General features: G+C 46.9%; 109 protein-coding genes, 1 tRNA gene and 2 pseudogenes (1 of these 112 only partly in view). 89 read left to right on the top strand and 23 right to left on the bottom strand.

What is annotated here, in order from left to right:
- The 32 genes from ACX1DY_RS07545 to ACX1DY_RS07390 all read left to right on the top strand — a co-directional run.
- Positions 1-338, top strand: partial view of a DUF4145 domain-containing protein gene (locus ACX1DY_RS07545; RefSeq protein WP_458963580.1) — the end only. The gene continues 499 nt to the left of window position 1, outside the view; the window shows 338 of its 837 coding nt (coding positions 500-837); its start codon lies off the left edge, out of view; it ends in the stop codon at positions 336-338.
- 124 nt (positions 339-462) lie between these two features.
- Positions 463-669: a hypothetical protein gene (locus tag ACX1DY_RS07540; protein WP_458963579.1), complete on the top strand. Its 207-nt coding sequence runs from the start codon at positions 463-465 to the stop codon at positions 667-669.
- Between the two features lie 51 nt (positions 670-720).
- Positions 721-2067: a phage portal protein gene (locus tag ACX1DY_RS07535; RefSeq protein ID WP_458963578.1), complete on the top strand. Its 1347-nt coding sequence runs from the start codon at positions 721-723 to the stop codon at positions 2065-2067.
- 42 nt (positions 2068-2109) lie between these two features.
- Positions 2110-3162: a 3-oxoacyl-ACP reductase gene (locus tag ACX1DY_RS07530; RefSeq protein WP_458963577.1), complete on the top strand. Its 1053-nt coding sequence runs from the start codon at positions 2110-2112 to the stop codon at positions 3160-3162.
- A gap of 3 nt (positions 3163-3165) precedes the next feature.
- A complete protein-coding gene (locus ACX1DY_RS07525) occupies positions 3166-4167 on the top strand; it encodes a hypothetical protein (protein WP_458963576.1) in 1002 nt (333 codons plus the stop codon).
- A gap of 66 nt (positions 4168-4233) precedes the next feature.
- Positions 4234-4632: a hypothetical protein gene (locus ACX1DY_RS07520; RefSeq protein ID WP_458963575.1), complete on the top strand. Its 399-nt coding sequence runs from the start codon at positions 4234-4236 to the stop codon at positions 4630-4632.
- A complete protein-coding gene (locus ACX1DY_RS07515) occupies positions 4629-5192 on the top strand; it encodes a hypothetical protein (protein ID WP_458963574.1) in 564 nt (187 codons plus the stop codon). Before ACX1DY_RS07520 ends, ACX1DY_RS07515 begins: the two co-directional genes overlap by 4 nt.
- 8 nt (positions 5193-5200) lie before the next feature.
- Complete coding sequence (locus tag ACX1DY_RS07510) at positions 5201-5770, top strand: hypothetical protein (RefSeq protein WP_458963573.1); 570 nt, start codon at positions 5201-5203, stop codon at positions 5768-5770.
- A gap of 47 nt (positions 5771-5817) precedes the next feature.
- On the top strand, positions 5818-6345 hold the full coding sequence (locus ACX1DY_RS07505) for a hypothetical protein (protein ID WP_458963572.1): 528 nt from the start codon (positions 5818-5820) through the stop codon (positions 6343-6345).
- Positions 6342-6776 (top strand): hypothetical protein, encoded by a 435-nt coding sequence (locus ACX1DY_RS07500; RefSeq protein ID WP_458963571.1) that lies wholly within the window; start codon positions 6342-6344, stop codon positions 6774-6776. The genes ACX1DY_RS07505 and ACX1DY_RS07500 overlap by 4 nt, the downstream gene beginning before the upstream one ends.
- Positions 6777-6899: 123 nt before the next feature.
- A complete protein-coding gene (locus ACX1DY_RS07495) occupies positions 6900-7088 on the top strand; it encodes a hypothetical protein (protein ID WP_458963570.1) in 189 nt (62 codons plus the stop codon).
- A gap of 43 nt (positions 7089-7131) precedes the next feature.
- Positions 7132-7920 (top strand): hypothetical protein, encoded by a 789-nt coding sequence (locus tag ACX1DY_RS07490; protein WP_458963569.1) that lies wholly within the window; start codon positions 7132-7134, stop codon positions 7918-7920.
- Positions 7921-7987: 67 nt separating this feature from the next.
- Entirely contained in the window at positions 7988-8317 is a 330-nt protein-coding gene (locus ACX1DY_RS07485; RefSeq protein ID WP_458963568.1) for a hypothetical protein, read from the top strand.
- Positions 8318-8453: 136 nt separating this feature from the next.
- On the top strand, positions 8454-8600 hold the full coding sequence (locus ACX1DY_RS07480) for a hypothetical protein (protein WP_458963567.1): 147 nt from the start codon (positions 8454-8456) through the stop codon (positions 8598-8600).
- A gap of 117 nt (positions 8601-8717) precedes the next feature.
- The gene (locus ACX1DY_RS07475) at positions 8718-14183 is read left to right on the top strand and encodes a phage tail tape measure protein (RefSeq protein WP_458963914.1); all 5466 of its coding nucleotides are present in this window, start codon (positions 8718-8720) and stop codon (positions 14181-14183) included.
- The gene (locus ACX1DY_RS07470) at positions 14184-14735 is read left to right on the top strand and encodes a phage tail domain-containing protein (protein WP_458963566.1); all 552 of its coding nucleotides are present in this window, start codon (positions 14184-14186) and stop codon (positions 14733-14735) included.
- An 11-nt stretch (positions 14736-14746) separates the two neighbouring features.
- Positions 14747-15148: a phage tail fiber protein gene (locus tag ACX1DY_RS07465; RefSeq protein WP_458963565.1), complete on the top strand. Its 402-nt coding sequence runs from the start codon at positions 14747-14749 to the stop codon at positions 15146-15148.
- Between the two features lie 17 nt (positions 15149-15165).
- On the top strand, positions 15166-18630 hold the full coding sequence (locus tag ACX1DY_RS07460; RefSeq protein WP_458963564.1) for a hypothetical protein: 3465 nt from the start codon (positions 15166-15168) through the stop codon (positions 18628-18630).
- 15 nt (positions 18631-18645) lie between these two features.
- Positions 18646-18918, top strand: a complete 273-nt coding sequence (locus ACX1DY_RS07455; RefSeq protein ID WP_458963563.1) for a hypothetical protein — start codon at positions 18646-18648, stop codon at positions 18916-18918.
- Positions 18919-19022: 104 nt separating this feature from the next.
- A complete protein-coding gene (locus ACX1DY_RS07450) occupies positions 19023-19541 on the top strand; it encodes a phage distal tail protein (RefSeq protein WP_458963562.1) in 519 nt (172 codons plus the stop codon).
- A 13-nt stretch (positions 19542-19554) separates the two neighbouring features.
- Positions 19555-21765: a phage tail spike protein gene (locus tag ACX1DY_RS07445; RefSeq protein ID WP_458963561.1), complete on the top strand. Its 2211-nt coding sequence runs from the start codon at positions 19555-19557 to the stop codon at positions 21763-21765.
- Between the two features lie 70 nt (positions 21766-21835).
- On the top strand, positions 21836-22333 hold the full coding sequence (locus ACX1DY_RS07440) for a hypothetical protein (protein ID WP_458963560.1): 498 nt from the start codon (positions 21836-21838) through the stop codon (positions 22331-22333).
- A gap of 228 nt (positions 22334-22561) precedes the next feature.
- Positions 22562-23326: a BRO family protein gene (locus tag ACX1DY_RS07435; RefSeq protein WP_458963559.1), complete on the top strand. Its 765-nt coding sequence runs from the start codon at positions 22562-22564 to the stop codon at positions 23324-23326.
- A 51-nt stretch (positions 23327-23377) separates the two neighbouring features.
- Positions 23378-23590 (top strand): hypothetical protein, encoded by a 213-nt coding sequence (locus tag ACX1DY_RS07430; RefSeq protein ID WP_458963558.1) that lies wholly within the window; start codon positions 23378-23380, stop codon positions 23588-23590.
- A gap of 16 nt (positions 23591-23606) precedes the next feature.
- Positions 23607-23885, top strand: a complete 279-nt coding sequence (locus tag ACX1DY_RS07425; RefSeq protein WP_458963557.1) for a hypothetical protein — start codon at positions 23607-23609, stop codon at positions 23883-23885.
- A gap of 60 nt (positions 23886-23945) precedes the next feature.
- On the top strand, positions 23946-24170 hold the full coding sequence (locus tag ACX1DY_RS07420) for a phage holin family protein (protein WP_458963556.1): 225 nt from the start codon (positions 23946-23948) through the stop codon (positions 24168-24170).
- On the top strand, positions 24170-25018 hold the full coding sequence (locus tag ACX1DY_RS07415; RefSeq protein WP_458963555.1) for a M15 family metallopeptidase: 849 nt from the start codon (positions 24170-24172) through the stop codon (positions 25016-25018). The genes ACX1DY_RS07420 and ACX1DY_RS07415 overlap by 1 nt, the downstream gene beginning before the upstream one ends.
- A gap of 72 nt (positions 25019-25090) precedes the next feature.
- A complete protein-coding gene (locus tag ACX1DY_RS07410) occupies positions 25091-25393 on the top strand; it encodes a hypothetical protein (protein WP_458963554.1) in 303 nt (100 codons plus the stop codon).
- 446 nt (positions 25394-25839) lie between these two features.
- On the top strand, positions 25840-26118 hold the full coding sequence (locus ACX1DY_RS07405) for a hypothetical protein (protein WP_458963553.1): 279 nt from the start codon (positions 25840-25842) through the stop codon (positions 26116-26118).
- Positions 26108-26626 (top strand): type II toxin-antitoxin system PemK/MazF family toxin, encoded by a 519-nt coding sequence (locus ACX1DY_RS07400; RefSeq protein WP_458963552.1) that lies wholly within the window; start codon positions 26108-26110, stop codon positions 26624-26626. The genes ACX1DY_RS07405 and ACX1DY_RS07400 overlap by 11 nt, the downstream gene beginning before the upstream one ends.
- Positions 26619-27044, top strand: coding sequence for a hypothetical protein (locus ACX1DY_RS07395; RefSeq protein ID WP_458963551.1), 426 nt, complete (start codon positions 26619-26621; stop codon positions 27042-27044). The genes ACX1DY_RS07400 and ACX1DY_RS07395 overlap by 8 nt, the downstream gene beginning before the upstream one ends.
- 1 nt (position 27045) lies before the next feature.
- Complete coding sequence (locus tag ACX1DY_RS07390) at positions 27046-27264, top strand: hypothetical protein (RefSeq protein ID WP_458963550.1); 219 nt, start codon at positions 27046-27048, stop codon at positions 27262-27264.
- Between the two features lie 38 nt (positions 27265-27302).
- On the opposite strand, the gene ACX1DY_RS07385 is transcribed toward ACX1DY_RS07390, so the two are convergent.
- Positions 27303-28175: a discoidin domain-containing protein gene (locus ACX1DY_RS07385; protein ID WP_458963549.1), complete on the bottom strand. Its 873-nt coding sequence runs from the start codon at positions 28173-28175 to the stop codon at positions 27303-27305.
- A 403-nt stretch (positions 28176-28578) separates the two neighbouring features.
- Between ACX1DY_RS07385 and ACX1DY_RS07380 the strand changes: the two genes are divergently transcribed.
- Positions 28579-29058 carry a hypothetical protein gene (locus ACX1DY_RS07380; RefSeq protein WP_458963548.1) on the top strand — a complete coding sequence of 160 codons (480 nt, stop codon included), beginning with the start codon at positions 28579-28581 and terminating at the stop codon, positions 29056-29058.
- Positions 29059-29110: 52 nt separating this feature from the next.
- Here the strand turns inward: ACX1DY_RS07380 and ACX1DY_RS07375 are convergent, their stop codons facing one another.
- From ACX1DY_RS07375 to ACX1DY_RS07360, 4 genes are all read right to left on the bottom strand, one after another.
- Positions 29111-29317, bottom strand: a complete 207-nt coding sequence (locus ACX1DY_RS07375) for a hypothetical protein (protein WP_458963547.1) — start codon at positions 29315-29317, stop codon at positions 29111-29113.
- Between the two features lie 28 nt (positions 29318-29345).
- On the bottom strand, positions 29346-29768 hold the full coding sequence (locus ACX1DY_RS07370; protein ID WP_458963546.1) for a type II toxin-antitoxin system HicB family antitoxin: 423 nt from the start codon (positions 29766-29768) through the stop codon (positions 29346-29348).
- A 48-nt stretch (positions 29769-29816) separates the two neighbouring features.
- Positions 29817-30005 carry a type II toxin-antitoxin system HicA family toxin gene (locus ACX1DY_RS07365; RefSeq protein WP_458963913.1) on the bottom strand — a complete coding sequence of 63 codons (189 nt, stop codon included), beginning with the start codon at positions 30003-30005 and terminating at the stop codon, positions 29817-29819.
- Between the two features lie 141 nt (positions 30006-30146).
- Positions 30147-30374, bottom strand: coding sequence for a helix-turn-helix domain-containing protein (locus ACX1DY_RS07360; RefSeq protein WP_458963545.1), 228 nt, complete (start codon positions 30372-30374; stop codon positions 30147-30149).
- 157 nt (positions 30375-30531) lie between these two features.
- On the opposite strand from ACX1DY_RS07360, the gene ACX1DY_RS07355 reads away from it, so the two are divergent.
- The 7 genes from ACX1DY_RS07355 (at position 30532) to ACX1DY_RS07325 (ending at position 33207) form a co-directional block, all read left to right on the top strand.
- Positions 30532-30789: a hypothetical protein gene (locus ACX1DY_RS07355; RefSeq protein ID WP_458963544.1), complete on the top strand. Its 258-nt coding sequence runs from the start codon at positions 30532-30534 to the stop codon at positions 30787-30789.
- An 87-nt stretch (positions 30790-30876) separates the two neighbouring features.
- A complete protein-coding gene (locus ACX1DY_RS07350) occupies positions 30877-31044 on the top strand; it encodes a hypothetical protein (protein WP_458963543.1) in 168 nt (55 codons plus the stop codon).
- Positions 31045-31119: 75 nt separating this feature from the next.
- Positions 31120-31428 carry a DUF7667 family protein gene (locus tag ACX1DY_RS07345; protein ID WP_458963542.1) on the top strand — a complete coding sequence of 103 codons (309 nt, stop codon included), beginning with the start codon at positions 31120-31122 and terminating at the stop codon, positions 31426-31428.
- Positions 31429-31539: 111 nt separating this feature from the next.
- On the top strand, positions 31540-32202 hold the full coding sequence (locus tag ACX1DY_RS07340; RefSeq protein WP_458963541.1) for a hypothetical protein: 663 nt from the start codon (positions 31540-31542) through the stop codon (positions 32200-32202).
- Positions 32195-32677, top strand: coding sequence for an accessory gene regulator B family protein (locus ACX1DY_RS07335; protein ID WP_458963540.1), 483 nt, complete (start codon positions 32195-32197; stop codon positions 32675-32677). The genes ACX1DY_RS07340 and ACX1DY_RS07335 overlap by 8 nt, the downstream gene beginning before the upstream one ends.
- Positions 32674-32811 (top strand): hypothetical protein, encoded by a 138-nt coding sequence (locus ACX1DY_RS07330; protein ID WP_458963539.1) that lies wholly within the window; start codon positions 32674-32676, stop codon positions 32809-32811. The genes ACX1DY_RS07335 and ACX1DY_RS07330 overlap by 4 nt, the downstream gene beginning before the upstream one ends.
- A 12-nt stretch (positions 32812-32823) precedes the next feature.
- Entirely contained in the window at positions 32824-33207 is a 384-nt protein-coding gene (locus ACX1DY_RS07325; RefSeq protein WP_458963538.1) for a hypothetical protein, read from the top strand.
- A 219-nt stretch (positions 33208-33426) separates the two neighbouring features.
- Here ACX1DY_RS07325 and ACX1DY_RS07320 read toward each other — a convergent pair whose 3' ends face one another.
- Positions 33427-33681 carry a helix-turn-helix domain-containing protein gene (locus ACX1DY_RS07320; RefSeq protein WP_458963537.1) on the bottom strand — a complete coding sequence of 85 codons (255 nt, stop codon included), beginning with the start codon at positions 33679-33681 and terminating at the stop codon, positions 33427-33429.
- Between the two features lie 302 nt (positions 33682-33983).
- Here ACX1DY_RS07320 and ACX1DY_RS07315 point away from each other — a divergent pair, with 302 nt between their 5' ends.
- The gene (locus ACX1DY_RS07315) at positions 33984-34178 is read left to right on the top strand and encodes a hypothetical protein (protein WP_458963536.1); all 195 of its coding nucleotides are present in this window, start codon (positions 33984-33986) and stop codon (positions 34176-34178) included.
- Positions 34179-34531: 353 nt separating this feature from the next.
- On the opposite strand, the gene ACX1DY_RS07310 is transcribed toward ACX1DY_RS07315, so the two are convergent.
- Entirely contained in the window at positions 34532-34822 is a 291-nt protein-coding gene (locus ACX1DY_RS07310) for a hypothetical protein (RefSeq protein ID WP_458963535.1), read from the bottom strand.
- A 107-nt stretch (positions 34823-34929) separates the two neighbouring features.
- Here ACX1DY_RS07310 and ACX1DY_RS07305 point away from each other — a divergent pair, with 107 nt between their 5' ends.
- Entirely contained in the window at positions 34930-35142 is a 213-nt protein-coding gene (locus ACX1DY_RS07305) for a helix-turn-helix domain-containing protein (protein ID WP_458963534.1), read from the top strand.
- A gap of 386 nt (positions 35143-35528) precedes the next feature.
- On the opposite strand, the gene ACX1DY_RS07300 is transcribed toward ACX1DY_RS07305, so the two are convergent.
- The 3 genes from ACX1DY_RS07300 to ACX1DY_RS07290 form a co-directional block, all read right to left on the bottom strand.
- Positions 35529-35633, bottom strand: coding sequence for a hypothetical protein (locus ACX1DY_RS07300; protein ID WP_458963912.1), 105 nt, complete (start codon positions 35631-35633; stop codon positions 35529-35531).
- Between the two features lie 43 nt (positions 35634-35676).
- A complete protein-coding gene (locus ACX1DY_RS07295) occupies positions 35677-35760 on the bottom strand; it encodes a JAB domain-containing protein (protein WP_458963911.1) in 84 nt (27 codons plus the stop codon).
- Positions 35761-35822: 62 nt separating this feature from the next.
- Positions 35823-36152, bottom strand: a complete 330-nt coding sequence (locus ACX1DY_RS07290) for a Mov34/MPN/PAD-1 family protein (RefSeq protein ID WP_458963533.1) — start codon at positions 36150-36152, stop codon at positions 35823-35825.
- Positions 36153-36430: 278 nt separating this feature from the next.
- Between ACX1DY_RS07290 and ACX1DY_RS07285 the strand changes: the two genes are divergently transcribed.
- The 3 genes from ACX1DY_RS07285 to ACX1DY_RS07275 all read left to right on the top strand — a co-directional run bounded on the left by ACX1DY_RS07285 (position 36431) and on the right by ACX1DY_RS07275 (position 40653).
- Positions 36431-38374, top strand: coding sequence for an HsdM family class I SAM-dependent methyltransferase (locus ACX1DY_RS07285; protein WP_458963532.1), 1944 nt, complete (start codon positions 36431-36433; stop codon positions 38372-38374).
- Complete coding sequence (locus ACX1DY_RS07280) at positions 38355-39314, top strand: restriction endonuclease subunit S (RefSeq protein ID WP_458963531.1); 960 nt, start codon at positions 38355-38357, stop codon at positions 39312-39314. Before ACX1DY_RS07285 ends, ACX1DY_RS07280 begins: the two co-directional genes overlap by 20 nt.
- A 388-nt stretch (positions 39315-39702) precedes the next feature.
- Positions 39703-40653, top strand: coding sequence for a hypothetical protein (locus ACX1DY_RS07275; RefSeq protein ID WP_458963530.1), 951 nt, complete (start codon positions 39703-39705; stop codon positions 40651-40653).
- A 497-nt stretch (positions 40654-41150) separates the two neighbouring features.
- On the opposite strand, the gene ACX1DY_RS07270 is transcribed toward ACX1DY_RS07275, so the two are convergent.
- On the bottom strand, positions 41151-42890 hold the full coding sequence (locus tag ACX1DY_RS07270; RefSeq protein ID WP_458963529.1) for a sensor histidine kinase: 1740 nt from the start codon (positions 42888-42890) through the stop codon (positions 41151-41153).
- A complete protein-coding gene (locus ACX1DY_RS07265) occupies positions 42887-43621 on the bottom strand; it encodes a response regulator transcription factor (RefSeq protein WP_458963528.1) in 735 nt (244 codons plus the stop codon). The genes ACX1DY_RS07270 and ACX1DY_RS07265 overlap by 4 nt, the downstream gene beginning before the upstream one ends.
- Positions 43622-44157: 536 nt before the next feature.
- On the opposite strand from ACX1DY_RS07265, the gene ACX1DY_RS07260 reads away from it, so the two are divergent.
- Entirely contained in the window at positions 44158-44841 is a 684-nt protein-coding gene (locus ACX1DY_RS07260; RefSeq protein ID WP_458963527.1) for a CPBP family intramembrane glutamic endopeptidase, read from the top strand.
- A gap of 171 nt (positions 44842-45012) precedes the next feature.
- Here the strand turns inward: ACX1DY_RS07260 and ACX1DY_RS07255 are convergent, their stop codons facing one another.
- Positions 45013-45894, bottom strand: coding sequence for a LysR family transcriptional regulator (locus tag ACX1DY_RS07255; RefSeq protein WP_458963526.1), 882 nt, complete (start codon positions 45892-45894; stop codon positions 45013-45015).
- A gap of 186 nt (positions 45895-46080) precedes the next feature.
- Here ACX1DY_RS07255 and ACX1DY_RS07250 point away from each other — a divergent pair, with 186 nt between their 5' ends.
- The 7 genes from ACX1DY_RS07250 to ACX1DY_RS07220 all read left to right on the top strand — a co-directional run bounded on the left by ACX1DY_RS07250 (position 46081) and on the right by ACX1DY_RS07220 (position 53321).
- Positions 46081-46944 carry an ACP S-malonyltransferase gene (locus tag ACX1DY_RS07250; protein WP_458963525.1) on the top strand — a complete coding sequence of 288 codons (864 nt, stop codon included), beginning with the start codon at positions 46081-46083 and terminating at the stop codon, positions 46942-46944.
- A complete protein-coding gene (gene mdcA, locus ACX1DY_RS07245; protein ID WP_458963524.1) occupies positions 46941-48587 on the top strand; it encodes a malonate decarboxylase subunit alpha in 1647 nt (548 codons plus the stop codon). The genes ACX1DY_RS07250 and mdcA overlap by 4 nt, the downstream gene beginning before the upstream one ends.
- 39 nt (positions 48588-48626) lie before the next feature.
- Positions 48627-49415, top strand: coding sequence for a triphosphoribosyl-dephospho-CoA synthase (locus tag ACX1DY_RS07240; RefSeq protein ID WP_458963523.1), 789 nt, complete (start codon positions 48627-48629; stop codon positions 49413-49415).
- Between the two features lie 124 nt (positions 49416-49539).
- Positions 49540-49839, top strand: a complete 300-nt coding sequence (locus ACX1DY_RS07235) for a malonate decarboxylase subunit delta (RefSeq protein ID WP_458963522.1) — start codon at positions 49540-49542, stop codon at positions 49837-49839.
- A complete protein-coding gene (mdcD, locus tag ACX1DY_RS07230) occupies positions 49829-51502 on the top strand; it encodes a biotin-independent malonate decarboxylase subunit beta (RefSeq protein WP_458963521.1) in 1674 nt (557 codons plus the stop codon). Before ACX1DY_RS07235 ends, mdcD begins: the two co-directional genes overlap by 11 nt.
- On the top strand, positions 51496-52116 hold the full coding sequence (locus tag ACX1DY_RS07225) for a malonate decarboxylase holo-ACP synthase (protein WP_458963520.1): 621 nt from the start codon (positions 51496-51498) through the stop codon (positions 52114-52116). Before mdcD ends, ACX1DY_RS07225 begins: the two co-directional genes overlap by 7 nt.
- A 41-nt stretch (positions 52117-52157) precedes the next feature.
- Positions 52158-53321, top strand: coding sequence for an acyltransferase family protein (locus ACX1DY_RS07220; protein WP_458963519.1), 1164 nt, complete (start codon positions 52158-52160; stop codon positions 53319-53321).
- Positions 53322-53402: 81 nt separating this feature from the next.
- Here the strand turns inward: ACX1DY_RS07220 and ACX1DY_RS07215 are convergent, their stop codons facing one another.
- Positions 53403-53531 (bottom strand): helix-turn-helix domain-containing protein, encoded by a 129-nt coding sequence (locus ACX1DY_RS07215; protein WP_458963518.1) that lies wholly within the window; start codon positions 53529-53531, stop codon positions 53403-53405.
- A 345-nt stretch (positions 53532-53876) separates the two neighbouring features.
- On the opposite strand from ACX1DY_RS07215, the gene ACX1DY_RS07210 reads away from it, so the two are divergent.
- Entirely contained in the window at positions 53877-55487 is a 1611-nt protein-coding gene (locus ACX1DY_RS07210) for a response regulator (RefSeq protein ID WP_458963517.1), read from the top strand.
- Positions 55488-55526: 39 nt separating this feature from the next.
- On the top strand, positions 55527-57278 hold the full coding sequence (locus tag ACX1DY_RS07205) for a cache domain-containing sensor histidine kinase (RefSeq protein WP_458963516.1): 1752 nt from the start codon (positions 55527-55529) through the stop codon (positions 57276-57278).
- Positions 57279-57343: 65 nt separating this feature from the next.
- Here ACX1DY_RS07205 and ACX1DY_RS07200 read toward each other — a convergent pair whose 3' ends face one another.
- The 3 genes from ACX1DY_RS07200 to ACX1DY_RS07190 all read right to left on the bottom strand — a co-directional run bounded on the left by ACX1DY_RS07200 (position 57344) and on the right by ACX1DY_RS07190 (position 60884).
- Positions 57344-58234, bottom strand: a complete 891-nt coding sequence (locus ACX1DY_RS07200) for a carbohydrate ABC transporter permease (protein ID WP_458963515.1) — start codon at positions 58232-58234, stop codon at positions 57344-57346.
- A gap of 12 nt (positions 58235-58246) precedes the next feature.
- Entirely contained in the window at positions 58247-59137 is an 891-nt protein-coding gene (locus tag ACX1DY_RS07195) for an ABC transporter permease (protein ID WP_458963514.1), read from the bottom strand.
- A gap of 82 nt (positions 59138-59219) precedes the next feature.
- Complete coding sequence (locus ACX1DY_RS07190; protein WP_458963513.1) at positions 59220-60884, bottom strand: type 2 periplasmic-binding domain-containing protein; 1665 nt, start codon at positions 60882-60884, stop codon at positions 59220-59222.
- A gap of 198 nt (positions 60885-61082) precedes the next feature.
- On the opposite strand from ACX1DY_RS07190, the gene ACX1DY_RS07185 reads away from it, so the two are divergent.
- Entirely contained in the window at positions 61083-61637 is a 555-nt protein-coding gene (locus tag ACX1DY_RS07185; RefSeq protein WP_458963512.1) for a sugar phosphate isomerase/epimerase family protein, read from the top strand.
- Between the two features lie 427 nt (positions 61638-62064).
- A tRNA-OTHER gene (locus ACX1DY_RS07180) sits at positions 62065-62157 on the top strand.
- 622 nt (positions 62158-62779) lie between these two features.
- Here the strand turns inward: ACX1DY_RS07180 and ACX1DY_RS07175 are convergent.
- Entirely contained in the window at positions 62780-63961 is a 1182-nt protein-coding gene (locus ACX1DY_RS07175) for a hypothetical protein (protein ID WP_458963511.1), read from the bottom strand.
- A gap of 225 nt (positions 63962-64186) precedes the next feature.
- On the opposite strand from ACX1DY_RS07175, the gene ACX1DY_RS07170 reads away from it, so the two are divergent.
- The 3 genes and pseudogenes from ACX1DY_RS07170 to ACX1DY_RS07160 all read left to right on the top strand — a co-directional run bounded on the left by ACX1DY_RS07170 (position 64187) and on the right by ACX1DY_RS07160 (position 67083).
- Entirely contained in the window at positions 64187-66031 is a 1845-nt protein-coding gene (locus ACX1DY_RS07170) for an NACHT domain-containing protein (protein ID WP_458963510.1), read from the top strand.
- 35 nt (positions 66032-66066) lie between these two features.
- A pseudogene (locus ACX1DY_RS07165) lies at positions 66067-66270 on the top strand (DUF4062 domain-containing protein); the annotation flags it as partial.
- A 447-nt stretch (positions 66271-66717) separates the two neighbouring features.
- The gene (locus tag ACX1DY_RS07160) at positions 66718-67083 is read left to right on the top strand and encodes a type II toxin-antitoxin system PemK/MazF family toxin (protein ID WP_458963910.1); all 366 of its coding nucleotides are present in this window, start codon (positions 66718-66720) and stop codon (positions 67081-67083) included.
- Between the two features lie 738 nt (positions 67084-67821).
- Here the strand turns inward: ACX1DY_RS07160 and ACX1DY_RS07155 are convergent.
- A complete protein-coding gene (locus ACX1DY_RS07155) occupies positions 67822-68133 on the bottom strand; it encodes a DUF6809 family protein (protein WP_458963509.1) in 312 nt (103 codons plus the stop codon).
- Between the two features lie 185 nt (positions 68134-68318).
- Between ACX1DY_RS07155 and ACX1DY_RS07150 the strand changes: the two are divergent.
- The 14 genes and pseudogenes from ACX1DY_RS07150 to ACX1DY_RS07085 form a co-directional block, all read left to right on the top strand.
- Positions 68319-68633 (top strand): annotated as a pseudogene (locus tag ACX1DY_RS07150) (sulfurtransferase); the annotation flags it as partial.
- 225 nt (positions 68634-68858) lie between these two features.
- Complete coding sequence (locus ACX1DY_RS07145; RefSeq protein ID WP_458963508.1) at positions 68859-69422, top strand: PadR family transcriptional regulator; 564 nt, start codon at positions 68859-68861, stop codon at positions 69420-69422.
- Positions 69415-70401 carry a BtrH N-terminal domain-containing protein gene (locus tag ACX1DY_RS07140; protein WP_458963507.1) on the top strand — a complete coding sequence of 329 codons (987 nt, stop codon included), beginning with the start codon at positions 69415-69417 and terminating at the stop codon, positions 70399-70401. The genes ACX1DY_RS07145 and ACX1DY_RS07140 overlap by 8 nt, the downstream gene beginning before the upstream one ends.
- A 242-nt stretch (positions 70402-70643) precedes the next feature.
- The gene (locus ACX1DY_RS07135) at positions 70644-72146 is read left to right on the top strand and encodes an alpha/beta hydrolase family protein (protein WP_458963506.1); all 1503 of its coding nucleotides are present in this window, start codon (positions 70644-70646) and stop codon (positions 72144-72146) included.
- Between the two features lie 334 nt (positions 72147-72480).
- Positions 72481-73455 (top strand): ABC transporter permease, encoded by a 975-nt coding sequence (locus ACX1DY_RS07130; RefSeq protein ID WP_458963505.1) that lies wholly within the window; start codon positions 72481-72483, stop codon positions 73453-73455.
- 17 nt (positions 73456-73472) lie between these two features.
- Positions 73473-74354, top strand: a complete 882-nt coding sequence (locus ACX1DY_RS07125) for a carbohydrate ABC transporter permease (RefSeq protein WP_458963504.1) — start codon at positions 73473-73475, stop codon at positions 74352-74354.
- Positions 74355-74417: 63 nt separating this feature from the next.
- Positions 74418-76019 (top strand): extracellular solute-binding protein, encoded by a 1602-nt coding sequence (locus ACX1DY_RS07120; protein WP_458963503.1) that lies wholly within the window; start codon positions 74418-74420, stop codon positions 76017-76019.
- 104 nt (positions 76020-76123) lie between these two features.
- Positions 76124-77869, top strand: a complete 1746-nt coding sequence (locus ACX1DY_RS07115) for a sensor histidine kinase (RefSeq protein ID WP_458963502.1) — start codon at positions 76124-76126, stop codon at positions 77867-77869.
- Positions 77866-78639 (top strand): response regulator transcription factor, encoded by a 774-nt coding sequence (locus tag ACX1DY_RS07110; protein WP_458963501.1) that lies wholly within the window; start codon positions 77866-77868, stop codon positions 78637-78639. Before ACX1DY_RS07115 ends, ACX1DY_RS07110 begins: the two co-directional genes overlap by 4 nt.
- A gap of 128 nt (positions 78640-78767) precedes the next feature.
- A complete protein-coding gene (locus ACX1DY_RS07105; protein WP_458963500.1) occupies positions 78768-80495 on the top strand; it encodes an extracellular solute-binding protein in 1728 nt (575 codons plus the stop codon).
- A gap of 67 nt (positions 80496-80562) precedes the next feature.
- A complete protein-coding gene (locus ACX1DY_RS07100) occupies positions 80563-81462 on the top strand; it encodes an ABC transporter permease (protein WP_458963499.1) in 900 nt (299 codons plus the stop codon).
- Positions 81463-81517: 55 nt separating this feature from the next.
- The gene (locus ACX1DY_RS07095) at positions 81518-82396 is read left to right on the top strand and encodes a carbohydrate ABC transporter permease (RefSeq protein WP_458963909.1); all 879 of its coding nucleotides are present in this window, start codon (positions 81518-81520) and stop codon (positions 82394-82396) included.
- An 84-nt stretch (positions 82397-82480) separates the two neighbouring features.
- The gene (locus ACX1DY_RS07090) at positions 82481-84247 is read left to right on the top strand and encodes a sensor histidine kinase (protein ID WP_458963498.1); all 1767 of its coding nucleotides are present in this window, start codon (positions 82481-82483) and stop codon (positions 84245-84247) included.
- Positions 84219-85853: a response regulator transcription factor gene (locus ACX1DY_RS07085; RefSeq protein ID WP_458963497.1), complete on the top strand. Its 1635-nt coding sequence runs from the start codon at positions 84219-84221 to the stop codon at positions 85851-85853. The genes ACX1DY_RS07090 and ACX1DY_RS07085 overlap by 29 nt, the downstream gene beginning before the upstream one ends.
- A 72-nt stretch (positions 85854-85925) precedes the next feature.
- Here ACX1DY_RS07085 and ACX1DY_RS07080 read toward each other — a convergent pair whose 3' ends face one another.
- Positions 85926-87038, bottom strand: coding sequence for a glycosyl hydrolase family 8 (locus tag ACX1DY_RS07080; RefSeq protein ID WP_458963496.1), 1113 nt, complete (start codon positions 87036-87038; stop codon positions 85926-85928).
- A gap of 223 nt (positions 87039-87261) precedes the next feature.
- Here ACX1DY_RS07080 and ACX1DY_RS07075 point away from each other — a divergent pair, with 223 nt between their 5' ends.
- Both ACX1DY_RS07075 and ACX1DY_RS07070 read left to right on the top strand, forming a co-directional pair.
- Positions 87262-89082, top strand: a complete 1821-nt coding sequence (locus ACX1DY_RS07075; protein WP_458963495.1) for a family 43 glycosylhydrolase — start codon at positions 87262-87264, stop codon at positions 89080-89082.
- Positions 89083-89120: 38 nt separating this feature from the next.
- Positions 89121-90548: a family 43 glycosylhydrolase gene (locus ACX1DY_RS07070; protein ID WP_458963494.1), complete on the top strand. Its 1428-nt coding sequence runs from the start codon at positions 89121-89123 to the stop codon at positions 90546-90548.
- A 100-nt stretch (positions 90549-90648) separates the two neighbouring features.
- On the opposite strand, the gene ACX1DY_RS07065 is transcribed toward ACX1DY_RS07070, so the two are convergent.
- The gene (locus tag ACX1DY_RS07065; protein WP_458963493.1) at positions 90649-91542 is read right to left on the bottom strand and encodes an AraC family transcriptional regulator; all 894 of its coding nucleotides are present in this window, start codon (positions 91540-91542) and stop codon (positions 90649-90651) included.
- Between the two features lie 121 nt (positions 91543-91663).
- Between ACX1DY_RS07065 and ACX1DY_RS07060 the strand changes: the two genes are divergently transcribed.
- The 11 genes from ACX1DY_RS07060 to ACX1DY_RS07010 all read left to right on the top strand — a co-directional run bounded on the left by ACX1DY_RS07060 (position 91664) and on the right by ACX1DY_RS07010 (position 109464).
- Entirely contained in the window at positions 91664-94084 is a 2421-nt protein-coding gene (locus ACX1DY_RS07060; protein WP_458963492.1) for a glycoside hydrolase family 31 protein, read from the top strand.
- 23 nt (positions 94085-94107) lie between these two features.
- Positions 94108-96354 carry a glycoside hydrolase family 95 protein gene (locus tag ACX1DY_RS07055; protein WP_458963491.1) on the top strand — a complete coding sequence of 749 codons (2247 nt, stop codon included), beginning with the start codon at positions 94108-94110 and terminating at the stop codon, positions 96352-96354.
- 276 nt (positions 96355-96630) lie between these two features.
- The gene (locus tag ACX1DY_RS07050) at positions 96631-98316 is read left to right on the top strand and encodes a type 2 periplasmic-binding domain-containing protein (RefSeq protein WP_458963490.1); all 1686 of its coding nucleotides are present in this window, start codon (positions 96631-96633) and stop codon (positions 98314-98316) included.
- Positions 98317-98415: 99 nt separating this feature from the next.
- Positions 98416-99402, top strand: coding sequence for an ABC transporter permease (locus ACX1DY_RS07045; RefSeq protein ID WP_458963489.1), 987 nt, complete (start codon positions 98416-98418; stop codon positions 99400-99402).
- Between the two features lie 14 nt (positions 99403-99416).
- Entirely contained in the window at positions 99417-100328 is a 912-nt protein-coding gene (locus ACX1DY_RS07040; RefSeq protein WP_458963488.1) for a carbohydrate ABC transporter permease, read from the top strand.
- A gap of 127 nt (positions 100329-100455) precedes the next feature.
- Positions 100456-101982 carry a response regulator transcription factor gene (locus ACX1DY_RS07035; protein WP_458963487.1) on the top strand — a complete coding sequence of 509 codons (1527 nt, stop codon included), beginning with the start codon at positions 100456-100458 and terminating at the stop codon, positions 101980-101982.
- A 24-nt stretch (positions 101983-102006) separates the two neighbouring features.
- Positions 102007-103815 (top strand): sensor histidine kinase, encoded by a 1809-nt coding sequence (locus ACX1DY_RS07030; RefSeq protein WP_458963486.1) that lies wholly within the window; start codon positions 102007-102009, stop codon positions 103813-103815.
- Positions 103808-105325 (top strand): response regulator transcription factor, encoded by a 1518-nt coding sequence (locus ACX1DY_RS07025; RefSeq protein ID WP_458963485.1) that lies wholly within the window; start codon positions 103808-103810, stop codon positions 105323-105325. Before ACX1DY_RS07030 ends, ACX1DY_RS07025 begins: the two co-directional genes overlap by 8 nt.
- A 97-nt stretch (positions 105326-105422) precedes the next feature.
- A complete protein-coding gene (locus ACX1DY_RS07020) occupies positions 105423-106442 on the top strand; it encodes an endo-1,4-beta-xylanase (RefSeq protein ID WP_458963908.1) in 1020 nt (339 codons plus the stop codon).
- Between the two features lie 45 nt (positions 106443-106487).
- On the top strand, positions 106488-107924 hold the full coding sequence (locus ACX1DY_RS07015; protein WP_458963484.1) for a glycoside hydrolase family 43 protein: 1437 nt from the start codon (positions 106488-106490) through the stop codon (positions 107922-107924).
- A gap of 19 nt (positions 107925-107943) precedes the next feature.
- Positions 107944-109464 carry a glycoside hydrolase family 43 protein gene (locus ACX1DY_RS07010; RefSeq protein WP_458963483.1) on the top strand — a complete coding sequence of 507 codons (1521 nt, stop codon included), beginning with the start codon at positions 107944-107946 and terminating at the stop codon, positions 109462-109464.
- Between the two features lie 29 nt (positions 109465-109493).
- On the opposite strand, the gene ACX1DY_RS07005 is transcribed toward ACX1DY_RS07010, so the two are convergent.
- Positions 109494-110372 carry an AraC family transcriptional regulator gene (locus ACX1DY_RS07005; RefSeq protein WP_458963482.1) on the bottom strand — a complete coding sequence of 293 codons (879 nt, stop codon included), beginning with the start codon at positions 110370-110372 and terminating at the stop codon, positions 109494-109496.
- A 128-nt stretch (positions 110373-110500) separates the two neighbouring features.
- Here ACX1DY_RS07005 and ACX1DY_RS07000 point away from each other — a divergent pair, with 128 nt between their 5' ends.
- Positions 110501-112477, top strand: coding sequence for a glycoside hydrolase family 31 protein (locus tag ACX1DY_RS07000; RefSeq protein WP_458963481.1), 1977 nt, complete (start codon positions 110501-110503; stop codon positions 112475-112477).
- Positions 112478-112501: 24 nt separating this feature from the next.
- On the opposite strand, the gene ACX1DY_RS06995 is transcribed toward ACX1DY_RS07000, so the two are convergent.
- Positions 112502-113290 (bottom strand): helix-turn-helix transcriptional regulator, encoded by a 789-nt coding sequence (locus ACX1DY_RS06995; RefSeq protein ID WP_458963480.1) that lies wholly within the window; start codon positions 113288-113290, stop codon positions 112502-112504.
- Between the two features lie 183 nt (positions 113291-113473).
- Here ACX1DY_RS06995 and ACX1DY_RS06990 point away from each other — a divergent pair, with 183 nt between their 5' ends.
- On the top strand, positions 113474-115288 hold the full coding sequence (locus tag ACX1DY_RS06990; protein ID WP_458963479.1) for a family 43 glycosylhydrolase: 1815 nt from the start codon (positions 113474-113476) through the stop codon (positions 115286-115288).
- The last annotated feature ends 55 nt before the right edge of the window (positions 115289-115343 follow it).

Raw genomic sequence — 115343 nt, 5'->3', positions numbered from 1 at the left:
ATAGAACAGCAATTGAACAAATTTTGGTTGGAGAAGGATATACCGTAAGGATGTTAGGTCCAAAAATACAAAATTTGATAAAAGATATCGAAAACTCTACAGGACCGAAATGGGCCTCAGATATAGATGTCGACTTTTTGCAATACATCAAGAAGTTAGGGGATTCCGCAATCCATGCAAACGATGGAGATATAGATCGTCAAAAGAACTTAGATAATGAACTTATCATAAGCGTTAAAGAAGCAATCTCATTCCTTTTGTATGCAATTTACGAATCTGCTCACAAAAAGAAAACACTCCTCGAAGGCTTAAAATCAACATTGGAGAGTATGAGGTAATTACTCAAAGCCGTAGTAAAACCAAACCGATGACATGATATCTTTAATCCATAGAAATATGAACGAATACAGAAGGTCAGGTAAATTTTCCTGCCTTCTATTTTTATGTCTGGAGGTGAAAATTGTGAATGAAACTGCTGAGTTTGTTCAATTCGCTATCAGTCAATGGAGAGAGAAAAGAGATGCGGCGTTTCGCAAACACAATCTCGTTCTTGAAGAAGTGTACGCGAAGGGAGAATTTGAAAACCTTCCACCTGAATGTCTTATGGCGGTGTGTTACGTAGACGCGTTTGCATGCGTACAAGCGAAAATCCGTAGCAAAACTGAATAAATCAGATGTTACTCTTAATCCATAGAAGTCTGCAAGAAAGGAGGTAACTCAGTGGGCTTAAGACAGAGAATCATCAACTGGCTTGCGGCGGGGCGAACAAAGAATGAGCCAGAACGTCAAACAGAAGCTTATTCTCAGTCGTGGGGATGGTTTGGACAGAGAGGAAATAAACAGCCAGTAAGAAAACGAACGCCAGCGAATCTCAGGGCTTTGAGTGAGTCACCCATACCGCGCCGAGCAATCAACGTGATTAAAGACGGGATCACTAAGCTTAATTGGTCGGTGGCGGCTATAGATGAGAACGAAACTGAAAAGTATCGTGAAATCTGCAAGATCATCGAAAGGTCGCTGTTAAAACCAAACCCAGCGGACACCTTCCGTTCATGGCTTGAGCAGATTGTTGAGGATATGCTGGTATGCAGCGCTGGGAGTTCAGAGGTTCTTAAGGCGGGAGATCCACTAAGGCCGTTTCGAATGTATCCGGTAGATACATTTTCAATTGAATTATATCCGTATTGGGATGGAAAACCGGATTCATATCGTTTTGCACAGCGAGATAACGGAAATTATATTCATTTAACTTCCGCTGACCTCATGTACATTCGCATGAATCCCAGAACAAATACCCCGTTTGGTCTGGCTCCACTCGAAACGGTTTGGGAATCAGCGAACAACTTTATTGACTCTCACAAGTCAGCAGGGAATCAAACTAAGGGAACGTTTCTTCGAAAAATACTCAACCTTGGCAAAACCGCCGATTCAAAAGCCGTTTCTTCATTCCGCACGTTTTGGGATGATGAAGTTAGAGGCCAGGGAAAAATGCCAATTATTGGTGGAGAAAACCCGAGCGTATTAGACTTAGGGGCGACTGACGACAAAGCGTTATTTCTTGAATGGCAGCGATTCTTGATTGAAATTATCGCTATTTCGTTCGGTGTATCTCCTAAGAAGCTGGGGCAGACCAAAGATGTTAACCGAAATACGGCTGAAAGTGAAGATGAAGACACTGAAGCTACAGTACAATCCATAGCCGAGAACATTGTTGAGCATATCAACAATCATATCATTGACGGTATTTTTAAAATGGGTGGCATGATTGAATTCAAATTCTTATATGCCACGTCCTTGAAAGACCTTAAGACTCAAGCGGACATTGATGCAATATATCTGGATCGAAGAGTGACTACTCCAGATGAGGTCAGGGACAAGCAAGGCAAGAAAGCATTGCCTAACCAGCACGGAGAAGTGCTATTACAACCAAGTAAGATTTCGGTTGTTGATATAAATAAAACTCAAGAAGAGCTTGCAGAAGCTGAGAAGGTCAAGAACACTCCCCCAATACCGCTATCGCAAGAGGATGATCTGAATAAGGAAGACCCTAACACCGAGCAAACGTAACGGTGTTTTTATTTTACCCTGAGGGGAGGTGAGGAACCAATAATGCTTAAGACACTAAAAATGAGTAATCCGAAAATGCGTGTCCAGGACTTCAAACTCTCAGATTCTGGGGGCCATCCAAACAAAGTACCGTTCAAATGCGCGTTGTTCGCAGTAGATCAACCGAGTGACGGTTCGCCGCATGGAGCTGGGGGAAAGAAGATTCGTATTTCTTCAAGCGTTTGTGATCAGTACCTTCAAACGTTTGTGGGCATGGCTTTAAACATTGATTATGTAAACGGCATGGCCGATCACGATCCCCGTTTTAAGGTTGCTGTGATAGATAAAGCTTACCGTTCTATGGACGGTTACGCCTGGATAGACGGCTATATCTACGGAAAGGACTTCCCTGATGTCGTTGCTACCATTCGTTATTACAACGGCCTAGCGGCTGAATACAACTGGAGTGAATACCAATTTGGAGCTTCGCTAGAAATGGAAGCTTCGGTGCAGGATGCACCAGACATGTACAACGTGCTTGATGTGATTGAGTTCTGCGGCACCGGCGCTGCAATCCTTTTTGCCGAGGCTGCTGCTTATAAAACAACGAGTTTTGCGGCAAAAAACAATAAACCCAAAGAGGAGGATGTCAACGATATGACACCAGAACAAATTAAAGCCATGGAAGATTCGCTGAAAGCCGTAACGGAGGGTATGACGGCACTGGCGGCAAGTGTTCAAACTGTTGCAACTGAGGTTGCGTCCATTAAAACGGACGTAACAAGCATGAAAGCATCGAAGGAAGAAGAGAAAATCAAAACTGCCGAAGAAGAAGCTGCTGCTACTCTCAAAGCTGCTCAGGATAAGGCCGCGGCTCTTGAAAAAGAAGTTGCAGACCTGAAGGCTGGCAAAGGCACTTCACCGGCAGAACCGCAGCGCAAGACGGCTTCAGCTGCCGAATTGCTGGCGAAGCATGGCGGCAAGGTGATAGGTGACGGCGAAACGGATTATCGCACATTTTGCGCCTCCGTTGATGCACTTAACTTGCCAACGTCGGAATCTTTAAAACTTAAAATGCAGGCAAAAGCTCAATTTGCCGAGAAGGAGAGTGTGTAATATATGAACAACCGCGTAGGACAAGCTCAGTTCGTTGATATTGCTGCTGCCACTCAATTCCAGGGGCCTGGCGCGATCATCACAGATGAGTACCAAAAGGAAATTACAGACGTATTGCGCCGATCTTCAATTCTGGACGGAAGAATGATTTATGTTCCGGCGACTGGCGATATTTCAACGTACTACGAACAAAATACTGTCAATGGTGGTGCGTTCGTCGATCCGCGTAATCCATCGGCAACTGCCACTAGCAATCCGCGTACTCCTCATGGTGTGAAAATCAAAGCCCTGACTAACCAAGTCAACTTCGGACATTATGACATCACGCTTGGACAGCAACAAAACAATTTCCCTGAGCTTAAAGGAAAAGACCTGAACGATATGCTTAACGGCATCGGACTCACCCATGGCAAGGCACTTTGGAGAGGTACTGATACAGGGCTAGCAGTTCCTACATCCCTCCAATATGTGGGGCTTCCTAATCAAATCACTAACACATTCACTGTTGGGGCGACTGCATCCATTGTATCGGCTATTCGTGCGAAAGTGGCTGCGATGGTAGCGAGTGAGTTGTACGAACTTATGCCGACAGCAATTTACATCCATCCGATTGCACATCACTATCTGGAGGAAGAAGAGCGCAATGCCGCCAATAATGAAACTCAGATCAGCAACCTGAAAAAGACAACAGTTGCTGGGCTTGAAGTGTTGGCAATTATGACTGCAGCAGGCTTGCTGCCGATCATTCCTGAGCCATTTATTCCATCAAAAGTTAATACCACCACGGCTTCCAACACAGACTACGGCATTGCAATCGTCACAGAGCCGATGATTGAATACCACTATGTAGGCGAGAAAGGAATTTATCTGTTCCAACTTGGCACAACAGGAAGCCTTCAGGAGCAGTATGTAGGTATCAAATACGGCGCTCCTGTCGCCAAGGGCCCAGGTTACGCCCATGCATATGGTACTATCGAGCGTCCGACTATCGCAGCGGTAGCCTAATAAATAGAATACCAGGGAGGCATTCAATATGGTGTCTCCCTACATTATGAAAAGGAGATGATTCAGTTGGCAAAATCGAATCTGGATAAGTTGAAAGATACGATTGCTGAAATTACGGCATTGTTATCACAGGTGGAAATTGGCGATGATAGAGGTCAATACCCTCAGCAATCAGCAGATTTATTTAAAGAAGCAGTTGCTGCAGCAGAAGCATTGGTTATCACCGAGGATGCAAGTCCGAGTCAGTTTGAAGCCCAAACAATAATGTTGAATGATGCGCGCAGTTCATTTATGGACACAAGAAACCCAATGACTCGAAAAGTTAGGCTTCGGGGTACACCAAGCCAGTGCATAGGGCCCCATACCATTCATTTTAAAGATGTTGTTGTGAACTTTGTAGATGGGGAAGCACAACTGCCCGATGAACTTGCGGACCAACTAGTCAATGATGGTTATGCAGAATGAGCCAATACCTAACTACAGCAGACGATGACTACGTTCCTGTAGGAACGGCATTAACGCTTCCGTTAATCATTAGGGCGTCTGCCATCATAGACGGACGATGCAAGCGTGAGATTGGCGTTACAACCTACACTGAGCGGATACCGCTGACAAACCAAAGAGGGCATTTGTCCTATTATCCAGTGAAGGAAGTAACGGCTGTAAATGGTCGAGCTGCATACGGCGTTACTGGAGACAACTTCTTTGGAGTGCCAAACTTCGTCACCGCTGATCTTAGCACTTTGGATGTGGACAAGGAAATAGGTACGGTAATATGCGGCGGTTCGCCTTTTGGAATTCCCTACACTGAGTTGGAAGTTACCTATACCAGTGGATGGGACCCAATCCCTGATAAGGTAAAAGTGGCGTGCGGCCTAATTATTGCACAACTCAGCAGAAACCCGGATACGAATGTAAAATCAAAGAAAGATTTTGACTTCAGCATTGAATATTTCGGGAATGACATGATTACTCCTGAGATAGCAGATTTGCTCTCGGAATATCAGCATCGTTCCTTTAGGTAGGTGAAAACATGTTTTATCAATTTGCACACCGCCATTCACCTTGCACAGTCAATGGAATGGCTGATGTAGTTATTTTATCCCGCGAGAACAGAGGTACAGCGGTTATTGGTAAAGAGTACATGTACAATGGCGTATTTGCTGAGACCTCACCCGTGAAGCCGGGAGATCTGATCGAAAACGGAGATTCATTCTTCGTTCAGACCATGCGGCCAACTACGGAGAAGGATAAATACTGCTCTCTGGTAAAGACCAATGCAGTTATCACTGTCAATCGCTACTCTCAAGAGTATGATGAAAACGACAATCCTAAAGGACCGGAAGAATACAGACCGACTGCCGAGAACGTAAAGGCTTTTGCTCAATACGTCTCAGCGCGGTTGCGGCAAGATGATCCGGGATTGCTGCCCACCACTACTTACACGTTGCAATTACAAACAACGGTTGATATAAAAGACCCACAAGACGCAATCCATCCCGATCAGGTTATTTTACGCGGTAAGGCTTATCAGGTGGATGCTGTTGATGTGGTTAAATACCCTAATCTCCTGCATGTGCAGTTATCGAACAGTGTGCGATGATTACCGGATATGATGCTGTAAGAGCCTCCAGAGACTTGGAGAGAAAGTTGGCTGTCGAGATAACAGGGCTCACTAAACTGGTGCTGCTGACCGCCAAGGGCGGCATACGATACTATCCAGCCGTTCGAGACAAGATCGAAATGAACATGTTTGTGCTGGCAAACAAGATGATTCAAAGTGATATCACAGCGGACTATTGGCAGGCATGGCTTGAACAGTTTGGTAAAGGCTCCCTGATGGCTGACAGCAGTCAAAACCCCGGACTGGTCACTTATATGAATTCCGATGCCTGGAACCGACTGAGATCAAGAAGCAGCAAAGTGGTTGTCGGACGTGGGCAAGGGAACTACAAGAGCATTGACGGTACAATGCGGTTCTCAGGCGGTGGCTACGCTGGAGTTGACTTGGAAGAGTTAGCCGAACGCGGAGATATCGACCCAAAGTTCAAGCCAACACCACCGACTTACTTTTTGAGGATTGCGATCCAATCCAATCGAGCACGCATCCTTGAAGGTTTGAGCGAAGTCATTACGAACTTCCCTTACCATCGGTATTTTCTGGAGGACAAGCGATGAGCATACATCTGATTGATGCTATTCAAAACACACACAAGGCTGACGCGGCGTTCATGGCCCTTTTGAGTCTTACACCTGCCGCAACATCCCAAGATATGGTCAAGCGCTTTACGAAGGGCGTAGAGCCAGATATCGTGGTGACAAAAGAGACCGTGCCTCATATCTGTCAATACATCATGCCAGGACAATATGGGCGCAATCCATTAGTCTTCCAAGGGAAGTTCTGCATCGACTTTTACGGTAAAACGGGATATGAAGCAAAGCTACTGTTTCAGCGTTCATTTGAACTGTTCCATGATAGAAGGATTGTTCAGCCGGGATTTCACTCCTTTCTATGCGTCCTTGCTTATGATGGGGACTTTGCAACAGGCATCAGCGGAGTCAAAGGCTATAAGGGCATTTATGATGTTGACTATATCCGTATGAATTGAGGAGTAGGCATGTATAAAGAATTCGTTAAACTATTGAATGAGATAGTACGGAATACCGCAAGGACAGGCGAAGCAATAGGTAACGCTTGGAAAAGCGTAGCGCAAAGATTGGAGTGACTCACAATGATGGAAAATCCAGATCCAAAAGAAGAAGTTTCAGAACTTGAAAAACTGATCAAAGAGAAAGTTAGACTTGCTAAAAAGCTTGGAATCATGGGTGAGAACGCAGTATCGGTTGAAGGGTATGAAGGAACTGACGAATATAAGCGCATTAATGAAATTGATTTGAGATTATGGGAGCTAGTCAAATAAACTGACTGGTTCTTTTTTATGCCATAAGGAGGCTAACAACCATATGAGACCATTAGTATTTGATGGCGTGGGCACTGTTTCCGTTTATCAAGCAGACGGAACACTGAAGTACCTGGATGATAAGATTTCAAAAGTTTCGCTGCAACTTCAGTTGGATTGGCAGAAGGTTATGGGTGGCGAGTCTGGTTACGCCTTCCACTATACTGCCCAAGATTTGGCAGACAAAGCCAGTATTGAAATTCCGCGATTCTCGACTATTTTGGCGGAAATATCCCAAGGGGCAGAAACAGAACGTGGACCAGTTAAGTTTGACGAGACTGAAACCGGAGTTTTGGACCCAACTAATGGCTACACAGTCAAGGCTCCCACAAAATACGGCGGAACTTTCGTAGCGGCTACTGATAAGGTGTTTCTAAAAGATACTGACACCGGGGAACTCGTCCCTTTAACTCGCGCAGCATCAGCACCAACTGCAGTACAATACATGATTACTGCTGCGGGTAAGGTTACGTCCGATGCTGCAAATAACGGCAAGGTTATCGTCATTACATTTTCATGGACGAAAGAAGATTCCACGAAGAGTAAACTGAGCGGAACACGCAGACCGAAGCCATTTAAACTGGTCCATCGTTTTGAACTCGTTGATGATGCGAGTGGTAATCCGGTGCCTTGCCAATTGACCATTTGGAAAGCTCTCGGGGGTGGCACGCTGGATGTTTCTCAGGAGCGGAAAAAGCCGACTGCAAACACAATGACACTTGAGATTATGCAACCAGACGTTTCAACAGATAATCCAGATGCTATTGCAGTTGAACTAATCTTCGGTATCTGATCTAAATATCAAATTGGTTCCCTTGCTTTAATGGCGGGGGAATCTTCATTTTAAGGAGGAATACTCATTGGACACTCAAATGGATCAAACTCTTAACATTGGCGATGAAGTACAACTGGCTGAAGGCATTGTAAAGAACGTTAAGATCGGAAGCATCGGGCTGATCCGCAAAGTCCGGCAATTGATGAAGGACAAACAGTATAGTTTCTCTTACTCCATCGGGCGGGACGCATGGACCGGCGAAGTCAATGGTGAGGTCAAAACAATTGACTTCCCAGCGGTCGAAGCAGCATACCGAGAAGCATTTAGTCTAGTGCTAGTTGATGGACTAACCGACGAAGAATACGAACAGGCAAATGTTGAGGTGCTGGATACACTCCTAGACCGATTTCTATAAAGAGTCATTCCCTCCAGATCCTGAGGCTGGCGAGGATGAAGATGACGAAGACCAGGAAGACAAACAAGAAACCAACTGGCTTGAAATATGGGCCTTATGTGTAGGCAATGGCATATCTGATAGCGAGTGGATCAACATGACGATTCCGAAAATCCGCACCCTCATGAAAGCCAAAAATAAGAACAGGGAATTTGAAATCATCCTGCATGGCGGGGAAATTGAAGAAAAGAAACCGAAGAAAGTAAAGTATCTTTCTGACGTGGGGTTTTACCCCAAAAAATAAATTTAAGAGACCTCCGTCACCAAACGGCAGGTCTCTTTTTCTGTATATACGGTCAATCCATTCAGTTCAGGAAAAATTTCCTTAGCAAAAATAAGGGGTGAAAATACATTGACAGACATGGGCAAAGATGTTGTTCAAGCAAGGCTTAGCCTGGATACCTCCAAAATGTTGCCAGCATTTAAGGCGATAGACCAAGGGGTAAAAGGCAATGCAGAGACCTTCAAGGTATTGAATCAAGAAATAACCGTCACCACCAAGAATTATTCCTCATTAGCCGCAGCGGCCGATAAAGTGGCGTTAACATCAGAAGAACGACGCAAGAAGATCATGGCTGAGTCGGAAGCATTGGTGAAGCAGCGTAATGCTCAAACTGCGCTGATTGACGCAAAGAGAAATCAGATGGATACGGCTAACAAGATTGTAGATGCCAAACTTGCAGCACAAGAAGCAATTATTAAGAAGAGATATGATGCCGTAGAACAGCAAGAACGCGAACATCAATTGAGAATGACCACACTCCAAAATAAAGCTGCAGCCAGTGCAGTGAAAGCGAATGCAGCCAACGGGTACAGTACAACAGATAAAACCCGAGAACGCGTACTGATGGAAGAGCAATCAATTCGCCGCAAGTTGATTCAATTGGGAGAATCCGAAAGCCAGCAAGCCCGGGCTAATGCAGCGTCCTATGAACAGTTTTGGATTAAGGCTCTACGGTCCCGGGAAATCAAAGAAGCGCAAATGAGGGAGAAGGTCCTTCAGGAAGAACAGAAGATTCGCAGGGCAATGGAACAGACCGCCAACCAGACAAGCAAACTTTCAGGGTCCAACATTGGCGGGGATATGACCTCAACAACATCGGCATGGGCATCTAGGCTGCAACAAATGGCTGCGCATGCTCTTGTGTTTAACACCGTCTATCGAGGTATCCATGAAGTACAGCAAGCCATGAGAGAGGGACTTGTAGATATAGAGTCCAATATGGCCGGGTACGTTCAAACCAATGAAAAGTATTTCCTGACCTACAATGAAGGTTCAAAAGAAGCGGTAATGAATACAAAACTGCTTCATGAGGAAACGACGAAGTTTATTCAAACAGCGCATGACTTGGGTTCAGAGATAACTGATGTAACCGAATCAGCGCGGCTTTGGGGACGTATGTACAAAGATGCTGGCGTAGTGCAGGAAATGGTTCGCAAGTCTACCATGCTGTCTACAGTCGATTTGGTAAGCCTTGAAGATGCTACGAAGAGCATGGAGTCCACGTTGGCGCAGTATGGTGTTCAAGTCAAAGATGCCAACGATGCTGCGGTGCTCGGCGGGCGTATTCTTGACTCCTGGTCAAAAGTAGCTCATGACACGATGGCGCCGGCGAAGGACTTAGGGGCTGCATTCGAGCGAACAGGTAAAATTGCAGCGGAAACAGGCGTTTCATTTGATATGATGAACGGTTTGATTTCATCCGGTATCCGCAACACCGCCCTATCCGGGGAAAACTTAGGCAACATGTGGAAAACGGTTCTCGGTACGATCCGCACGGATAAGGCTGTTAAAGAAATCGAAAGTCTCGGCGTTGCAACAAAAGAAGTGGTTAACGGCAAAGAACAATGGCGTAGAGCTGATGATATCTTGCTTGACCTTTCCACGAAGGTCATCGACAAGAACTATGATCTGACAAAATCCTATGCCGATATCTCGCGCGGGGTATACCAGTATGCGAAGCTGGCTGCGTCACTGAACGCAGGGGATATCTTACTCGGTACAGCGGCATCCATCGGTTCTACCGGTTCTACGCTGGAATATCTCAAGGTGCAGATGGATACGATCTCACGGAAAGCGGCACAGACAAAAGCATCCTTGCTCGAAATATTCAATAATGCCGGCGACGATGGACTGCGGAAGACAATCAAAGATGTCCTTGACGCCATTGACCAACTATTGATTGGTTTAACCAAAGTACCTTCAGGAGTGTTTGAAGGAACGGCTGCACTGGCGGGGTTGCTGCTTGCGTACAAAACGCTGCGAGCACCGATCATGAACGTTGTAACAGCTATACAAGTCCTGACGGCGGCAAAGACCGCAGAAACAACTGCGATTGCTACAAATACGGTAGCTAATGAAGTGAATATTGTTACCTCGCAGGGAGCGACGCTATCAACGGTTGCAAGAACCGCAGCAACAGAGGGGGCGGTAGTTGCTCAAGGTACGCTTACAGTAGCTACAGAAGGCGCTACAGCGGCTACAGCAGCCATGACAGCAGCACAAGCAACCTCGACAGTTACTATGGCAGCAGCAACTGCCGGGCTTTCGCTGTTGGCTGGTGCAATAGCTATCTATATCTTCCAGAGCGGAAAAGCTGAAAAGGCCGAACGAGATCGCATTCAGCAATTGAAAGATGATGAGGCCGCGAGCCAACAAATGATCAGTCAATACCAGCGGCAAATCGAGCTTTTGCCAAAACTTGTTGACGCGCATAAGTCTTTGGAAGCGTCTCTTCAGTCTGCCAATCTCTCTCAACAAAAGCAGGCACAGGTTAAAAAGCAACTTGATGAAGTGTCTCAGGCGCTGGTTATTACCCTGGGTAAAGAAGGAGCCAAGCAACTTGAATCTGCGGGGTACACAGACAAAGCCGTCCAGACCCAAGTAGAAGCATTAAATAAGCTTATCTTAAAACAGAATGAAGCAAGACAAAATGTTCTAAGAGATCAACAGGCTGACCTATACGATCAGCAGAAGAAAAAGGTAGAAGAGATTACCGAGGCTACCAAAGAACTTGAAAAAGTACAGAAAATCATCGCTAATCCTATCAGCAAGGCTTTAGGTACAGGAGAATTCAAAAAAGATGCAGTGGAATTAGAAGAAAAGATCAAAACTCTAGAGCAAGAAAATAACAAGCTTACTCTATCAATAACAGAAGTGGGTGTATCATTAGGCCAAGCTGCCGTTGAATTTGATCAATTCGCCGGAAAGGCGGGTACATCATCAGAAACAGCCCAGAATCAAGCGGATGCTTTTGCTGATCTGCAGGAACAGATTAAGAATAACGGTTCGGCAATCAGTGAGATGAACACACTCCTGAAAGAGATGACCGGGGAACAATCAATGAATGCGTCTGCGGCGGCGGACCTGATCTTGAAATACCCGCAATTAGCCACTGAAATCTATAAAACGGCTGATGGGTGGAGATTCGAAAAAGATGCTATTGAGGTCCTGAGAAAAGCCAAGGTGCAGAAGGCGATAGACGATCTCAAGGCTGAAAAGGCTTCATCCTTTAACACCAGAATGGCGATTGACGAGCGCCTAAAGGCTTATGGGATCGAAGCTGAAGCTATTAAGAATTTGGCTCAGTTGAAAGCAGCCGTCAATGGCGTTACTTCTGATGTTTTGACATCGGGCGAAGATCTTAAATATTTCAAGCCAGCGTTTAAGGATAAAGGCGGCGTATTGGATGAGAAGGCAAAAAAAGAAACTGCAACAAAAAGTGAACTGGATAAGCTTTACGACTCTTACGCCAAAGAACAAGCTGATTATCAAAATAGAATAAATGCTTTAAGCGCTTTGTATAAAGACCCGAATTTTGGGGTGAGTGCAGATAGTGATAAGAAAGGCAAGAGCGGAAAAAGCGCTGCTGAAAAGGCGGCAGAGAAGGCGAAGAAGGATGCTGAGCAAGCCGCCAAAGAGGCAGCAGAGGCGCGAAAAGAAGCTTACTCCGATGACCTGGACAACTTTAAATATGTTGCTGAGCGTCAGAAGTGGACCATAGACCAACAAGCAGCCGGTTATGAACGCCTGAAGAAGCGGCATGCCACTTATCTGGCCGAAGACAAGGACGCAATGAAACAATGGAGCCGGGACGTTGTAGCCTTAAGCGACAAGCGGTATGACGAAGACAAGGCGGGCTTGGAAAAAAGAACAGAGCGCATGCGTCAGGCCAACCTGCAGGAAGTTGAAATGGTTAAGGCTTCGCTCGACTTTTATACCAAGGAAGTAAAGAAGTCCTATCTTACAGCGGACCAAAAGGCCGAAGCTCAAAAACAAGTCTATGACTTAACTAAGCAATACAACGAGCTGCGCTATACCAACTCCACGAATTGGATTGATAAAGAAGCAAACAAAATGGAGATGGCCGGAAAGAGTAAAGTTGAAATCATTAACATGGAGCTGCTGGCCTATCAACGAATGGCGAAAGACAAGAATAGAACGGCAGAACAAAGCTTTGCTCTTGAACAGAATATTTATGAACAGAAGAAAGCGCTGATCGAGCAAGGCTTCTCAGACTTCCAAAAGGACTTAAACCACCGTAAAGCAATGGGGCAGGTCACTACAGCCCAGGAATTGCAGGAGTGGTTAAAAGTACAAGCCATGTATCGCGTAGGTACAGATCAGCGACTGGAAGCTGACGAACAGGTCTATGCACTCCGGCAGAAGTTGATTGAAGATCAAACGAAGTCCGTTGAGACATTGGGATCTACCTATAAGTCTAAAATCGAATCAACCCGGGATGCAGCAATCAAAGCAATAGAAGCCGAGCGGGATGCATATGTAGCTGGGAAAGATGCTGAGATTAAGGCGATTGATGATCTACTCAGCAAACAGCAGGAACTTAATGCGGATGTGGATTTTGCAACGGCACTGGCTGAAAAACAAGCGAGGTTAGCGCTACTGGCGTCCGCAGTCGGTCCAGACGGAATTGCAGAGCGGAAACAGGTCCAAAAGGATATTGAAAAGCTTCAGTTAGATCATGACCGTGAGTTAGCAAAGAGAAGCCTTGAAGAACAAAAGAAGGCACTGGAGGAAGAACGAGACACCAAGAAAGCAGCATTCGATAAGGACATTGAAACCGCCAAATCTCATTATGAGGATCTGATTTCAGCATTCGAAAGTTTTTCTTCTGACACGGCAAATCGAGCTGAAGTTCTCAAGAATATCCAGGTGCTGAAAGAATCCGAAAAGAACGCCGAAATCCTTAAACAACTGGATCAGTTTATTGCGGATTACCAGGCAAAAATGAGTGCAATAACTACTCTATCACCAACCGTAAGCAACTCGGATGGTACTTCATTCTTACCAAATAACACAGTGGTAGGCGTAGGCGGCATAGTACAGAAAGTAGCGGATTTAGCAGAGTACAATGCCAATAAAGATGCGTGGGAAGCAGCCAAGGCAGCAGGAAATAAGGAAGAGATGGCCCGGCTTCATGCCAGAAACGAAGAATTACGTAAGAAATATGGAATTATTAAAGACGACGGAGAGAAACTTCAAAGCTTCAAAGAGGGTGGGGAAGTCCAAGGTCCGCGCGGAGCGAAAGTGATGGTAGAAGCGCATGCCGGTGAGATTGTTGTGAATGAACGGCAGCAAGACAATCTCATCAAGTTAATGAATTTCAAAATGCCATCCCTTAATTTCTCAATGCCTCAGTTCTCTATGCCAGCAGCATCAGGGGGTTCATATCCGCAGCAAATACACAACCATTTCGAACTATCCTCAGGAGATAATTACTTTGAGGACCAATCAGATATTAGGGTCTACTGGAATGAAAGAGATAATTTCGTTCGAAGAGCACAGGCCAGATCGGGGGCGAAATAATTGATTGTAGCTACGGCAGACGGCGTTACTTTTGATTCGATTGGACTTGGATTGAAATCTCACAATATTCCTGTTCTTCCCCCAACAAAGGACAATTCAGTCGAACTCGCAGACCGGGATGGAGCAGTGGATTTTGGGAGTACCTATGGCCCCCGAACATTCAACCTTGAGTGTATTATAATGGCCGATGATTCAACAATTGATTATCACAACAGAGTCGCCCTCGTGGCGGCTCTTTTTAATATCCGTAAAGGTGATATCGTATTCACTTTTTCGGATAGACCAGGCAAACGATACATTGGACGTTACGCCGGAACAATGGACATCACCAAGATTATCTTCGATGGAGAACTAACCATCCCAATAAAGATGGGAGAAAATCCATTCCCCGAATCGGAAGAAAAAGTATTTGAAACAACGATTACCTCTTCGCCTGAAATGATAGTCGTTAACTCAGAAGGTGATGAAAGATCAAGTCCAGTAATCACTTTAACAAACACCGGAACGACAACGATTTCAAAATTTGTGATCAGCAATGAATACGAAATTTAAGGAGTGAGCTTATGGCAATGCAAATATCCAATTGGCAAGCGCAACAAATATTGAATTTAGCACTGCGGGGAACGGCCTGGACGCCTCCAGCGACAGTTTATCTTGCGCTTTACACCAGTGACCCCACGGCAGCGGACACGGGCATAGAAGTGAGTGGAGGAGGTTACGCTCGTAGGCCCGTTTCTTTCGCGGCAGCAGCCCTTGAAAATGGGATGATGACAATTAAATCATCCGCACAAGTCGATTTTGCGGATGCTACTGCGGATTGGGGTCTTGTGACGCATGTTGGCATTCGAACAGCCTCCGCTGGGGGGAATTTAATGTTCTTTAAGGCTATCAATGCTCGGACTATTCTTGCTGGCGATAAACCGAAGTTTCCGTCTGGCTCCACGCTAGTCCGATTCGCACAATAACGGAGGTGATTACGTAAATGGCACAACAAACGATGTATCTAGCGATGAACAATTCGCCTGGAACGGAATTATCCGCAGCCATAACCGCAGCATCCACGTCGATAACCGTAATATCAGCCGCAGCGCTTCCGGCAGCACCGAACCTAATCACGATTGGAACGGATGATACCGCCGAAGTCGTACTTTATACGGGCATATCCGGCAATACACTAACGGGCTGTACGCGGGGATTCGGCGGAACAACTGCGCGGAGCTGGGCGATTGCGGCGCGGGTTGCGCGATACTACACAGCCGCCGACCATAACGCATTTAAATCCAACATCGAAGACCTGGACGCACGAATGGGCCGTGTAGACCTTACTCAAACCCTTGGACCAGGAACGTCAGTGCTCACCGCAGACCAAAACGGCAGCGAGCTTGATTTAGCGGTTAATGGGCGGACACTGGTTAACCTGCTGGGGAGCGCAGGCAACGGGGAGAGTTTGACGGGGTGGAGTACTTCTGGAAGTGCTCCTACAGTTTCTACAACTCAAAAGCGGTCGGGGTCTTCTTCATTCAAATGTACCCCAGACGCAACTAAAAATAGTTATATCTATCGGGATTTCAGTTTCTCGTTGGATACAGCTAAGAATTATCTTATCGGAGTATGGGTCTTCATCGAGTCTGCTACAACGACCGCTGAAATCTCTCTTCGGGATGTGGGGACATTCGTTCCCCGTTATATCTCCTATGTTGTTTTAGGCACAGTCGGCAGTTGGCAATTTATTTACATTAAAGTGCCGAGCGGAAACGCCTTGGTCGGAAATGGGTTCAGACTTTTAGCCGGCTGCGGTTCTGCGGGTGTAGGTGTTATTTACATTGACGATATCCGACTATATGAAGTCACAGCCGCAGAGTACGCCGCCATTGGCACTACGATTACAGGCGAGGCCATTGACGCTTATCTACCGTATGTAGACGGCAAGCAACACGTACAGGGCGCGGCGATTACGAAGCAAGGGCGCAATTTGTTTCCGGGAACACCGGGCACACTTCACGCCAATGCGCGTGTCAATGGGCCGTATGATTTGACACTGACGGCTACGGCAGATAACCAACACTCAACATACATTCTGCCAGTGGTCGGTGGAGCCACGTATACAATAAAGTTTTCTGAAATCACAGGCGTTGCCTACTATGTTATTAAAGAGTACGGGGGAGCAGGATCAGGAACACAGATTGTGGACGGGAATGCCACACTTCCTTCAAGGACATTTACTTTAGGATCATCCGTTAATCAAATTATTATCTATATGACCTCACTTGGAGCAGGTATAACTACCTTTAAAAATTGGCAGCTTGAACTTGGCGGCGTAGCTACACCGTTTACGCCAGCAGAGCCGCAAACGGCTATCCTCCCCGTCACTCTTGGAGAGGTAGGCGGTATAAGAGATAGCGTGTACTCACAGGGTACAGAGTGGATGTATGTAAATAGATTGAAGCGCGATATTGTTGCGGGAGGAGCACTTGCTTGGACATCCATATCAAGCGCAACGGGTTATAAAGAGGTCCGCACAACGCTGGTCGAGGCAGGAATGTCCGGCTATAGCAGGTTGCTGAAATATAATGGAGCGCCTGTAAAGTCTGCCGGAACAGCCGAGGCAGACTCTCACTATTTGGGCGGATCATCTCTGTACGTACGGGTAGCGACAGCAGATTCCGGCTGGGGCGACTCTTACACGCCGTCATCTGCGGAAATCTCGGCCTATTTCTATGGTTATCGTATGAATAATGGAACTTTCGGCACTGCTTATAACGGGACCGGCACAAAAACCTGGACCACGATGGATGCGACAAGCAATACCGGAGCAGTGACCACCGTACCGGCAGCACAGGCTCCAATCACAACAGCATGGACACCGTATGTGCTGGATTACGCTCTTGCCAACGTAGCCGCGCCGGTAGCCATTCCGAACGCGGAGGGAAGCATTACACTTCATCCCGGAGGCAATCAGATTAGCGTCGAAACGGGAGTTATTCAGCGCGAGAAGGTTGTGCCTAAACTGGATAGCGGTAACTATTACATCGTCTCAAGCACTAATACAGCATATTGGGGAGCTGCCGCGCTGAAAAGGTTGGCATCAAAGATTTTGAGCGTGTATCAAGGTGCTGACTTGGACTCCAGATGGATCATAAATAGTAGTCCTAACGCAAGGCTGTCTCCGTCCGACTATGATGCGTCCAAGGACTATTACGTCACCTACCTCGCCCTGGACAAATACGCCTTGAGCGCCAATGTCGTAGAGACAGCGGCAACCTGGCGGACTGGTCTTGGCGGCGTTGTCTCCGATGTGGTTCAGAGCGTCGCGGAGCTGCGGCAGGCCGATGATAGGCAGGACTTTGCCATTGATTATGCAGAGGCCAAGACAGATAATCTGCGGCTGGACTTTACCGCGCACCAGGTCGATTACGTTCGACAGCCCGGGTATATCCCACTTACAACGGGCGGACCTACAGCCTACGCTGGTACGTTAACGCCACCACCAACTGCAGGGATTGTTGAAGGTTTTGGCGTTACAGCCGTATTTAACGCAACCAATGCAGCTAACCCAACGCTCAATATTAACGGGCTGGGTGCAATAGCGCTCAAGGACCAAAAGGGCGTAGCGTATGCAGCGGGTAAGCTCGTAGCAGGCAAGCCGTACACCTTCCGGCGTGTGGGTACGGATTTTTTGGCAGATAGCGCGGGTGGCTCCGGTGATGCAGTGGCTGGAGATATTCGCGCGGGAAAAAAAGCAGCAACAGACGCGGGAGACGTAACCGGGACGCTGCCAGTGCAGACAGGCGGGACGGTTACGCCAGGGCCGTCTAACATCGTCAAAGCAGCGGGGATATATGATGTGCCTATTACGGTAGCTGCCGTGAGTGTTCCAGCAGGCAGCGTGCTCACGGGTACGACGATAGCGGGGACGGCAGGCGCGATGCCGAATAGATCAGCAGAAAACATCCACATGCCGGGTAATGCCTCCACGGTATGGGCCGGAGACAGATTTTTTATTCAGCCTCCGGCAGGGTATTATGATGGGTCAACATGGGTAACCGCAGGAGTTCCGGGTCTTACTCCTAACAATGTACGCAAAAATGTGCAGGTGGCTGATATGGTCGGAACTCTGGTTGAGGGCAAGCCGTTTGCTTCTGGTACGTATTCAAGTCCCAACGCCTGGGACTCAATGACCATAACCGGATTGGCATTTACTCCGCGAACGATTATTATCCGATCATCGGCGGGCGGGTTTGCAAAGCAGTACGTGTACCTGCCTGTCGCTACCGGCAATCTGAACAACATAGGCTTGCAATGGTCGCCTGATAAAGTCGTGACAATAGATGATGGTGTTACATCAGCGGCTGTATCATGGTCAATCAATGCAGGTGGCTTCTCAGTAAACTTCGGATACTGGCAGCAGGTCAACGTCACGTATACGTGGGAATGCTATGGAGCCTAAAAGGAGGGATACAGCTTGGAAATTGGAATGAGAATATATTACGACCCAGCAACGGGTAGCGTAATCTTAAACACTGGAGAGCGTAGCGGCAGCGTGGTATTGACCAGCATCGAGGAGGACTTTACGGCATACCGTGAGCTGGCGGACCATACTCCTGAAACAGTAGGCGTGCTGCAACTGGAATATGGACAGTACGCAGAGGAGTTTCAGGGTATCGACGGCTATCGCGTAAATCCGGCGACTGAGGCGTTGGAGTTTAGCTATCCAGATCCGGAGAAACAGGAATAGAAGTCAGTAGCGCCCATAGAGGCGTTTTTATTTTGCCCTCGGGGATTTCCGGGGGCTATTTTTGTGGTTAAGGAAAATTTTCCTGAGCAAAAGGAGGGGATACGATGTTTGCTGGAGCCTTTAATCGCACACCATTTAACCTGCCATATGTAGCGGAAGTGCTGTTTTCGGTGATGTTTGAACCAATAATTGAAGTGGATTCTCGATTGAACCTTGAAATGCCTTTCGGATTAGCCTTTGAAGTAATTGGAGAGTTACAGGCGGATATGATTCGGGAGATACCGTTCATCGCCTCCATTGAAACAATGACAGAAATACAAACTGAAATTGGCATTGAGATGCCCATATCTGCAGCCTTCGAGGTTATGACGGAATTTCACGCCCAGGTTCGTTACTTTCACACTGACATCATTTCCTTCGAAGGAAACTTTGCTCCTGGTGATCGGATTGTTATAGATAGCCAAAAAATGAAGATCACCAAGAATGGGCAGAACATTATTCACAACATGGAAGGTGATTTCTTTGACTTGGTGCTTGGCGACAACAAACTTACCTATACCGATACAGCAGCTAGTAGGTCGGTTCTGATACGCGTCACTCACCGAGATAAATATTTGTACTAGGAGGTTAGTGAGAATGAATTATTTGCAATCCTACGATAAAAACATGAAACGCGTAGGAATACTCATAAGTGCGTATGATATTGAACGCAAACGCCGGATTAATTCGGACTATGAGTTACAATTTATTGTTCCAATGAACAGTGAAGATTACCGGGAGAAATTGCTTCTAAAGGGCCATGTTAAGGACGAGCGTGGACAGTATTATGTCATCAACAGCCGTTCAAGAGTCCGTGAAGACCGGAAATTAACGGCCTCAATCATGTGCACTCATGTGATGTTCAAACTTACAGATTATAAGTTTCCGTATGCTTCATATATCGCTGAGGCGTATGGCGTTCATATCTCACAACTGACAAATCTAATCACTGCAGCAACGGGCGGAAGATTCACATTTTCAATCGACGATACTTTTGATCTTCATGATGTAAAAGATTTCGGACAAGGGAACTGCCTACAAGCACTTAATAGTATCATAGAAATGTATGGCTGCGAGGTGGAGCCGGATAACTTTGTGATACACCTGAAGAAACAAATTGGGACAGACAATGGCCTACAATACAGAATCAAGAAGAACATTGTCTCTGATCAATTTAAAGATGATGCCTCAAGCCTTACGACACGCCTATTTGCCCAAATGAAGGACGGAACTACTTGGATAGGTCAACCAGCATCCATCCTAACAAGCGAAGAGAGAGCGCTGCTAGAGGCCGTTCCGGGGGCTATCGTTGACGGGATCTTGAAAGTAAACTATTTGATCTCACCTTACGCCGCAACCTGGGGAAGTGATTCCGTTCCGTACTTCGACAACGAAATCATTGAACAGGATATTGATCCCGAATTAGACCTGAACAACGCCGTTTCAGAGCTTCTGAAGGTCACCCGGAAAACATTGCGGGACAAAGAAATCCCTTCCTTTGAAATCTCAGTAGATGGAGCGGACCTGTTCAAAATCGACAGGGAAGAACCAAAACCAAATCTTGGAGACATCGCCTATGGATATGATCCAGATATGGAAATGAAAAATCTTAAAGCAAGGATCACCGAGCTTACCGAATATCCGTATACCAAAGAGAAGCATGCTCAAGTCACAGTAGCGAATGTCATGTTACGAGATTATAACGATATCATTGCAGACTTAAATAAAAGTAAGCAATTAGTTGATAACTTATATTCAAATGGCCGAATTCGGACAGAACTTTTTGAAGCGGTAGCCAAGCAGGTTATTGTGGATATTAATAACTCCAAAACAGAACTCTTTTACCCAAAAGAGGGAGGGATACTCGCTCAGGACAAAAGCAACCCGTTACGGCAAGTGAGATTGACTGCTGCAGGCCTTGGGGTATCTACCAATGGCTGGAACGACATTCGCGCAGCCATTACGGCCGATGGTGTTCTGGCAGAAACTGTTGTAGGACAATTCGGTAACTTTGTCTCCATGCTGATCGGTACCGGCAATGCTGTTACTCAAATTAATACAAACGGAATTGCGGCAGGACATGCGAACTTCAATGAAGCTCCGTTTCGGGTCGACATGGCCGGGAATTTGATAGCGAATAAACTGACGGCCAATTCAGCCTCAATAGCAAACTCCAATTTCTCTGGAGGAGCTATCGTCGGTTCATCTATTAATGTAGGTGACGGAAGATTTGTCGTAAACTCAGCCGGAAGTGTTTATGCAGCAGATGGAACATTCCAAGGAACTATTAATGCAAGAGGAGGTACATTTGAAGGAGATATATATGCTAGTGGAAAAATACATGGAGGAACTATTATAGGTGCTCGATTTTTGACTGATCTGCCGGGTTTATACCCGCGTGTTGAGATTGACCCATATTCTATAGCCTTCGGTGTATATTCATCGGCTGATAGTGGGATTTTGATTCCTGCATATGATAATGGCGTGTCAAAAATACGATTTCTAGCAAACGGGAATGAATCTACGATCTATAGTTCACCGGGAGTTGGTCTTGCGATATCATCACATTCAAACCTCGCCTTAGTTGGAAATAATGTAAATATTACCGCCTCGACTGGATATGTTAATTTTGAAACGTGGTCCAAAGTTAGAAATAATACAGGAGTAACTCTCCAAGGGGAATTGGATGCGATCTGGGCAGCAATCAACGGTTTAGCTATTAATTTGACCTTTGATCCAACCACACGAAACCTTAAGCTTTGGAGTAGGGCTGGAGCGTTATTATCCCAAGAAAATATTCCAAAGTAAAAGATTGAAACTTTTATCAGTTTGGGACGATAATAGGGATATAGAAAACTTTGCCAAGGGAGCGATAGTCTTGAAAAAATTCATATCCGGTGTTATTGTCGGCGCACTGATATTTGGAGGCGTTTCGGCCTTTGCTGACGGTGTGGGTCTTGTGGGCAAGAAAGTATCTGGAACCTATACCGTTGTGAAGGATGGTAAGAAGATTGCTGATGCCGCAATCATTGACGGCTCAGCTTATGCGCCTGTACGTGCGATTTCAGAGGCGGCAGGTGTGCCTTTGTCGGTTAAAGGAAAGGAGATTCTTATGCAGGGTTCGAATGTCGTTGAAGGTAATGTTGGTCAGGATGCCACTAAAGAAGAAATAATTGCTGCTATCGAGAAAAAAAAGGAACAAATTAAAACTTTAAACGAAGTCAGTATTAACACGTGGGAGTCTTTGATTAAAGAGAACCCGAAATCAACGTCTATACCTAATTGGCAGACCGCACTTGATAGATCTAAGGCACAATTGCAAACACTACAGCAGGAACTCGCTGACTTGGAAGCACAACTCGCAGCAATTAAGTAGTAACCCGTAGTAATACAGTATGTAAACAAAGATATCCTTATAACTAAGAAGGTCTCTCTTATAGAGGGGCCTTTATTTTGTTTTTGATGAAGGTCAGGTTCACCTTGCACCCGACCTTACGATATCCGTAGTTCAACCGCATAACAACAGCCTTAAGCTATAAGTATGAAAGCCTTCGATAACTCGGAGGCTTATTTTTATGTCCAAATTTGAACGGAGGAAGTATTAATGAGCGAAAGCAGTATGTTTTTCTTTGAAGAACAGCACGAAGTGACGGTTCTTACAAAAGCAGATGTTGATATTGAATTCAAAGGAGATTTCTTGATCTGTGCAAAAGATGTTGCCATTGCCTTAGAATATCAAGGGACTTCAGCGACAGCCGAAGTGTTAAAGTTCGTCAAGGAGAATCAATTGTTCTTAGTGAGAAATTCTAATATGGTGAATCGCCATATTAGAAAAATACACAATACAGGAGAGACTTTCATCACGAATTTGGCCTTGAATCGCATCCTTGGTAAATCCGAAAAGCCAAAAGCTGCTGAATTTCAAGATTGGTTGTATGAGGATATTCTTCCATCAATCCAAAAACACGGAATTTACGCAACGGACAACGTAATCGACAACATATTGAACAACCCTGATTTCGGTATTGAACTGCTGACGAAACTTAAGGAGGAACGAGCCGCCCGGATTCAGGCCGAACGGACCAATGCTATTTTGATGCATGTGAACAAGACATACACCGCCACAGAAATTGCAAAAGAGATTGGTTTCAAGTCTGCAGCAGCTCTTAACAGAGACCTGGGCGAACGGAATATTCAGTTCAAACAAAATGAGACCTGGCTACTTTATAGCAAATACGCTGATTATGGTTATGTGGAAATCAAACAAGAAGTTCTGGATAGCGGAAGAGTTGTTTACCACCGGCGCTTTACTCAATTAGGCAGAGAATGGCTGATTAAGTTGTATGAAAATAAATCCGGCATCGCATAACCGTTCAAAAATGGACGGTTATTATTTTTGCCTGAAAGGAGGCGGAAATACATGGTAGTCATTAAAGGATTAGATTTGTCTGTCAGTCTTGCGAGACCGGAGGATGAATTGATTAAGACAATCATTACTGTGCTGGAATTTTTCCCAGGACAACAGCTTGAGATATTACAGAAGGTAGACCAAGGGATTGGCGAGATGCTGGCAGCGCTGCAATCCAAAACAGATCCACAAAATGAAGTTCCTGGGCAGGGAACGGACAAATAGGAAGGGAGGAACGGGAGTGGAGTTTACAACGGTCACAGCAATAGTTGCAGCAGTAAGTGGAGTTGTACTAGGGTGGATAACCAGGACGTCCGCTTTTAAAAAGGACGTTGCCCAGGAGGCTGGCAGCGGTGCTGCCCTCCGTACAGATGTTGAGTACATCAAGCGCGGCGTGGACGACATCCGGGCAGACGTCCGGGTGCAAGGAAAACGTACTGATCAATTGGCTGAGCGAGTCACGCGGGCCGAAGAGAGAATCAATCAAGTTCAAAAGAGGGTTGACAAATTGGAAGAATAGAAGGGAATGGTTTTTGTGGAATGGAATGCAGTAGCTAATTTTATTAAGCCGGAATTATTGATGGTCGTAGCTGTTTGTTGGGTAATCGGTTATATTCTCAAGCAGACCCCACGGGTACCGGACTGGACGATTATCTACGTGGTCACGCTGGCTGCAGTCGTTGTAGTGTGCCTGATGCTAGGCTTCAGCCCTGAAAGTATCTTGCAGGGCATCCTGTGCGGAGCTGTAGCGGTCTACGGTAATCAATTGGTTAAACAGACTACCAAAAAGAGCGGTGACGAGTAATGACGCTCACATTGGAGCAAGTGAAAGCCAAGTCCACATCTAAACTGAGTGGGCTTATTTCGGCTGACCGTGCTGCCGCCGAGGCGCTAATTGAGTTTGCTTACGCCCACGGTGTACCAATTGTCATAACCCAGGGGCTGCGGACAATTTCGGAGCAAGACGGCCTGTACGCCCAAGGACGGACCAAGCCTGGGCAGATTGTCACCAATGCCCGGGGAGGGTACTCATACCACAATTTCGGGGTTGCTATCGACTTTGCTTTGCTCCTGCCTGACGGTGGCGTGAGCTGGGACACCAAGCGAGACGGTGACGGCGATGGGATTGCCGATTGGGATGAGGTTGTGGCGGATGCTAAGCGCCTTGGTTGGGAGTGGGGCGGTGACTGGACTAGCTTCAAGGACCTCCCCCATTTGCAGATGGATTACGGGCTGAGCACAGCGGATTTCCGCGCAGGCAAGCGACCAACACAAGCGCAACTGGATGCAGTGATCAAAAAAATCCAAACACTAAAAGGGGAGGCGGACGAAATGTCTGCAGAGGATAAAAAACGGATTGAAGATCTGGAGGCCGCAGTTGAAGCGTTGACTAATAGCAGAGATACACTAAAGGATCAGGCGCTGCAGCAGGCCGTGGAGATTAAAGAGCTAAAGACGGCGGTACTGGAGCTGACGGACACCACGCCGCCAGCATGGTCCTTGGAAGCTATTCAGGCTTTGCATGACACGCCATCTGTTATTAACGGTAAGCCGGTTATTGATACGCCAGACAAAGCCACGAAGACAGAAGCCCGGATATTTACGGTACTGCACCGGCTGGGCCTGACAGCCCGACTGAAAGGAAATAAGTAAATTCCCAAACGCTTGGGAATTTATCTGTGTGCCGTGATATACTTGAGGTATCTCATATAAGGGCGGTGCAGTATGCCAAACGTATACTTTACTGGTTTAAGCATCGAGGAGCGGGAACAAGCAATACAGACTGCTGATTGGTTTATGTCGCAACTGACAGCAGAGCAAAGAGAACATATCTCCAAAATGATTCCGGTGGAGGACATACAGGAGATAGCCATCGTGAAGCTCGCTGAAATTTCTAGCAGAAGAGGACTTAACTATATCCTGCAACGCGACCACTATCAGGAAGTACTTGGATCTGATAATTTCGATTGGGGCCCGGGATCACCTTATTACGATCAGAATCGGTTATCTTTATATCGTAAAATATGATTACTTTATGCCCACTGGCTCCGGCTGGTGGGCTTTTTTGCGTAATTTGTCCTACAAAGGCTTTCGTGAGCAGATCAATACACATGCTTATACTAAGTAAGAGATCGAATATGATGACATACATTATTTTGGAATGTAGTTGTAAAAGTAATTAGTACTTTTACTTATTTTGTAGAAGCCAAAAATTGCTATAGATCCAGAATCCAGAAGTTGGGAAGAGTGCATACTGACTTCAGCTGGCGGACATACTAATAAAGCCCGAAAATATCCCGGAAACAGTCTTCATTTGAAAAGTGACTTGTTTTAAGCAACTACCAGTAACAGCTGGTTGTATCGTTTTGTTTTTTGTTGAATATATTGGCTAAGATGATACATAGATTAGTTTGACTTGACTAATTGACAATTTAGTAATTGGAGGTGAAAATATGAATAGGAGGAGATCGCGTATGTCATCTTCAATATTGCAAGATAAAGTGTTATATTCGAGATTAATGGCGGCGAGCTTAGTTTTGAGTACTGCCAGGTTCAAAATGGAGCAATACATGGGAATTCATCAAGTTTCAGCTATGTTAGATGATCAGAACTACTATGAAGGATTAAAGATGTATTATCAAGAAGAGAGCGAGCAACTTTTATTGTGCGCGGATCAATCACTTTACTCAAGTGAAGAAGCCGAAAAGGAATTAGACGTCTTTTATGAGGAGACGCAAATAAGTGGAAATTAAACGAGGACAAATTTATATTGCTGATTTAGAACCCGTCCGTGGAGCCGAGAAAGGGAAGCAGCGGAGGGTTCTAATTGTGTCTAATGATATCGGAAATGAGTTGGGACCGACGGTTATAGCAGTACCGATAACTGGAGAAGTAACAGCAAAAAGATTAAAAATGCCGATGTTTGTCCGTGTCTTCCCTAGTAGTAAGAATGGACTAATTAAAGAATCTTTAATTGATTGTAACCAGATTCGGGTTTTGAGTAAAAAAGACCGAATAGGTGATTTTCTTGGAGAAGTTGACTCGAACATAATCGAAAAAGTTGATCGCGCTTTAGAAGTATGCTTAGCCTTAAAAAGATGTTTTAAATGTAATAAAGTATTAATGCCCCATAAAAAGCATTGTGTTTCATGTGGAGAATTACAAATAAAAGTATGTACACACTGTATGAGTGAAATGGATGCAAGGTACTCATATTGTCCTTATTGCGGCAATAAAAAAGAGGTGAGAATTAGTGGGTAAGAATGTAGACCCGATTCTTTTAAACCATATATCACAGACTTTGCCTAATCTATCAAACTCTGTTAATCAGATTTTAGATCATATTTCAAAAGAGAAATATCAAAATAAGGAACTGCTATCAAAGCTAGCTGTTTTGAACAGTAATTTTAATTTCCTTGAAATAGAGGAACTGGAAGATTTCGATGCTGAATCTAGGGAGCTTTATAAACGTTATGTTGAGGGGTTAGGTTTGCTAATCGACGGCGTAGGTAAATTCCTTGTACTAATTGCTGATGAAATCGGATTTCCTGAAAGAGTAAAGGCTAGCAGAGATAGATTATCAACTCAAGAAATTTCAACACAATCAGCAATAGACGACTTATTTAATGGATCTAAGATAATTGCTTCAGTTGTAGAAGAGGCTACAGGAGACAATTAAAATGAACACTACATACAAAGTCCTGGAGAGCGACACGGACTTCCTGACTGCAGCCTTGTCGCAATCAAAGGTATCCGTCTGGTATCGGGAAGATCCAGACCCCATAGGCCACCTGATGGACTATGGCGGCATTGTAGAGGGATATACACCAGAGTCGATCAAGATTAACGGAGCGAGGTTCATTCGGCAACGGTTTGAATTTAGAGCATACATAAAATAACCCGCCGGGCTTAATAAGCCTGACGGGTTTGTTTTTGTTTATTGAGCTGTATACTCACTTACTTCAAATGTGAGGATCTTATCGTGTACTACGTATTCAGTTCTCTTGGTGAATGGGCCTTTATTGTTGTCGTGCTTGTTAATCCCATATTTTTCTGTTCCGTTTGCGCTGTCGTACCAATCAAGAAATGCGTTGACCTCGGACATTGGAAGGTCGAATTCTTTATCATCACCAGTAGTGAGCGTCACGGTTAGAATAGCTCGATTACCTGATGGCACTTCAGGAGTTGGAGTTATTGTTGGTGTCGGTTCAGGTGTTTTTGTTGGTTCTGGAATAACTGTTGGTGATGGAGTGCTTGTAGGTTCTGGATTGGCATTATACATTTTCAATGAACCTAGTGTGACAAATTCAGCCTTTCCATTATTTTTTGAAATGTTTAATCTATATTTTATAAAAGCAATTTGATTTGTGAAGGAAAATATTTTTGGCTCTCCTTGAGTCCATCCTGATATATTCTTCTGAGTGTCAAGAATCACCCAATTTTCTCCATTCCATCCTTCAAATGTCCAATCTTTAGGTGACTCTGTCTTATAATCAATGTTATCAACACGTGGCAGTAAAGAGTATTTATTGACTATTGTAACTTGTGGGAATTCATAAGAAATCCATCCGTAAGGGGTACCTTGTACCGATGCCCAACCTCTGTCATTAATAATTCCATCAAAGGCGCTAAAAGCCTGATGCGCTGTACCCCATTCGCTACTTGCACTTGCTATTCCAGAAGGACTAGTATTCGAAGTCATTTTTGGAATTAAATTAATTGCATTAGGAGTGTCTTCTGCAAAAATATTGGACACGTAACCAAACAGCAAAAATACAGATAATAAGACTGGTAAAATAAGCTTCTTCAAAATGAACTCTCCCCTTATTTACATTTTCAAATAATAGATTACATTCATATTAAAAACATGTCTAAACATTTATGTCTATATCTGTAATAAAGTGAGTGAATACGATGAAATTCTTTTTTATCCCAGTAAGTGAATAAGTTACTTGTTGTATATAGAACGTATGTTTGGTTATAATACAAACAAACGTTCTTATTTTTGGAGGGGATCAAATGCATATGCACATTGGTCAAACCATCAAAATTATATACCAGGACAAAGCTAGAAAGATCACACAACGGAAGATTGAGGTGCTCGGCATCCGTGACGGACGTATAAGAGCGACCTGCTTAACTACCGGTGCGCCCCGGGTCTTTTTAGCTGCCAATATACTCGCTTGGCAGCAAGTACGTAAAGGAGCCACAGCATGAGCAAACTCGACGGGAATGAGAGATGGAAATCAAAGATGCTTTTAACGGATCATCAGGAGCAATATGAGAACAGAAATAAAAGTCTGCAGACAGGGAGAATAACGACTGAAGAACTGACCATGATTCGGGATGCCATTATGTTCCCCTATATGCTGACCATGTGCGATAAAAGTTTACAGGACCTTAAGAGCTCAACACATTTGTTTAAGCAACTTTTTGAGCAAGTCATCCAAATCATAATGGATTACGTTACGAAGGACTTGTCCAAGGTCAATCGGGAATTACGGCAACGGAATATAAAAATATATAGCGACGAAACTAATGATGGGGTTATTTATCATCATTATGTTTGTCGCGGTTATGATGACCGATTTGGTATTGTTAGGGAAGTGTTGCGGTCTGAGATCAGTATCCGATTCACGAAATATACAACGCGTATTCTTTCACAATTAAAAATTGCTGCGCCAGAAAAATGATTCAAACGACTAGATTACAAATAAAACCCCGCCGATTATGGCGGGGCATTGCTTACTCGATAGGATTACTTTCCTTATAGCGCGCAAGTTTTTCTGGAAAACATTCAAATTCAAATCGCATTGCTAGTTCAGTGAGGTTTCTGGAAGTTAGCACTTCTTCAATCGTTACATTTTTCGTTTTGCGAATAAGCTTACCATCAATTCGATCTTCAGCAATCAGGCGGTATTTGTTTTCCCCAAGCTTTTTCCAACTCGCCATCTTTCTCCCTCCTGTGTTTTCTTTTAATTTATTGCCGTTTATCTAATCCAAGTGCTTCTTTCAGACCATTCTGCAGAATCTGGGAAAAATTCAAGCCGGCATCGTCTGCTGCTTCTCGTAGCCACTTTGGCATAGTGCAGTTTTTTGAAACAGATTTATTCGCGGCTTCGTCACGAAATGGCGGCATATAAACATCAATGAATACAATCTTATCGCTCGGATCTTCAAGCCGAATTTGATCAGGAGTAGAAGGAGAGGGGGCGGTTTCCCCTTTGTCCTCAATGTCCAGCAGGAGGTTAATCAGCATGTCCTTAGCGTCTCTGATTGCAGTATGAATATCTGGCGCCATAACGGCAGTGCCTGGGAAGTCCGGAAAGTACAAGCCATACCCGCCATCCTCACCTTGTTCAGCAACTACGGGATAAATATAGCGGGGCAATAGAATTGCCATTTGTTCACGCTCCTTTTTTATGAAGGGAGATAAGGGAAAACCCCGGGGTTAAAACTCAACCCCGGAAGTTCGTTCTATGCTCTTGAGTGTTCCTTTCGGAACCACTTGGCCTTTAGCGTGGATGCTAATATCAGCGTATCGCGTTGGGTCTGTGTTGTGTATGTATCGTTGATGGCTTCCGCGTCCGCTGTGATTAGGTGATGGAATGAATCCGGCATCCTTCAAGGCTTTTAGCATTTCCCTTACTGTGACTTGTTTTCCCACTGCCTCCCTCCCTTCTGATACTATCATAACACGCATAATAATGCGCGTCAACAAAATAATGCGCATTATTATGCGTGTTATAGTGAAGGGGAATGCTGAGACCTCGCCAGCGAATTATACTGGCGGGGTTTCTTCGTCTTCATCGCAGATTAACAACTGATTTATGTCACAAGAGAAATAGGTACATAGCTTATCCAGGAGATCCCGAGGAAAGTGCTTTGATTCATCATTGTACATCTGCCGGACAGTTTCAAAGCGGTAGTCTATATCCTTTGCAACTTGCCTAATTGACTTGCCGTTATCATCGGCAAGTTTTTTTAGGTTCGATTTGACTTTCTTCATAATACCACCTCAGGACAAGCATACAATGACACGAAATATGTGTCAATAAAGTATTGACTCTAATTTGGAGTCGTGATAAGATGAAGACATTAAACGACACTAATATAGAGTCAATCAAACGAATCTGCCGGCGGGCATACGCGGGAGGGATAAAGGTATGAATCAACTGCAATCAAGTGAGCATTTTATCAGAAATATTTTAGATGTTGAGGTAGACGGGCTGAGACACAGAAATAGATACATTGTAAGGGCTATGGTTGATGTGATACAGGCAGACGGATTCGCCAAAATGGAGCAAAAGGTCATTGAAGACGTCACCTTAACTTGGGACGAAATCGAGAAGGAGGGTGGGGTGTCCGAGGTGAAAAAACAATTTAAGGAGCGTTATAACCTTCAAAAAGGTTGGGGCGGGTAAAACGGCCCGCCACCGCCTGACGATGGCTCCAGTAGATGAATTGACTATTATGGGGCTACGGCCCCTCTAAAGGAGGAAATGAGCGATATGGAAGAATGGAGTAACAGGGTGTGCCTGGGCTACATCATAGCAGGGCTGGAGCGCAAGGGCTGGTCAGAGGATCAGATCCGGCAGGTGGTTGGAGCTGTGTACAGAGAATTTGATTTCATAACAGTTGAAGAGGCGAAAGATAAATACAACAAATCCTATTACTAATCCGCCTGATGAGCGCTGAGAGCGTCTTGGACCGGCTGCGGGGCTGGTCGAAACCTACCGGACAATTATGCTGGGATGGTCGCGGAATCCGCCATTAGAGGACTGCGCGCGTCCTCACAATGCATAGGAGTGATTGATATGTTGCCTGTACATCAAAGGTTAGCAGAAATCTTTCAAGAGAACCTGAAAGGAGCTTTAAGCGAAGAATTGGCGATAGAGCTTCAGTACTGTCTCTATGAAAATTCAAAATACTGCTGGGACTATAACGCCTTAAACAACCAACTAGTCCAGGCCAGATCGACGAAAGATACTTCCTGGGAGGCAGATATCCTAGTTAAGATGGATTGGCTACGGCGTTCGGGGAGGTTGGTAAAAGGGTACTAAGATAATGCCGCCTGATAGACCTATTTCGTAGTAAAGAAGTAGTATACGTAATCCTTGGGACGGATATATAATTAAGCAAATGAATGAAAATTATGTCAGGCGGTGTTGCTTGTGACAGTTGTGCTTTATGTGCTTGTAGGAATGTTAGACGTCTTTGCTGTTCTTACGTTATCGCTCAAATTGTATAGACTACCATTGAAAGTATATTTGTTACCTATATCTATCTTTTGTTTAACATCATCTGCTATTTCCTACTTTGTTAGGGTTGTTCTCGGCATCCCCTGGCTAGATCTGTCGATACTGTGTGTACTCATAATTGTTTTTCTGAGATGTGTCATGAGCATAAAATTGTTCTACTCAGCATTGATTGCTGGAGCTGGTCTTAATGCATATATAGCATTGCAATTCATTGTTATGGCTGGATTCTTGACTATTGGCGGATCTGGAGAAAGCCTTATGTACCAATCGCAAGGAGTTGAGATTCAAGCGGTTCAAGTAGTCTCTATACTACTGACCTGCATTATATCTGGAGTACTTAAAATATTCGGTTATGGTTTCTCGTTCATACCGGTTCCTCCACATGACTTCTTAATAAAGGATGATCTACTAAAGTACAAAGCGTTAAACATCTCAGTGGCAATTACCCTTGTAGTAGTGGCTCTTTCACTCCTTGTTTTATTTAACATTAGCGCGCTGCTTGTATTTCCATCTATCTTAATAAGTTTCGGACTGTCATATTACTTTTCAAATAGGAGGGATTTGACCATTGATTGAATATACAGCTTTAAAGATATCACGAAAAATTCATTCTGTTGTCCCGGAGTCTAATGTGAATATTATGGCTTATGAAATTGGCCGAAAGATCAATTATTATTCGATAATTATTTTAACTGTAATCATGGGATTATTTACAGATAAACTGCCGGGCTCTATTCTTGCCATGACAGGGTGCGCAGCTTTACGTTACTTAAGTGGAGGAAGGCACATGTCGCTAACTGCATGCACAATATTCTCTGTGTCATTATTTACCATATCACCAATACTTCCAATATCTTCTGGATTTATGGTATTATTAACTTACTTAACTGTTCTGGTTATAGCAATTTATTCCAAGAGAGGCGCACGGCAGAAATTGCTATCTTTAGTGCTAGTCTTCGCGAATTTACTTATATCTTCTCCAGTCCTGGCTTTGGTTTTTGCTGTCCAGGCAGCATCATTAATTGAAAAGAAGGGAGGTGCGGGTGAATGATAGAAAAACTCGTAAAAAAAATCTCTGAAATTTTAGAGAGTGATGCTAGAAAATCAGTTGCTCTTGAGAGATCTGGTGCTACTACAATGAAAGTGTTCTTCGGCAGCCAAGCATTGCCTAAGGAACTGCGTTAATGGTGGCCGCCTATGAATATTCATATCATCGGTACTGAAGTCGTAGATGGCAAAGAGACTGGAAATCATGGCATATACTCGCTTGACGGACTTTGCTACATAACTAGCTTTGAACCAAGAAGAAAAGTATATGCTCCACTTTTCAGTACCAGGCAAGGTCAGTATGGTCACACCAGAACTTACGATTCCACTAAACATGCATTCAGAACAGAGGGGTTCATGCAATTAGACAGCGGATTGTTTGTCAATGTTAACGAAATAAGAGATATTGAACAAGGTAGATTCGGTGTTTATATTGCACACTTCGGAGACGGGGTGGAGCCTGTGCCAATAGCGGAAAATAAGAGAAAGCTGGATGTAATCCAAAATTTGATAAAAAAGACGCAATCCTCATGATTGCGTCTTTTTTATACATATAACGAAAATCATGTCAAGAAATTTCGTACCCGGGTACGAAACACACCTAGCGATGACATGTATCGACATTTTACGCCATAAGTAAATGGTAAAATGGATAAAGATACAAAATTATTATGCAGAGAGGAATAAAGCCTCAGGGAATTAAATGATTTGTATAGTTATAGCTATACAAACTCCCGGGGAGAGCCGACTGGCTCAGGGTTCAATGATACGTTCATAGAGTTCCTCCATCTGGCAGCCAATGAGATAAGATACAATCATTGCGGCTTCGTAGGACATGAATTCCTTATTATTCACCCAGTTGGAAATCTGGTGTCTTGAGAATCCTTTCCGCACTGTTGGATCATCATCCTTGTTGTAACCGGAAAGACGAGACAACTCTGTTTGTTTCATATTAACCCTTTTTAATAGGTACCTCAGTCGGCATCTCCCGCGGGAGATTTTGACCACTTGGCTTTAACTCCTTATAGAGGAGGTGTTGGTAATATCAATGAAATTATAGCATGTTATGAGAGATTTAACATGTATAAAAGGTCAAGGGTTTGTCCTGGCAGACAAACCCTTGAGTGAAAAACATTATCAAAAATTCATCTTTAATGTAACACAATTTAAAGAAAATGATAACCTGGTTCGCGCGTTAAATTCCTATTGACAAATGTGTTAATTCGAAATCAGATCGTTTCAAGGAATCGATAGAGTTGCATTTAGTTTTTATTTGACATTATAATTAATGAGCGCAAAGGAAGTGCGGCATGCAATTACACCAAATAGATATTAAACAGACAATAACCCATGAAGCAGCAAAAACCCTTGCACAGATTTTAATTTCTACGCAAGGGATCAAAACTCCGGTTGTAGTAAAAGTGGTACTTCCGTCTATAGAATATGTGGCTCTTGTCGAACAAAATCAGGTGGCGGACTGGGGACAAACTGGGGGCAGACTGTAGGTCAGCCAGTAGAAACCAGTCCAAACGAGAACAATACAAGAACGGGTTGAAACCTTGATGTGACTGGAATTTTGAGCTTTGTTCCATTCCATTGATATGAAAACTCATGTCTTAAAATCCTGCGGTACGTGAGTACCGTACGGGTTCGACCCCCGTCCTCGGCATCCTTGATTCTTGAAAAGAAAAGCACATTCTAGACGATGTGCTTTTTCTTTTTACCTACATTACATGACAGGTCCCGGTATTGTGGGAGCTGTCTTTTTTAGAAGGTATGGAGAAGGATATGTAAGACTGAAGACGAATTAAATGGATAATGAAAGTACTACAACTAGAGTACTAATTAAAGAGGACAGCTAATTTCGAGAGGTAAACTGCAGTTCGCTGAAGAGATGAAGCGCATCTTTGAACCCCTGCAAATAAATGCTGCATTCGAGAATGGCTTGAAGAGAAATTTGAGCGTCCTCGTAAAGAAATAACGTATGCTGCATATCTTCAGAAACTGCTTGACGTATTTGCTGGAGACATTGATCGCATTCAGCGGATAGTTTGGTATAGTCAGGGTTTGATTTTGAAAGTGTACGGTACAACTCTTCTAAGCGAATGCGGATTAGAGGCTGGGTTAAAACCTCTATCGAATCATACATAACTATAACCTCCATTTTTAACTCTGTAAGGTCATTATATAACTCTGAGAGGTTAATTGTAAAGTGAAAACTTATCCCAATAAGGTTAATGAATTGGAGGGGCAAATGTGTTAAAAAGCAATCTGAGAGTACTAATGGCTGAACACAAAATTGACGACATCACCGAGCTGATGGAACGGTCTGGATTAAGCCGTAACTCGATTAATAAACTGTACAGAGAGACTAATCTTGAATCCATAAAGCTGGAGACCTTGTTTAAGCTGTGCGATACGTTCAAGTGCAAGCTTTCTGATCTGGTGGAGTATGAGCCTGAGGGTTAGGGCTGTCGGGTTGGATAAAAATTGAATGATATTCCCTACCAATAAAAGGGGTTGTTCCAGGAGCCATGTGAATGGCTGTTAGGGACAGTCCCTTTTTTCATTAAGGGGTTCTTTTCTCCTCGCTCAAACTGACAAATGTTAGGATATGTTAACTATTGCATTTAATGCAAATTGCTCCTGGTCGAAATCATTTTCAACCGTAGAATCTTGATATTTTCCCCAATAGATTCGATGCTGTTCATTTCCCCTTCACCCCCAATCAAACGATAGAATTTTTTGGTAGGAGATCAACAGAATATAGTATTTCAATGCCTACAGTAGAGAATTGATACGGAGTGTGGTTAAACCGTGGATAAAAGCATTTAAGGAAGATATTTTACATCTGATTATGTGAGGGACGTACAAAGCGGAGTTAGAAAAGACCATGCTCTTTTCAGACTGTAGAAGTGATCTCCGCCAATAATTACTTGATCAAGGACTTCTATTCCGATGATTTCCCCAGCAGTTATGGGGCCTTTTGTTAAATTTACATTCTCAATTGACTGGCTCCGGGTCGCCGCTTGGGTGGTTGTGAGCGCAAATGAGCGAGGCGCTACTGCGTCTGATCGCTGCATAGATTACTTCTCTGGGATGAACGATAGCGGTGTTTAGAGAGCCAATGGATTAACTTTTTTTGGGGATTAGGCGGTTCTTGGTATGAGGTAAAGACAGATGAAGTGTTCTTTCTGTTCAAAACGAAATTCCGGTTCGAGGAGGTTATAAATGTCTTTGGGACTTCGGATGGCATCGTTAGACATCTTCGGGTAGGTAAGCGTTTTTGCGAGCTTAAACATAGCTGTAATTTGTCTTGCTTTGCTTCTTCCGATACCCTTTACTGATTGCAATTGTTGTTCTGTTGCGGTTATTAATTCTGTTGTGATTGGAAATTTTTCAAATAACTCTTTGATTGCGTAACTATCTTGAGATTCTCTTAACGATTCTAATAGCAAACTTTTTATTTCTTGATTCATCTTAGTTCCCCCTTCTAAAAGCTAATTTGTATTGATTCAAAATTATAATATAGATTTAAAAAATGACAGTTCACTAAATTTTGTAGCGATAAACTTTTAAAGTGTAATTGTTGGATAATAAATCGAATATAGGAATTACAATGAGTAATCAAGACCTACTCACCAACATAGGTTATATCAACTTATGAACTATTTTTGATATAATTTGTTATAATAAGAACTATTGTCGTATTTCCACAAAGTTAATGGAAAATAAGTGGGGGAACAGGAGATAGGAAATGGCAAACGAGAGGATTACAGAAAATATAGTTCGAGATTCATTAAGGGCTCTTGGTTATGGTAATGCTGATAGCGATATCATTGTTGAAGAGCAGAAGAGTCAAATAGAAGAAGTAACTAAACTGCTTAAAAGCTCTAGCAAATCAGGAAAAGGGGGAAAAGGTGCTCCAGAGTTTATAATAAGCTCCTTATCGTCACCTGACTTTTTGATTATATTTGAATGCAAGGCCAGTACCAAGCATCACGAAAGCCTTACGCGAAATAAGCCAGTTGAGTTTGCTGTAGACGGGGTTCTTCACTATGCAAAAAGTTTGAGTAAGTCATATAATGTTATCGCTGTTGCAGCAAGTGGGCAGACAAGGGCTGGTTTAAAGATTTCGACTTTCTTATTCCCTAAGGGTTCAAATGATTACAAAGTATTTACGAATGAGCATGGTAGTGAAATTGATACTATTATTCCCTATGAGGACTACATACGACATGGTTCATTTGATCCTGAGGTAGCTCAACAACGGCATGATGACTTAATGGCTTTTTCAAGGGAACTACATGACTTCATGAGAGATCACGCAAAGCTAACAGAAAGTGAGAAACCATTAATAGTCAGTGGAACTCTTATTGCATTGAAAAACGCTGCTTTTGCTAAAAGTTTTGGCGAGTATAGTCCTGAGGACTTACAAAAGCAATGGATGCATGTTATCAGAGAGGAAATTGAAAAGGCTAAGATACCCAACTCAAAAAAAGATAACATGTCACAACCTTACTCAACTATTGCAGTACATCCAGAGTTGGGGAAGGCAACACCAAAGTTTCCAAAAGGTACGCTACACGAACTGATTAAGAGACTTAACGATAAAGTTTGGCCCTTCGTAAGTATCTACCACGACTTTGATGTTGTAGGCCAATTCTATGGTGAATTTTTGAAGTATACAGGTGGAGATAAAAAAGCATTAGGTATTGTATTAACACCGAGACATGTAACCGAATTGTTTGCACAGTTGGCTAATCTTAGTATTAGAACTGAGATAGATGATCAGGGGAAGCCTAAAATTATTGCTACAAAGGTGCTTGATATTTGCGCTGGGACAGGTGGGTTTCTGATTTCTTCCATGCAGCAAATGATTAAACTTTCCGGTACAGAAGTAGAGCGCGAGTATATTAAGAAAGAGTGTCTTGTCGGGGTCGAACAACAACCAAATATGTACGCTTTGGCTGCGAGTAATATGATCTTACGAGGTGACGGAAAAGCCAATCTATACCAAGGATCAAGTTTTGATCAAGCTATCACAAAAGCAATAAAAACACACAAATGTCAGGTTGGAATGTTAAATCCTCCTTATTCTCAAGGGGATGCTGACCTACATGAGCTGGTTTTTGTTAATCACATGCTTGATTGTCTCCAAAAAGGTGGTACAGGAATAGCGATTGTGCCAATGTCTTGCGCCATCTCTCCACATCCAATGCGCGAGCAGATATTGAAACATCATACTCTAGAAGCGGTAATGACCATGCCAGAAGAACTTTTTTACCCAGTTGGTGTAGTTACCTGCATAATGTTATTTACTGCTGGAATTCCTCACAAAACAAGCAACAAGAAGACGTGGTTTGGATATTGGAAGAACGATGGATTTATAAAAACTAAACATAGGGGTCGTGTTGATCAAAACAACACATGGCCTGAGATTCGCGACCGCTGGGTAGAACAATTTAGAAATCGTGATGTTAAAGCTGGTGAGAGTGTTACTGAATACGTTACCCATCAAGATGAGTGGTGTGCAGAAGCATACATGGAGACAGATTACTCAAATATCAGTAATGCTTTATTTGAGCGAGAAATAAGGAACTATTTAACCTTCTGTCTTACCAACGGACTAGAAGTGGAGTCAGAGGAAATTGAAGATGAAAGCGAGGAACTTAGAGTAAATGAGGACGGTGAGAATTGAAGATATTTTTGAAGTTAGATATGGAGTCAATTTGGAATTAAATAGATTAGAAATAGTCAAAGACGGTATTCCTTTTGTGTCAAGAACTGCAAAAAATAATGGTGTATCTGCTAGAGTGAAGCTGATTAATGCTGTTAAGCCTATCGAAGCAGGAGTACTCACAGTTGCTGGAGGGGGCTCTGTCTTAGAAACCTTTTTGCAACCAGAACCTTTCTATAGCGGTAGGGATTTATACTACTTAAAACCTAGGTTTGACTTAACAATACAACAGAAATTATATTATTGTCTTTGCATTAGAGCGAATAAGTTTCGCTACAACTATGGCAGACAAGCAAATCGGACTTTAAAAGATATTCAAATTCCAGCTATTGAAGCAATTCCCGAATGGGTCCTTAAGACCCCAGTAAAGGATTTAAGTGATTTAAAAAGGCCATTCCATGATAACGACACAGTTTTTTTAAAGACTGCTGAGACATGGGACTGGTTTGAACTCGAAGAGTTGTTTGAACTTAAGAAAGGCAAAAGGCTTACAAAAGCTAATATGACAGTGGGAACGACCCCATTTGTAGGTGCGGTATCTGTGAACAATGGGTTAACAAGGAGAATAGGACAAGATCCAATTCATCCTGGTAATACTATAACTGTTAACTACAATGGTGCAGGTGTGGCTGATGCATTTTATCAGCCAGAACCTTTTTGGTGTTCAGACGATGTTAATGTGCTCTACCCTAAATTCAACCTCACCCCTCAGATAGCTCTTTTTATTAATACTATACTAAAAAAGGAAAAGTATAGGTTCAGCTATGGTCGTAAATGGCATTTAGAACGAATGAGAAAATCAAGGATTAAACTCCCTGTTGATAAAAATGGAGACCCTGATTGGACTTATATGCAAGAATACATTAAAAGTTTACCATTTAGTAGCAACATACCTGGTTAATTGATTGCTTTATTATTTATGATCACGAACTTAGAGTATTGACGAAATCACAAACATACGTTAAAAATTTTTAAAGTACGGAGCTCGTGACTGCAAATAATTTTCGAGAAATCGGGAAATCATTTAATGATTCTTGTGACGGATGGCCGCTATAAAAAAACAGTATTGGGTCACCAATTATTGTATTTTGCTTAATATGGTCAGGCATTCTTATTCAATTACTTAGATAGTTATTGCAAATAGGGCTCCCTAAAAAAGAGTCCTATTTGCAATATGAATATTGCTAAACACTAATTAGCTAGATTTTGTCAATATTTTAGTTTAATGAAGGGATTATCTGTTGTAATGTTGAAATATCCCTTTAAGTTAATAAAAAGGGGAGAAATATGTGAGAAGAGCTTATATTATTTTGATCGGATTAATTATTTTCATAATGATTCCATATGAATCTTCAGTGGAAGCGGCTAGTAAAAAAGTAAGTTTAACTATTTCGAAAGGTGTTGCTTATTATGGTGAGGTATTAAACGGAAAGCCACATGGGAAAGGATCAATGAAATGGGGAGAAAATAAGACATATTCTGGGGATTGGGTAAATGGGAAAAGATCGGGCTATGGAAAATTCTCCAATTATCAAATTAATGATGATGAATATGGACAAGATTATAGTTCATCTGAGGTCTATGAGGGTAAATGGAGCAATGATCTAAAAGATGGTGAAGGAAAATTTAAGAGAACCCTTTTCCAGAAATCTGATTTCGAAATGCCTAGTATTTTTATCGTAAAAAAAGGCACGTTTAAAAAAGGGGAATTTATTAAGGGATTCACTTCAGAAGAACACGATAACCAATCTTCTCTTCTTCATTATGAAGAGCCCAAAATTGATATATACATAGAATTAACGGGGGCTAACACTAATTTTTGGCATGATTGGAAGAATAATTTTAGCAATGACTTGAATAATTATCAAAAATTCGACTATATTACATATAATTATTGGACGTATGGAAAAGGTGAAGATACCACTTACAAAGGTGTATCTGTTGAGAGGTACTATGATATAAATTCTATGGTATATTTGAGTGGAATATTTGGTTCTTCCGATAGTTTTAAAGAAGTCTCTGAAATAACTTTGGATTTGTTTCAAAACCCAGATAAAAGTTATATAACGACATTTACAAAGTACAAAGATGATCAGGAAGTCAATTCTATTAGTAATAACTCATTTAATGATCCCATCCTAAATAAGTATAAAACTGAACTCTTACCGATGATTAAGCCTTATGTTTCTGGATTCATCAGCATTCTTAGCGAAAAAACTCCTTTTATAGAAAGAAACTGATCTCAGATAGTAAAAATTACATTTAAGTTTCTGTTTCTCAATAATATTGGTACGTTCAAATTATTAAAAGGTAATTCTGCATTTGCAAACATTTTTGCTAACATGTCTCCATATCCAAATCCTCGAACATAGAGAGTATGGAACATAAAAAAGAGCCTTAAACCCGCATGGTTAAAGGCTTTATGCTCGACCTTCTCGTAGCGTAGAAAAGGTTCTAAAAGGACTACTTCAAGATTTAAAATCCTACGGTACTTAGTACCGTACGGGTTCGCCCCCCGTCCTCGGCACTAGAACAACAAGGGTTTCAGCTTATTTGGGCTGGAACCCTTGTTTGTTGTTAAGGAAATTATACAATACATAAATAAGTGGATAACTCCGAAGAAAAAGGGACTCCGAAGAAAAATGGACGGGGAATTATCCGTCAGATTCTAAAAGATCAATCCTGATTTTGCTCAGCTGAGCGTTTAAATTAGGAAAGGATGATTCCATCAAAACGCTTAGCAGGGCAAGAGGATCTCAATTTTCGTGCCTTGCCCCACTTTAGATTGCACCTGGATGTCGCCGCCGTGCGCTTCCACGATGGTTTTGGCGATGCTCATCCCAAGCCCGGAGCCGTCCGTCGATTCCTCGGTATTTGTTCCCCGGTAGTAGCGATTGAACAAATGATGCAGTGTTTCCTCGTCCATCCCTTTACCATTATCGATTACCCGTATGCAAGCCTTGCCGTTAACCCTGCCAAGAGAGACAGTGATGGTTGCGTCCGGCGGATTATGCTTCACAGCGTTGGACAGCAAATTGTCCATCAGCCGCTGCAACCAAGTTACATCCGCCTGTATCAGCAAGGGACGCTCCTCCCCAATGTAGTGAAACTGATACTCAGACATCGTGGCGTCGTTGACATACTTCAGCACGGAGCAGCGAACCAATTCTACCAAGTCTATCTCCTGAAGCTCCATGATTGAATCGCTCTGCTTGAGCTGATGAATCAAAGAAAAGTCGGAAATCAGCTCCAGCATATAATCCCCCTTTTCCCTGATCGTCGTGCCCATGATCCGCATTTCCTCTTGGCTCCATTGCTCAGGCAACTTCTCTAGCATATACCCATAGCCTTGAATCGTGGCCAGGGGCGTGCGCAGATCATGGGAAATCCCTGACATCCAATCCGCTTGCTCCTTCTCAAGCCTTTTGCGTTCCTTCTCGGTTTGAGCCAATTGACCAGTCATTTGATAGAAGGATTGAATGACTTCCTGATAGAGCCTGTTGCGGGTTCGCATTGTGCCATTGCGGCGGAATACCTTGCGCTTGTCCTTGGCGGTCAGCACCTCGTCGTAATGCCCTTTGCCCATTCGTTCGAACCAGCCTGCGAACAGAATCAGTGGCCGCCCATAGCGGTAGCCATGCCAGATGGAAATCGACAGCGCCAAGAGCAGGATCAGACCTGCAATCCAGACGAGTCTAGGCGTTACCGTTTCCATGACAGGATGCTTCAGAGGGGCTCCTGCTGTATGGGGCGTATAGAAGATCCATGTCATTCCGCTCAGCTTGTCCCGATGGGCGACAATATTTGCGTCATAGTTGTCGGGAGACTGCTCGATGGCCAGGATATCCAGCGGTCGATACGCTTTCTGTACGTATGCTCCATCGCCGATGCCTTGTACGATATGGCTCTTGGGATCGATCACCTGCAGATAGCTGCCGGTTTCGCGCAGCCGCTGGTCCAAGAGGGGAACCGATTCACTACGCACAATGCCATGCTGTCCGTAAGCGTCGAACCAGGCCACAAGCTGGTCAAGGTCAGGGTTTTGGTAGCCCAGCACATACAGAAGCGGGTCCTGGAAAGAAAAATTCAGTTGAGTGTGTACAGCATACGGCCCAAGCGTCCGTGTCTCTTGGAGATCGAGCAGTTGAGCGATGGAGTAGGAGGTCGGTAGCGTAGGGTATGGAGTTGTATTGACGCTGTAGACTACCTCTCCTTCTGCACTGACAACCTGCAGCCACATTTCTTTCTCCTCGATGAGCTTGTTCCACTCGGGAAAGATCTGAAGCGTCCCGTCTTTGTAATGAGCTTCTTGAGCGATCTGTTGCAGGACGCCAACCGGAAAGTTCCGGCGTATCTCATTACTCGTCATGTTCTGGAAAAATATGATGCAGGCAACCAAGGCAATGGTCACAATCACCAGAGCATAAAAGATCAATTGATACGTGAAGTGGAATGCCATGCGCCGCTGGATCTTCATCGTTCCTGCGGCTCCTTCACCAGCTTGTAGCCGAGCCCGCGTACAGTAAGCAGCAGCTTCGGATTGCCAGGATCAATCTCGATCCGCTCCCGTATGCGCCGGATATGCACCATCACGGTCGAATCATCGCCCTGTCCGTTGATCCCCCAAACCTTGTCGTAGAGCTGTGTTTTGGAAAATACGATGCCGGGATACCTGCAGAAGTGCAGCAGCAGCTGGAAGACCTGTGCGGGGCAAGGAACGGGCTGTCCCTCCACAGTCAGTTCGCCCTCTGCCTCGTTGACGGTGAAGCGGCCGAACCGGTAAATCCCCGGATCGGGCCGCTTCGCCGGACTGGACGTCGAGGCTTCCAGCTCCAGCCGACGTATGCGCGCTTGAATTCTTGCGGTCACCTCCAGGGGATTGAAGGGCTTCGTGATATAATCGTCCCCGCCCATGGCGAAGCCTCGCAGGACATCAAGATCGGACGCTTTGGCCGTCAGAAACAGTATATACGGGTTCCCGTATTCGCGGAGCTTGGAGCAGAGCTCTAGTCCGCTGCCGTCGGGGAGCATAATGTCGAGTAGGACGATATCGGGGACTACACGCTGCACTAGGTCGAGGGCTTCCGCACAAGTGGAAGCCCCGTGCAGCTGATAAAACCCTTCCCTGCGAAGCACCATTTGCAGCATGGTGACAATCGAAGGCTCGTCGTCGACGATGGCGATTTTAATATCGGATAGATTTGTCATTGTTTTCACCCTTTTTCAAAATAGCATACTTATTTTAACAGAACCTAAACGGCGGGAGCGAAATTAAGTTACAGTTCATAGATTCGTTTAGGCTCCGTTTCAATGAGGTTGGTAGGATAGGAATGAGCAGCCAATTCGAACAACTAGGAGGAGGGGATTAGGAGTTGTCCTGAGTCGCCACTACTGTCATTGTACTCATGTCATCAAGAAGCTTACAGCATTCCCGGTCATGTAGGCCCCAAAGTTATTCGGGATGATAAATTACGTAATCAAATGATTAGTATGGAAAGACAGATGAAAACAGAGAGCGGAAGGGCAAAGAGATAAGGTGAAATGGTTTTTTGTTTTTGACATTCAATTTACTAAACTGGAGGTTTTTAGCATGAGTAAAAACTGGTGCCAACTAGCATTCGAGAGGAAGACCGGGATTAGCCGCGAATTCATGCGGAGCGCACCTGTGTGTTGTACACTCTCAAGCGACAAGAACTGGCCGCAACAATTGAGAACGTTGCGACCAACGCTATCGGAGGCTGGAAATGAGTAGCCCTTCCACGTCCGATATGCCCCAAGCCCGGCCTGGCTGGCCAGAGATGCTAACTGCACTGTTCCTCTATCTGATCGGCATTGTTATCCTCGGTCTTTGGATGATGCAAATTCCTGATGAGCAAGCCATCTTGCGAATTAACATCGGGGGTGTAGGCAATGGTCTTGTTGGCCTTATGGCTTTGTTCGCAGCCTACGCCCTGCGGGTTCGCAATTTACGTGCTTTCGGTTTCCGGATGACCGAACGGAAATGGCTGCTTGTCGGAGCCGCCCTCGGTGTTGTCGCGTTCGGGGGATGTTTCGTTATAGAAGGGGTATATTTTCACTTTATCACCGAGCTGAACACCCAAGCGGACTTCCAGACGGCGGCGCAAGGCGGCCCGCTCTCGCTCTTCGTTCTGATTATCACTGGCGCCATCCTCACGCCGCTTAGTGAGGAGTTTGTATTCCGTGGCGTGATTGCCAATGCGTTGAACCGTTACGGAGCATGGGCTGGCGTAGTCGGTAGCGCTGCGATCTTCGGCGTTGTTCATGGATTCACCGTCATCCTGTTAGACGCATTCATGGTCGGCATCCTGGTGGGTATACTTTTCCGTAAGACAGGCTCCATCTGGCCAGGAGTCGTGGTGCATATCGTGTATAACTGCCTCAATCTTCTCTACTATTCTACGCTATAGCCTTTAGCGTCATTTGTGTCCGCTGTGCATAGAGGCCGCGCTTTCCGTCGCTTTTCCTGCACGGACGTATGGGGCTTGAACCGCCAGAGTGAATTTCTCTGGCGGTTGTACTTATTCTTTTGTAAGGCAAGTAGATGACCTCTGTTTCCATTTTGGGTCATCTCTTTTAGTTTACTGATGCCCCGAAGAACTAATATCCCTAAATAATTGCAGAATGAATTCGAAAAACGACTTCTCCGTATCCGTAAACTTCTTCTCGGTTGACCAAGACAAATAGATAGTACGCATGCAAAGAGGTTCGTTTATAGGGATAAGTTTGATATCATCCGTTACTACCCTGCTCCACAGTACGGAAGGAATAAAAGAGATGCCGAGGCCGGATTGGATTAATCCTCTTACTGTAGCCGGATCATCGCTTTCAAATACGATATCCGGATCATACGGGATGTGCGAGAAGAAACGGTCTGTGGTTCTCCGCAGCGCGTTTCCGGTTGTGAGGCTGATGAATTTTTCATGTTCAAGGTCTTTTAAGGCTACAGTATTAAGTGAACTAAGCGGATGGGAGGCGGGAACGCCGAGCAGAATTTCTTCCTCTAACAGAACGATTTGCTCGTTTCCTTCGATTTTTTCGGATGTGATCGCGAAGTCATAAGCCATTCCCTTCTTAATCTGGGCCGGGTGCTGGGTCAGGTTAAACCGGATATGCGGATAGCGGTCACGGAATTGCCGGACGATATTCGGCAGCAGCATGGAACCTACAGCAATATAGAGTGTAACGATCTCGATCTTCTCTTGCTTCATTTCCTTGACCTCGGTTAGGCCCTGCTCCAGGGCATACATCGCCTGATCCACCCTCTTGAGAAACTTCTTTCCGTATGAGTTCAGCACAATATGCTTCCCCTCGCGGTCAAATAGTTGGACACCCAATTCTGTCTCCAGATTTCGGATCATTTTGCTGAGCGCCGGCTGGGAAATAAACAGTTCGTCCGCGGCCTTGGTCACATTCTGATACTTTGCGGTGAGTTGGAAATACTTGAGCTGCAGAAACTCCATCGGAACTTGGCTCCTTTATATATAACCCGGGGGTTATCAATAATATATGTATCTATGTATTTTACAGGGTTTTGACTGCTCTATACAATTGGTAAAGTAAAGAGCTCGAATCCGCACAAGGCTAAAGGTGGTGTGATTCTGAATATTGTATTTATGTTCCCGGGTCAGGGGTCACAGGTTCCCGGTATGCTGCAAGACATACCCGAGTATGTGAAAAAGGCAACAAGTGTCCTAGGGACTGAGCCCCGTGATGATACAGAGGCGCTGGATTCAACCGTCTGGATTCAGACGGCGCTGTTCGTTAAGGAAGTCGCCGCGGCGCGCTGCCTGATTGAACGGGGCATCACCCCGCAATTCGTGGCGGGCCATTCGATTGGAGCTTTTCCCGCAGCGGTAATTGCCGGCGTTCTCTCGTTCGAGGATGCGCTGCGGATCGTATGGCGGCGGGCCAATCTGATGGAGACGGCTTATACCCGGGGCTATGGGATGGGAGTGATTATCGGACTTACGAAAGATGAAGTCGGGCAAGCTGTCGCTCGTTCTCATACCCTGGAGGCGCCTGTGTACCTCTCCAATATGAATGCGGATCAGCAGATCGCTGTTTCAGGCTCTTTGGCAGGAATAAGCCTTGCCTTTAAGCATGCCAAAGAACTGGGAGCGGCCAAAACCATACTGTTGAAGGTCCCTATACCTTCGCACTCTCCCTTGATGTTAAGTATATCCCAGGAGTTATTAGAATTAATCTCTGCGGTTCCACTGCAGGATGCCAAGATCCCTTACTTATCCAACCATACCGGCAGAATGATCCGGGCCCAGGAGAAGATTGCGGAGGATCTGGCCTTAAATGTGGCGTATCCCGTGCGGTGGATGGATATGGCAAGTGTATGCGTTGAAGCCGGAGCCGGTTGCTTCGTTGAAATGCCTCCAGGCAATACGCTTTCCCGGCTTGTCAAGCAAGCCCACCCGGATACCCGGCAGATTGCCGTGGATGAGGTGGGACCCGAAGCGGCTCAGTATTTAATCAGAAAATGGAAGGGGCAGGAAGAATGAATAAAGTGCTGCGTTCCTGGTCACAAAAACGCGACAAGAAGCTTGAGAAATTAACCAAAGTACAGAAATGGCTGGATGGAAAATACGTCGATCCGTCACGAATTGTCGATTTAATGGAGGCGCTGCTTGAGCCTAGCGCCAGGGTAGTCCTGGAGGGTGATAACCAGAAGCAAGCGTCTTTCCTGTCCCAAAAGCTGCTGGAAGTGGATCCGGAGAAGGTTCACGATCTGCACATGATTATGTCCAGCATCTCCAGACCGGAGCATTTGGATATTTTCGAGAAGGGCATTGCGGGGAAACTGGACTTCTCTTATTGCGGCTCCCAGAGCCTGCGGGTTGCCCAGATGATTGAGGATGGAACACTGAAGCTCGGCGACATTCATACGTACCTAGAATTATTCGGACGTCTGTTCGTCGATCTGATTCCGGATGTGGTTCTGGTGGCTGCCGACAAAGCTGACCGCGAAGGCAATCTGTATACCGGCTACAATACGGAAGAAACGCCGACGATTGTGGAAGCTGCCGCCTTCAAGGATGGCATAGTTATTGTACAGGTCAACGAAATTGTAGATGTGTTGCCCAGAACGGATATTCCGGCATCCTGGGTGGATGTTATTGTCCAAGCAGACAAGCCGTATGCGCTGGAAGCCCTGTTCACCCGTGACCCGCAGAACATTACAGAGCTGCAAATCCTGATGGGGATGATGGCGATCAAAGGTATCTATGGAAGACATCAGGTCATGTCGCTTAACCACGGCATCGGATTCAATACTGCGGCTATCGAGCTGTTGCTGCCAACGTACGGAGAGCAGTTAGGCCTGAAAGGGAAGATTGCTAAGCATTGGGTGCTTAACCCGCATCCGACGCTGATTCCCGCCATTGAAACCGGCTGGGTGGAGAGCATCCACAGTTTCGGCGGCGAAGTGGGTATGGAGAAATACATCTCGGCCCGCCCTGACGTATTCTTTGTCGGCAAAGACGGCACCATGCGCTCCAACCGGGCGATGGGTCAGGTTGCCGGCCAGTTCGCAGTGGACATGTTCATCGGCTCGACCCTGCAAATGGACCCGCTCGGCAATTCTTCGACCGTAACCGCAGGCCGTTTATCTGGCTTCGGCGGAGCGCCGAACATGGGACATGATCCCCGCGGACGCCGGCATGCAACGCCGGCTTGGCTTGATATGATCAAGCATCCGACTGAGCTGTCCAAAGGCCAGAAGCTCGTCGTGCAGATGATCGAGACCTATGGCGCCAATAAGAAGCCAGTCTTTGTGGATTCGCTGGATGCGATAAAGGTAAGGGATCAAACCGGCCTGGCAACTACGCCGGTGATGATATACGGGGACGATGTCACTCACGTAGTTACAGAAGAAGGAATCGCCTACCTGTACAAAACGGACAGTATGGAGGAAAGAAAGCAGGCGCTGGCAGCTATTGCCGGAGTTACGTCACTCGGCATGGAGAGCAGCGAGAAGGATGTGACTGAACTCCGCGGCAGAGGAATTGTAGCGCTGCCGGAGGATCTCGGCATCATGCGCAGACAAGCCAAACGCTCGCTTCTAGCTGCACAGACTATTAATGATCTGGTGGATTGGTCGGATGGCTTGTACCAGCCACCGGCTAAATTCCGGACCTGGTCCTAAGCTATGCCCGCCACAGGCAGTACAGCGTACGGGGCCGGCTTGGCCGTCAAGGCCGTGCAGGCTCTTGTGGAGGAAGCGCAGCTTACACCGAAGCCTGGACTTGTTGACGCCAAGAGCGGCGGCTCCCATACGGATATGTCTATCGGACTTATGCTCAAATCGGCCCGGGCATTAGAAGGGACGTTCCGGAGAATCGCGGATGTCTCGTATCTTCATCCGGTGAATCAGTCCTTGCGGGAGCAGATTGCTTCAATCGGCCGTGAGGGAGAGAAGCAGATGCTCTCTGCCACGGGCGGTGTGAATACGCACAAAGGGGCAATCTGGGCACTCGGTCTGCTGACTAGTGCACGCGCAGCTTGTCCTCAGGAACGCGATCCGTACCGCATCATGAGCACTGCCGGACAGCTTGCCTCATTCGAAGACCGCTATGTGCCAACTGCGCCTACCAACGGCCAGGCTGTAAAGCGGAAATACAAGGTGACAGGTGCCGCAGAGGAAGCGCAGTTGGGGTTCCCCCATATAAGGGAAGCTGCCTTGCCTGCCTTATTCCGGGCCAGAGCTGGCGGTAAGACTGAAGAAGAGGCGCGTATTGAGGCACTTCTGGCTCTGATGTCGACAGTGGAAGACACCTGCATCCTGCACCGCGGGAGCTGGGCGGATTTGATGGCAATCAGGCGGATGTCCGGCGCGTTCCTCAGCGAAGGCGGCTTCAGCTCGCAAACGGGCAGAAAGATATTTCACCGGCTGTCTGAATATTGCAGCACGAGACGTCTTTCTCCTGGAGGCAGCGCTGATCTTCTCGCCGCTACATTGTTTCTTGAAATATAAGATTTATATGCTTCGCGCTATAAATTATCCTTCTATTTCTCGCTGCAACGGTACCGTCTTTTAAAAGGACGACAAAGCCGTTTCTACTTGTGAATTGAAATTATATATGGAGGTGTTCCTGCAGATGGAGAAACTGCAATTTCAATATAAAACTACGAAGCCGATTGAGAAACCGGCGCATATCGGTGTTGTTGGGTCAGGGGATCTGGAGATTATTATGGAACCGGTGGAAGGCGAATTCACTACAGTAAGCGTACTCACCGGGAGCGATGGATTCGCTCAGGTATGGAACAACGTATTAAAGCGGTTCTTCACACGTTATCCGATTTGCGCAAAAGTTACAGTACATGACTTTGGAGCCACTCCGGGGGTAGTTGCATTAAGATTATCGCAAGTTTTGGAGGTGCTGGATTATGCAGAATAGTTTTGTAGAGCTGAACGGACGTGAACGCGCCAGAGCGCTGCTTGATCAAGGGACATTCCGTGAGCTGCTTGGCCCGCTGGACAATATTCAATCCCCGCACCTTGAACCGCAGGGGATCGTCCCGCAGAGCGACGACGGAATTGTACTGGCGCTCGGGGAAATCCGCAAGCGGAAGGTTCTGGTTATATCCATGGAAGGAGCCTTCCAGGGTGGAGGCATCGGGGAGGTCAGCGGCGCCAAAATTGCCGGTGCTCTGGAGCTGGCGCTGGAAGAGAACCATAAGGGGAACACCCTGTATCCGGTTATGATCTTCGATACCGGTGGCGTCCGGCTCCAGGAAGCGAACTACGGACTGCTGTCGATCTCGGAAATCTGCACACAAATTGTAGCCCTACGGAAGCATGTTCCGGTAGTGGGGCTTATCCCCGGACGTGTCGGAGCCTTTGGAGGAATGTCCATTACGGCTGAGCTGTTCACGACACTCATTGCCACCAAGAAAGCCCGCCTCGGACTAAACGGTCCTGAGGTTATCGAACAGGAAGCCGGCGTTATGGAGTTTGATGCCAGCGACAAGGCGTTGATCTGGAATACAATTGGCGCTAACCAGCGTCTGGCTACAGGTCTGATTGATGAGGTAGTGGAAGACGCAACGGAAGCGGTAATCGAGGCGGTCAGATCAGCTTTTGAAGCGCCGGCCAAGCCTGCCAAAACTGAGCAAGTAGATTTCTATCTTAGTTTGCTGAACGAGCTTGACACTGACGCGGAATGGACGCCTGAACGCTACCGGGAATTCTACCAGCAGCAGACTTCCGCCTCGCAGCCTGTTCCATTAGCGCAAGAGGGGATGGCAGACGCTTCGGATAGCAGAGGCTACCACTGGTTCTCCTTGTTGACAGGGATTGCCCATCCGGTCAGCAGGGTTCCTTCAGTGCTGGCTGCCGATGTCATGAAGAACGGACAATTGTGCCGGGTGATCGCAGTCGTACCTGACCCCGGCAGCCGGTTTAAGCGGGCCAGAAAAGGGGAGGTCGGCTTGCTGGAGGGCTGGACACTTGCCCAAATCGTAAGAGATGCCATCAAGCAGGACGAAGACAAAGAGATCAAGCGCCCGATCATCGCCGTCATTGACGTGCCAAGCCAAGCCTATGGCTATAAAGAAGAAATGGTCGGCATCAGCCTGGCGCTCGCAGCCAGCAGCGATGCTTATGCAACAGCAAGACTGCAGGGTCATCCCGTCATCGGCGTTATTGTCGGCAATGCCATCTCCGGAGCCTTCCTCTCCCACGGGCTTCAAGCGAATCGACTGATCGCGCTTAATGACAATAAGATCAATATTCAGGCGATGTCCAAAGCCTCCGCTGCGCGGATTACAAAGCGGACAATCGGAGAGGTGGAGGAGGCAAGTAAAAAGGTTCCGGCCATGGCCTACGACGTGAACAGCTACAGCACACTGGGACCACTATATAAACTGCTGTCCGGTATCGCGGCAGATGAACCTCAGGCAGGAGATCTTGCCGCCGTGGAACAGATCATTCTTGAAGCGATTGAGTCAACCAAAGGAGCTCCCCGCGATCTCAGCTTCCGCTTGCAGACAAAGGAAGCACTGGCGGGCGGCCGCGCCGCAACACTCAAGGTGCGCAGTGTATTGCGCGGGCAATGGTAATCCGCACTCATGATCTAATTGAAGTAACCGATCCAGCCTGCATTAGCACAGCTGAGGACAAGGAGTGGGCTGCCGCCTCGATAAGGCGCACCCCCTTTGTAGTTGTTCGGAGGGCGGAGCATCCTGAGGATGGAAGCATTCCCGTAGGGATTCGGGGAGCACAGCGCAATCAGCGGGAGGCTGCCCTCCTTGCCCCGCAGGGGATTGGCCGGATTATTACACCTTATGATATTGCAGAGCAACGGATGTGGACGGCTTTTTCTGCTGACAGACAGGAGCTCCCAGTCCCTAAAATCATGGATAGAGTTGCAGAGCTGATGAAGGATTGGCGCTGGGGACCGGCCGGCAGTGCGGGCTTTGAGATGGTTACGGGGTATCCTTCCATGAAGGACACCAGCGATCTCGATCTTGTGATCGACAGTGAGGGAACCATCGACTACAGCCAAGCCGAAATTCTGCTGCGCGAGCTGGATAAGCTCGGAGTCCGGATCGATATCCAATTGGAGCTGCTGGAAGGAGCCTATGTCCTGCGTGAAATCATCGGCAGGCGGGCGGACACTGTGGTGCTGCGGACAGCACATGGTCCGAGACTGGTCAAGAATCCGTGGCGGTGAAAATATTCTATTAATAGCAAAAAGGGAGGAAGTACTATCGTTTGAGCGCTGAATCTTCATCCTCAGACGGTTATGTGCGTACTATGGAGAACATAGCTGAACCAAAGCTTAATATTAACGAAAGCGATATACTCAAGGTGTTTGCCGTCAGCGGGGCCATTCTGCAAAGTGTGCTGGGAATGTTCCTGAAGCATGCCCACGGTAATTCGGATCTGGCCTTACTGGCTGTTATCTACAATCTCGTGAAATATACCGCGCCTGTGTTTATTTTCGCGATTGTCTACGGAATGGTGAGAGGGAACCAGCATACGAAGCCAAGCCATTTTTACAAGGAAAAGTTCAGTGAACTGGTTATCCCGTACTTCCTGTGGGCTTCGGCGAGCCTGATCTTCATACCAAGTCTACAGGTCAACCGTCATGCTACATCATTCTGGACTCTGATTGAGTCCTACGTAGTCGGCAACTCTTCACCGCAGTATTGGTATACGGTCATGATGCTGCAATTCCAGGTATTGATGCCGGTGCTGATCTATACCTGTTATAAGTTCCTGGCGAAGCCGTCACGGGTCATCCCGCTGCTCGTCGTAAGCTTCATCATCTTCGGGGCCTGGCTATGGATGTATGATACGTATGTATTCCACGGTGTTTATGCTACCAGCTTACGGTATCTGGACCGCGTCTTCGTCAGCTACTTTATTTATGCTCTGCTGGGCGGAATTGCTTGGGTGTATAAGGAACGGTTCGACGGGATACTTCACCGGATTCAATTTATTCTTATCCCGGTAATGCTGCTACTGCTCATATGGACCAACCGCCAGTTCTTCAGCTTCGGATTTGAGGATATGAGCTTTGGCAATCTCATCTATCTGAAACCGTCCATGACCCTGTACAGCCTGGTCGTCATCGCCCTGATCTATATGCTGGCCAGACATCTGATTCTCCGGAACTCGCGCGCGCTTCCATTCTATAAATGGCTATCTACGTATGCTTATCGGGCATTTACTGCGAATGTCTTTATTCTGTACATCGTTCTACACTTGTTCGGTAGCTTAATCGACCAGTTGCCTTTCTTCGTTGCCCTTATGCTGGTCTATCTAACTACTGTGGCCTGCTCTTTCTCCATCGTTTATGTTTTTGCCCAGTTGTACGCATGGATTAAACGGGTATTCATTAAAAAGGAGATGATTGTTCAAACTGAGCATTAATTTCTCTGGAACTACAAATAAGGGGTGCAGCGCACCCCATAGGGAAAAAATTAAGTCATTAAAACAGCCGTGTTTATATTATTAGATGGATTTCCGGAATTCCGCAGGAGTCCTGCCGGAGAAATTGCGGAATAGTTTTATGAAATAACTGGTATTTTCGTAGCCTAACTGCTCGGCTATATCAACAATGGCCAGGTCCGTTTGGTTCAATAAATCCTGACTTCTTCCATTCCAACCTTCTCACCCATATGATTCATTACATACCGCTTCGCTTCGGCAACTTCTTTTCTAACATTTTGCTTCTACATGGATCTTAGCGTCAATAGAAATAATTATGCCTTGCATCAACATCAAATGGTTCGGGTCTAAGGACAAAAACATAGTCGCATTAGAAGTCGCCTAAATGGCGGCTTTTTTTTCTGGGGCTGCCCAATTGTTATTGCAATGAACCCCCTTTGCTTCAAAGATCATTTAATCTTTTTACATCTATTTGTCGGGAATATATCATATAATAAAAGAAAGTATGAAAGCGCATTAGAATGAGACAACCGAGGGATGATCATGTATAAACTGATGATTGTAGATGATGAGTTATTAATGCGGGTGGGGATTCGCAGCATGATGGATTGGGAGGAGTATGGCTTCCAGGTTGTGGGGGAGGCTGCAAACGGGAAGGATGGGCTGGAAATCGCGCTAACCACTTCGCCTGATTTGATTATTACAGATATTAAGATGCCGGTTATGGACGGACTGCAGTTCATCCGGGAAACGTCCAGCGCGCTGAAAACCTGCAAGTATGTGATTTTGAGCAATTTTGATGAATTACATTATGTGAAGGAAGCCCTTAAGCTTGGCGCGACAGATTATTTAATTAAAAGCGAGATCACCCCCGCCTCACTTGCTGAGCTGCTGATCTCCATTCGCCAGAAACTGCAGGCAGAACTTGAACATCAGGGCGGCCTCTTCAAAATGCCCTATGACTACTCGCTCAGCTTAAGTCATTTGAAGGAAAACTTTTTTAAAGACCTCATCAGCGGCTTTATAAGCGAAAAAGCTGCCGGTACTAAAGCGGATGAACTACAGATTCGCGTAAAATCAGCCGAATTGGTTGTCCTGATTATGAAGGTGAATCATTTTGAAGCGGTGAAGAAGAAGTACGTGGAGAAGGATGAGAAGCTGCTCAGATTTTCGATCCTGAACATTATGGAAGAAGTGATTCCATCCAAATGGGACAAAGAAATCGTCATTGGCAATTCTTCGGAATATCTGGTTTTTGTAAATACGCTCCCTGGCAGCAGTTCGGTACGCAGTGACATCGAGAGACTGTGCAGTAAAATACTGGCTTCTGTAAAGGATTTCATGAACCTTACGCTTACGGTTGGAGTAAGTACGGTGGTGCCGGGTTTCAAGTTCTTAAAAGCAGCCTACAAGGAAGCTGAGCTTGCTCTGAGCAATCGTTTCTTCACAGGCACACACAATGTGTTGTTTTATGAAGATGCAGCCAAAGAGCCTGTTCGTGAAGCCATAGAATCACGGATTAGCCTTGAGGAAGAATATGATTTTGTCACAATGTGGGCAAGCAAGGATGAGAAACAGGCGGAGCGGTTTCTGGTTAGGGTCCGGTCAGAGCTTGAAGCCCTGCGGGCTGACGAGAACAGCATTCGGGAGAAATATATATTAATAATGGAAAAGATGCATGCCCAATTATCACTTGCCGTCAAAAGACCGCACCCTTCTTCTACCCAGCACTCTCCTTATGAAACCGTTTTACGGGGAGAGTGCTGGGAAAATGTTCACGAGAGCATGCTGGAATACATTGCTTATTGCTTTGATGCCGATGCCCGCTTCAAACGTGAAAGCACCTATACCGAGCTCGCGGTTGATATTATTAACAAATATTATGGCGAAGATATTTCACTTCAGAGCGTAGCCAATCAGATCAACGTCAATCCGTCGTATCTCAGCCGAATTTTCAAGCAGGAGAGAGGAGAGAATTTCATATCTTACCTGACCCATGTCCGGATTGAACAGGCGAAGGTTTATTTAAAGGGAGGGACGCTGAGAGTGTACGAAATTGCTGATAGGGTAGGGTACCATAATTACACCTATTTCAGCCAAATATTTAAAAAGATCGTAGGCGTCACCCCCGAGGAGTATCGAGAGTAAAGCCAAACTTCGAGTTGACTCAAGGAATAGAGGTGCACAATGCGGAGATGGCAGCCCGTTCGCATAAAGACGAAGATCATGGTTATTTGCCTGACAGTGATTATACTCCCGGTTATTGTGATGACTTTCAATTCTTATCACTCTACTGAACGGTTGTTAGAGCACAACTACAGAAAACTGATGGAGGATCTGGCCAAGCAAACCAATATACGCATCGACGAATTTCTGAAGGAAATTGAAAAAATATCGCTGCTTGCCAGCAACGGACTAAGCAGCAGCTTATCGGCAACGCTGGAGGGAAGTTATCCAATCCAAGATTTTCTTCGCGACGGAGGTGAGCAAAATGAGAATGCGGCCTACAATACTTTAATGAACTATATCATGATGAAAGACCGCGTATTCTCTATTTACCTGTATAATTTAAACCAAGGAGCCGATTTGTTCGTCAGCCCCAATCACCCTATTAACCACGATTATAAAGTGGATAACGAGCTGTGGTTCAAAAAATTTATGCATAAGAATGATAGAACCATTACGCTAACAACCCGGATCGACAAGCAGCTAGATAATAAAACACTGACGGTTTCGCACGCCAGAAAAATATATGACGCGACAACCGGCCGGCTCTTAGGAGTTATCGTAGTCAGTATTGACATCAAATTTATCGAGATCGTGAACAGAAACCTGCAGGAAGCGCTGCGTTCGAGATTTATGATCGTTGACAGTGACGACAAAATTGTATACAACGTGGATGATCGTTTGATAGGCACACTGTTTCGGGACAACGTCCGTCCGGACGAATCGGCGAACATCGTGGTGACCAGCCCGCTTAGCCAAAAGGAATGGACAACCTACCTGTACATGCCGATGGATGAATTGACCGGTGAGGGCGAAATATTGGGCCGCAATCTGGTTACGCTGGCGATTGTAATGTCCCTATTTGCTGCGATCATCTCGGTTTTTCTGTCCAATGTCATTACTCGTCCTATAAAGAAGCTCATGAACAATATCGTTCTGGTCGAAAAGGGACAGTTCGAAAAAGTAGAGCATATCGGCTCCCGGGACGAGTTCGGGCATTTATCCAACCGTTTCAATAAGATGTCGTATGAGTTGAAGCGGCTGGTCGAAAGGGTCCAGCAGGAGGAAATCGAGAAAGGCGCAGCCGAAATACGGGCGCTGCATTCCCAGATCAACCCTCATTTTTTATACAATACCCTCGGTTCTGTTAAATGGATTGCTTCCATGCAAAAGGTGGACAAGATCGTTGACATGACGGAAGCGTTAATTTCGATGCTCCGATATGCTACAAGATTCGACGGCTCCCTGGTAACAATCCGTGAGGAATTGGAAAATGTATCAAACTACATCACGATCCAGAATGTCAGGTACTATGATTGCATTCATATGAGATATGAGATTGAAGACAAGCTGCTGGGTTACCGGGTTCCCAAAATGATTTTGCAGCCGCTGATCGAAAATGCAATCTTTCATGGGTTTGCCGAGCTTGAAGAGGACGGCGTGATTACCATACGGATATACTCCAAAGGCACTGACATTGCCATCGAAGTTTATGACAACGGCATCGGAATGGAGAAGGAGGTCATTCAGAGTTTGGTGGACAGCTGGACGAAGGAACCGGAAGGTGGGACAAGGGGGATTGGTCTGTATAATGTACAGCGTCGTATCAAGCTTCATTTTGGCGAGTCCTACGGGATAGAGGTGCAGAGCGGGCTAAATGAAGGCACGACATTTATCATTCGGCTGCCCGGCATAACCAGCCAACTCCAATGACCCAAAAGACAGAGCAGCCCTTCTCCAATCATGGGGAGGGGCTGCTCTACGGTAACAATCATATTTCACCCTTTGACACTGCCGAGCACCAGGCCTTTGGTAAAGTACTTTTGCAAGAATGGGTAGACCGCTAGTATTGGTATGGCACCCAGGAACATCTGGGCGGCACGTCCGGTTCTGGCATTCATCATGGACAGCAGCTGGGTGTAGTCGGTGCCTGACTTGAGCATGATCTGTTCAAAGCTCTGTAGTAACGTCTGTAAATAGCTTTGCAGCGGATAGTTATCAGGGTTGTTCATATATATTATGCCGTCGAACCACGAGTTCCAATGGCCGACAATACTGAACAGACCCACCGTTGCAAGCGCAGGTTTCAGGAGGGGGAGCAGAATACGGGTCAGAATTTGCCATGGGCCCGCACCGTCGATAATCGCCGACTCCTCAATCTCCTCCGGTAAACCGCGAATGAAGTTCATGAGAATGACCATGCTGAATACAGGCAAAGCTCCGGGAAGGAGCAGCGCCCAGATCGAATCAATGAGCCCCGCTTTGACTACGACGAGGTAGGTTGGAATCAACCCGCCATTAAAAAGCATAGTCACAACAAAAAATCCCATGTATAGATTACGCCCAGCCAGCTTTAGCTTCGACTTGGAAAGCGGATAGGCTGTAAGCACCATTAAAGCAAGGTTGATTACCGCTCCAAGTACAACCCGTTGTACGGATATCCACAGAGCAGTGAAAAACTTCCCCCCGGTCAGGGCAAATTCATAGGCTTTGGTTGTAAAATCAACCGGCCAGAACGCCACATCCCCGGCTGATACGGCAGCACTGCTGCTGAAGGATACGGCCAGAAGGTTGATAAACGGCAGAATGCAGAGCAAAGAAGTCAGGATCAGTATGGTGTAGTTTAAGACATGGAACAGGCGTCTTCCCATGCTTTTGTCTTGAATCATAACAAGGCCTCCTTAAAAAATTCGGTAGTTGGCTACTTTGTAGGCCAAGATATATGACACTCCTACAAGAATGCAGGAGATAACGGATTTGAACAATCCGACAGCAGCGCTGACCGAATACTGCGCCTGTTGAATCCCAAGGCGGTAAACGTAGGTATCGATAATATCGCCGGTCTGATAGACGACAGGGGAATACAGGTTATAAATCTGGTCAAATCCTGCATTAAGTACGCTGCCAAGCGATAAGACAGACATCAGGACAATCGTTGGCATTAAGAGCGGCAAGGTAATATGCAGCGTTTGTTTCCATCTTTTGGCTCCGTCAATCACTGCGGCCTCGTACAGTCCGGGGTCGATGCTGGTCAAGGCCGCCAAATAGACTACGGTGCCGAAGCCGAAGCCTTTCCAGATATCGCTCACAATCATGGTCCAGGGGAAGATTGAAGGGCTGCCAAGAAAGTGAATGGATTGTATTCCGAACACATGCAAGAAGCTATTGATAATACCACCTGCGCTAAGGATGTCAAGCAGAATACCGGCCATGATTACCCATGACAGGAAGTTCGGAATATATACAAGCGTCTGAAACGTGCGTTTAATGGCGCTGTGTGCGACTTCATTCAGGAGCAGGGCAAAAATGACCGGTATAACGATACCTCCGATGATTTTGAAAGCGGACATGTACAGCGTGTTCCAGATGGTCCGCACGAAATTCGGCTGATTAAACACATGGGCAAAATTATCCCATCCCACCCAAGGCGAGTTGAAACCCAGGGCAGGATTGTATTTTTGGAACGCAATGATGATGCCATAGAAAGGAATATAGCTGAAGATGAACACCAGGATGATGCTTGGCAGCAACATCAGATGGTAGGCGCGCTGTTGTTTCAAATTGTTCAGCATTACAAATCCTCCGTTTCAAGAAATAAGGTGATCCGAAAAATAAAAAGGGGGCGAGAACCCCTCGTCCCCTTTTATACACGATTTACTTTCCGTATGCTGCGTTCACGGCTTCAGTGGCCGCATCTCCGCCTGCGGTTTGCCAGTTCTGGACAACCGTATCGAAGTAGTCGATGCTCTCGGCACCCATAATAATTTTGGTGAATCCCTCGGTCAGAATATCGTCCAAAGTTGTCCCGTAGCTGGCAAGTGCCTCCGGAGCCGCTCCCCATAGTGCGGTCTTGATGTAGTTCCCGCTGTCGAGCACCTGCTTGGCTAGGCCGTAAGCCGGCTTTGGCGATCCTTGCTGCAAGTAATCGCCCGCCGCGCCCGGTGTAGCATTTTTTATGAAATCAACGCTGTTGTTGTATTTCTGCCACATCCCCGCAGATGTCAAACCGCTGGTATCGTTAGATTTCAAAGCCGCCGATACGGCCTCAAATTGTTCATAATCGGAGTTCGGATTGAGGACGCGGAAAGCGCCAACAACATGCGCCATATCATTGTCCAGCAAGCTGGATAACAATTCTTTGGATTCTTTGCCGACGGCTTCATCTACGATGTAAGCGTAGTCATTTAAGAGCTTGATGGCTGCTTCCGGGTGTTTGAACGACTTCTTGGCTACGATATAGCTGCCGTTTGCGAAGAAGATAGATTGTTTGGCTTCCTTGCCGGTGATGCTTGGGAGTTGATACGGATAGAAGACCGCGTCCTTGCCCAAATTCGCTACAGTATCGACACCGGGGTTATACCCCCACCACTGATAGTAAGGCTGCATGCCTACTTTTCCGGCTACAACATCGGCGTTCATTGCATTGAAGTCCTTGATCGCAAATTCCGGGTCAATGATTCCTAATTTGTACCACTCAGCCCATTCCTTGAGTGCATCCTTCATTTCAGGCTGGACAGAACCGTAGACAAGCTTGCCGCCGCTGTCCTCTATCCACATATCCGGATGGGCATTCCACGAAACGGCCAGCAAGTTTAGGTAATCCAGCGTCTGGTCGACAGCGATACCGTAACCGCCGTGTTTTTCCATAAATTTAAGTGCGACGTTCTTGATGTCCGCAACGGATGCCGGATCTTTGATGCCAAGCTCTTCCTTCCAATCGTTACGGATCCAAATGTAATCCGGCTGCTCGATCAATCCCCAGTGCAACTGCGGTAGGCCATACAGCTTTCCGTCTTTCTTGCCGGACTCAAAGCTGTCCGCATCGGCTTCCATATAGCCTTTCAAGCGCTCTGAGGCGTATTTATTGAAGACTTCTGTCAGATCCATGACCATATCGGCTTCGATCAACTGCTGCAGCTGTGAGGCGTTGACTTTGAATATATCGGGAAGATCGCTCGAAGAAATGGCCAGGTTAAGCTTGGTATCGTACTCATCGCTGACCCAGTCCGTGACGACATCAATGTTGAATTTTTCTTTATACCGTTTTATCCATACGTTGTTGGTAATATCGTCGCCCTTGGGGTATTTTGCCGAGGAGTATTCGGAAGTTACCGTATGAATCGTCACCGGTTCTTTAAAAGCACTGAATGCCGGATCAGACGGATCTACTTCATTGGAACTGGTCACTTCATTACTGTTCGCGGGCTTATCCCCCGCACCATTGCCCGCGGTACTGTTGCCGACGGTGTTACTGCATGCTGCCAGCAAAATGATCGACATACATAACGACAGAAAAAAAGACGCTTTTTTCTTTGTCATACCTTTCCCCCCATTTACCTTATAGTTGTTGGATTGGCTTGCACCATTCATTCTAAGTGAGGAGAAAGTGATGTGAAATAAAGATTATTGACTGGATACCTATACTTTTTTGACCTCCTTTTTTTGAACGGGGAGGGGCTTGCAATTATTTTACAGATGTCTGTTTGTTTTTTGTGGAGATTCCAACTGTAAATTCCTGTGATTTATGATTGGTTTGGCTATGAATTGCCGATTAAGGAACGTTATCAATTAATAAAAGAAGCAGGTCTTTTTATAGAAAATATCCACACGCCAATCCAAAACGAAAACTGCCTTTGGCTTGATAATCTGGAGGGTGAAGCCTTAACCGACTGCTATTTGCAATGTGTTGCAGATTGCGCCGAATTTGAGATTCCGACAATGGTAGTGCACCTGCCCCACGAAGACAATCCATATAACCTATTAGGACTGGATAGAATCAAGAGAATCACTGAAAAAGCTGAACAGCTTGGTGTCAATGTTGCGCTGGAGAATTTACGGAACCTTACTAATTTAGAGTATGTGCTGGAGCAAGTGGATTCCCTGCGAATCGGATTCTGTTATGACTGTGGACATCACTATAACTACTATTCGGGCAAAGATTTATTATCCATGTATTCAGGCGCGACCGCAATAGAGGCCATGAATTGGGATTATGAGGATTTATCGGCTAAAGAATTTTTACATAAAGCGTTTGAGCGAGCAAAAAGGTTGGAAGCATTAAAAGCTCTATAATCTATGAAAACAGAAATAATCCAAATCTCTACTTTTAAATCCTTGACTGGCTAGATTTTTGCCGTGCCATTTCGCCGCCGACAACGAGGAGCAGGAATAAATCCTGTTCCCTGCCGTCGTCCGCTTCATTTTACGGCATCACCGGTTCCGCCATGTTTGCAGCAGTCGATTTGTTATGCGATGGCTCTGTCCACACACCTCCGACTTCCTCCAAAGAACAGAAAAGACCGAACGGCGAAAGCCCATTGACATATGCCGAATCCCCACACTAAACCTCGCCCACTAGTTGAGTGTGGGGCGTTCCAGAGGGTAACGCTCTGGATACCTTACGCTACAACGGCTACATATATAAATTTCTTAATGCAGAGTGCAAAGCTAATAAAAAATGCCTTTGACCCGCGTGGTTAAGGATTTGTATTCGAGCTTTCCGTGGTGTAGATAATGGGCTAAGGGGACTACTTCAAGACTTGAAATCTTGCGGTAGGTAACTACTGTACGGGTTCAACCCCCGTCCTCGGCATTCTTGATTTATAAGGGTTTTATGACTATAGCCCTTGAATAAAGCTTCCGTTAAAAGCCTAAGGTTCTGTGTCTCTAGGAATTACAATACAACACACAGAACCAAGACGATAATACTCCTTTTCAGTGCTTGTCTAACCACAAGTTCTGGAGAGGAGTTTTTATTATGGCTAGAATTACAAAAATCAAAAACATCAAAGCAGTGCTTGGACAGAGGCATTGAAGCAGTTTCTATTTTAGAAGAAGGCAGAGGGAGTCAGCGAACAGACACAAAAGGACTATGAGCAGCATGTGAAGCTCTTCTTCAAGAGGTATAGCAACTCATTTGAGACAGGGGATTATCTGAAAAACAATCTGTTTGAATATCTTGGACAAGAGGGTATTAAGCCATGTACCTATAACAATCGACTAGTCTATTTGCGAACTTTTCTGAATTGGTGTGTAGAACAAGAACTAATTGACTCTAATCCTGTGAAATCGTTCAAGAAACGTAAGGATGAAGGGCGAGTAGTAAATATTGATTAGGAGGTACTAATAAGGTTGCTTTCCATTCCTAATAGGGATACATTTTTGTGTTCGGAAATTTGTACAATGAAACCATCTCGAATTATTATATCTAAAGATTATGAATTTGCTTCTTCAGGGTACGAGGTCAAGTCTTTAAGCGCTTCAACGAGATTAGTATATTCATTTTCAGTAAAAGACTCATTGTGTTCAAGATATAAGTCTTCTCCGTCTGCTTTCACGTAAGATAAGAATGCTTCTTCATAAACAACGTTATAATGAGTCTCTGATTCTTTGATCTCTTTGAATGTAAGAGCACTAAATCCAAACTTTCTTCGAATTGACTTGATGTTGGAAAAGTATAATTGGAGACCATCGTAAGCGTAGACAAGTGCAATTTTGTTAGAAAGTAAAAAACAAGAAACAGCAAGAAAATCGATATAACTCAATAGATCAGCTTGAGTAAGTATCTCTTCTATCATTTCTCTATCGATGAAATTGTTCTTAATTACATCAATTACCGAAGGCAACATCTTCTTGTTTTCCATAATGGATTGATACAAGGATGAATAGAACTCTGTTTGTTTGTAAGCATTGATATTCTTCAAGCCAATATATTTTTCTGCAAATTCTTCAGTGTATGGTTCAGTCAGCGTATCCCCAGTTCTTGTATAAATTTCTTCATCCATAAGTAGCACAGGAAATGGATCAATAGCAAGTCTGAGTACAGCTATAGCTCCAATACACTTCTCGGTAAGTTGTGTGAATTCATTATGAAATTTTGTCTTGTCTTTATTTTGATTTAAGGCATGATTTCGTGAAACATAGAAGGTATTGAATCCTAACTTATGGACTATCTTGTTAAGTCGTTCTTTTACGCTTTGAAGCTCTACGAAGTAACTGGCCATTTGATTTCTCATATCTGCAAAAACATTTCCATTTGTGTTCAAGAACTTTATCATCTGATTAAACATGGGGAATGTACTTTGAGCTTTCCACTTTTTCAATTCTTCTTCACGTTTCTCGATTCCCAATTCCATTAGGTAAACCATAGAGGTTGATAATTCTATAGACTGTCTTAAGGAATAGTAGGCACAATCAAAATAGCCCATTTCATAAACAGATATTGCATTCACGATTAGTTGAACAGCTTCATGAATGAAAGTATTAGCGATTTGGGCATCAATACGACCAGTCCAACTACTTTCGATATTAGAGAGATCATTATAATACTCCTCTTTATTCGTAAGTTGATATGGAATGAGATTATGTTTCTCTCTATGCTCAATGAAAAATTGCATTGGCTTGCTCCTGTTCACTATGTATTATGGTAGTATATGTATAGGACATTATAACTATCTTTGTAGATTTATGGAATACTCTAAATTGTGTCATATCGTTTGGCATTCTACTAGTAATTTTTATGAGTACTACTAGCTGACTGCTAAGAGAGCGTTAAAATGAATTTGATCAATAAGAGATAGATTCAGTTTGAGATGGAAATTCTAAACAATGGAGGATTCAAGATGAGTATGGAGCAAGTGCAGTTTGGTGTAGAGCTATTTGAAAGAAATATTGAGCGAATTGTTAAAGGGGTATTTAAATTATCTAAAGATAAAGAAGACACTAGAAATTTAGAGAGTGGGATAGCTTTTAAAAATTATCTTAATAATGCTTATGCTAAGTATAGTAAAATTAAAACTATATTATACAATAGGGAATCAGTATTTCTTAAGGATTTTTATGTTAGTCAGAGTCTCTCTTTTAACAAGCAAAGAATTGAAACTGAAAGCGTGAAAAAAATTCTGAGATTGGGAAATTACATTCTAATAACTGGTACTGGTGGTATTGGAAAAACGACTTTTATGAAAAATGCTTTTCTAAATACTATTTTAGAGACTGATTTAATCCCTCTCTATATAGAGCTTAAGGATATGAACGGGAGAGAATTAAATTTAATAGATACTATTTATAATTCTCTGAAAAATTTAGGTTTTAATTTGTCTCAGGAGTATTTTAATAAATCATTGCTTTTGGGAAAGTTCGTATTTTTCTTAGATGGTTTTGACGAGATTGAAAACTCTAAAAGAGACAGTGTTAGGAGGGAACTCATTGACCTGACTGATAATTACCAAGCAAACAAATACATAGTTTCTTCAAGAAAAAGTAATGAATTTAATGAATGGGTAATGTTCAAAGAAATGGATATTACTCCTTTGACTCTAAGCCAGGCTAAAACTATGATAACAAAACTTGAATACGATGAGACCACTAAGCAAGAATTTATAAAAGCATTAGAAGATTCACTATTTAAAACTCATTCTTCTTTCGCTTCGATTCCATTGTTATTAACAATTATGTTTCTGACCTTTAACCAACATGCCGATATACCTGAAAAAAAACATGAATTTTATGAAGCGGCTTTTGATGTGCTCTATTCAAAGCATGATGCAACTAAGGGATTAAAAAGAGATAGATTTACAACTCTTTCTATTACTGAATTTAAAAGAATACTAAATTATATTTCTCTTTTTAGTTATTTAGAGGATGAAATATCATTTAACAATACTAAAATATTGCAATACATTTCTAATGCTAAAGAGATAGAAGAAAAAAAATTTAATGAAGACGATTATAAAGAGGACCTTCTCAAATCAGTTTGTATATTGATCGAGGAGGGATTTAGTTATAAATTCTCACATCGATCCTTTCAGGAATATTTTGCTGCCAAATGTATTGAGGGGTTAAACGACGAGGGCAAAAAAGAAGTCTTACGTAAATTGTTCGAAGAAAAGCCGTATAGTATAGAACAAGACATAGTTTTCAAGACATTATTTGATATTAATCGTAGTATTCTTGAATACGGGCTTTTTAATGAAATACTTGATGATTTTTTTGGGCAAATCAATGCCTCAGATGAAGAGGGAAAGTTATATCTTTTTTTAAGTACCTTGTACTCTTCTATTAATCTTGAGTGCAATTTGATAGGACTTGAAGGTATCAATAACGAAAATGATGCAATTACATATACTTATAAAAATGAAACGTATCGAATTAATATGATTTTCAAATTCCTTCTCTATAATTATTCAAATATTGTAGAATATCCTCCAAAGCCGAATTTTGATGAAATGTCAGATGACGTTAGTATAATGAAGCTTTATTATGAAGACGATGAGGAAGCAAATATGGGGAATTTTAAGATTGGATTCAATAAAGTCAAAGAAATTCCCGAACTGTATAGATTCGTAATTAGGCAATCTAAATATCGTTTATGGGAGATGCAATGTTTAGAATTAATACATTCAAAAATAAAGGAATCTTCAGACAAAAATAAATACTTAAGCAGTTTATTTAAAAGAAGAAACTAATTATGAATTAACCAATTTGGGTATAAGGAGTCGGCATGAGAAAAAAACTTCAAGTATTTATTTCTTCAACATTCACAGATTTAATTGAAGAACGACAGGTAGCTGTAAAGGCGATCTTGAATGCTGGACATATACCAGCAGGGATGGAATTGTTTACTGCTGGGGATGAATCTCAAAAGGATATAATAAAGAGATGGATAGAAGAATCTGACGCCTATATGTTAATTCTTGGTGGGAGATATGGTTCAATAGATAAGGATTCTGGGAAGAGTTATACTCATTGGGAGTACGATTATGCCGGAGAGATAAAGAAGCCAAGATTTTCAGTAGTATTAAGTGATCGAGCTATACAAAGGAAAATTGAGAATATAGGATTCAAGGATGCGACAGAGCAAAGCAACCCTCAGCTTTATAAGGGATTCAGAGAAGGTCTGCTTCAATCAAAGCTGGTCAGTCCTATTGATGATCATAAAGACATAGAGATTAGTATTTTTAAATCTTTAAGGGAGATAGAGCAAAGAGATAATCTTTCAGGATGGATATCTGGAAAAGATTATAAATTATTACAAAGCATTCATGAGAGCAAGGGAAAGGTAGAAAACAAAGAACATCTTCAAAGAAAAGATATTCCTAAAAGTTCATCTAGGCAACATTGGGAACCTATTGAGTCACATAAACATCAAATCATGGAAGGTAGCAACACAAAGCCAACTTTAGCAATTAAAAGAGGTGAAGTGTTTTTTGCGGATTTATCTCCTGTTGTGGGTTCTGAACAAGGTGGCGTAAGACCAGTTGTAGTTGTATCTAATGATATTACAAATAAATTTTCGCCAACCATTACTATTCTTCCAGTGACTAAGCAAATTAGGAAAGCGAAATTACCAACTCATGTTGAAGTATCGATAGATGATGATAAATGTGTAATACTGGCGGAGCAAGTCAGGACTATTGATAAACAGCGACTTTTAGATAAAATTACTACTTTAGATGCAACAATAACCAAAGGTATTGATTATGCTATACAAGTAAATACAGGGTTAATTCGTTTTTAAGGATTACCATTCTTTCATTGTCGTATACAAGGTGAGTGACCTTAATAATATGCCTTAATAGTTCTGAAAGTTGTAAGATAGAGACGTGAAATAACTGTATAAATATTAATTGGAATATGCATGATATTCCCCGTTTTGACTGGTTGTATATGTCGCATAATTACTGTTTTGCGACATTTGATATGTAAAGGGACATTCAGGTTGAATTATCATGCATGTTCATTCGTTTTAATGATATGATTATTCATTTAAATTTACAGACCATCTACACCAGTGAATTAAGTGCAGCAAGTATTTAAGCTGCATTAGAGCATGCAATGCACGTTGAAGGAGATCACTGAACTGACAGGTGTATCGAAATCAACCTTGTACAGAGAGTTAGAGAAACGTAAAGTAGGTACAGAGCCTTCCATGAGAGGGCTTTTTGGTTTGTGGATTGGAGAGGGTGGGGGATGCTTTCTAGTTGAAGGTGCAAAAGGGTATTCTGGATAGGTAGAAGCACTTCATCAGATCGACAGCAATTGTTTTATATCCTTTTTTGTAGGGATAATTAGTGTAGGTTCAGGAATACCTAAATCAAGGTTTCTAATTTTGCTTTTACCTTTTAGATATAGAAATCCGGTGCTCCAACCCTTCTTTAAGCTATCTGCTGTTTAAGATACAGATAGCTCAGAGGAGGCTTTTTTATATCACTTGCATAATCAAGTCGACTGGAATGCTTATTTGAAATCTCTATAACTAAGCTTTATCAGGAAAGCTACTCAGCTTGTGAGCCAGCTCATCTTTTCCAGTTAAGACCTCGACCATGATGCCTGCCCCAAGGCGAAATCCATAGGTAAAAGAAGAGGCCAGCTCCATTCCATGGGTTTGACCGTACAACTCCAGCAACGTCTCAAGCTCATTGAACTCCTCTTCGGAGTGCCGCTTCCTCCATGCCTCTATAGTTTCAGATGTTTTGCGGCTGAGCTGACGGTATTGTGGATCGGTGGGTATAACCTTTTCATCGGGAGATAGATTTCCATGATACATCTGCTCTAAATGGCTCCTCATTAATCTCCATCCTTTCTGAATTTATAGGTATCCTTCTTTTTAATTCATTATCCGCTCATCTCTATCATGAGAACTACGGAGTATACTCTACAAAATGATATTTATTTATAGAAGGATATGTAAGGATGGAAAAGAATTAATGGATAATGAAAGTGCCTCCGTTTTTAACTCTGCAATGATTGGAGCGCGTGCATCAGCGTTACACCGGCGAGGATACAACGAAGTACGCCAAGGCTGGACATATTCCCGGCGCGATCAACCGCTATTGGGAGGACGGATCGCCGGGCGGCGTTTTTCAGGGTGCGGCTGCTCAGAAGGAGCGGTTTCGGGACATTCCGGCTGACCGGGAGATCATCGTCTACTGCGGGGCTGGTGTTACGGCTTGCCCTAACGTGCTGGCGTTGACGGAAGCGGGATATTCGAACGTGAAACTCTACGTGGGCAGCTGGAGCGACTGGATCTCGTATGAAGGGAATCCGATCGCTACGGGAGAAGAGTAAGAACCGAGAAGCCGCGTCAGACGCGGGTTTGGGGGCTATGACAGGTTAGGAGCAAGTGACCTGTTGCAGTCCTTTTTGGTGTTTTCGTTCAACAGCTTGCAAACAAGAACCCGAGGAAAACAGTTGCAGGCGGTTGTTACTTCACTGCCGCTTTCGTTATATTGATTTTATATTTCACTAGTGTTATATTACATATGTGTAATATTAAACGTAAGGGGTCTGAACATGAATCAACTTTCGAATGTTGAATTTATGCTGTTGCAAATTATCGCGGAATGTAATCAAGCTTCGGGTTACGAGGTCAATAAGTTAATCGATCAGCGCGGCTATAGGGAATGGGCAAATATCGGTACGACTTCAATTTACGCAGGACTGAAGAAATTAAACGATAAAGGATTGGTCGAGCACGAGAATTCCGGCGAGAAATCGGGTAAGGGACCAATGCCGACCCGATTCTCCATGACGGAGATGGGGATGACAACGCTGAGAAAAGAAGTTATTGCCAGCCTATCGTCTTCACGAGAGCGCGATAACCGCTTCGATCTTGGGCTTGCCGCATTAACTTTTGTTAAGAAAGGAGAAGCCATTGAAGCTTTACGGAAACGGCTAGATTTTCTTGGAGAGACATTGAAAAATTTAAGGCAGATGTACGAATCGCAAGGCGGAGCTCGATTGCCGCTTCACGTAAGAGCGCTTTTCCTTCATCCGATGAGTCTTATCGAGAGTGAGCAAGCGTTTGTTGCCAATATAATCAACGAATTGATGGAGGAGACTAAGGAACATGTCTAATAACATTGAGGGTTTCGTTCCGTTTCAAGGGGAACATTGCGAGACAACAACAATAGGCAACTTGCTTCAATTTGCTGGAGTTCGGCTATCGGAGCCGATGTTATTCGGACTCGGGCAAGGATTGGGATTTATTTATTGGGATTCGAAGCAGATGGACTTTCCTTTTATAGGAGGGAGGGTTAAGCCGGACGAACTGACTGCTTGCCTGGTATCCCAGCTCAACTTAACTATCAGGATGCAAGAGAGCTCTTCCGTTGATAAAGCGTGGCAGAATGTACGGAGCTACATAGAACTTGGAGTTCCGGTTGGGCTTAAACTAGACTCCTATTATTTGGACTATTTCACGAATAAAGTGCACTTTGCAGCACATTATGCGGTAATATATGGCGCGGATGCCGAATACGCCTACATGGCGGATACAAGACAACAAGGTGGACTTGTGAAGACGAGTTTGACCCATTTGGCCATGGCTAGAAACGCAAAGGGACCGATGAGCTCCAGGAATCGTTCCTTTACGATTGAGCCGGTCGGTACCCTTCCGCCGCTTATACCCGCTATACGATCATCCATAGCCGAGAATGCACGAAACTATTTGAATCCGCCTATTCGCAATATAGGGAATAAAGGCATTATAAAAATGAGCCATGAAGTTTTGAAGTGGCCTTCTAGAAGCAAGGATTTAGAGAAAGATCTATGTTTGACTGCGCTATTAATGGAAAGAGCGGGAACCGGCGGCGCTTTGTTTCGAAACCTATATCGGGATTTTCTAAAAGAATGCGTGGATCTGTTTGGAGACTCAAAGGTAGAACAGGCATACTGGCTGTTTACGGAAATCGCTCCAATGTGGGTAAGCGTGTCTTCTTTGATCGACCATACAGGAAGAACGGGGAACCATCAGGAACTGAACCTGGTTTCCGAGCTTCTGCTCGAGATTGCGGATAAGGAACGTGTAGCCATGGAGCTATTATTGACAGTTTGACCTTTTAGTTGGATTCACAACTCGAGCACAATGCGTTTTGAGTCAACATTTGGGAGCCGTGAGGCTGCGTTTGAGGCGGGTTTGGGGGCTGTGACAGGTGGTGAGTAAGTGACCTGTTGCAGCCCTTTAATAACCTTACGAGGAGTGTAAGGCAATTGTAATCTAAATCAATAGTTTCAACCTATTTGCTCCTGTATATTAATCCTATCCATCGATGGGATTAGTTTTTAGGGGGAGTTGGCGTGAGGCTTTCTGAAATACTGCTATTCTTTTCAAGTGCTTGTTTGTTGGCGCTCCTGTTCATTTCTAATCAACGTATCCGAAGATCAGCTTTGCTCCTGACAAGCGGAGCCGGCTCTATTTTTTTAGTGATACATTTTCTTGTCGAAGGATACAGGGTTCAGCTTTTATTTTTATACGGATTTACGATCCTGATGCTTATGCTTTCGCTTATAGACGTTTTCATAACGCAGAAAGCCGTTCGGACGGTCCCGCGAATCCGTAGGGTGCTGGGTCGGCTTTTTATCGTGATTGGGCTAATCGCAACGGCGTGCTTCCTCTATGTGTTTCCCGTATTCAGCCTTCCGGCACCAACGGGTGAGCTGAAGGTAGGCACGCAAGTTTTTCATTTCATTGATCCAAACCGGGAGGAGACATTTGGAGAACCCGCGACAGGCAAGAGGGAATTGATGGTTCAGGTATGGTATCCGGCTCAAGCTGGCACCGGCAAGTACGCTCCCTTTATTCCCGATACCCGTATTTTACGTTATATGGCCGCGAACTATGGCCTTCCCGGGTTTACTTTTGGGCACCTGAAGTACGTATCCAGTCATGCTTATTCGGGAGCCGAAGTCTCTTCGGCACAGACTTCATACCCGCTGATCCTTGCGAATCCCGGCTACGGCTCTTCCAGGTTCCTCCACACGTCGCAAGCCGAGAATCTGGCGAGTCACGGTTATATCGTGGCAGTGATCGACCACACCTACAATACATTTGCAACCGAGTTTCCAGACGGTCGGATCACGACCAGCACAACCAACGACTTATTCTCGCCCGACCATGATTACCGGACGGAAAGCGGAAATCGCGACAAGCTCGGCAAAGTTTTAACGGGCGATGTGACGTTTGTGCTGGACCAATTCGAGCTCATCCAATCGGGGCAGATTCCAAGTGATCTGCAAGGGAGGATTGATCTCGGTCATGTCGGGGTGTTCGGTCATTCCATCGGCGGAGCGACGGCCTATGACGCTACTTACGATCCGCGAATCGCGGTTGGAATAGACCTTGATGGAGCGCTTTATCGGCTGCGTGACAGAGAGGGGCTGCGAAAGCCATTTTTGTTCATCAACTCGGAAAGTGAATTCGAAAAATTAAAAAGGGTGATGGATAACCGGGCCTACACGGATGCAGAGCTTAACCGTATGGGCTCAACAAGAGAGTGGATGGATCAAGTAACGGAAGATAAAAAGCTGGAGCTTGAACGGATGCGCGAAACGTTGGGCGAAGGGGGACAAGTCCTCTATATCGAAAATACGGAGCATTTGAATTTTACCGACGTACAGTTCATTTCTCCGATTTTCAAAAGGCTGGGCATTACAGGAAAGATTGCGCCCGAAAGAGCGAACTCCGTTATCAATGCTTATATGCTGGATTTCTTCGATATGTATCTGAAAAATCAAGGCGGAAGCTTAATGAAAGGACCGGATAGCCGCTTTCCGGAGGTGAAGTGGCTCTTGGGTGGATAAGAAGCTGGAGCGATTGGGTCAGCTACCCGGAAAATTCGATCGCGACGGGAGAAGAAGAACAGGCGTAAGACCGCGTCAGACGCGGGTTGGAGGGCTGTGACAGGTTGCTGGCGGGCAAGCTGTTGCGGTCCTTTTTGGGTTTCTCATTCAATTACTTGAACATGTGTTTCGCAACATGCGTGGTACAATTCGGACAGCGTCTCTGTCATGGGAGATCGTTACATCTATACTTCGAAGCGTATCCATATTTAAAAATGACAACGCTTTCTTAAGAATGTTGGCTTATGCCGGCGCTGTTCGGGAGAGTACACTACATATAGAAGGAGGGTCGCATATGCAACTGGAGACGCAGCTTAGTAGCCCGCAGACCGGCAGCGGCAGATTATGGAAGCGGTTCAAAAGACAAAAGATGCTTCATTTATTTGTCGGACTCGGTATGCTGTTCTTGGTGGTTTTTTCGTACACGCCTATGTTCGGGATCCTGATGGCGTTCAAAGACTACAGCATTTCAAGCGGCATTAAGGGGATTTTTACAAGTGATTGGGTGGGACTGAAGTATTTCAATGAATTCGTACACGATTATCAGTTCGGCAAGATTGTCCGCAATACACTGGTCCTGAGCTTTCTGAAGGTCATCTTCGCTTTTCCGGCGCCGATTCTGCTCGCCATTATGCTGAATGAAGTGAAGAACATGGCCTTCAAGCGGTTCGTTCAGACGGTCAGCTATCTACCGCATTTTATCTCCTGGGTCGTGGTGGTCGGTGTTTCCTATGCCTTTCTGTCCGCAGATGTCGGTGTGGTCAACAAAGCCCTGATGAGCCTCGGCTTCATCCACGAACCGCTCAATATTTTGACAAGCCCGAACTACTTTTGGGGACTTGCAGTCGGAAGCGCTGTCTGGAAGGAAATGGGTTGGTGGACAATCATTTTCCTGGCAGCCATTACCGGAATCAATCCGGCGCTGTACGAAGCGGCCGAGATCGACGGGGCAGGAAGACTTGCCCGCATTCGTCATATCACGCTGCCGGGGATGAAGGGAACCATCGTGGTGGTGCTGGTGTTGACGATCGGCAGTATTCTTGGAGGAGGACTGGTGGGCTCCAATTTCGAGCAGGCATACCTGTTCGGCAACAGCATCAATAATCCGACTTCGGAGATTGTGCAGACCTATGCGTTCAAGGTGGGGCTGAAGGACGGCCGGTTCTCTTACGCAGCGGCTATTGATTTAATACAGTCGGTTATTTCGGTAGTATTAATATTTTCCAGTAACTCTATCGCAAAACGGATGTCAGGCTCAAGTTTATTCTAGGGAAAGGAGGAAGAGCTGTGCTCAAGAGTCAAAGACAAAAGGATATGCTTTTTGACGGCTTTATTTATACCGTCCTTTTCATTATCATGCTAATTATGCTGTACCCGTTCTATTATGTTCTGATCGCCTCATTCAACAAAGGATCGGATTCTCTTCTGGGGGGCGTCTATCTCTGGCCGCGAAGCTTTACTCTGGAGAATTACAAAATGTTTTTGGACGATCCTAAGTGGTACCGTGCCTTCATAGTCACGGTTGTCCGGACGGTTTCGGGTACAGCATTGGGGCTGCTGCTGACAAGTCTGGTAGCTTACGGACTTTCGCACCGCGATCTGATGTTCAGCAAATTGTATTTTGCAATCATCATTTTTGCGATGTATTTCTCCGGCGGCCTGATCCCTTACTACGTAGTGCTGCGCTCGATCGGTCTGCTTAATTCGTTTGGCGTCTATATCATACCGTCGATGCTCAGCACGTTCTTCCTGCTCATTGCTATCTCGTTCTTCCGGGAAATTCCCGGCGAGCTGAAGGAATCCGCACACATTGACGGCGCGGGCGAATTCGTTATTTTCTTCCGGATTATCCTGCCGGTCTCGATGCCGCTTCTTGCCACAATGGCGCTGTTCATGGGTGTAGGCCAATGGAATTCTTGGCTGGACTCTGCGTATTTCGTCCAGTCGGAGAACCTGCGGACGCTTGCCTTCCGCATGATGGAGGTCATTAACAAGAGCAATACTCCGATGGATGCGATTGCTGCTGCCAACAGTGCTTCGGCAGGCGTTACCAGCTTCTCATTGCAGGTAACGGCGATGGTAGTCTCCATAGTACCGATCATCTGTGTGTATCCATTCCTGCAGAAGTATTTCGTGCATGGCATTATGCTTGGTTCTGTAAAGGGCTAAACAAGCAGCTTCAATATTAAAGCGCTTGCTTTAATATATTAAATTACAATGGGGGAGTTTTGTTTGAAAAAAATCAGAAGCTACAAGATGCTTGCGGCAGTATTGGCGGCTATCATGATGATCTCGCTCCTGTCAGCCTGCGGTAGCGGGGGACAGGGAAGCAAATCGAACAATGCAGCTCAAGGAGACAATGCCGGCAGCAAGGATAATACTGATGCAAAAGGGGATTCTAGCAAAGGACAAGTGAAGGAATTGTCGCTGTTCATCGACGCTCCCTGGTATCCGGTGAAAGAATGGAAAGGACCCGTTGCAGATAAAATCACCGAGAAAACAGGTATAAAGCTGAAGGTTACAGTCGCAACGGACGACAAGCAGCTTCCGCTGATGATTGCTTCCGGCGACCTCCCGGACCTTATTTTCACCTATTCGAACATAGACCGGCTGTCGGATTCGAAGCTGTCCTATCCATGGAATGAGCTGATCGAGAAATATGCGCCGGATTTCAAGATCGACAAGACGAGAATTGCGATCCATACTATGGACGACGGCAACTTCTACACGATTCGAAATTCCTTCGCCACTCAGGAGGAAATGGCGAAGAACAAATATTCGATCGGCAGCGACGGCCATCCGGGGATTGCCGTGCGGGAAGATATCATGAAAGAGCTGGGCAATCCGCCGATCAAATCGCTGGATGATTTTGTGAAAGTACTAGGTATGGTCAAGAAGAAATACCCGGATATGGTGCCGCTCATCATGGACAAAGACTGGCTGGAGCAATATTTCCTCCAACAGTTCGGCACAGGCGTCCTCCTGGATGGCTGGTATGAAGAGAATGGAAAAGTCGACTATTCCATTAGACAGCCCAAAATGCTGGAGTTCTTCAAGTTTATGAACAGTCTGTACCGCAACGGATACATTCTGGCAGAAAATTTCGCGCTGGCGAACGATCAGATTGATGACCAGTATGCGACCAACGGAAAAGCGTTTGCCCACAGCCATACGGTTGCCACAGCGGATACGGACAACATAAAAATCAAAAGCAGCGGAAGCGGCTCATTCACGTTCAAAATGCTGCCTAGCGCCTTGTCGAAAGATGCAAAGGTTGTAAGTTCGGGGCTCGGATTTGCGGGAACGTTCATCACCAAGAACAATAAAGACCCGGAAGCCTCGATCAAATTTCTTCAATATCTGGCAAGCGATGAGGGCAAGAAGCTGACAATGTTCGGCGTCGAAGGGGAGCATTGGACCTGGAACAAGGAAGGGCATCCGGATCTGAAATACAACCCTTCCGATGCGGATTTCGTTAACAGCAACGGCATCAAGTGGTGGTACCTGTACAACGACGGGGTTACGGAAGGCATGCTGTCCTATGTTCCCGGCTTACAGAAGACACAAGCCCTGATCGATACAAAAGCCATCACTGTTTATAAGCCGCAAATCGGCTTAATCCAGGCACAGCCCGATTCTGAGGAGAAGACGATTAAGACCAAGATTGACGAGATGGTCAAAAACGAGAAGGTGAAAATTTACCTTGCGAACTCCGAAGAGGAAGCAGTGGCAAATTACAACAGTATGGTTAAGAAAGCAGAGGATATGGGGCTGCAGAAGCTGGTAGATTGGGCCAACACAGTCTATGAGAAGAAGAAGGATTTGTTCAAGTAAGCAAGCCAAGGACAACCGGTAGAGGCGCCATGCCTCTACCGGATTTTGCTTGTTCATGGTACGTTTAGAAGTAATCAATCCGGGATTCAGGAGGATTCGTCGCCGTGAGCATCGTTCGTAAAATCACTTTGGGATATGTCATCCTGATTTTTATTCCAGTTGTCATATTCGGTTACTACTATTATTCACAAATCTACGGCAACCTGACCAATCAATTCGTCCAAAGCCGTCAAAAAATACTGGAGCAGGCACATGCCAATATGAAGATGGACCTGACCCGAATCGACTCCATCCAGCGTATGCTGCAATATAACCCGTATGTCACAGATTATCTGGACGGAGTGTATGATTCCGATTCGTACAGCATTTACACCTATAACCGTTATATCAGTCCGATTATCACTCAATCGCTGTTTATTAATCCGGAAATTGAGAGCTTTCGGATCTATAAAACCAAACAGCGGGTGCTTCCGATTACTGACCGGTTCCTGGATATCTCATCTCTGGATCCGCAGGGTCAGGAGGTCGCGCGCAGGCTGAAGCCCGGTCAGGGAATTTGGATGATATCCGATCCGGGGGCGGCGACACCTTCGCTTATGTTCTATCAGAACATCTACAACTCTAATTTTACCGAAAAAATTGGACTTCTTGAGCTGCGCGTCGGCAGCAGTCTAATTCGAAAGCTGTACGAGGCGGCCGGGGGAAGAGACAATTGGCAAGCCTTCCTGCTTCCCAAGCAGGGGGTACCGCCTGCGGAAGCCGCCCCGGCAGGAATTGACAAGGCAACCTGGAAGCAGCTCGGTTCAGATGATACCCGGCCCTATTTCATCAACAATAAAACAATTGTGAACCAGTTGTATATTGAGGAATTGGACGCCCGGGTCGTCGTGACCGGTAAGGTTGACGCTGTGTTTCGCACAATCAAGCGCAAGGAGATCATCCTGGTCTTTACCATCATCGCACTTCTGACGGTCTTGTCATTTGTTTATTATGCGCTCGCATCGACAATTACCAAGCGCATTCTGCTCCTTGCAAGACATATGCGCAATGTGGACGACGATAATATGAAGCAGTTTATCAGCAAGCACGATAAGCCGAACCGCCAGGATGAGATCGGATTTCTGACCTCGACCTACAATTCGATGATCAAGCGCATGGACGAACTGATCAACAACGTCCACCGGTCCGAGCTGCGGAATAAAGAAGCGGCGTATAAAGTGCTTCAGGCCCAGATCAAACCGCATTTTCTCTATAATACCCTTGAGACGATCCGGATGCTGGCTGAGTCCAATAATGACAAGGAAGTAGCGGATATTTCGTTCTGGTTCGGCAAGCTGATGCGTTACAGCCTGTCCTCGGAGGGAGACCGGACCGTTCTGGCCAGGGAAATCGAAACGGTCATTTTCTATCTGAATATTCATAAGATGCGGCTCCAGCACAGATTGACTTACGAGATTGACGTCGCCATGGATGTGGAGCAGATTGCTTGTCCAAGATTCATACTCCAGCCTCTGGTCGAGAACAGCATCGTTCACGGGGCGTCCGCTATACTCAGGCCCGTCCATATTAAGCTCCAAGTCCGGGAAACCGAAGATGAAATCCTCATCTCCATTACGGACAATGGAACAGGCATCCAGGAGGACAAGCTAATGGAAATACGCTCCCGGTTGGCAAAGGGGGGCGACAACAGAGCCGTCGCGGAGAACGAGGGAGGCGTGGGTCTGTTCAATGTCAGCGAACGGATCAAATCATTCTTCGGCGGCTCCTCGCAGCTGCTCATTGACAGCGGACCGGACCGGGGAACATGCCTGAGTATCATCATCGCAAAAGGAGGAACAGACCGGTTATGAGAGTATTGATTGTTGACGATGAGCCGCTTATCCTTAACGGATTGGTCAAGATTATCGGCGAAGCGGCTCCGCTCGGGACAGAGGTATTCAAGGCGAACAACGCTTTTGAGGCACTAGATCTCATGAAAGACTACATGCCGGATGTGACGGTTACGGATCTTCATATGCCGGAGAAAAATGGATTCGAGCTGATCAAGGAGGCCAGGGACAGCGGGCTGTGCGACCGTTTTATTATCCTTACAGGCTACGATGAATTCGAATATGTACGGAAGGCGCTCCGCACGGGAGTGGTGGACTATCTGCTGAAGCCGATCGACAAGAATGAGATTGCCGCTCTATTGGCGCGTATTGACCAGGAGCTTCCCTCCGAAGCTGATCCAGAGTGCTCAGGGCATGCCAAACGCATTCTGGCTTATACCAAAACCCATTATATGAACGATCTGTCCCTGGATCATCTTGCCGAATTGACGAATCTTCATCCTAACTATATCAGCAACCTGTTCAAGAAAGTGACGGGTGACACGTTTGTCAGTTATTTGAACGCATACCGCATCAAGGAAGCCCAGAAGCTGCTCAGGTCACAGCGTGAGCTATCCGTGAACTCCATCGGAAAGAAGGTTGGTTTCGAGAATAAGCACTATTTCACCAAGGTGTTCAAGAAGTACTCGGGCATTACGCCGGGCGTCTACCGCGAAGAGGGCGAAGCGGAGGGGAGTACCGATGACGACGGTATATCCGGCGGGTCGAACATGCCTGCAACGCCTGAGTGAAGCGCGGCGCTAGTTTTTGTCAACACGGGAGAAGTGAAGTAAAGATGTGAGCGTTGTTAATACCTGTTGGCTCCCCCATAATGAAAGCGTAATCAATAAGACAACTACAATTGAATTGGGGGTTGCACATGAGAACGGAAACAAAGAAAGGATCAGTATGGCTTAAGAGAACTTCAGTTTTGCTGCTGGCTTCCCTGCTGCTGTCCGCTTGCTCGGGAGGCGGCGAGTCCGAGAGCGGAAACAAGGAGGCGGCTTCAACGGATAATCCGGAGATAAGCTCAGCCGCAGACGAGAGTCCGCTCGGGAAATACGATCCGCCGATTGAAGTAACGTTCGTCCGGGACCTCAGCGATGTCGTGGAGAATAATGTGCTTGGAGTCTTGAAGGACGAAACCATAGACAACAACCGCTGGACTAAATTGTATGAAGATCAGCTTGGGATCAAGATCAAGTATAAGTGGGTTGTAAAGGGCAGCCAGACCTCTGACCAATACCTGCAGAAAATCAACGTAACGCTGGCTTCCGGCGATTTGCCGGATGTAACCCCGGTCAATGCCACGCAGCTCAAACAGCTGGCGGATTCGGACCAGATTGAGGATATGACGGAGCTGTATGAAAAGTACGCTTCCCCATTCACCAAAAAAGTGCTCTCGGGAGAAGGGAAAAGTGTTTTTGATGCGGCCACCTTCGACGGGAAGCTGATGGCGATTCCGAGCCTGGAATCTTCAATTGAGCGGTCGATGTACATCTGGATTCGTACGGATTGGCTGAAGAAGCTGGGGCTGCAGCCGCCCAAAACGATGGCAGACGTCCTTGCCATATCTGAAGCCTTTGTGGAGAAGGACCCGGATGGGAACGGCAAGAAGGATACATTCGGTCTTGGAATTACCAAAGATTTATGGGGCGGAGCGATGGGGCTGGAAGGCTTTATGGCCGGATACAATGCCTATCCGAATATTTGGCTGGACGATGGCTCAGGCAAACTCGTGTATGGCAGTATTCAGCCTGAAGTGAGAAAGGCGCTCCAGGTGCTGCAGGATATGGCCAAAAAAGGACAGCTCGACCAGGAATTCGGGGTTAAGGACGGAGGCAAGGTCTCCGAGCTGATCTCCGCAGGGAAGATCGGGATGGAGTATGGCGAGCAATGGAACTCCATCTGGCCGCTCCAGCTCAACCGCAACAATGATCCTAATGCGCAGTGGCAGGCATTCCCGATTGTCTCGGAATCGGGGGAAACCCCTAAGGTGCCGCTTAAATTCAGCACTACCCGTTTCTTCGCCGTCAAAAAGGGTACTGCCCACCCGGAAGCGGTAATCAAATTGTTCAATATGCATTTGGAGAAGAACTGGGGCGAGACTGCTGAATTCGGCAAGTACTTTGCACCGCCGGAAGCGGAAAGTGTATGGCAGCTATCGCCGGTTACGCCATATCCGGTTACGAAAAATGTAGACGCTTTCCGGGAGATTGACGCTGCCCGCAAGGCCGGTGATTTCTCCAAGCTGACGGGAGAAGCAAAGACGATTCAGGAAAAGCTTGAGTCTTATGCGTCAGGCTCGACGGAAGGCTTCGCGCTGTGGGGCTGGGAGCGGATTTATGGAGAGCAAGGGTCCATGGGCATAGCCGACCAGTACATTAAGAACGACCAGTTCCTGCTCGAGAAATTCGTCGGTGCTCCGACTCCGACAATGGTGGAGCGCAAAACAACGCTTGAAAAGCAGCAGAACGAGATGTTCGTCAAGATCATTTTAGGAGAGCCCATCGAAAAATTCGACCAGTTTGTGAAGGATTGGCAGAAGCTGGGCGGAGATCAAATTACGCAAGAGGTCAACGAATGGTACGCATCGACTAAGAAATGATCTGACTTGGAGGAAGAAATCACTTGTTCTTCCTCCATTCCATCTTGCTTGCATTTGGAGGATAAAGATGAGAGCGAAACTGCTAAAGGAATTGCCGCTTCATTTGATGCTTTTGCCGGGACTGGTGCTGATCTTCTTATTTTCGTACATTCCGATGGCCGGGGTCATGATTGCCTTCCAGAAGTTTATTCCTGCCAAGGGCTTGTTCGGTGACCAGAAATGGGTTGGCTGGGATAACTTTGAATATGTGATGAATTTGCCGAATTTCACGCAAGTGCTGTGGAATACGCTGTTTATTTCGAGTCTCAAGCTTATTCTGGGTCTGATTATTCCAATCGTGTTCGCCGTGCTTTTGAACGAGCTCAAGAACAATGTAGTCAAACGGTCCGTTCAAACAGCGATCTATTTACCGTATTTTTTATCCTGGGTCGTGCTTGGCGGCATCTTGATTGATATTCTTTCGCCTTCCGGGGGAATTGTAAATGAAGTTCTCGGATGGTTCGGAGTTTCTAAGATTTTCTTCCTCGGTGACAATGACTGGTTTCCCTTTACGCTGATCGTTTCGGATATTTGGAAGAACTTTGGCTACGGGACGATTGTGTACCTGGCAGCAATCACCGGAATAGATCCGGGGTTATATGAAGCGGCTACCATCGACGGCGCCAGCCGTTGGCGTAAAACCTGGCATATCACCATTCCGGGGATACGCATGGTAATTGTGCTTCTGTCGGTACTCAGCCTGGGGCAATTGCTGAATGCCGGGTTCGATCAGGTGTTCAATTTATATAGTCCGCAGGTATACGAAAGCGGCGATATCTTGGACACATTTGTGTACCGGATCGGTCTGCTGGATGCGCAGTACGGGGTGGCAACCGCAGTCGGTTTCTTTAAATCGGTGATATCACTTACTTTGATTTCAAGTTCGTATTTGCTGGCCTACCGGTTCGCAAAATATCGGATCTTTTAGAGGAGGGAGAACCTTGGAGCAACGGTTGGCGCCCAATCAGGCAAAACTAACTCCTATCCGGAAAAGAAAACGCCTTGACTGGGTTTCTGTGGTTAATGCCGTATTTCTGATCCTGGTTTCATTGCTGTGCATATTGCCTTTGATTCATATCATAGCCGTTTCATTCAGTTCAAGCGCGGCAGCTTCGGCGGGATACGTAAGGCTATGGCCTGTAGAATTCACGCTGGCCTCCTATAAGTATACGATGAGCCGCAATGAATTTTGGCAATCTATGCTCGTTTCCCTGACGCGGATCGGCATCGGAACCCCGCTTAATCTGCTCTTGACCATTATGGTCGCTTACCCGTTATCGAAGGAAGCCCATGCCCTCCGGTTTCGGAGCGTGTATGCCTGGGCGTTTTTTGTTACGATGCTGTTCAACGGAGGGCTTATCCCCTGGTATACGACTATAAAAGAGTACGGTTTGCTCGATTCGATCTGGGCGCTTGTCCTGCCCGGCGCGGTTCCTGTGTTCAGCGTTGTCCTGCTGCTTAACTTCTTCCGGGAGATTCCGAAGGAGCTTGAAGAAGCGGCCCTCATAGACGGAGCAGGCCACTGGAGGACGGTGTGGTCTATCTTTGTGCCGATCTCGAAGCCCGCGCTCGCTACGCTTGCCTTGTTTTCGATGGTCGAGCACTGGAACAGCTGGTTCGATGGATTGCTGCTTATGGGAAATCCATCCAATTATCCGCTGCAAAGCTATATTCAGACGATTGTAATCCAGCAGAATCTGTCGAACATGTCGCGGGACGCGATGCTCAACCTGGCGCTTATTTCGGACCGGACGTTAAAATCATCCCAGATCTTTCTCGGTTCGCTTCCGATCATCCTGGCTTATCCGTTTTTGCAGAAATATTTCGTGAAAGGCATCGTACTTGGCAGCGTGAAAGGGTGACCGCGGGACAGGTTCAAATTGAATCTGTCTGTCTCCGCGAATTCGGGATATAATTGAGAGAAAATACTCTTGGAGGCACTGCCATTGTTTTTCCAAAAGGATTTTTCGCTGCGGAACACGATATTTCTACGATTGATTGTGACCTTCCTTCTGATTATGCTGCCTATCCTGTTATTTGCAGTTTATCTGTACAATTGGATTGTGCAGACGGCAAGCGCGGACATTATGAGGTCTGCCAATGCTCAAACCGCATTCTATCTGAACGATATGGAAAATGAGATCGAGCGCATGAAATTGCTGCAGTACAGCCTTCTGGAGGACGAATACCTGAACAAGCTGGCACTGACCTGGGAGACGCTGGCGACGATTGAGCGCACAGAGAACCTGAATTCGCTGATGAACCGGCTGTTCACTGTTCAAAACAGCAGTACGTACATTAAGGATGTAAGAGTTCATATCTTGACCATCGGCAGAACGATTTCGGCCTTAGGCGGAGTACGGGAATTTGAATCCGAACGCTTCCGTGAAATCCGCTCCGTCTTCGGGGAACGCGGTTCCCAGGTTATTGAGTGGAACGGCGGGCTGTTCCTTGGCGCCATGAAGCAGAGGGGATTAAAGGGAGCAGAGCCATTGTTCACGGTGGAGATCGAGCTGGATCCCCAGAAGCTTCAAGTGGCGCTTGGACAATTCAATACGTATCCCGGCAGCGGCACGCTGCTGCTGTCGGATAGCGCTAGCGTTGCCTTGTCCAGCGTGACCGGGAGGCTGGCGCAGGTTGACCAGTCGTTGTACAACCGGCAGCTTCGTTTGATTCCTCCGGGCGACAGGCTGAAGATAGCCGGGGATCAGTATTATATTGTCCAGGCAGGCTCTTCGGATTTGGGCTTGACCATTTATCGAATTATACCGGAGGGGGTTATTAAGACCCCATTAAGCAAGTTTTATACGTGGGCCTGGGTGTTTGTTGTGGCCGCACTTGCCATCATCATTGCTTTTGCGCTGTCCACCTACAAGTATATTCATAAGCCCATGCTGACACTGGTGAAGGGCTTCAGAAGAATGGAGCAAGGCGATCTGGATATTCATATCGCGCATAAGTCCAATGATGAGTTCCGTTATTTGTACAGCCGCTTCAATCAGATGGTGGAGAATTTACACTCCTTGATCGACCAGGTATACAAGCAGAAAATTATGGCCCAAAGAGCGGAGCTCAAGCAGCTTCAATCGCAAATCAACCCGCATTTCTTATATAACAGCTTCTTTATTCTTAATACAATGGCAAAGACGGGCGACACGGAACGGATCGAACAGCTTACAACGCTTCTCGGCGAGTATTTTCAATTTGTGACCCGAAATGCTTCCGATCTGGTGACAATGGAACAGGAAATTCATCATGCGAGAATGTATACAGAAATTCAGGCGATGCGTTTCTCCAGGCGGATTCAGGTCCAGTTCGCTCCACTGACGGATGAGCTGAGGACGGTGCTTGTTCCCCGGTTGATTGTTCAGCCCATCATTGAAAACGCGTTCAAGCATAGTCTTGAGAAAAAAGTCATGAATGGCCTGATCGTTGTCCGCTTTGAACAGGAGGGTCCCGAAATCCGCATCATCGTTGAAGACAACGGCGACCGGTTGACGGATGAAGCCTTGAAGCAAATGAAGAAGACCTTTGACGTATATCAGGAGCAGGCCGAGACGACGGGGATGGTGAACATTCACCGGCGGATTCGCATTACATTCGGGGAGAAAAGCGGCCTTAAGGCCGACTGGAGCGAGCTCGGCGGACTTAAGGTAACCATCCTTCTTTTGGCTGGAGGTGACGATGCTGGTGTACAGGATGCTTATCGTTGACGATGAAGAAATTATCACGGATGGCCTGGCAGTTATTTTTGGCAAAATGGACCTCGATCTGGATATTTATAAAGCGTACTCCGGTCAAGAAGCGCTGAGCCTGCTGGGCCGGACGAGAGTGGATATTGTCTTGTCCGATATCTGTATGCCCGGAATTGACGGGCTGGAGCTGATGGAAAACATCCGCCGGAGCTGGCCCCAGTGTAAAATGGTTTTTTTGACAGGCCACAGTGACTTTAATTATGTCTATCAGGCGATTCAAGCTCCGGGCGTTCAATATGTGCTGAAGAACGAGGGGTACCCGAAGCTGATTGAGGCCGTGAAGCGTGCTTTGAAGGAATTGGATGACACGATGCGGGTGAACCATTTGATCCGCCAATCGAAAGAGCAGCTGGATACGCTTGAGACATTGGCCCAAGGGGACTATTTCCGCCATCTTATCCACAGTGTCAAATTCGGGCAGGATGTGGAGGAGGATTTCAGGCAATTGCGCATACCGCTGGATGCGTCTATGCCCGTTTTGATAGCACTCGGCAGCTTGTCTTATCCGGAGTCCTCCCAATCGTATGCTGACCGCCAGGAGACGGCGCTTGCGGTTAAGTATCTGTCGGAAAAGCTGCTGAAGGAGAGGACAGTCAGTCTCGGGGTAATTGACCGGTACGGCGACCTGATCTGGCTAATACAGCCCGACTGGCAAAAATATGCGGAAAAGACGGACGCCTTCGAACAAATGGTCATGTTTCTGGAAGGGACATTCGAGCTGATTCAGCAAGCATGTCTGGAGTCACTGAATATAATGGTTGCCGTTACACTGAGCGTAGAAGAGTCCGCCTGGACCGCGCTCCCCTTTTTTTACGACAAGACAAGACAATTCCAGCATTACCGGGTTGGTGATGGAAACCGGATGGTGCAGAAGGTGCTTCCGGCGGAGGCGGTAATGCCTGATTCCGTCCGTGACCGGTCTTTGCGCGACAAGTCCGAGACCTTGACCGCACATTTGGAGGCGGGAAGAAAACATGAGTTTTGCAGGCTTTTTGACGAGATGGTCGAGCCGGCCGGTCATGAATCGGAGAGGGGCAGCCCTTACCTGACGGAGCTGTATTTCACCCTTGCACTGATGCTCATGTCTTATATCAACAGATGGGAACCCGATGAACAGATAGGTGCGCACGGTCTAACGCAATTGGAGGAGCACCGTTCGTGGGAAGAAGCCTTTGACTTCTTGAAGGACACGGCAAAACTCCTCTTTTCCGTCAGGAAAAGCGGGGAGCAAAAGCGAGCGGCCGGCGCTATCGACAAGGTATGCTCCTATATTGAAGAGAATATCACTCAAGATCTATCGCTGGTCCGATTGGCGGATGTGATCCACTTCAATCCCTCCTATCTGTCCCGTCTGTTCAAGCAGGAACGGGGCATCAATCTCTCAGAGTATATTGAAGAGATGCGAATCCGCCAGGCTAAAGCACTGCTGAAAAGAGAGGAACTGAAGGTGGCGGAGGTCGGCTCGTTAATCGGATATGTTACGCCGCAATCATTCACCCGATTTTTTAAAAAATGGACCGGAATCACACCGCAGGAATACCGGACCGATGCGCAAAGCAGTTAAAAGAAAATCGCTCCTCTGGGGATGGATGGCAGTGCCTCCACCATATCCAAAGGAGCGATTTGTGGTGTCCATTTATGAATAAATCCGGTAGTTTCCGCTTAGGGCCAGCATGCTGAAGAAGTATAAGCAGTTATCGTAATACCGGCGGACCCCGGTGCGCAGCGGCGTATTCCAGAACAGCCTGACGAAATGGCCGGCATCCGGCCCATCGGCAGCGAGCGAGGCCATGGCCAGCGTTGCCAGAAGGCCGACCGGATGCAGGGACGGCTCCTCAAAAGGCTGGCCGTCAATGGTGTAGCGCCGGTAATCGGCGACATCAATGTCCCGGAAGAAGGCCTGAATCCGGTTGGACTGCCCCACCTGCCAAGGGTCGCAGCCGAACCATTCATAGTCCAGCCCGATATTGGCTGCGACCCGGTAGGCATCGCTGAAGAAGTGGCGGAAATCTCCATGCGGCTGGGGTTCGGCCGGGGTTCCGTCATAGTTGGCATATTCGGGGGAAAGGCCGGTTTCCGGATGGCAAGCCTTTTGCAGATAGGCTCTGCTTCGGGTTGCGGCTTCTTTCCAGAAGGCTCTGTCCTGTTCATCCGCCTCCAGGGCAAATAATTCATAGAAATGCGGCAGATGGTAGGAGGGATCACTGAAGGGGGTTTCAGGAACGAATTTAATCAGCTTGGTTGCCGGGTCCCACATCGGATCGCCTTCACCGTTCTCCCCCTTGTGTACACAGGCGCGGAGAATGATTCTGGCCTGCTCGGAATAGTTGAACGGTTCGGTGCCGTCGCCCCAGCGCTTCGCGGCAAAGAACAGCGCCATTGCGAAAAATTCTTCCCCGTCCGGTGCCGGACCTGGCGACAGCCTTGTCCCGTCCAGCTTGCAGTGCCAGGCAAAATAATCCTTGTAACGTCCTTCCGTATGCTGCATGTATACCTTGGCGAACTTCCAGAGACGGTCGAATTCTTCCTTCTTGTCCATTTGGACAGCCATCATCATCCCGTAGGACATGCCCTCAGTACGCACATCTGTATTGCCGGTATCCACGATGTACCCCTTATCGTCACCCATAGGGTGGTAGATTCGCACATCGGGCGCGCCGTAGAACAATTCGTTCCAGGTGTCGTCAAGCCTTTGCCGGATCGCCTCTTCGGACATTCCGTTCTCCAGGAACAGGTTTCTGTATTCCATAACAATCCTCCAGTAGATAGGGTTTTGCCCAGAGTATAACATACCCGGGGGTAAAGAAATTAAAGCGTTTTCCTTAAAATCTATAGATGATTCGGGCCGGGCCCATAATCTAAGAATAGATCAATGTTACATGTCTATATGTCATGGACTTCGGTCGAGCCGCTTCACTATACTGTAAGGGACCAAGCTGTGAAGCCCAAAAATTTGTAAAGGTGATGTTGTGATGAACAGGTCGGACAATCATATGAGGCTTACCGTCTATACACGCAAACCAGACCAGGACTACACCGGCTCTCTGAGCAACAGTATTCATTTAGCCTGCACGGATGATAAAAACGAATTTCAGCCGTTGAACCGGAACTATGGCATCTTGTTCGCTTTGGCAACCGTGGATGGAAATAACGTGATTCATGAAAAAGGCTTGAAAAATCCGTATTTGTTCCGGACGGCTGACGGTTCTTTCGGCATTGTTGCTGTAAGAGTAGATGCACTCGGAGATGATGACGAAGACAGCAGAGGGCATATTCTTCTGTGGACATCCCCAGATCTGGTTGCCTTTCATTATCATGGTTTGGTCGAGCTGCACAGAGAGCTGTATGTCAAAGAGGTCGTGTGTGGCCTTGACGACACCGGCGAAGGTTATGAGATTCGCTGGCAGGACAACGAGGGGAACTTTTATTATAACCGCTTGCCTGACCTTGTGCAGCCGGACCGTATTTCACCGCCGGAACCGGCGGAGGCCTTTGTGATAGACCGGCCGGATCAGCCGCTGTCTGGAACAAATCCGGGAAATGTGATTTCGGTGGACAGCAGCATCGGCCGCTCGGTGCAGGCTTCCTGGACACCGGTGTACAATACCGGAATCCGTGTGCCGGAGAGTGTCCGCGTGGCCTCTGCAGATGAATTGAAAGCGATTAAAGCCACAGCGGTCTACTCTGACGGCTCTACCGCAGACAAGCAGGTAGCGTGGAACACTGAAGGCATTGATTTTACCTCGCCCGGAACGTATACCGTAGAAGGCAAGGTGGTCACGCATGATTTCCCGTTCCCTCTGGCCAGTGGGTATGCCGACCCGGTAATCCTTCCGTGGCACAGCAAATATTATTTCCTGGCCACCAATGACAATGTCAATGATATCGGCATCTATGTGCGTGAGTCGGACACGTTAAGCGGCTTATTCGCCCCCGGTTATAAGGAAGCTGTCATCCTGGATCTGAATGAGGAGCACAACTTCATCCAGACGTTCTGGGCTCCCGAATTTCATATCATCGGCGAGGATTTATACATTCTGTTCGCCGTAGGCGGCAAGGAATGGGGACCGCAGTGCCACCTCATGAAACTGAACAAGGACGGCGACATCATGAAGGCTGCGGATTGGAATATGCCGGTTCGTGTGAAGCGGGCGGACGGAGCCTATTTGGCGGAGGACGGTATCACGCTGGATATGACTTATTTCAAGGCCGAGGGTACTTCATGTCTGGTCTGGTCCTACCGCAAGGGGATCGGAACACCGCTAGACACCGGCTCCATGCTGTATATCGCGACGGTAAATGAGGACAATCCTGCGGTACTGACCAGTGAACCGGTGCTGCTCTCGCGGCCGCTGTTCGGCTGGGAGAATGTTCAGGGGACCATTAACAATGAAGGTCCGTATCCTCTTCTTACGGAGGATACGGTGTATATCGCTTACTCCGGCGGAGCCGCGACGGGTTACACCTATGCGCTGGGGCTGTTAAGCATCCCCCGGGGCAGCGATTATCTGGACATCAACGCGTGGACCAAAGCAAGCACGCCTGTATTGTCTTATTATTCTATCGAAGGAATATACGGGCCGGGGCATAATTCATTTTTCAGGGACTATGACGGCAATGTGCTGATTCTGTATCACGGGGAAGAGCAGCTGGTGAAGCATGGGACGAGATGCTCGGCCATGCACAGAGTCCATTTTAACCGCAAGGGCGTACCGGTAATGGATGTGGCGAAAGAAAGAGATGTTCACCCGGATGATGCCGATTGCTCCATGCAAGTGATTGTGAATGCATAAACAGACAAAAATTATTAATGACAAGGATGAAAATTACGATGGCAAAAAAACAAGGATTCAATCCGTATCTCCCGTCCTGGGAATATATCCCTGACGGCGAGCCGTATGTTTTTGAAGGCAGAGTGTATGTGTATGGCTCGCATGACCGTTTTAACGGACACGCTTTTTGCTTGAACGACTATGTTTGCTGGTCGGCACCGGAGGACAATCTGGCGGATTGGCAGTATGAAGGGGTAATCTACCAAACTACGGACGACCCGCTTAATCCTGAAGGAAGCATGTGCCTGTATGCTCCCGATGTCACGGTGGGACCGGACGGGCGGTATTATCTCTACTATGTGCTTGACAAGGTGTCCGTTGTTTCGGTAGCTGTATGTGACAAGCCGGGAGGAAAGTATGAGTTCTACGGCTATGTAAAATATGCAGATGGAACACGCCTGGGGGAGAGGGAAGGCGACGAACCGCAGTTTGACCCGGGCGTGCTGACTGAAGGAGAGAACACCTACCTGTACACCGGATTCTGCGGCTTCGGTGATCTATCCAGACACGGAGCAATGGCTACGGTGCTAGGCCCGGATATGCTCACGATTGTCGAAGAGCCTGTGTTCGTTGCACCGAGCCAGCCTTACAGTAAGGGGAGCGGATTCGAAGGCTATGAGTTCTTTGAGGCTCCTTCCATCCGCAAAAGGGGAGATACCTATTATTTTGTCTATTCCTCAATCTCGATGCATGAGCTATGCTATGCGACTAGCAAGCATCCGACCAAAGGCTTTACATATCAGGGAGTCATAGTCAGCAATTGCGATCTTCATATCAATACGTACAAGCCGGCGGACAAGCCGATGTATTATGGCGGCAATAACCACGGCAGCATTGTTGAAATTAGAGGCGAATGGTATATTTTTTATCACCGGCATACCAATGGGACGGCATTCTGCCGGCAGGGCTGTATTGAGCGGATTGAATTCCGTGAGGATGGCACTATTCCACAGGTAGAGATTACATCCTGCGGTCCGAACGGAGGGCCGCTCGAAGGCCGTGGAGAATATCCGGCATACCTGGCCTGCCATTTGTTCTGCAAAGATCAGGAAATATACACCGGAGGCTTCGGACCTATGGGAGCATGGATGGACAGCCGGTTTCCGAAGATTACCCAGGATGGCAGAGACGGTGACGAGGAAATTGGCTATATTGCCAATATGACGGATTCGGCTACCGCCGGGTTTAAATATTTCGCGTGCGAGGGAGTCAGCAAAGTCACTATCAAGGTGCGCGGATATTGCCAGGGCGAGTTTGTAGTCAAAACGTCGTGGGACGGGCCGGCTCTTGGACGGATACCGGTAGGCTTTACGAATGTCTGGAAGGAATATGCTACTGAAGTGGCCATTCCAGACGGCGTACAAGCATTGTATTTTACCTATACCGGCAACGGAGGCGCCAGTCTGGCCTCATTTACTTTGGAATAACCGAAACGCCTTGATCAAAGAAAAGCAGCATCCGGAGTATTCCACGGTGCTGTCTTTTTTTAACATATCATAAGGGATATTACTGCATCGTGTCCGCTGGCTAAAGACCGGAAGAATAACGGGCCTTGTAGTCCGATGGCGTCATATTCATATAAAATTTGAACCATTTGGAAAAGTAGCTGATATGCTGATAGCCTGACTCCAGCGCGGCTTCCAATACATTGTACGATCCACTGCGGAGCAAATTGGCTGCTTTGTTAATGCGAATATAGTTCAAATACTCCATCGGACGCATTCCGGTCTGGCTTTTGAAAAATTTGCAGAAATGGGAGCGGCTAAGCGATACCACGGAAGCAAGCTGATCCAGATCCAGCTTCTCACTGGAATGCGTCTCCATAAAAGCCAGCACTTGCTTGATTTGCCGGTTGTATTCACGCCCGTGGCGAGTTCCCGGCGTAGGATTGATTTCCATCAATCCGTAATGGTAAATATCCGCAATGGACAACAGCAGGAGAGCTTTCAAGCTCATTTCATAAGCGGTAGATTGGCGCTCGTAGCGGATCAGAAGCTCCCGCACACCTTCGAGCAATCGGGAGTGGGCTTCGTTCGCAGCAGATAATAGGGTTGGCAGTCTGACCGTTCCTTGCAGGAGCGGCTCCATGAATAACTCCTGGATTCGATCCGATTGCAGCGAAGACAGCCAAGATAATTTGAACACGATGGAATAATAGCAAGTGCCGTCACAGGAAGTAGCAATCCCCGAATGGAGTTCTCCCGGATGAATGATCAATGCTTCCCCTGCTTGAATGGCGAATTCACGGTTTTCGATATTGAAGGCGGCAGTCCCTCTGGCAAGATAGATAATCTCCATTTCATTATGCCAATGCACAGGCAGGATGGTATGCACGCTGGCCTGATGCTCCACTTGATAGATATGAAGCGGAAATTCGGGCTGGCCGTGCAGCTTGACCTCCCGGTAACGGTGTTCGTACATCATGTCCTCCTATAGATCGTAATATTGTGTTGATAATTCGCAAATATATGATAGATCATCCGGCATCAATAATAATATCATTATACTATAGCGAAATCATGATGAAAGGCAGGGAGTAGATGTGAAATTGAAGGGTGTGTACTCCGGTTCGGATGGTATCAGACTGGAGACAACAGAAGGAATTATGCATATTGCTTTTTTCACGCCGGGGATTGCCAGAATTCGTTATACCCTGGACTCGGAGCTAAGCGGAAAACAGAGTCTTGTGGTGATCAGTCACCCGGAGGCAGAGGCTGTTCAATGGACGGTTGCAGACCAGCCTGATCATCTGGAAATTTCGACAGCGCTCCTTACGATTCGGGTGGACAAAATGACCTGTGCATTCAGTTATTGGGATGCGGCTGGCAAGCTGCTGACAAAGGAACCGTCCAGAGGCGGCAAAACGCTGGAGCGAACGGATGTATACCATACGGTCTTCGATGCTTCGGCGGATAAGGTTGAAACCGGTCAGGGGGCGGATGGTCTGCGTGCAAGAGCGGAAGGAATAAACCGCAAGCTCGACAGACAAGCCTATCATACGAAGCTGGAATTCGAATGGCAGGAGGGCGAAGCCCTGTATGGACTTGGCTCGCATGAAGAGGGAATGATGAATCTCCGGGGCCGTCATCAATATTTGTACCAGCAAAATATGAAAGCGGTTGTCCCGGTTCTTGTATCTACGCGCGGCTACGGGATTCTGGTAGACTCCTGTTCGTACATGACCTTTCATGATGATGCATTCGGTTCGTATCTCTGGACGGATGTGGATGAAGAAATGGATTATTATGTGATTTACGGCCCGGAGTTTGATCAGATTATAGCCGGGATTCGGCACCTGACGGGGGAAGCGCCAATGCTTCCGAAGTGGTCTTACGGGTATGTGCAATCCAAGGAACGATACCTTTCCCAGGAGGAATTGATTGCCACAGTGCAAGAGTATCGTGACCGCTCGCTTCCCCTCGATTGCATCGTTCTGGATTGGCAGTCGTGGACGGGGAATTTGTGGGGACAAAAGACGTTTGATCCCGAACGTTTCCCTGACCCCTCGGAAATGATGCGCAGCTTGCATGCAATGAATGCCAAGCTCATGGTATCCATATGGCCGATTATGGGTACCGGCGGCGATAACCACCAGGAAATGAATGAGCGTGGTTTCCTGCTTGGCAATCAGGCCACATATGACGCCTTCCGGGAAGAGGCGCGCGGGTTGTACTGGAATCAGGCCGATACCGGACTGTTCTCCCACGGGATTGACGCCTGGTGGTGTGACTGCACGGAGCCGTTCGAGGCCGACTGGAAGGGAGCGGTGAAGCCGGAACCGGAGCAGCGCATGCTGATTAACACGGCAGAATCCAAACGTTATCTTGATCCGGGGCTTATCAATGCCTATTCGCTGCTGCATTCCAAGGGCATCTATGAAGGCCAGCGCGCGGCGGCCACAGGCAAACGGGTCGTAAATCTGACGCGCTCCGCTTTTGCCGGTCAGCACCGTTACGGCACGATTACATGGTCAGGGGATATAGCAGCCAATTGGGAGACGCTAAAAAAGCAGATTGCGGACGGACTTAACTTCTGCGTAACGGGTTCCCCTTACTGGACACTGGATATCGGCGCTTTCTTCGTGCGCAAGCACAAGGAGCAATGGTTCTGGAACGGGGATTATGACGAAGGTGTTGCCGATTTCGGGTATCGCGAGCTGTATGTCCGCTGGTTCCAATTAGGAGCCTTTCTACCCATGTTCCGTTCCCATGGAACAGATACGCCAAGAGAGGTGTGGCGGTTCGGCGAAGAGGGCCAGCTGATGTACGATACGCTGGTGAAATATCTGAAGCTCCGGTACAGGCTGATGCCTTATATCTATTCTCTGGCAGGAGCCGTCGCACATCATAGCTATACGATGCTTCGCGCACTGGCCTTCGATTACCGGGAAGATGTGCGCGCTCATAATATTGACGATCAATTCATGTTCGGTCCGGCCTTTCTGGTTGCGCCGGTCACAACTGCGATGTATTATGGTCCCGGCTCCCGCGAGCTTCAAGGTATCGACAAGCTGCGCAGCGTCTACCTGCCAGCCGGTGAATGGTACGATTACTGGAGCGATGAACGGATTGAGGGCGGCTTGACGATTGAGGCCAAAGCCGATTTGGAGACGATTCCTCTCTTTGTCCGTGCCGGCTCGATTGTTCCGGTTGGCCCGGACGTCCAATACGTGGATGAGCAGCCGGAAGCGGTAATTGGCTTGAAAATATATTCCGGCAAGGATGCGCTGTTCACACTTTATGAAGATGAAGGGGATAATTATAACTATGAGAACGGGGCTTACTCCACGATTGAGATGAAGTGGTGCGAAGCAGACCGTACGTTGACGATAGGGAAGCGGAGCGGGAGTTACACCGGTATGCAGGCAGCCAGACAATTTGCTGTGGAAATCACCGGTCATGCCGGTCGGTCCATTGTTTCTTATCAGGGTGACCCCTTAGCAGTATATTGCAGAATTATCTAAGGTGATTAAGGAGTGTAGCAATTATGACAAGCATGGAACACAAGCGGCGGTTATGGTATAGCCAACCGGCGCGGGAATGGAACGAGGCTTTGCCGATTGGAAACGGGCGGCTCGGCGCCATGATTTTTGGCGGTACAGCCGAGGAGAAGCTGCAACTCAATGAGGATTCTGTATGGTATGGAGGCCCGCGCGACCGCAACAACGAAGACGCGCTGCCTCATTTGCCCAAGATTCGCAAGCTGATTCTGGAGGGAAGGCTGCGGGAGGCGGAGGAACTGGCTGCAATGTCGATGGCGGGACTGCCCGAAGCGCAGCGGCACTATTTGCCGCTGGGAGAACTGCTGCTGTCATTTGACGGTCACGGACAGCCTGCCGAAGACTACAGAAGAGGGCTTGATTTGGAGCGTGGCGTTTCCCGGATCAGTTACCGGATAGGTGAGGCTTGGTATACCCGTGAGATGTTTGCCAGCTATCCGGATCAGGCCATTGCCATTCGAATTTCCACTGATAATAAGAACGGGATTTCCTTAAAAGCGAGGTTCAACCGCCACAACTGGAGATACCTGGAGAAAACAGGGAAATGGCAGAACAGCGGATTGGCTATGGGCGGCGGTTGCGGCGGTGAGGGAGGCAGCACCTTTGCCGCTGTCTTGAAGGCAGTCACGGAAGATGGCATCTGCCGCACCATAGGCGAGTATTTGCTTGTGGATGGGGCAAGCTCGGTTACGCTGCTGCTTGCCGCAGGAACCTCGTTCCGCCATCCCGATCCGGAGCTTTACGCCAAAAGACGGCTGGAAGAGCTGAGTCAGCTTCCCTATGAAGAGCTGCTGGCCCGGCATATCGCAGATTACCGTGGACTGTATGGGCGGGTTACGCTGACCCTGCCGGAGAACCCGGACCAGAGCGCGCTGCCGACCGACGAGCGGTTGAAGCGGTTCCAGAAGGGTGAGGAGGACAACGGCCTGATAGTGACCTATTTCCAGTATGGGCGCTATCTGCTTATCTCTTCCAGCCGCCCGGGCTCCTTGCCCGCAAATCTGCAGGGCATCTGGAATGACAGCTTCACCCCGGCCTGGGACAGCAAATTCACGATCAATATCAATGCGCAAATGAATTACTGGCCTGCCGAAATCTGCAATCTGGCCGAATGCCATGAGCCGCTGTTCGATTTGATCGAGCGGATGCGGGAGCCGGGGCGGGTCACGGCCAAGGTCATGTACGGCTGCGGAGGGTTTACTGCGCATCACAATACGGATATCTGGGCAGACACGGCTCCGCAGGATACCTATCTGCCGGCTTCCTTCTGGCCACTGGGCGCTGCCTGGCTATGCCTGCATCTCTGGGAGCATTATCGGTTCAGCCAGGACCGTTATTTTCTGACGCAGTCGTATGAGACGATGAAGGAGGCGGCCAGATTCCTGCTTGATTATTTGGTGGAAGACGCCGAAGGCAAGCTGATTACCTGCCCGTCCGTCTCCCCTGAGAACACCTATAAGCTGCCGGGCGGAGAGTCGGGAGTGCTTTGCGCCGGGGCTTCGATGGATTTTCAGATTATTGAAGCGTTGTTTGGAGCCTGCATCCGCAGTGCGGAGATTATCGGCAGGGACGAGGCGTTCCGCGAGGAACTCACCGCCGCTCTGGCGCGGCTGCCAAAGCCGCAAATCGGGAAGTACGGCCAGATTCAGGAATGGATGGAGGATTATGAAGAGGTGGAGCCTGGGCATCGCCATATCTCCCATCTGTTTGCGCTGTATCCTGGCGACGCATTCACCGTGGAGCATACGCCCGAGCTGGCTGAAGCAGCCCGGACGACGCTGGAACGCAGACTGGCCAGCGGCGGCGGCCACACCGGCTGGAGCCGGGCCTGGATCATTAACTTTTGGGCCAGATTGAAGGATGAGAGCAAGGCCTATGCGAACGTCCGCGCTCTATTGGAGCATTCTACGCTGCCCAACCTGTTCGACAACCATCCTCCGTTCCAGATCGACGGGAATTTTGGAGGAACGGCGGGGATTGCCGAGATGCTGCTCCAGAGCCACGCCGAGGGAATCAAGCTGCTGCCCGCGCTGCCGCAAAGCTGGAGCGAAGGAAGCGTCAAGGGCCTGCGGGCGAGGGGCGGGTATACCCTTGATTTCACCTGGGCGGAGGGAATCGTTACGGAAGCGGTTGTGACTTGCACAGTTTCCGGTCCTTGCCGGCTTGAAGGTCCCGGTCTTGATTCCGTTTCGTTCACCGGAGAAGCCGGAAGCTCCTATACGTTCACCTGTTAAAGAATGTACAGGAGGAGGGTGTCCAGTTTGTCCGTTCAATAAGCTTGTACTGGCAGGGGCTGGCGTCTTAACGCCAGCCCTATTCTGCCGGGCGGCGGGTTCACCGCAGCAAGTCTTACACGGACAGAAAAGCAAGCGTTTTCTTTGTGTCTTATTTTGTGGGGGGTAGAACTATACTTTATGAATTGTAAGCGTATTCTCGGAAAGTATAATTAAAGATGTCACCAGGTGATCTTAGAAACACAAGCAACTAGCCAAAAAGGGGAGGCATAACAAATGCATAAAACGGTAAAACGTTCCGCCCAGGCAGCAGCAGCAGGTGTATTAGCGTTGGCACTGGCACTGACCGGCTGCAGCTCGAACAACACAAACAGTACCAACAGCACAAACGGCAAAGCAACCAATGGAGGAACCGCTAGTCCGGCGGCAACCGGGGACGATAATTCACCGGTAACATTCTCGGTATTTATGGGGGGGCCCGGGCAGCAGCCTACAGGGGACAACAAGATTCTCAAACTGATTAAAGACAAGACCGGCGTCAGCTTCAATATGGAATTTCTGGTGGGTGACCTGCAGCAAAAGCTGGGGGTAATGATTGCCGGAGGAGACTACCCGGACATTTTGTCGGGCGATGACAAATTAATCAATGCCAAAGCTTACATTCCGCTTGAGGATTTGATTGAGAAGTACGCTCCTAACCTGAAAAAGCATTATGGTGCGGTCTGGAATCAGATTAAGGACGAGAACGACGGCCACATTTACGTTCTGCCAAGCTATGGCGTATATCAAGGTAAAATTACTGAACCGACTTATCAGGGACCAGGCTTCTGGCTTCAAAAGGCTGTGCTTGAGGAGATGGGATATCCGACTCCTAAGACCCTGGACGAGTACTTTGATATCATCGCAAAATATAAAGCGAAGCACCCGGATATGATCGGATTTGAATCTCTCAACTTCGACTGGCGTGTGTTCCCGCTGCAGAATGCTCCTGAGCACTTATCGGGCCACCCTAATGACGGGGCTGTTATTGTAGACAACAACAAAGCGCAAATTTTCGCTGATAAGGATATTGCCAAGACCTATTACAAGAAGCTCAATGAGATTAACGCTCAAGGCCTGATGGACAAAGAAGCCTTCGTACAGAACTATGACCAGTACCTGGCTAAGGTCGCAAGCGGCAAGGTCATCGGTATGTTTGACCAGCACTGGAACTTCCAGGATGGCGAAACGTCCCTGATCTCCCAAGGCAAAATTCAAAATACGTATATCGGCTTCCCGCTGCTCTATCCGGGCGCGCAGGAATGGTATCGTGACCGTGGAGCGGTCGGCACCAACCGCGGATTCGGGATTTCGATCAATGCCAAGGACCCTGTACGGATTATCAAATTCTGGGATCAGATGATTACAGAAGATTGGCAGAAAACGATCCAATGGGGAATCAAAGGCGAAGACTATGAGGTGAAGCCAGACGGTACGTTCTACCGGACCCCGGAACAACGGGCGAACGCTGATAAAACAAGCTGGCAGGTCGCTAACAAGATCACAACCATGCATGGATATATGCCGAAAATTCAAGGGACCTACAGCGACGGGAACTCAGCAGATCCGGGAACTCAGCCGCAGGAATTCTTCGACAGTCTGAAGCCTTACGATCAGAAAATCTTGAAGGCGTATAACAAGAAATCTTGGTCTGAGTTCTTCAAGGAACCCAAAGAAAATAATATCTACTTCCCTGCTTACTCCATCGTTCTTAAGGACGGTTCGCCGGCCCAGCTTGCGCAGTCCAAGCTGAATGACCTGCAGATTAAATATTTGCCGAAGGCCATTATGGCCAGCCCGGCTGATTTTGATGGGGTCTGGACGGATTATGTCAACCAGATACACAAGCTGGATATTAAGGCATATGAAGACCGGATTAATGAAGGAATCCAGCAGCGCATCAAAAACTGGAGCGTGAAGTAGTGTAATTCAAAGCTGGAGACAGAGCGGGAAATCGTATTTCCCGCTCTTCATTAATCCGGATAGTGTGGAGAGAATGATCATACAGGAGGGGAATACTACATGTCTGATACCGTACTGGACAAACAGGTCAAAACACAGAAGACCCGAAAACGCAGAGTCGATCCGGAAATCGGTGTGAGCCTTAGCTGGAAGACGCTAAAAATGCAGAAACAGCTTCTTTTTATGTCCGTACCGATTGCTATTTATTTGCTTATCTTCAACTATGCTCCCATTTGGGGCTGGCTGATGGCCTTTCAGAACTACCGTCCGGCGCTTTCCTTCGCAAAGCAGGAATGGGTTGGCCTGCAGCAGTTCAAATTTCTATTTTCAGATGAGACTTTTATGATGGTGCTGCGCAATACGCTTGCCATGAGTTTTATTAACCTTGTGCTTGGTACGGTTACGGCAATTGGCCTTGCTCTGCTGCTAAATGAGATTAAAGTCAAGTTTTTCAAACGTATCGTTCAGTCGATTTCATATTTGCCGCACTTCTTATCCTGGGTTATTGCAGCGGGCATCGTTGCCACTTCACTGTCGATTGATGACGGGATTGTCAATGTAGTCTTAATGAAGCTTCACTTAATTAAAGAACCGATTATGTGGCTCAGTGAAGGCAAATATTTCTGGGGCATTGTCGGGGCCTCGAACGTGTGGAAAGAGGTGGGTTGGGGAACCATCATTTATCTGGCTGCCATTACCTCGATTGATCCTGCTCTGTATGAGGCAGCGTCTATGGACGGCGCCAAGCGTTTTCAGAAGATGCGCTATGTTACTCTGCCGGGGATTAAGGCCACATTCGTTATTTTGTTGATTATGAACATCGGGCATATTCTGGATGCCGGTTTTGAACTTCAATACTTGCTGGGCAACGGGCTTACTGTGGACTGGTCGCAAACCATTGATATCTTTGTACTGAAGTATGGTATCTCTATGGGGAACTACTCTCTGGCTACGGCGGCAGGGATCTTCAAAACCGTCGTCAGTGTCATACTCGTATTTATCGCAAATTATATCGCAAAACGCCTCGGCGAAGAGCGGTTAATATAAAGGAGGAAGCCCATATGAAAGCTGTGACGAAAAGTTCAAGCCGGATTGAGCCGATTGTATTTAATACGATCAACACGCTTTTCATGCTCTTTGTGGTTGCCATCACACTCTATCCATTCCTCCACACGCTGGCTGTTTCTTTAAATGACGGCAGTGACACTCTTGCCGGTGGAATATATTTATGGCCCCGTGCTTGGACTATGGAGAACTATAAAGCAGTCTTTATTTCAGGGACGATTTACCATGCCGCTTTTATCTCTGTGTCCCGTACAGTGCTCTCGACGGTGTTCGGCGTATTTCTGACTACAATGCTGGCGTATACACTGGCGCAGCCGCAATACATTTTCCGTAAAAAAATTAGCTTACTGTTCATCTTGACCATGTATTTCAATGCCGGCCTGATCCCGAACTACTTCCTTATAAAAGAGCTGGGCCTGCTTCATAGCTTTATGGTCTATATCCTTCCAAGCTTGGTCAGCGCATTCAACCTGATTATCATGCGGACGTATATAAGGTCTCTTCCAGCCGGTCTCACGGAGTCTGCAAAGATCGACGGGGCGGGAGAGTTCAGAATCTTCTGGAAAATCATCTTTCCGCTGTGTACTCCCGTCGTAGCAACCGTAGCCTTGTTTATCGCCGTAGGCGCGTGGAATGCCTGGTTTGACACGTTCATTTATGCTTCCTCAGATATCAATCTAAGCACACTGCAATATGAAATGATGAAGCTGATGAATTCAACCATGAGCACGAACAACGATCCTTCCTTGCTGGCAGGTGGTCAAAATAATCAGGTGCAGGCAATGGTGACACCGGCTTCCATCCGTGCAGCCATCACTATCGTAACTGCAGTACCTATTTTGTTCGTATACCCTTTCTTGCAGAAGTATTTCGTGGTAGGATTAAATTTAGGAAGTGTTAAAGAATAACTGGGTTATAAATATTATAATGGATAATATGTAAAAAACCGTTTCGGCAGTGGCCGAAGCGGTTTCTCCTGTTCAACAACTGTGAGCTTGCCGGAATCAAAATTTAGAAATAAAGATGGTGAAGCCAATGCTTAAGGTACTGTTTGCTGACGATGAGCCGCTGATGCTTGAAGGGCTGCGATTCCTGGTGGACTGGGGGGAACTGGATTTTGAGGTGTGCGGTGAGGCTCTGGATGGCGAAGATGCGCTGCAGCTTATTCATAGCACACGGCCTGATTTGGTCATAACCGATGTACGTATGCCTGTAATTGATGGCCTTGGACTCATTGGAAAAGTTTCTGAAAGCGATTTCCAACCGAAATTCATCATCATTAGTGGTTATGCTGACTTTGCGTATGCCAAGGAAGCTCTTAGATATGGCGTGTCGAACTATTTAACCAAGCCACTGGATGAAAGAGAATTGACAGAGGCGCTGCAAACCGTATCCGAACAAATATATGCTGAGCGCAAGCTTGCTTCAAGACAGGAAAGGGCTTCCGCCTATATGCAGGCCGAAACCGTATCCCGTCTTCTAATGCGTGAGAATACTGCGGAGGAAGTGAAGGCGGCGCTTGAGACGCTGGATATACATCCCGGCTCCCGGATATGCTGTGTACTGGTCCAAGGGGATTCACTCAACAGCCCGTATTTGCGAAGCCGGGTTTATTCCATGAATGCCGAGGAAACTTTCCGCAATATAACCGTGTATCCTTTTATGGCCGGAAGCCATAAGCATGGCTACTTGCTGGTTTCCCCGCAGGAAGGCCCGGAGCTTGACCCGAGGCTGCTGGCAAGCTGGATCAATGAAGTGCAGACTCAATACAGTGGACAGGTATTTTTCTCCGCTAGCCTTGAGCATCACGGCACAGCATTTCTAAATGCGGCGTATCATGAAGCGCTGGCTGCTGAACAATGCCGTCCCGATCTGAACAACCACGAAATCGGTTTCTTTCAGAAGCAGGCTAGGGATCAGATGATTATGCTTCCGGCAGGGCTGAAGAAATCGCTGCTTCAATCGGTTACCGAAGGGCGACTTGACCAATTAAGCTCCCAACTGAGTGAGGTATTTAAAATTTTCTCGGCGGATATTACTTCAAGTGCATGGATCGACGCTTTCTTGGGTAATATCAAAGCTGAGCTGCTCCGTGAAATAGACGCAAGAGGAGGAGACTCGGCAATTTGGGCGGATAAATGGTTTCCGCCCCGGGCAACCGCCTGCTGCTTGCCGCTGCTTGAGCGGCAGACGGAGGAGGATCTGCACGAAGTTGCAGCATGGTTCGCCTCAGCGGATAACAATCAGGAGGACCTGCTTGTTACGGCGGCGATTGGCTATGTCCGGGCGCATTATCAGGAGAAGCTGAAGCTGCAGGACATTGCGAAGCATTTGCATGTGAATGCTGCCTACCTGGGACAACGAATCAGGAAACGTTACGGCATCTCCTTTAATGAATTTCTCCATGAGTACCGCATTGAGGAAGCCAAGAAGCTGCTGCGCCGGACGGATATGTGCATTTCGGATATCTCGGGGCGTGTGGGATATTCGGACGCTGATTTGTTCGCTGCCAAGTTCAAAGCGCTAAATGGCGTCTCGCCCTCGGTGTATAAGAAGGGCTAATTCAAGGGGGAGGAGGGGAGCGGCATGAAGGGTACACGCAAACCATCTGCCATCGTCAATGATATCCCGCTCAAATTCAAATTTTTGTTTATCTATCTGCTGTGCGTGCTTGTCCCTATACTCAGCATTAACGCTCTCTTCTATGTTCAGATCAGCCGTAATGTGGATGCACGTGAAAGAGGGAATCTTGAGATTTCTGTAGATCGGGTGGTCTACGATCTCATGCAAATCGTGAATGAATGTGTGGCGATAAGCAATACGGTTGCTGCAGACCGTACCTATAATGAAATCATGGATTATGCGTATCCCGATAACGAGGCGTATTATGATGCCTACAACAATGTTCTGAGAGATAAGCTGAGGCAATACAGCAATCTGCATTCCTATATTTACTGGATGGGTGTGTATACTACGAATCCGACGATCCAGAGCGGGGGCAGTTACTTTGTATTGTCAGACAGCGACAAGAAGAGTGAATGGTACCGCAAAATTTCCAGTGGCACGGATAAGGTACTGTTAACTTCATATCAGGGAACCAACCCGCTCAATCCGCCTCAGCAGGAGGTGTTTGTCAGTCTTATCCGCAAATTGGATAACTTTACAGGACAGCCCTACCATAAATATCTGCGAATTGATCTGCGGCTCAACAATGTGCAGGAGCTGTTCCAGAAAGAGCGCGACTATTTGCGGTTCAAGCTTCTGGATGAGCAGAACCGCATTGTGCTGGAATCGGATCATTCCTATCTCTCACTGGATAAAAACGTCTTGTTAAACGTTGATACGGATGATAGCCAGCCGTCCAAGCAAATCGTCCGTACGTTGGGGAATGCAGGATATACGGAGGGCTGGAGGCTGATCGGAACTCCGGAGGGCAGGGAGATCAATCATGAAATGAGCCGCGCGCTTCGGGTTTCACTGATTTTTGCCCTTATGACGATAATTATCCCTACTGTATTGATGATTGTGATCATACAATCTTATAATCTGAGGGTCAGAGTGCTCTACAAACATATGAAGCTTGTCAAATATGAACAGTTCGAGAGCATTGATATGTATGAGGGGAAGGATGAGATCGGCGGTTTGATCCGCAGCTTCAATCTGATGACAGAGAAAATTCGCAATTTGATCAATGATGTGTATAAGCTGGAAATTCAGAAAAAGGACCTGGAGCTTGAGCGGGTGCGAGCCGAATTGAACTATCTGGAAAGTCAGGTGGACCCGCATTTCCTCTTTAATACGTTGAACGCCATATTGGTCATTTGCAAGAAATACAAGTATGAAGAGGTCACCGATGTAATCCGCAATCTGGCCCTTATCCTGCGCAGGCTGCTGAGCTGGAAGGACGATTTGATTACTGTCGAGGAAGAAGTATCTTTTATTGAAATGTATCTGCAGATTGAAAAATTCCGCTTTCAGAGCCGGTTCAATTACGACATTGATATCGACCCCGCCGTACTGAATTGCCGGATTCCGAAAATGAGCATCCAGGCATTGGTGGAGAATTCCTGCAAGCATGGTCTACAGTCGGTCAAAGGTGCAAGGAAGATTCACGTGTCTGCTTTCATGAATGACGCAGTTCTAATAATTGCTGTGACTGACAACGGTAAGGGAATCGAGAAGGAGAAGCTGGAATGGATCAAGTCTCACCTGCAATCGGAGCAAGATTCCGGTAATAATATCGGGCTGCGGAATGTCTATAGGCGCCTGATGATGTATTACGACGGCAGAGCCGGGTTTACCATTGAGAGCACCGAGTATGAACGGACGTCCATCACAATTCAAATCCCCATAGATCTGACAATGGCTCCACAATTGGAGGATTCACATGTATAAAGTGGTTTTGGCTGACGATGAAACGATTGCATTAGAGGGATTAAGAACGTTGACCGATTGGGAGGAGCTGGGCTTTGAAATCTGCGGAGCATGCGAGAACGGGGAAGAGGCGTTAAGCACGGTTGCTGAGTGTTCGCCGGACCTTGTAATTACAGATATCCGCATGCCCGGCATTGATGGCCTTGAGCTAATCAAGCGCGTACGCCAGTTGGATTTGAAGCAGCCCATCTTCATTGTTCTCAGCGGTTACGGCGAGTTCGAATACGCACGGACAGCACTCCGTTATGGTGTGAGACACTATTTGCTGAAGCCTGCCGTTGAAGCGGAATGGGAGAAGGCGCTTGCTGCTGTTACGGACGAGCTGGAAACACGGATCAAGATGAACATGCAGCAGAACATGCTGGCGGACCGGCTTCTTCCCGTTGCGATCGCCCGTATGCTTGAAGGGCAGTGGGCGGAGCCGGAAGAGGAGATTGCCGAACAAATGGATCGTCTGGACGAGGCGGTGTCGGGGTGGACATATCTGCATGTGAATGGCCCCAAAAGCAATATCACCGGAATCTGCCGGGAGGTCGCCGGCTCGGTGGGCGCCTTATTCATTGATTTACCCGGCGATCAGGCGGGGCTTGTCGTGGAGAGCTCAGCACGAACGGCGGAGCTGGCTAACCGGGTATATGCCGCTTTGTCCAAGAATAGTTTGAAAGGGTCTGTGAGTATAGGTCCGAGTGTACAGTCTCTTCGGGAGCTGCCCGTCTCCTATGTGGTGGCGGCTGGGGCCGCTGCTCGTCACTTGTTCTATTCGGAGGGGGGCGGGCCCATTGATACCGCGACGGATGCCCGGAGCGAGCTTAGTTATAATCTTCCTTCCGCAGGTCTGATAGAGGAGCTGATGAGTGCAGTAGAAAGATTGCAAGACCAGAAAGCTAGTGAGAAATTAAAGGAAATGTTCAGGAGGTTCAGACAGGATAGGACTGCCCCTGAGGTTGTTCGGATGACCAGTATTGATATCATGCTGAAAAGTATAGAGCTGGTGCAGGAGTTCGGAGGGACGGCTGAGCAGTGGGGCGAATCTTTTGAATTTTTTAAAACGGAGCCAAGGTCGCTCGCAGCGCTGGAAGACACTCTCCAGATAGTGTTGAATTCCTGCATGGAGTATATTAGGCAGCATAAGGGCCGCAGCTCTGAGCATCCGCTTATACGGGTGGAGTATTTTTTGAAGGATAATTATTCGAGGCCGTTGACGGTAAAAGAGATTGCGGAGCACTTCTATATCAATCCGGTATATCTGGGCCAGGCTTTCATCAAGAAGCATGGAATCAGCATTCTTGAGCATATTCATAATTTGCGTATAGAAGCAGCCAAAAGGCGGCTGATCGAAACAAACGACACCGTTCGGAGCATTGCGGATCATGTGGGTTATTTGCATTACCACCATTTTTTAAAAGAGTTCGAGAAACGGACTGCGCTGAAACCTGTCGCTTACCGCAACCGGGCTCGATCTGAAGGATGATGGGTATACTTCTTTAATCTGGTAATGGAAAACGCATACAAAAGCGATATCATAGACTTGAACTGTCTGAATTATTCTAATTAGGAGGCTTTAGATGATGACTCAGGCAAGCAGCGGGTTACCCGCATTGCATGAAGTGTTCCGGGATGCCTTCAAAATTGGCGCAGCGGTTAGTATGGATGTTGTATCTGCTCAAGCTTCTTTCATTGCCAAGCATTTCAACAGCATTACCGCCGAAAATGTAATGAAGCCGGAAGAAGTCCAGCCGCAAGAAGGAATCTATACCTTTGATTCTGCCGATAGCATCTTTGCGTTCGCAGAAGCCCATAACATTGCAGTCCGGGGCCATACGCTTCTCTGGCACAATCAGACGGGGGACTGGATGTTCCGCAATACGGCGGACGAGCCTTGCACCAGAGAGCAGCTGCTCGGCCGTCTGGAAACCCACATTAACACTGTCATGGGAAGATACCGGGGAAAGGCCTATGCCTGGGATGTGGTCAATGAAGCCATTGAGGATAAATCCGATCAATACCTGCGGGATACCAAGTGGCTGGAAATCATCGGGGAGGATTATATCCAGCAGGCATTTGAAATGGCTCATCGGGCCGACCCGGACGCCTTGCTGTTCTACAACGACTATAACGAGACCGACCCTGTCAAGCGCGACAAAATCTACAAGCTGGTCCGCAGCCTGCTCGATCAGAATACGCCGATTCACGGCATAGGCATGCAGGCCCACTGGAATATCTATGGTCCGTCCATTGACGAAATCCGCAGTGCGCTTGAGCTGTACGCTTCTCTTGGCGTCAGAATCCACATTACCGAGCTGGACCTCTCGATGTTCCGGTTTGAGGATAAGCGAACGGATTTGAAAGCGCCAACACAAGAGATGCTGAAGCTGCAAGAGGAACGTTATGCCGAGATTTTTGCCCTGTTGCTGGAATACAGAGGGGCCATTGATTCTGTTACCTTCTGGGGAGTGGCCGATGACTACACCTGGCTGGACGGGTTCCCGGTGCGCGGACGCAAAAACTGGCCGTTTCTGTTTGACGAGCACAGGCAGCCCAAAGCTTCGTTTGGACGGCTTGTCACGCTGGCAGCTTCGAAATTATAACATTCACTGAAATTTGAAATGCATAACAATAATGGAGGGAATCAAATGACAAATCAACTGAATCAGGCCGTTGGAAAGGTCCCGGCAAGCGGCAATCCGCTGGTTGCACACAGATACGGAGCTGATCCTTATGCACTGGTATTCGGGGACAGGGTCTATCTGTACATGACCAATGATGCGCTGGAATACGACGGGAACGGCACGGTGAAGGAGAATACCTACAGCAGCATCAATAAGATTGCGGTAATTTCCTCGGGTGATCTGGTCAACTGGACCGATCACGGCGAGATCGCGGTGGCCGGACCGGAAGGGGCGGCCAAGTGGGCTACCCAATCATGGGCGCCTGCGGCAGTCCATAAAGTGATCGGCGGCAAGGACAGGTTCTTCCTGTACTTCGCCAATAATGCCAGCGGCATCGGCGTTCTGTCGAGTGACAGTCCGGTGGGGCCATGGATCGACCCCATCGGGGAGGCGCTGATTCTGCGCTCTACTCCAGGGGTCGAGGATGTAACCTGGCTGTTCGACCCGGCGGTTCTGGTTGATGACGACGGCAAAGGCTATATTTATTTCGGCGGCGGAGTCCCGGAAGGACAGTTCGCCGAGCCTGGTACAGCACGGGTCATGATGCTGGGGGATGATATGACCAGCGTGGTTGGTACTGCTGAGGTTATTCCAGCCCCCTTCATGTTCGAGGATGCCGGGATACATAAGCGCAGCGGCGTATACTACTACACCTACTGCTCGAACTTCTATGACGGGGAACGTCCCGAAGGCAGTCCTCCTGCGGGAGAGATCGCGTATATGACGAGCGACAAGCCAATGGGTCCCTGGACATATCATGAGACGATTCTGAAGAATCCGGGACATTTCTTCGGAGTATCCGGCAACAACCATCATGCGATTTTCCAATTTCATGACGAATGGTACATCGCTTATCATGCACAGACCTTGTCCAAGGCACAGGGCATTGCGAACGGCTATCGTTCGACGCATCTGAACCGCCTCTCCCATAATGAGGATGGCACCATCCAGAATATTGAAGCCGACTACAAGGGCGTGCAGCAGATCAAATCCTTGAACCCATATGAACGCGTACAGGCGGCGACGATGGGGTGGAGTGCGGGGGTAACGACGGAATTCAAGGCAGCCAGCGGAGAATGGATTGTAACGGATATTGACAATGGCGACTGGATCGGGTTATCCGGGGTAGACTTCGGAAGCCAGGGAGCGGAAGCGTTCAGCGCTTCGGTTATGGGCCTTGAAGGCGGCGGAACCCTTGAACTGCATCTGGATGAGCCGGATGGTGCATTGGTTGGCAAGCTGTCTGTACCTGCGGCAGATGGGCCGGAGGAATGGGTGGAGCTGAAGACGGAGGTCAAGGGAGCGGAAGGAGTCCATCACCTGTATCTGGTGTTTGCGGGGAAGAGCGGGACCGGTCTCTTCAAGCTGGAAGACTGGCAATTTACAGAGCGGCAGGGCTAATTCCAAGGAGGGCAATATATTGAATAACGCCATCATTACCAATCCTATTATGTGGGCAGATGTCCCGGATGTTGACGTTATCCGGGTTGGGCCTGTGTTCTATATGGTCAGCACCAGCATGCATTCCATGCCGGGCTGTCCGATCATGAAATCGGTCAATCTGAACGATTGGGAAATTGTTAATTATGTATATGATACCTTTGAGGATAACGAGGCCCACCGGCTGCTGGACGGCAAAGGCATTTACGGCAAAGGCTCCTGGGCGGCCTCCCTCCGATACAAGGACGGTTTCTACTACGTCATCTTCTCATCCAATGACATGGATCAGTTCTATATCTACCGGACAGAGGATATTGAGCATGGAACATGGGAGCGTTCAGTCATTCCGGGGCTTCATCATGATCCGGGGCTGCTGCTGGATGACGATAACCGCAACTATGTGATCTACGGGAATGGCGATATCCGAATCAAGGAGCTGACGGAGGATCTAACGAAGGTGAAGCCTGGCGGAACCGACCAGCTGCTGCTTGAAGGCGAACGGGAAGAGATCGGGCTGCGGATCGAAGGCTGTCATGCGTATAAGCTGAATGGCTATTACTATTTATTCTTTATTGAATGGCCGAGAACCGGCAATCAGCGCAGACGCCAGCTATGCTACCGTTCACGCGAGCTTCTGGGTCCCTATGAGCGGAGGGTTATTCTGGATGATGCTCTGGGCTATCATAATAACGGTGTCGCACAAGGCGGCATTGTTGATACTCCGGGGGGCGATTGGTACGCGGTGCTGTTCCAGGATCATGATGCTGTCGGGCGGATTCCCTGCGTGCTTCCCGTAAGCTGGGAGAACGATTGGCCGGTCATCGGGGAGAACGGCACGGTGCCTCAGGTCTTTGCGACGAAGCTTCCTGCCGAAGGCCGGAAGCCGCTGGTCATTAGCGATGAGTTCGACTATGCGAGTAATCGGCTGGCGCTGAACTGGCAGTGGAACCATAATCCCGACAACGGGCTATGGTCTGTCACGGAGCGGCCGGGGCATTTGCGGCTGCGCACCGGGCAAGCGGCGGACAGCATCCTGCAGGCGCGCAACACGCTAACGCAGCGAACGGAAGGTCCAGCCTGCAGCGCGGAGACGGTGCTGGACCTCTCCGGCATGCAGCCCGGAGACCGGGCGGGTATGGTGGCGCTGCAAAACGAATTTGGCACTGTTGGGATCGCCGCCGGGGAGCAAGGCCAGTTCAGCGTGGTCATGTGTGTCAATGACGGCGATGGCTGCGAGGAGACAGTGGAGAGTGTAGAGTTCACCGGTGACCGGGCTTATTTTAGAATTGATTTCAATTTTGAGAATAGTCTGGATCAGGCCAATTTCTTTTACTCGGTGGACGGAAACGATTGGAAGACGATTGGCCGGACGCTGCACATGAAATACACGCTGGATCATTTTATGGGGTACCGGATTGGCCTGTTCAATTATGCGACCAAGCTGTCCGGCGGCTATGCCGATTTCGATTATTTCCATTATCATAGGCAGAATCAGGCGTAAGCCTTCGGATCTCTGCAGATCAGCTTCGGTCAGGAAAAATGGGTAACGTAATCGCTCGGAGTCATGGCGGTGATTCGTTTGAATATTCTTCCGAAATACGTCAGGTTGGAAAAGCCGACCCTATAGGCAACCTCCTGGATGGAATGCCGGCGAAGCTGCAGCAGTCTGCAGGCTTCATGTACCCGGAGCATATTCACATATTCGATCAAGGTTTTCCCTGTGTTTTTTTTGAATAAATGACAGAAGTAATTGGGTGTGACACAGCATATCCGGGCAGCCTCCTCCACCGTCAGCGGTTGATGAAAATGGTTGCTGAGATGAATCAGTACGGGCTGAATTCCCGTCTCCCGGCGTTCTGCCTTTGAGCTCGCCGGTCTGAATTCTGCTACCGGATAGGCAAGGCCCAGGGAAGAGAACAGGTCGCCTTTGATGCATAGTTCATAGCCGAAGCTTTTGTGCTGATAACTGTGAACTATGCGTTCAAGGCAATCCCGGATTGGCTTGGTAACCGGTCCATCAGCGCAATAGAATTCGGGCAGCCGGATTTCACCGGACAGCAGCGGCCGGATGTGCTGAATTTCAGTATGATCCCTCATTCCGTTCAGCAGTGCTTCGTTAAAGACGATTGCATACAGCTCACTGCCATCCTCTGTCGGATAGGCTGCATGAATCTGGGGCTGGCCGACAAAAGCAAGCTCCCCCTCCACCAGCTCTCTCGAATTTGGGCCGACCTGGACCCGGAAGCTGCCCTTGGTAATGAGAATCCATTCGAGATGGTCATGCCAATGGGGCGGAATTATGGAGCGGTCAGGAAAGCAGATATGAAATACATTGATCGGAAATAAATCCTCTGGCATTTCTGTATGCTCTTTTTTCCACAAATCAGGCTGGTCCTCGCAAGCTCCCATCTTCTTAACTCCTCCAATAAAACGTAATATCGTATGATAGATGCGTATTTTTATGTATAGTATAGCGGTTCTGCACTCTTTATAATTTGGTTGCATCCTTATTATAGAACTGTTGGAGGTATCACGCTATGTTTCGTGAAGAGAATGGCAGACTGATTAGAGAGTATGACCATGAGAGAGTCTGGATCGAGCCTTGGGGAGAGCATTCGCTGCGTATCCGCGCTTCCTATTCGGCAATTACCGATGAGGATTGGGCGCTTTTGCCTGCACCGCAGACCCCATGTGAAATCACCATCACCAAGGAAAGTGCGAAGATCGTAAATGGGAATATCCGGGCGGAAATCACGGACAAGGGGCAGATTTTCTTTTATAACCAGCATGGCAAGCTGTTGCTTAACGAAACGGAGGATACCTATCAATTAAAATATGGCGGAAGAGAGCTCCGGGCCATTCCCGGCGGCAGCGATTTTTCCGTGAAGCTCCGGCTGGAAGCGGACCCTTCCGAGAAGCTGTATGGCATGGGGCAGTACCAGCATCAATTTCTGAATTTGAAAGGCTGCTCCCTGGAGCTGACCCACCGCAACAGCCAGATCAGTGTTCCGTTTGTGCTGTCCAGTGCCGGTTACGGCTTTCTGTGGCATAATCCGGCAATCGGGCAGGCGCATTTCAGCCTGAATGTTACGGAATGGACGGCCCCTTCAGCCAAGCAACTGGACTACTGGATCACAGCCGGTGATACCCCTGCCGAAATTGAGGAAGCCTATGCCAAGGCTACCGGGACGGTGCCGATGATGCCGGACTATGGCATGGGCTTCTGGCAATGCAAGCTTCGCTACCGTACCCAGGAGGAATTGCTAGAGGTGGCCAGAGAGTATAAACGCCGGAATCTGCCTATTGATGTCATCGTCATTGATTTCTTCCACTGGACGAATCAGGGGGACTGGAGATTTGACCCCGACTACTGGCCTGACCCTGAGGCTATGGTGCAGGAGCTGAAGAAAATGGGCATCGAGCTGATGGTCTCTATATGGCCGACTGTGCAGACGGAGAGCGAAAACTATCAGGAGATGCTGGAAAAGGGATATTTGCTCCGCTCTGATCGCGGTGTACGCACACAGTTCCAGTTTCTTGGACAAAATGCTATTTTTGATGCAACCAACCCCGAAGCCCGTCAGTTTCTATGGGGACTGATTAAACAGAACTATTATGACAAAGGCATCCGGGTATTCTGGCTCGATGAGGCGGAGCCTGAGCTAAGCGTCTACGACCATGATATTTACCGTTATCATATCGGCTCCAGCAAGCAAATCGGAAATATCTATCCGGTGAAGTTCAGCCAGACCTTTTACGATGGAATGTCCGCCGAGGGACAATCGGGCATCATCAATCTGGTGCGTTCCGCCTGGGCGGGAAGCCAGCGCTACGGCGCTCTGGTATGGTCTGGAGATATCCACTCCAGCTTCAAGGTCCTGGGCATTCAGGTGAGGGCCGGCCTGAATATGGCCATGGCGGGAATTCCTTGGTGGACAACGGATATCGGCGGCTTTCACGGCGGCAATCCGGGAGACCCTTCGTTCCGTGAGCTGATGGTGCGCTGGTTCCAATACGGCGCCTTCTCTCCGGTGTTCCGGCTCCACGGGGATCGTCAGCCTTTTGTTAAGCCTGCCGGAACGAAGGGAGGAGGCGTTTGTGGAAGCGGCTCGGATAATGAGGTCTGGAGCTACGGGGAAGAGGCATATGCTATATTCAAGGAATTCATGCAGATCAGAGAGCGTCTGAAGCCCTATATTTCCGGGCTGATGAAGGCGGCCCATGAGAAGGGAACACCGCCCATGCGTCCTTTATTCTATGATTTCCCCCAGGACCCGGAAGCCTGGGAGGTGGACGACCAGTATATGTTCGGTCCCGAGCTTCTGGTCGCCCCGGTGCTGTTCGAGGGTGAAAGACAGCGCAAGGTATATTTACCGTCCGGGTCACAGTGGACCCATGTCTATACCCGTGAAAAATATGCAGGCGGCCAAGTCATTGTGTCGGATGCGCCACTACAGCAGATTCCTCTGTTCTTGCGCGATGATGCGGCGCTGCCAGTCCTTGGTGAAAGCTGAACCTGAAGAGGCGCTCTCAAGTTATTAATCTGCCGGGGTTCTCGGTTCTTTGGAGGCAAGCTTATCACGGTAGGCCCGGGGGGAATAGCCGGTAAGCTGCCGAAACTGCCGGCAGAAATGCTCCACATTCGCATAGCCGCAGAGCGCTGCGATTTCGGCAATTTTGTACGGGCCAAAGCCAAGCTTTTCTTTGGCCAGCCGAATCCGGCAATGAATGACGTCCTCCATGCAGGAAATACCGAAGGTTGATTTATATATGGTCTGCAGATAACCTGCGCTTATGTGCAGATACTCGGCCATGGATGAAACAGTCCAAGGATGACCCGGGTTATTGTACAGAGTCTTGCGCAAGTCCAGAAGATTGTAATATTGCGGAATCAGCTTGTCTTGGGACGCTTCGAACAGCTTGTTAAAGATGATTCTGAACAGGTAGTCGATGGAAAGCTCCCGATAGTCATTCTGAAAAGTATTCTCCAGGGTCAACAATTGAAACAACTGATGGCAATAGCCGGGGTCCGGCAGCGAGAATGGAACACCAAAAGGCAAAGCATTTTCTGTAATATAGGATTCGTCCGCATCGAACCGGACCCAATCGTTAACGTATTTATTGGAACAAGCGCGGTAATAGATGGTGTGCTTAGGCGGATAGAGAACAACAGAGTGTGCGGGATACTCCTTCAAGTCTCCGTTAACTTCAAACAACGCCGCAGTTTGTGTGAGCACCAGAAGCCAGGCATCCAGTCCTTCGGGTATGCTGTACACAAAATCGCTTGGATGAGCAGCATCATATTCTACGTAGCGAATTGTGGGCATGGGCTCCTCCTTTCTTCGGATACATCAACTAATGGACAGGAAATATCATTGTTTGGAATTCAGTAGCTCTCTATAATTTATACTGTAAATAAAGGGTATTTGGGAAGATTTCTGGATTCTATCATTGATTTATGAGTTTCTGGTTATTAGGAATCATCAATATGAAGGAGGGTCATTTGTTTCATGATACCACAACCAAACGAAGAGCGGAATTATATCCTTTGCTATACCCGGCTGCCGCAGGAGGACATGGTATATGCTCCGAAGCTGGCGTACAGCATGCATCTGGCTTACAGCAAGGACGGGCTTTTTTTTCAGGAATTGAACCATAATTCAGGGGTTTTATTCGCCAAGGCGACAGTGAATGAGGATGGTTCACTCCAGGCCAAAAGCTTGAAGAACCCGTACTTGTTCCACACAGCCGAGGGGAATTTCGGAGTGATCGCTGTTCGTACGGAGGCAGAGGGGGAAGCCGATGCACAGAGCAAGGGAAAGGTGCTGCTGTTCTCTTCCGCTGATTTGCTGCAATACAACGAAATTGGACTGCTGGATCTTAAGGCAGATACCTTTGTAAGCGATGTCTCCTGTGAGTACGATGCTGACCGGAAGGGCTACCTGATCCGCTGGAACGATGAGCTGGGGAACGGTTATCAGAATTTTATTACTGATATTATGAGCTTGAAGGATATCTCGGCACCGGAATCGGCCCAGCCTCCTGCCCTGGATACAGTGCTTGCTGATATTGAAGGGATACTGCCGCGCAACTTCATCCCGGTACAGAAGGAAATATTCCACAGGCTCTATTGTAAGCTTACAGTTCCGACTAACATTGCGATTGAAGTCCCGGACCGCGTGGCAGCGGCATCGGAAGAGGATTTGACAGCCATCCGGGCTACCGCTCTGTACAGCGACGGCACCCAATCAGTGAAAAGGGTGAATTGGAATACGGACGAGATCAATTGGAACAAGGCGGGAACCTACAGAATTTCCGGTGAAGTCCATCAGGAGCATTACCCGTTTCCGATGGCGCTGCACCGGGCGGACCCTTGTATTGCAAAATGGAAAGGAAAATATTATTTCATTGCCACCAACGATGCAGACCAGAATCACACGTTATATATGCGGGAAGCCGATACGATCCCCGGACTGGTAAATGCCGAGGAAGTATTGATCCTGGATTCGAATACTTATGAGCAGATTGGCGGGCTATTGTGGGCACCGGAATTTCATATCATTGAGGAGGAGCTGTATATTTTTCATGCAGCAACACCGGGTGAATTTCTGTATGAAGAGTCGCATGTCATGAAGCTAAGGGCAGGTGGTAATCCGGTATGTGCTGCCGATTGGTCGATGCCCATGCGTGTAGTGAAGAAAGACGGTTCGTATCTGTGTGAAGCAGGCAAGACCATTTCTCTCGATATGACCATCATTCAATGGAACGGAGAGTATTACGCCGCATGGTCGGAGCGCGAGTTCCTGCCTGTCGATCTTGGTGCCTGGATTTATATCGCGACAATCGACCCGCAGGAGCCGTGGAGACTGACGAGTGATCCGGTGCTGCTGACCAAGCCCGATTATGGCTGGGCTAATAATCACACCTTTGTGGATGAAGGTCCATTCGCCCTTTATTCGGGTGACAAATTATTCTTGACCTTTGCCAGCGCGGCGGTGGATGCAACCTATGTCGTGGGTCTTCTGACAGCCGAGAAGGGCGCGGATTTGCTGGATATCAGCAGTTGGACCAAAGGGAATTATCCGCTGCTGACCTCCAGAAGTGTGCCGGGGGAATATGGGCCGGGCCACAACTCCTATGTGACGGACGAGGATGGGGTCATTTGGAACGCCTACCACGCAAGACCGGGAATTGACGGACCGAGAAGCTCCGGCTTGCGCCGCGTGCATTTTGACATTGATGGTGTTCCGGTTCTGGATTTGACAGAGGATAAGGATCTGAACCAGGAGCTGAAAAAAGTATTCATTGAAGTGACCGTAGGTTAAACCGCAGATTAGCTTAATCGAATCTTCAATCATAGAAATAGCAGTTGGAACCCTT

This window comes from Paenibacillus sp. BAC0078 (genome assembly GCF_054483875.1).
This window is presented reverse-complemented; position numbering and strand designations above follow the sequence as displayed.

Excerpts from the sequence above, each read along its gene's own strand:
- ACX1DY_RS07465 (WP_458963565.1), top strand. The coding sequence starts at position 14,747 with ATGGCAATGCAAATATCCAATTGGCAAGCGCAACAAATATTGAATTTA.
- ACX1DY_RS07345 (WP_458963542.1), top strand. The coding sequence starts at position 31,120 with ATGGTCGCGGAATCCGCCATTAGAGGACTGCGCGCGTCCTCACAATGC.
- ACX1DY_RS07025 (WP_458963485.1), top strand. The coding sequence starts at position 103,808 with ATGTATAAAGTGGTTTTGGCTGACGATGAAACGATTGCATTAGAGGGA.
- ACX1DY_RS07200 (WP_458963515.1), bottom strand. The coding sequence starts at position 58,234 with ATGATTCAAGACAAAAGCATGGGAAGACGCCTGTTCCATGTCTTAAAC.
- ACX1DY_RS07405 (WP_458963553.1), top strand. The coding sequence starts at position 25,840 with ATGTCATCTTCAATATTGCAAGATAAAGTGTTATATTCGAGATTAATG.
- ACX1DY_RS07130 (WP_458963505.1), top strand. The coding sequence starts at position 72,481 with ATGCAACTGGAGACGCAGCTTAGTAGCCCGCAGACCGGCAGCGGCAGA.
- ACX1DY_RS07315 (WP_458963536.1), top strand. The coding sequence starts at position 33,984 with ATGCAATTACACCAAATAGATATTAAACAGACAATAACCCATGAAGCA.
- ACX1DY_RS07435 (WP_458963559.1), top strand. The coding sequence starts at position 22,562 with ATGAGCGAAAGCAGTATGTTTTTCTTTGAAGAACAGCACGAAGTGACG.
- ACX1DY_RS07065 (WP_458963493.1), bottom strand. The coding sequence starts at position 91,542 with ATGTACGAACACCGTTACCGGGAGGTCAAGCTGCACGGCCAGCCCGAA.
- ACX1DY_RS07030 (WP_458963486.1), top strand. The coding sequence starts at position 102,007 with ATGAAGGGTACACGCAAACCATCTGCCATCGTCAATGATATCCCGCTC.
- ACX1DY_RS07330 (WP_458963539.1), top strand. The coding sequence starts at position 32,674 with ATGATAGAAAAACTCGTAAAAAAAATCTCTGAAATTTTAGAGAGTGAT.
- ACX1DY_RS07045 (WP_458963489.1), top strand. The coding sequence starts at position 98,416 with ATGTCTGATACCGTACTGGACAAACAGGTCAAAACACAGAAGACCCGA.
- ACX1DY_RS07140 (WP_458963507.1), top strand. The coding sequence starts at position 69,415 with ATGTCTAATAACATTGAGGGTTTCGTTCCGTTTCAAGGGGAACATTGC.
- ACX1DY_RS07510 (WP_458963573.1), top strand. The coding sequence starts at position 5,201 with ATGTTTTATCAATTTGCACACCGCCATTCACCTTGCACAGTCAATGGA.
- ACX1DY_RS07175 (WP_458963511.1), bottom strand. The coding sequence starts at position 63,961 with ATGCAATTTTTCATTGAGCATAGAGAGAAACATAATCTCATTCCATAT.
- ACX1DY_RS07515 (WP_458963574.1), top strand. The coding sequence starts at position 4,629 with ATGAGCCAATACCTAACTACAGCAGACGATGACTACGTTCCTGTAGGA.
- ACX1DY_RS06990 (WP_458963479.1), top strand. The coding sequence starts at position 113,474 with ATGATACCACAACCAAACGAAGAGCGGAATTATATCCTTTGCTATACC.
- ACX1DY_RS07070 (WP_458963494.1), top strand. The coding sequence starts at position 89,121 with ATGGCAAAAAAACAAGGATTCAATCCGTATCTCCCGTCCTGGGAATAT.
- ACX1DY_RS07410 (WP_458963554.1), top strand. The coding sequence starts at position 25,091 with ATGCCAAACGTATACTTTACTGGTTTAAGCATCGAGGAGCGGGAACAA.
- ACX1DY_RS07290 (WP_458963533.1), bottom strand. The coding sequence starts at position 36,152 with ATGAATCAAGAAATAAAAAGTTTGCTATTAGAATCGTTAAGAGAATCT.
- ACX1DY_RS07000 (WP_458963481.1), top strand. The coding sequence starts at position 110,501 with ATGTTTCGTGAAGAGAATGGCAGACTGATTAGAGAGTATGACCATGAG.
- ACX1DY_RS07415 (WP_458963555.1), top strand. The coding sequence starts at position 24,170 with ATGACGCTCACATTGGAGCAAGTGAAAGCCAAGTCCACATCTAAACTG.
- ACX1DY_RS07050 (WP_458963490.1), top strand. The coding sequence starts at position 96,631 with ATGCATAAAACGGTAAAACGTTCCGCCCAGGCAGCAGCAGCAGGTGTA.
- ACX1DY_RS07500 (WP_458963571.1), top strand. The coding sequence starts at position 6,342 with ATGAGCATACATCTGATTGATGCTATTCAAAACACACACAAGGCTGAC.
- ACX1DY_RS07490 (WP_458963569.1), top strand. The coding sequence starts at position 7,132 with ATGAGACCATTAGTATTTGATGGCGTGGGCACTGTTTCCGTTTATCAA.
- ACX1DY_RS07100 (WP_458963499.1), top strand. The coding sequence starts at position 80,563 with ATGAGAGCGAAACTGCTAAAGGAATTGCCGCTTCATTTGATGCTTTTG.
- ACX1DY_RS07210 (WP_458963517.1), top strand. The coding sequence starts at position 53,877 with ATGATCATGTATAAACTGATGATTGTAGATGATGAGTTATTAATGCGG.
- ACX1DY_RS07250 (WP_458963525.1), top strand. The coding sequence starts at position 46,081 with ATGCTGCAAGACATACCCGAGTATGTGAAAAAGGCAACAAGTGTCCTA.
- mdcD (WP_458963521.1), top strand. The coding sequence starts at position 49,829 with ATGCAGAATAGTTTTGTAGAGCTGAACGGACGTGAACGCGCCAGAGCG.
- ACX1DY_RS07225 (WP_458963520.1), top strand. The coding sequence starts at position 51,496 with ATGGTAATCCGCACTCATGATCTAATTGAAGTAACCGATCCAGCCTGC.
- ACX1DY_RS07350 (WP_458963543.1), top strand. The coding sequence starts at position 30,877 with ATGGAAGAATGGAGTAACAGGGTGTGCCTGGGCTACATCATAGCAGGG.
- ACX1DY_RS07170 (WP_458963510.1), top strand. The coding sequence starts at position 64,187 with ATGAGTATGGAGCAAGTGCAGTTTGGTGTAGAGCTATTTGAAAGAAAT.
- ACX1DY_RS07255 (WP_458963526.1), bottom strand. The coding sequence starts at position 45,894 with ATGGAGTTTCTGCAGCTCAAGTATTTCCAACTCACCGCAAAGTATCAG.
- ACX1DY_RS07260 (WP_458963527.1), top strand. The coding sequence starts at position 44,158 with ATGAGTAGCCCTTCCACGTCCGATATGCCCCAAGCCCGGCCTGGCTGG.
- ACX1DY_RS07375 (WP_458963547.1), bottom strand. The coding sequence starts at position 29,317 with ATGGCGAGTTGGAAAAAGCTTGGGGAAAACAAATACCGCCTGATTGCT.
- ACX1DY_RS07325 (WP_458963538.1), top strand. The coding sequence starts at position 32,824 with ATGAATATTCATATCATCGGTACTGAAGTCGTAGATGGCAAAGAGACT.
- ACX1DY_RS07420 (WP_458963556.1), top strand. The coding sequence starts at position 23,946 with ATGGTCGTAGCTGTTTGTTGGGTAATCGGTTATATTCTCAAGCAGACC.
- ACX1DY_RS07480 (WP_458963567.1), top strand. The coding sequence starts at position 8,454 with ATGACGATTCCGAAAATCCGCACCCTCATGAAAGCCAAAAATAAGAAC.
- ACX1DY_RS07460 (WP_458963564.1), top strand. The coding sequence starts at position 15,166 with ATGGCACAACAAACGATGTATCTAGCGATGAACAATTCGCCTGGAACG.
- mdcA (WP_458963524.1), top strand. The coding sequence starts at position 46,941 with ATGAATAAAGTGCTGCGTTCCTGGTCACAAAAACGCGACAAGAAGCTT.
- ACX1DY_RS07160 (WP_458963910.1), top strand. The coding sequence starts at position 66,718 with ATGGAAGGTAGCAACACAAAGCCAACTTTAGCAATTAAAAGAGGTGAA.
- ACX1DY_RS07205 (WP_458963516.1), top strand. The coding sequence starts at position 55,527 with ATGCGGAGATGGCAGCCCGTTCGCATAAAGACGAAGATCATGGTTATT.
- ACX1DY_RS07475 (WP_458963914.1), top strand. The coding sequence starts at position 8,718 with ATGGGCAAAGATGTTGTTCAAGCAAGGCTTAGCCTGGATACCTCCAAA.
- ACX1DY_RS07015 (WP_458963484.1), top strand. The coding sequence starts at position 106,488 with ATGACAAATCAACTGAATCAGGCCGTTGGAAAGGTCCCGGCAAGCGGC.
- ACX1DY_RS07195 (WP_458963514.1), bottom strand. The coding sequence starts at position 59,137 with ATGCTGAACAATTTGAAACAACAGCGCGCCTACCATCTGATGTTGCTG.
- ACX1DY_RS07380 (WP_458963548.1), top strand. The coding sequence starts at position 28,579 with ATGAGCAAACTCGACGGGAATGAGAGATGGAAATCAAAGATGCTTTTA.
- ACX1DY_RS07450 (WP_458963562.1), top strand. The coding sequence starts at position 19,023 with ATGTTTGCTGGAGCCTTTAATCGCACACCATTTAACCTGCCATATGTA.
- ACX1DY_RS07190 (WP_458963513.1), bottom strand. The coding sequence starts at position 60,884 with ATGACAAAGAAAAAAGCGTCTTTTTTTCTGTCGTTATGTATGTCGATC.
- ACX1DY_RS07145 (WP_458963508.1), top strand. The coding sequence starts at position 68,859 with ATGAATCAACTTTCGAATGTTGAATTTATGCTGTTGCAAATTATCGCG.
- ACX1DY_RS07005 (WP_458963482.1), bottom strand. The coding sequence starts at position 110,372 with ATGGGAGCTTGCGAGGACCAGCCTGATTTGTGGAAAAAAGAGCATACA.
- ACX1DY_RS07525 (WP_458963576.1), top strand. The coding sequence starts at position 3,166 with ATGAACAACCGCGTAGGACAAGCTCAGTTCGTTGATATTGCTGCTGCC.
- ACX1DY_RS07265 (WP_458963528.1), bottom strand. The coding sequence starts at position 43,621 with ATGACAAATCTATCCGATATTAAAATCGCCATCGTCGACGACGAGCCT.
- ACX1DY_RS07040 (WP_458963488.1), top strand. The coding sequence starts at position 99,417 with ATGAAAGCTGTGACGAAAAGTTCAAGCCGGATTGAGCCGATTGTATTT.
- ACX1DY_RS07360 (WP_458963545.1), bottom strand. The coding sequence starts at position 30,374 with ATGAAGAAAGTCAAATCGAACCTAAAAAAACTTGCCGATGATAACGGC.
- ACX1DY_RS07430 (WP_458963558.1), top strand. The coding sequence starts at position 23,378 with ATGGTAGTCATTAAAGGATTAGATTTGTCTGTCAGTCTTGCGAGACCG.
- ACX1DY_RS07020 (WP_458963908.1), top strand. The coding sequence starts at position 105,423 with ATGACTCAGGCAAGCAGCGGGTTACCCGCATTGCATGAAGTGTTCCGG.
- ACX1DY_RS07055 (WP_458963491.1), top strand. The coding sequence starts at position 94,108 with ATGACAAGCATGGAACACAAGCGGCGGTTATGGTATAGCCAACCGGCG.
- ACX1DY_RS07370 (WP_458963546.1), bottom strand. The coding sequence starts at position 29,768 with ATGGCAATTCTATTGCCCCGCTATATTTATCCCGTAGTTGCTGAACAA.
- ACX1DY_RS07355 (WP_458963544.1), top strand. The coding sequence starts at position 30,532 with ATGAATCAACTGCAATCAAGTGAGCATTTTATCAGAAATATTTTAGAT.
- ACX1DY_RS07235 (WP_458963522.1), top strand. The coding sequence starts at position 49,540 with ATGGAGAAACTGCAATTTCAATATAAAACTACGAAGCCGATTGAGAAA.
- ACX1DY_RS07445 (WP_458963561.1), top strand. The coding sequence starts at position 19,555 with ATGAATTATTTGCAATCCTACGATAAAAACATGAAACGCGTAGGAATA.
- ACX1DY_RS07155 (WP_458963509.1), bottom strand. The coding sequence starts at position 68,133 with ATGAGGAGCCATTTAGAGCAGATGTATCATGGAAATCTATCTCCCGAT.
- ACX1DY_RS07270 (WP_458963529.1), bottom strand. The coding sequence starts at position 42,890 with ATGAAGATCCAGCGGCGCATGGCATTCCACTTCACGTATCAATTGATC.
- ACX1DY_RS07280 (WP_458963531.1), top strand. The coding sequence starts at position 38,355 with ATGAGGACGGTGAGAATTGAAGATATTTTTGAAGTTAGATATGGAGTC.
- ACX1DY_RS07285 (WP_458963532.1), top strand. The coding sequence starts at position 36,431 with ATGGCAAACGAGAGGATTACAGAAAATATAGTTCGAGATTCATTAAGG.
- ACX1DY_RS07365 (WP_458963913.1), bottom strand. The coding sequence starts at position 30,005 with ATGCTAAAAGCCTTGAAGGATGCCGGATTCATTCCATCACCTAATCAC.
- ACX1DY_RS07310 (WP_458963535.1), bottom strand. The coding sequence starts at position 34,822 with ATGTATGATTCGATAGAGGTTTTAACCCAGCCTCTAATCCGCATTCGC.
- ACX1DY_RS07530 (WP_458963577.1), top strand. The coding sequence starts at position 2,110 with ATGCTTAAGACACTAAAAATGAGTAATCCGAAAATGCGTGTCCAGGAC.
- ACX1DY_RS07105 (WP_458963500.1), top strand. The coding sequence starts at position 78,768 with ATGAGAACGGAAACAAAGAAAGGATCAGTATGGCTTAAGAGAACTTCA.
- ACX1DY_RS07075 (WP_458963495.1), top strand. The coding sequence starts at position 87,262 with ATGAACAGGTCGGACAATCATATGAGGCTTACCGTCTATACACGCAAA.
- ACX1DY_RS07390 (WP_458963550.1), top strand. The coding sequence starts at position 27,046 with ATGAACACTACATACAAAGTCCTGGAGAGCGACACGGACTTCCTGACT.
- ACX1DY_RS07085 (WP_458963497.1), top strand. The coding sequence starts at position 84,219 with ATGCTGGTGTACAGGATGCTTATCGTTGACGATGAAGAAATTATCACG.
- ACX1DY_RS07110 (WP_458963501.1), top strand. The coding sequence starts at position 77,866 with ATGAGAGTATTGATTGTTGACGATGAGCCGCTTATCCTTAACGGATTG.
- ACX1DY_RS07035 (WP_458963487.1), top strand. The coding sequence starts at position 100,456 with ATGCTTAAGGTACTGTTTGCTGACGATGAGCCGCTGATGCTTGAAGGG.
- ACX1DY_RS07495 (WP_458963570.1), top strand. The coding sequence starts at position 6,900 with ATGATGGAAAATCCAGATCCAAAAGAAGAAGTTTCAGAACTTGAAAAA.
- ACX1DY_RS06995 (WP_458963480.1), bottom strand. The coding sequence starts at position 113,290 with ATGCCCACAATTCGCTACGTAGAATATGATGCTGCTCATCCAAGCGAT.
- ACX1DY_RS07080 (WP_458963496.1), bottom strand. The coding sequence starts at position 87,038 with ATGGAATACAGAAACCTGTTCCTGGAGAACGGAATGTCCGAAGAGGCG.